96 protein-coding genes and 1 riboswitch are annotated in these 101,380 nt (G+C 61.8%); of the genes, 44 read left to right on the plus strand and 52 right to left on the minus strand.

The window, feature by feature from the left end; all coding sequences use genetic code 11:
• On the minus strand, positions 1-227 hold a 227-nt coding region (locus AC3ZU9_RS18040; protein ID WP_490091137.1), incomplete at its 3' end, for an acyl-CoA thioesterase.
• A gap of 198 nt (positions 228-425) precedes the next feature.
• Positions 426-532, plus strand: a riboswitch (S-adenosyl-L-homocysteine riboswitch).
• Between the two features lie 21 nt (positions 533-553).
• On the opposite strand from AC3ZU9_RS18040, the gene ahcY reads away from it, so the two are divergent.
• The 5 genes from ahcY to rhlE2 all read left to right on the plus strand — a co-directional run bounded on the left by ahcY (position 554) and on the right by rhlE2 (position 7,118).
• Complete coding sequence (ahcY, locus tag AC3ZU9_RS18045) at positions 554-1,963, plus strand: adenosylhomocysteinase (RefSeq protein ID WP_015886307.1); 1,410 nt, start codon at positions 554-556, stop codon at positions 1,961-1,963.
• A gap of 185 nt (positions 1,964-2,148) precedes the next feature.
• Positions 2,149-2,994: a methylenetetrahydrofolate reductase [NAD(P)H] gene (gene metF, locus AC3ZU9_RS18050; protein WP_015886308.1), complete on the plus strand. Its 846-nt coding sequence runs from the start codon at positions 2,149-2,151 to the stop codon at positions 2,992-2,994.
• A 78-nt stretch (positions 2,995-3,072) separates the two neighbouring features.
• A complete protein-coding gene (locus AC3ZU9_RS18055; protein ID WP_093542504.1) occupies positions 3,073-4,155 on the plus strand; it encodes a hypothetical protein in 1,083 nt (360 codons plus the stop codon).
• Between the two features lie 63 nt (positions 4,156-4,218).
• Entirely contained in the window at positions 4,219-5,010 is a 792-nt protein-coding gene (locus AC3ZU9_RS18060) for a substrate-binding periplasmic protein (RefSeq protein WP_122811779.1), read from the plus strand.
• A gap of 221 nt (positions 5,011-5,231) precedes the next feature.
• Positions 5,232-7,118, plus strand: coding sequence for an RNA helicase RhlE2 (rhlE2, locus tag AC3ZU9_RS18065; RefSeq protein ID WP_015886311.1), 1,887 nt, complete (start codon positions 5,232-5,234; stop codon positions 7,116-7,118).
• Positions 7,119-7,319: 201 nt separating this feature from the next.
• On the opposite strand, the gene AC3ZU9_RS18070 is transcribed toward rhlE2, so the two are convergent.
• Positions 7,320-7,898, minus strand: a complete 579-nt coding sequence (locus tag AC3ZU9_RS18070) for a YceI family protein (protein ID WP_046034960.1) — start codon at positions 7,896-7,898, stop codon at positions 7,320-7,322.
• 32 nt (positions 7,899-7,930) lie between these two features.
• The gene (locus tag AC3ZU9_RS18075) at positions 7,931-8,482 is read right to left on the minus strand and encodes a cytochrome b (protein WP_015886313.1); all 552 of its coding nucleotides are present in this window, start codon (positions 8,480-8,482) and stop codon (positions 7,931-7,933) included.
• A gap of 273 nt (positions 8,483-8,755) precedes the next feature.
• On the opposite strand from AC3ZU9_RS18075, the gene AC3ZU9_RS18080 reads away from it, so the two are divergent.
• Together AC3ZU9_RS18080 and AC3ZU9_RS18085 are read left to right on the plus strand one after the other, a co-directional pair.
• Positions 8,756-10,162: an adenosylmethionine--8-amino-7-oxononanoate transaminase gene (locus AC3ZU9_RS18080; protein WP_015886314.1), complete on the plus strand. Its 1,407-nt coding sequence runs from the start codon at positions 8,756-8,758 to the stop codon at positions 10,160-10,162.
• A gap of 51 nt (positions 10,163-10,213) precedes the next feature.
• Positions 10,214-10,933 (plus strand): 16S rRNA (uracil(1498)-N(3))-methyltransferase, encoded by a 720-nt coding sequence (locus tag AC3ZU9_RS18085; RefSeq protein WP_102061875.1) that lies wholly within the window; start codon positions 10,214-10,216, stop codon positions 10,931-10,933.
• 30 nt (positions 10,934-10,963) lie between these two features.
• Here AC3ZU9_RS18085 and AC3ZU9_RS18090 read toward each other — a convergent pair whose 3' ends face one another.
• From AC3ZU9_RS18090 to AC3ZU9_RS18100, 3 genes are read right to left on the minus strand one after another with little or no spacing between them, the layout of a single operon-like run.
• Positions 10,964-11,866 (minus strand): transporter substrate-binding domain-containing protein, encoded by a 903-nt coding sequence (locus AC3ZU9_RS18090; protein WP_102061874.1) that lies wholly within the window; start codon positions 11,864-11,866, stop codon positions 10,964-10,966.
• A gap of 24 nt (positions 11,867-11,890) precedes the next feature.
• Positions 11,891-12,055, minus strand: a complete 165-nt coding sequence (locus tag AC3ZU9_RS18095; RefSeq protein WP_320399934.1) for a RidA family protein — start codon at positions 12,053-12,055, stop codon at positions 11,891-11,893.
• A 10-nt stretch (positions 12,056-12,065) separates the two neighbouring features.
• Entirely contained in the window at positions 12,066-13,289 is a 1,224-nt protein-coding gene (locus AC3ZU9_RS18100) for a D-amino acid dehydrogenase (RefSeq protein ID WP_490091138.1), read from the minus strand.
• Positions 13,290-13,397: 108 nt separating this feature from the next.
• Here AC3ZU9_RS18100 and AC3ZU9_RS18105 point away from each other — a divergent pair, with 108 nt between their 5' ends.
• Complete coding sequence (locus AC3ZU9_RS18105) at positions 13,398-14,300, plus strand: LysR family transcriptional regulator (RefSeq protein ID WP_015886319.1); 903 nt, start codon at positions 13,398-13,400, stop codon at positions 14,298-14,300.
• A gap of 39 nt (positions 14,301-14,339) precedes the next feature.
• On the opposite strand, the gene trhA is transcribed toward AC3ZU9_RS18105, so the two are convergent.
• A complete protein-coding gene (trhA, locus tag AC3ZU9_RS18110) occupies positions 14,340-14,957 on the minus strand; it encodes a PAQR family membrane homeostasis protein TrhA (protein WP_102061871.1) in 618 nt (205 codons plus the stop codon).
• A 145-nt stretch (positions 14,958-15,102) separates the two neighbouring features.
• Between trhA and AC3ZU9_RS18115 the strand changes: the two genes are divergently transcribed.
• The gene (locus AC3ZU9_RS18115) at positions 15,103-16,023 is read left to right on the plus strand and encodes a LysR family transcriptional regulator (protein ID WP_015886321.1); all 921 of its coding nucleotides are present in this window, start codon (positions 15,103-15,105) and stop codon (positions 16,021-16,023) included.
• A 122-nt stretch (positions 16,024-16,145) separates the two neighbouring features.
• Here the strand turns inward: AC3ZU9_RS18115 and madM are convergent, their stop codons facing one another.
• The 9 genes from madM to mdcA form a co-directional block, all read right to left on the minus strand.
• Positions 16,146-16,910: a malonate transporter subunit MadM gene (gene madM, locus AC3ZU9_RS18120; RefSeq protein ID WP_015886322.1), complete on the minus strand. Its 765-nt coding sequence runs from the start codon at positions 16,908-16,910 to the stop codon at positions 16,146-16,148.
• 1 nt (position 16,911) lies between these two features.
• Complete coding sequence (gene madL / locus AC3ZU9_RS18125; RefSeq protein WP_015886323.1) at positions 16,912-17,316, minus strand: malonate transporter subunit MadL; 405 nt, start codon at positions 17,314-17,316, stop codon at positions 16,912-16,914.
• 67 nt (positions 17,317-17,383) lie between these two features.
• Entirely contained in the window at positions 17,384-18,283 is a 900-nt protein-coding gene (gene mdcH, locus AC3ZU9_RS18130) for a malonate decarboxylase subunit epsilon (RefSeq protein WP_490091139.1), read from the minus strand.
• A complete protein-coding gene (locus AC3ZU9_RS18135; RefSeq protein ID WP_093542514.1) occupies positions 18,280-18,876 on the minus strand; it encodes a malonate decarboxylase holo-ACP synthase in 597 nt (198 codons plus the stop codon). Before AC3ZU9_RS18135 ends, mdcH begins: the two co-directional genes overlap by 4 nt.
• A complete protein-coding gene (gene mdcE, locus AC3ZU9_RS18140) occupies positions 18,870-19,640 on the minus strand; it encodes a biotin-independent malonate decarboxylase subunit gamma (protein ID WP_490091140.1) in 771 nt (256 codons plus the stop codon). Before mdcE ends, AC3ZU9_RS18135 begins: the two co-directional genes overlap by 7 nt.
• Positions 19,637-20,479: a biotin-independent malonate decarboxylase subunit beta gene (locus tag AC3ZU9_RS18145; RefSeq protein ID WP_046034952.1), complete on the minus strand. Its 843-nt coding sequence runs from the start codon at positions 20,477-20,479 to the stop codon at positions 19,637-19,639. The genes mdcE and AC3ZU9_RS18145 overlap by 4 nt, the downstream gene beginning before the upstream one ends.
• Positions 20,472-20,771, minus strand: a complete 300-nt coding sequence (locus AC3ZU9_RS18150) for a malonate decarboxylase subunit delta (protein ID WP_015886328.1) — start codon at positions 20,769-20,771, stop codon at positions 20,472-20,474. Before AC3ZU9_RS18150 ends, AC3ZU9_RS18145 begins: the two co-directional genes overlap by 8 nt.
• Complete coding sequence (locus tag AC3ZU9_RS18155; RefSeq protein WP_490091141.1) at positions 20,771-21,604, minus strand: triphosphoribosyl-dephospho-CoA synthase; 834 nt, start codon at positions 21,602-21,604, stop codon at positions 20,771-20,773. The genes AC3ZU9_RS18150 and AC3ZU9_RS18155 overlap by 1 nt, the downstream gene beginning before the upstream one ends.
• The gene (mdcA, locus tag AC3ZU9_RS18160; RefSeq protein ID WP_015886330.1) at positions 21,605-23,275 is read right to left on the minus strand and encodes a malonate decarboxylase subunit alpha; all 1,671 of its coding nucleotides are present in this window, start codon (positions 23,273-23,275) and stop codon (positions 21,605-21,607) included.
• A 210-nt stretch (positions 23,276-23,485) separates the two neighbouring features.
• Between mdcA and AC3ZU9_RS18165 the strand changes: the two genes are divergently transcribed.
• Positions 23,486-26,983 (plus strand): dermonecrotic toxin domain-containing protein, encoded by a 3,498-nt coding sequence (locus AC3ZU9_RS18165; RefSeq protein ID WP_490091142.1) that lies wholly within the window; start codon positions 23,486-23,488, stop codon positions 26,981-26,983.
• Between the two features lie 172 nt (positions 26,984-27,155).
• Here AC3ZU9_RS18165 and AC3ZU9_RS18170 read toward each other — a convergent pair whose 3' ends face one another.
• From AC3ZU9_RS18170 to pilG, 7 genes are all read right to left on the minus strand, one after another.
• Positions 27,156-27,395: a DUF6124 family protein gene (locus tag AC3ZU9_RS18170; RefSeq protein ID WP_043206036.1), complete on the minus strand. Its 240-nt coding sequence runs from the start codon at positions 27,393-27,395 to the stop codon at positions 27,156-27,158.
• Positions 27,396-27,944: 549 nt separating this feature from the next.
• On the minus strand, positions 27,945-28,400 hold the full coding sequence (locus AC3ZU9_RS18175; RefSeq protein ID WP_010207210.1) for a chemotaxis protein CheW: 456 nt from the start codon (positions 28,398-28,400) through the stop codon (positions 27,945-27,947).
• On the minus strand, positions 28,393-34,212 hold the full coding sequence (locus tag AC3ZU9_RS18180) for an Hpt domain-containing protein (RefSeq protein WP_490091143.1): 5,820 nt from the start codon (positions 34,210-34,212) through the stop codon (positions 28,393-28,395). Before AC3ZU9_RS18180 ends, AC3ZU9_RS18175 begins: the two co-directional genes overlap by 8 nt.
• A gap of 106 nt (positions 34,213-34,318) precedes the next feature.
• The gene (locus AC3ZU9_RS18185) at positions 34,319-36,370 is read right to left on the minus strand and encodes a methyl-accepting chemotaxis protein (protein ID WP_015886334.1); all 2,052 of its coding nucleotides are present in this window, start codon (positions 36,368-36,370) and stop codon (positions 34,319-34,321) included.
• Complete coding sequence (locus tag AC3ZU9_RS18190) at positions 36,367-36,891, minus strand: chemotaxis protein CheW (RefSeq protein WP_015886335.1); 525 nt, start codon at positions 36,889-36,891, stop codon at positions 36,367-36,369. The genes AC3ZU9_RS18185 and AC3ZU9_RS18190 overlap by 4 nt, the downstream gene beginning before the upstream one ends.
• A 12-nt stretch (positions 36,892-36,903) precedes the next feature.
• Positions 36,904-37,269 (minus strand): twitching motility response regulator PilH, encoded by a 366-nt coding sequence (pilH, locus tag AC3ZU9_RS18195; protein ID WP_014720320.1) that lies wholly within the window; start codon positions 37,267-37,269, stop codon positions 36,904-36,906.
• A 46-nt stretch (positions 37,270-37,315) separates the two neighbouring features.
• Entirely contained in the window at positions 37,316-37,723 is a 408-nt protein-coding gene (pilG, locus tag AC3ZU9_RS18200) for a twitching motility response regulator PilG (protein ID WP_003176671.1), read from the minus strand.
• A 239-nt stretch (positions 37,724-37,962) separates the two neighbouring features.
• On the opposite strand from pilG, the gene gshB reads away from it, so the two are divergent.
• From gshB to AC3ZU9_RS18235, 7 genes are all read left to right on the plus strand, one after another.
• Positions 37,963-38,916, plus strand: a complete 954-nt coding sequence (gene gshB / locus AC3ZU9_RS18205) for a glutathione synthase (protein ID WP_005792255.1) — start codon at positions 37,963-37,965, stop codon at positions 38,914-38,916.
• Between the two features lie 77 nt (positions 38,917-38,993).
• Positions 38,994-39,899, plus strand: a complete 906-nt coding sequence (locus AC3ZU9_RS18210; RefSeq protein ID WP_015886336.1) for an energy transducer TonB — start codon at positions 38,994-38,996, stop codon at positions 39,897-39,899.
• A 234-nt stretch (positions 39,900-40,133) separates the two neighbouring features.
• Entirely contained in the window at positions 40,134-40,703 is a 570-nt protein-coding gene (locus tag AC3ZU9_RS18215; RefSeq protein WP_015886337.1) for a YqgE/AlgH family protein, read from the plus strand.
• On the plus strand, positions 40,703-41,140 hold the full coding sequence (gene ruvX, locus AC3ZU9_RS18220; RefSeq protein ID WP_102061863.1) for a Holliday junction resolvase RuvX: 438 nt from the start codon (positions 40,703-40,705) through the stop codon (positions 41,138-41,140). The genes AC3ZU9_RS18215 and ruvX overlap by 1 nt, the downstream gene beginning before the upstream one ends.
• 73 nt (positions 41,141-41,213) lie before the next feature.
• Positions 41,214-41,720, plus strand: coding sequence for a bifunctional pyr operon transcriptional regulator/uracil phosphoribosyltransferase PyrR (pyrR, locus tag AC3ZU9_RS18225; RefSeq protein WP_046034946.1), 507 nt, complete (start codon positions 41,214-41,216; stop codon positions 41,718-41,720).
• A 24-nt stretch (positions 41,721-41,744) separates the two neighbouring features.
• A complete protein-coding gene (locus AC3ZU9_RS18230) occupies positions 41,745-42,749 on the plus strand; it encodes an aspartate carbamoyltransferase catalytic subunit (protein ID WP_015886339.1) in 1,005 nt (334 codons plus the stop codon).
• Positions 42,746-44,017: a dihydroorotase gene (locus AC3ZU9_RS18235; RefSeq protein WP_093542524.1), complete on the plus strand. Its 1,272-nt coding sequence runs from the start codon at positions 42,746-42,748 to the stop codon at positions 44,015-44,017. The genes AC3ZU9_RS18230 and AC3ZU9_RS18235 overlap by 4 nt, the downstream gene beginning before the upstream one ends.
• Before the next feature lie 85 nt (positions 44,018-44,102).
• Here the strand turns inward: AC3ZU9_RS18235 and AC3ZU9_RS18240 are convergent, their stop codons facing one another.
• Positions 44,103-44,513: an NINE protein gene (locus tag AC3ZU9_RS18240; RefSeq protein ID WP_163825880.1), complete on the minus strand. Its 411-nt coding sequence runs from the start codon at positions 44,511-44,513 to the stop codon at positions 44,103-44,105.
• Positions 44,514-44,781: 268 nt separating this feature from the next.
• On the opposite strand from AC3ZU9_RS18240, the gene AC3ZU9_RS18245 reads away from it, so the two are divergent.
• Entirely contained in the window at positions 44,782-45,417 is a 636-nt protein-coding gene (locus AC3ZU9_RS18245) for a C40 family peptidase (RefSeq protein WP_046034944.1), read from the plus strand.
• A 192-nt stretch (positions 45,418-45,609) separates the two neighbouring features.
• Here AC3ZU9_RS18245 and AC3ZU9_RS18250 read toward each other — a convergent pair whose 3' ends face one another.
• On the minus strand, positions 45,610-46,644 hold the full coding sequence (locus AC3ZU9_RS18250; RefSeq protein ID WP_490091144.1) for a type IV pilus twitching motility protein PilT: 1,035 nt from the start codon (positions 46,642-46,644) through the stop codon (positions 45,610-45,612).
• 57 nt (positions 46,645-46,701) lie between these two features.
• Here AC3ZU9_RS18250 and AC3ZU9_RS18255 point away from each other — a divergent pair, with 57 nt between their 5' ends.
• From AC3ZU9_RS18255 to AC3ZU9_RS18295, 9 genes are all read left to right on the plus strand, one after another.
• On the plus strand, positions 46,702-47,388 hold the full coding sequence (locus AC3ZU9_RS18255; RefSeq protein ID WP_015886344.1) for a YggS family pyridoxal phosphate-dependent enzyme: 687 nt from the start codon (positions 46,702-46,704) through the stop codon (positions 47,386-47,388).
• Between the two features lie 33 nt (positions 47,389-47,421).
• The gene (gene proC / locus AC3ZU9_RS18260; protein ID WP_015886345.1) at positions 47,422-48,240 is read left to right on the plus strand and encodes a pyrroline-5-carboxylate reductase; all 819 of its coding nucleotides are present in this window, start codon (positions 47,422-47,424) and stop codon (positions 48,238-48,240) included.
• Between the two features lie 9 nt (positions 48,241-48,249).
• Entirely contained in the window at positions 48,250-48,840 is a 591-nt protein-coding gene (locus AC3ZU9_RS18265; protein WP_015886346.1) for a YggT family protein, read from the plus strand.
• Between the two features lie 135 nt (positions 48,841-48,975).
• Positions 48,976-50,115, plus strand: coding sequence for a homoserine O-succinyltransferase MetX (metX, locus tag AC3ZU9_RS18270; RefSeq protein ID WP_046034941.1), 1,140 nt, complete (start codon positions 48,976-48,978; stop codon positions 50,113-50,115).
• A 7-nt stretch (positions 50,116-50,122) separates the two neighbouring features.
• Complete coding sequence (gene metW, locus AC3ZU9_RS18275; protein WP_003234603.1) at positions 50,123-50,743, plus strand: methionine biosynthesis protein MetW; 621 nt, start codon at positions 50,123-50,125, stop codon at positions 50,741-50,743.
• A 21-nt stretch (positions 50,744-50,764) separates the two neighbouring features.
• Complete coding sequence (locus AC3ZU9_RS18280) at positions 50,765-51,199, plus strand: DUF4426 domain-containing protein (RefSeq protein ID WP_015886348.1); 435 nt, start codon at positions 50,765-50,767, stop codon at positions 51,197-51,199.
• Positions 51,196-51,792: an RdgB/HAM1 family non-canonical purine NTP pyrophosphatase gene (gene rdgB, locus AC3ZU9_RS18285; RefSeq protein ID WP_490091145.1), complete on the plus strand. Its 597-nt coding sequence runs from the start codon at positions 51,196-51,198 to the stop codon at positions 51,790-51,792. The genes AC3ZU9_RS18280 and rdgB overlap by 4 nt, the downstream gene beginning before the upstream one ends.
• Positions 51,789-52,991 carry a radical SAM family heme chaperone HemW gene (hemW, locus tag AC3ZU9_RS18290; RefSeq protein ID WP_093542530.1) on the plus strand — a complete coding sequence of 401 codons (1,203 nt, stop codon included), beginning with the start codon at positions 51,789-51,791 and terminating at the stop codon, positions 52,989-52,991. The genes rdgB and hemW overlap by 4 nt, the downstream gene beginning before the upstream one ends.
• Before the next feature lie 17 nt (positions 52,992-53,008).
• Positions 53,009-53,332 (plus strand): DUF3392 domain-containing protein, encoded by a 324-nt coding sequence (locus AC3ZU9_RS18295; RefSeq protein ID WP_015886351.1) that lies wholly within the window; start codon positions 53,009-53,011, stop codon positions 53,330-53,332.
• A 142-nt stretch (positions 53,333-53,474) separates the two neighbouring features.
• Here the strand turns inward: AC3ZU9_RS18295 and trmB are convergent, their stop codons facing one another.
• From trmB to AC3ZU9_RS18315, 4 genes are all read right to left on the minus strand, one after another.
• On the minus strand, positions 53,475-54,200 hold the full coding sequence (gene trmB, locus AC3ZU9_RS18300) for a tRNA (guanosine(46)-N7)-methyltransferase TrmB (RefSeq protein ID WP_015886352.1): 726 nt from the start codon (positions 54,198-54,200) through the stop codon (positions 53,475-53,477).
• Between the two features lie 9 nt (positions 54,201-54,209).
• Complete coding sequence (locus AC3ZU9_RS18305) at positions 54,210-55,004, minus strand: thiazole synthase (protein WP_015886353.1); 795 nt, start codon at positions 55,002-55,004, stop codon at positions 54,210-54,212.
• A gap of 52 nt (positions 55,005-55,056) precedes the next feature.
• Positions 55,057-55,257: a sulfur carrier protein ThiS gene (gene thiS, locus AC3ZU9_RS18310; RefSeq protein WP_015886354.1), complete on the minus strand. Its 201-nt coding sequence runs from the start codon at positions 55,255-55,257 to the stop codon at positions 55,057-55,059.
• A gap of 71 nt (positions 55,258-55,328) precedes the next feature.
• Positions 55,329-55,706, minus strand: coding sequence for a DUF423 domain-containing protein (locus AC3ZU9_RS18315; RefSeq protein ID WP_015886355.1), 378 nt, complete (start codon positions 55,704-55,706; stop codon positions 55,329-55,331).
• Positions 55,707-55,780: 74 nt separating this feature from the next.
• Between AC3ZU9_RS18315 and mtgA the strand changes: the two genes are divergently transcribed.
• Positions 55,781-56,503: a monofunctional biosynthetic peptidoglycan transglycosylase gene (mtgA, locus tag AC3ZU9_RS18320; protein ID WP_015886356.1), complete on the plus strand. Its 723-nt coding sequence runs from the start codon at positions 55,781-55,783 to the stop codon at positions 56,501-56,503.
• Between the two features lie 128 nt (positions 56,504-56,631).
• Here mtgA and rpoH read toward each other — a convergent pair whose 3' ends face one another.
• The 4 genes from rpoH to ftsY all read right to left on the minus strand — a co-directional run bounded on the left by rpoH (position 56,632) and on the right by ftsY (position 60,733).
• Positions 56,632-57,486 carry an RNA polymerase sigma factor RpoH gene (gene rpoH, locus AC3ZU9_RS18325; RefSeq protein WP_003176698.1) on the minus strand — a complete coding sequence of 285 codons (855 nt, stop codon included), beginning with the start codon at positions 57,484-57,486 and terminating at the stop codon, positions 56,632-56,634.
• Between the two features lie 129 nt (positions 57,487-57,615).
• Positions 57,616-58,641: a permease-like cell division protein FtsX gene (gene ftsX, locus AC3ZU9_RS18330; RefSeq protein ID WP_046034939.1), complete on the minus strand. Its 1,026-nt coding sequence runs from the start codon at positions 58,639-58,641 to the stop codon at positions 57,616-57,618.
• Positions 58,638-59,309: a cell division ATP-binding protein FtsE gene (gene ftsE, locus AC3ZU9_RS18335; RefSeq protein ID WP_003234627.1), complete on the minus strand. Its 672-nt coding sequence runs from the start codon at positions 59,307-59,309 to the stop codon at positions 58,638-58,640. Before ftsE ends, ftsX begins: the two co-directional genes overlap by 4 nt.
• Positions 59,306-60,733 (minus strand): signal recognition particle-docking protein FtsY, encoded by a 1,428-nt coding sequence (gene ftsY / locus AC3ZU9_RS18340; RefSeq protein ID WP_490091146.1) that lies wholly within the window; start codon positions 60,731-60,733, stop codon positions 59,306-59,308. The genes ftsE and ftsY overlap by 4 nt, the downstream gene beginning before the upstream one ends.
• Before the next feature lie 337 nt (positions 60,734-61,070).
• Here ftsY and AC3ZU9_RS18345 point away from each other — a divergent pair, with 337 nt between their 5' ends.
• The 4 genes from AC3ZU9_RS18345 to AC3ZU9_RS18360 all read left to right on the plus strand — a co-directional run bounded on the left by AC3ZU9_RS18345 (position 61,071) and on the right by AC3ZU9_RS18360 (position 65,698).
• A complete protein-coding gene (locus tag AC3ZU9_RS18345; RefSeq protein WP_015886359.1) occupies positions 61,071-62,426 on the plus strand; it encodes a M16 family metallopeptidase in 1,356 nt (451 codons plus the stop codon).
• On the plus strand, positions 62,419-63,909 hold the full coding sequence (locus AC3ZU9_RS18350; RefSeq protein WP_490091147.1) for a M16 family metallopeptidase: 1,491 nt from the start codon (positions 62,419-62,421) through the stop codon (positions 63,907-63,909). The genes AC3ZU9_RS18345 and AC3ZU9_RS18350 overlap by 8 nt, the downstream gene beginning before the upstream one ends.
• On the plus strand, positions 63,909-64,526 hold the full coding sequence (gene rsmD, locus AC3ZU9_RS18355; protein ID WP_490091148.1) for a 16S rRNA (guanine(966)-N(2))-methyltransferase RsmD: 618 nt from the start codon (positions 63,909-63,911) through the stop codon (positions 64,524-64,526). The genes AC3ZU9_RS18350 and rsmD overlap by 1 nt, the downstream gene beginning before the upstream one ends.
• Positions 64,527-64,705: 179 nt before the next feature.
• A complete protein-coding gene (locus AC3ZU9_RS18360; RefSeq protein WP_046034936.1) occupies positions 64,706-65,698 on the plus strand; it encodes a hydrolase in 993 nt (330 codons plus the stop codon).
• On the opposite strand, the gene AC3ZU9_RS18365 is transcribed toward AC3ZU9_RS18360, so the two are convergent.
• Together AC3ZU9_RS18365 and AC3ZU9_RS18370 are read right to left on the minus strand one after the other, a co-directional pair.
• The gene (locus tag AC3ZU9_RS18365) at positions 65,685-66,539 is read right to left on the minus strand and encodes a sulfurtransferase (protein WP_490091149.1); all 855 of its coding nucleotides are present in this window, start codon (positions 66,537-66,539) and stop codon (positions 65,685-65,687) included. The genes AC3ZU9_RS18360 and AC3ZU9_RS18365 overlap by 14 nt on opposite strands.
• A 33-nt stretch (positions 66,540-66,572) precedes the next feature.
• A complete protein-coding gene (locus AC3ZU9_RS18370; protein ID WP_015886364.1) occupies positions 66,573-67,244 on the minus strand; it encodes a TetR/AcrR family transcriptional regulator in 672 nt (223 codons plus the stop codon).
• 146 nt (positions 67,245-67,390) lie between these two features.
• Here AC3ZU9_RS18370 and AC3ZU9_RS18375 point away from each other — a divergent pair, with 146 nt between their 5' ends.
• The 5 genes from AC3ZU9_RS18375 (at position 67,391) to AC3ZU9_RS18395 (ending at position 72,177) form a co-directional block, all read left to right on the plus strand.
• Positions 67,391-68,818, plus strand: coding sequence for a coniferyl aldehyde dehydrogenase (locus AC3ZU9_RS18375; protein WP_122811768.1), 1,428 nt, complete (start codon positions 67,391-67,393; stop codon positions 68,816-68,818).
• Positions 68,819-68,846: 28 nt separating this feature from the next.
• Positions 68,847-69,392, plus strand: coding sequence for a hypothetical protein (locus AC3ZU9_RS18380; protein WP_046034934.1), 546 nt, complete (start codon positions 68,847-68,849; stop codon positions 69,390-69,392).
• Between the two features lie 82 nt (positions 69,393-69,474).
• Positions 69,475-71,070, plus strand: coding sequence for a GMC family oxidoreductase (locus tag AC3ZU9_RS18385; RefSeq protein ID WP_490091150.1), 1,596 nt, complete (start codon positions 69,475-69,477; stop codon positions 71,068-71,070).
• Positions 71,071-71,173: 103 nt separating this feature from the next.
• Positions 71,174-71,653, plus strand: coding sequence for a pantetheine-phosphate adenylyltransferase (gene coaD / locus AC3ZU9_RS18390; RefSeq protein WP_003176711.1), 480 nt, complete (start codon positions 71,174-71,176; stop codon positions 71,651-71,653).
• Between the two features lie 272 nt (positions 71,654-71,925).
• Positions 71,926-72,177, plus strand: a complete 252-nt coding sequence (locus tag AC3ZU9_RS18395) for a YfhL family 4Fe-4S dicluster ferredoxin (protein ID WP_003195146.1) — start codon at positions 71,926-71,928, stop codon at positions 72,175-72,177.
• A gap of 117 nt (positions 72,178-72,294) precedes the next feature.
• Here the strand turns inward: AC3ZU9_RS18395 and mutM are convergent, their stop codons facing one another.
• Positions 72,295-73,107: a bifunctional DNA-formamidopyrimidine glycosylase/DNA-(apurinic or apyrimidinic site) lyase gene (gene mutM / locus AC3ZU9_RS18400; RefSeq protein ID WP_015886368.1), complete on the minus strand. Its 813-nt coding sequence runs from the start codon at positions 73,105-73,107 to the stop codon at positions 72,295-72,297.
• A gap of 21 nt (positions 73,108-73,128) precedes the next feature.
• On the minus strand, positions 73,129-73,941 hold the full coding sequence (locus AC3ZU9_RS18405) for an HDOD domain-containing protein (RefSeq protein WP_490091156.1): 813 nt from the start codon (positions 73,939-73,941) through the stop codon (positions 73,129-73,131).
• A 294-nt stretch (positions 73,942-74,235) separates the two neighbouring features.
• Between AC3ZU9_RS18405 and AC3ZU9_RS18410 the strand changes: the two genes are divergently transcribed.
• From AC3ZU9_RS18410 to ilvD, 3 genes are all read left to right on the plus strand, one after another.
• Positions 74,236-75,432, plus strand: coding sequence for a class I SAM-dependent rRNA methyltransferase (locus tag AC3ZU9_RS18410; RefSeq protein ID WP_015886370.1), 1,197 nt, complete (start codon positions 74,236-74,238; stop codon positions 75,430-75,432).
• A gap of 125 nt (positions 75,433-75,557) precedes the next feature.
• Positions 75,558-76,748: an MFS transporter gene (locus AC3ZU9_RS18415; protein ID WP_015886371.1), complete on the plus strand. Its 1,191-nt coding sequence runs from the start codon at positions 75,558-75,560 to the stop codon at positions 76,746-76,748.
• Between the two features lie 240 nt (positions 76,749-76,988).
• A complete protein-coding gene (gene ilvD / locus AC3ZU9_RS18420) occupies positions 76,989-78,830 on the plus strand; it encodes a dihydroxy-acid dehydratase (RefSeq protein WP_003195159.1) in 1,842 nt (613 codons plus the stop codon).
• A 95-nt stretch (positions 78,831-78,925) separates the two neighbouring features.
• Here the strand turns inward: ilvD and AC3ZU9_RS18425 are convergent, their stop codons facing one another.
• The 4 genes from AC3ZU9_RS18425 to AC3ZU9_RS18440 all read right to left on the minus strand — a co-directional run bounded on the left by AC3ZU9_RS18425 (position 78,926) and on the right by AC3ZU9_RS18440 (position 84,255).
• Positions 78,926-81,373, minus strand: a complete 2,448-nt coding sequence (locus AC3ZU9_RS18425) for a TonB-dependent siderophore receptor (protein ID WP_490091151.1) — start codon at positions 81,371-81,373, stop codon at positions 78,926-78,928.
• Positions 81,374-81,504: 131 nt separating this feature from the next.
• A complete protein-coding gene (locus AC3ZU9_RS18430) occupies positions 81,505-82,452 on the minus strand; it encodes a FecR family protein (RefSeq protein WP_046034929.1) in 948 nt (315 codons plus the stop codon).
• Positions 82,449-82,982, minus strand: coding sequence for an RNA polymerase sigma factor (locus AC3ZU9_RS18435; RefSeq protein ID WP_015886374.1), 534 nt, complete (start codon positions 82,980-82,982; stop codon positions 82,449-82,451). Before AC3ZU9_RS18435 ends, AC3ZU9_RS18430 begins: the two co-directional genes overlap by 4 nt.
• Positions 82,983-83,196: 214 nt before the next feature.
• Entirely contained in the window at positions 83,197-84,255 is a 1,059-nt protein-coding gene (locus AC3ZU9_RS18440) for an HAD family hydrolase (RefSeq protein WP_064054339.1), read from the minus strand.
• Positions 84,256-84,497: 242 nt separating this feature from the next.
• On the opposite strand from AC3ZU9_RS18440, the gene AC3ZU9_RS18445 reads away from it, so the two are divergent.
• Positions 84,498-85,889: an L-cystine transporter gene (locus AC3ZU9_RS18445; RefSeq protein WP_015886376.1), complete on the plus strand. Its 1,392-nt coding sequence runs from the start codon at positions 84,498-84,500 to the stop codon at positions 85,887-85,889.
• 94 nt (positions 85,890-85,983) lie between these two features.
• On the opposite strand, the gene AC3ZU9_RS18450 is transcribed toward AC3ZU9_RS18445, so the two are convergent.
• On the minus strand, positions 85,984-86,496 hold the full coding sequence (locus AC3ZU9_RS18450) for a dihydrofolate reductase (protein WP_122811765.1): 513 nt from the start codon (positions 86,494-86,496) through the stop codon (positions 85,984-85,986).
• Between the two features lie 69 nt (positions 86,497-86,565).
• Here AC3ZU9_RS18450 and AC3ZU9_RS18455 point away from each other — a divergent pair, with 69 nt between their 5' ends.
• Together AC3ZU9_RS18455 and AC3ZU9_RS18460 are read left to right on the plus strand one after the other, a co-directional pair.
• Positions 86,566-87,945 (plus strand): DUF2868 domain-containing protein, encoded by a 1,380-nt coding sequence (locus AC3ZU9_RS18455; protein WP_490091152.1) that lies wholly within the window; start codon positions 86,566-86,568, stop codon positions 87,943-87,945.
• On the plus strand, positions 87,938-89,296 hold the full coding sequence (locus tag AC3ZU9_RS18460; RefSeq protein ID WP_015886379.1) for a DUF3482 domain-containing protein: 1,359 nt from the start codon (positions 87,938-87,940) through the stop codon (positions 89,294-89,296). The genes AC3ZU9_RS18455 and AC3ZU9_RS18460 overlap by 8 nt, the downstream gene beginning before the upstream one ends.
• A gap of 9 nt (positions 89,297-89,305) precedes the next feature.
• Here AC3ZU9_RS18460 and AC3ZU9_RS18465 read toward each other — a convergent pair whose 3' ends face one another.
• From AC3ZU9_RS18465 to AC3ZU9_RS18500, 8 genes are all read right to left on the minus strand, one after another.
• On the minus strand, positions 89,306-89,869 hold the full coding sequence (locus tag AC3ZU9_RS18465) for a hypothetical protein (protein WP_046034923.1): 564 nt from the start codon (positions 89,867-89,869) through the stop codon (positions 89,306-89,308).
• A gap of 141 nt (positions 89,870-90,010) precedes the next feature.
• Complete coding sequence (locus tag AC3ZU9_RS18470) at positions 90,011-90,562, minus strand: phosphonate degradation HD-domain oxygenase (RefSeq protein WP_490091153.1); 552 nt, start codon at positions 90,560-90,562, stop codon at positions 90,011-90,013.
• A complete protein-coding gene (locus AC3ZU9_RS18475; protein ID WP_015886382.1) occupies positions 90,562-91,695 on the minus strand; it encodes a TIGR03364 family FAD-dependent oxidoreductase in 1,134 nt (377 codons plus the stop codon). The genes AC3ZU9_RS18470 and AC3ZU9_RS18475 overlap by 1 nt, the downstream gene beginning before the upstream one ends.
• A 125-nt stretch (positions 91,696-91,820) precedes the next feature.
• Positions 91,821-92,843, minus strand: a complete 1,023-nt coding sequence (locus AC3ZU9_RS18480) for a putative 2-aminoethylphosphonate ABC transporter substrate-binding protein (RefSeq protein WP_015886383.1) — start codon at positions 92,841-92,843, stop codon at positions 91,821-91,823.
• Between the two features lie 18 nt (positions 92,844-92,861).
• Positions 92,862-94,568, minus strand: coding sequence for a putative 2-aminoethylphosphonate ABC transporter permease subunit (locus AC3ZU9_RS18485; RefSeq protein WP_490091154.1), 1,707 nt, complete (start codon positions 94,566-94,568; stop codon positions 92,862-92,864).
• 1 nt (position 94,569) lies between these two features.
• Entirely contained in the window at positions 94,570-95,634 is a 1,065-nt protein-coding gene (locus AC3ZU9_RS18490) for a putative 2-aminoethylphosphonate ABC transporter ATP-binding protein (RefSeq protein ID WP_015886385.1), read from the minus strand.
• 223 nt (positions 95,635-95,857) lie between these two features.
• A complete protein-coding gene (locus AC3ZU9_RS18495; RefSeq protein ID WP_046034919.1) occupies positions 95,858-96,721 on the minus strand; it encodes a LysR family transcriptional regulator in 864 nt (287 codons plus the stop codon).
• Positions 96,722-96,737: 16 nt separating this feature from the next.
• On the minus strand, positions 96,738-99,008 hold the full coding sequence (locus AC3ZU9_RS18500) for a heavy metal translocating P-type ATPase (protein WP_490091155.1): 2,271 nt from the start codon (positions 99,006-99,008) through the stop codon (positions 96,738-96,740).
• Positions 99,009-99,093: 85 nt separating this feature from the next.
• On the opposite strand from AC3ZU9_RS18500, the gene cadR reads away from it, so the two are divergent.
• A complete protein-coding gene (gene cadR, locus AC3ZU9_RS18505) occupies positions 99,094-99,534 on the plus strand; it encodes a Cd(II)/Pb(II)-responsive transcriptional regulator (protein ID WP_015886388.1) in 441 nt (146 codons plus the stop codon).
• A 139-nt stretch (positions 99,535-99,673) separates the two neighbouring features.
• Here the strand turns inward: cadR and AC3ZU9_RS18510 are convergent, their stop codons facing one another.
• Both AC3ZU9_RS18510 and lgt read right to left on the minus strand, forming a co-directional pair.
• Entirely contained in the window at positions 99,674-100,507 is an 834-nt protein-coding gene (locus AC3ZU9_RS18510) for a thymidylate synthase (protein WP_015886389.1), read from the minus strand.
• Positions 100,508-100,558: 51 nt separating this feature from the next.
• Positions 100,559-101,371 carry a prolipoprotein diacylglyceryl transferase gene (lgt, locus tag AC3ZU9_RS18515; RefSeq protein ID WP_015886390.1) on the minus strand — a complete coding sequence of 271 codons (813 nt, stop codon included), beginning with the start codon at positions 101,369-101,371 and terminating at the stop codon, positions 100,559-100,561.
• Positions 101,372-101,380: the final 9 nt, after the last annotated feature.

Consider the following 101,380-nt stretch of genomic DNA (forward strand, 5'->3'; position numbering starts at 1 on the left):
CCGAACTCGGTGGCGGTGATGCCCAGTTCGATGATGTCGCCCTGGCGCGAGGCGCTGACGAAGTTGATTTCGGAGATGTACTTGGTGACCACCCGCTGGTTGCCCAGCTGGACGATGGCATAGATCGCCGCTTCTTCATCGATCCAGCGCAACAGGCTGCCGCCGAACAGGGTGCCGTTGGGGTTGAGGTCTTCGGGTTTTACCCATTTGCGGGTGTGGAAGTTCATGGTCACTCCAAAGCGTGTTGCGAAATGATGGGCAACATCATGGCAGAGCCCGGCCCCAAGCTCTATGAGCCATTGCCTATCACGCCTATGTGCTATCTTCATGTTGCCGACAGAAAGGCTTGGGAAGTCTGGCGCACACGGCTATAATCGCCCCCGCTTCAAAACGGTCATCTTCAGTTGATACCGTTCTCCCGCCACCTGTCCGAGGGGCGCTGCAGCAGGTTCAACCTGTCAGGCTCGGATGGGGCGTTGTCCGGCCTGGTACACTTGGCCTGATACTAAACGCACAACGGCGCCCATTCGCACACTACGAATGGAGGCTCTTCATGAGCGCAGTAAACACGCCTGCAGATTTCAACGACTACAAAGTCGCCGACATGTCCCTCGCCGCCTGGGGCCGTCGTGAAACCTTTATCGCCGAATCCGAAATGCCTGCCCTGATGGGCCTGCGCCGCAAGTATGCCGCTGAGCAACCGCTCAAGGGTGCGAAGATCCTCGGCTGCATCCACATGACCATCCAGACCGCCGTGCTGATCGAAACCCTGGTTGCCCTGGGTGCCGAAGTACGCTGGTCGTCCTGCAACATTTTCTCGACTCAAGACCAGGCCGCTGCCGCCATCGCTGCTGCCGGTATCCCGGTATTCGCCTGGAAAGGCGAGACCGAAGAAGAGTACGAGTGGTGCCTGGAGCAAACCATCCTGAAAGATGGCGCGCCTTGGGATGCCAACATGATCCTCGACGACGGCGGCGACCTGACCGAGCTGCTGCACAAGAAGTACCCAGCAATCCTGGACCGCGTCCACGGCGTGACCGAAGAAACCACCACGGGCGTACACCGCCTGTTGGACATGCTGGCCAAGGGCGAGCTGAAAATCCCGGCCATCAACGTCAACGACTCGGTGACCAAGAGCAAGAACGACAACAAGTACGGCTGCCGTCATAGCCTGAACGATGCCATCAAGCGCGGCACCGACCACCTGCTGTCGGGCAAGCAAGCCCTGGTGATCGGCTACGGTGACGTGGGCAAGGGCTCGTCCCAGTCCCTGCGTCAGGAAGGCATGATCGTCAAGGTCTCCGAAGTCGACCCGATCTGCGCCATGCAAGCCTGCATGGACGGCTTCGAAGTGGTTTCGCCGTTCATCGATGGCGTCAATGACGGCACCGAAGCGAGCATCGACAAGGCCCTGCTGGGCAAGATCGACCTGATCGTGACCACCACCGGTAACGTGAATGTTTGCGACGCGAACATGCTCAAAGCCTTGAAGAAGCGTGCTGTTGTCTGCAACATTGGTCACTTCGACAACGAAATCGACACCGCTTTCATGCGCAAGAACTGGGCATGGGAAGAGGTGAAGCCACAGGTACACAAGGTTCACCGTACCGGTGCTGGCGCGTTCGACGCCCAGAACGACGACTACCTGATCCTGCTGGCTGAAGGCCGCCTGGTTAACCTGGGCAACGCCACCGGCCACCCTAGCCGCATCATGGACGGTTCGTTCGCCAACCAGGTCCTGGCCCAGATCTTCCTGTTCGGCCAGAAGTACGCCGACCTGTCGCCCGCCCAGAAAGCCGAGCGCCTGACCGTGGAAGTATTGCCGAAGAAACTCGACGAAGAAGTGGCCCTGGAAATGGTCCGCGGCTTCGGCGGCGTGGTGACTCAACTGACCAAGACCCAGGCCGACTACATCGGCGTGACCGTTGAAGGTCCGTTCAAGCCGCACGCTTACCGTTACTGAGTAACAGCCCCCTGCTTTGCTGGGGCGGGCTTGTTGTGGCGAGGGAGCTTGCTCCCGCTGGGCTGCGAAGCGGCCCCAAGATTTTGGGAGCGCTTCGCACTCCAGCGGGAGCAAGCTCCCTCGCCACATCAAGCTCGCTCCTACAGGGGGCACCGTCGGCATTCTGAGTTTCAAAGGGTATTACCATGTCCCAAGACCGTCGCTACAGCTTCGAATTCTTCCCGACCAAGACCGATGCTGGGCATGAAAAACTGATGGCGACTGCCAAGCAGTTGGCCAGCTACAACCCCGACTTCTTCTCCTGCACCTACGGCGCCGGCGGTTCGACCCGTGATCGCACGATCAACACCGTGCTGCAGCTGGAAAGTGAAGTCAAAGTTCCCGCCGCTCCGCACTTGTCGTGCGTGGGCGACAGCAAAGCCGACCTGCGCAGCCTGCTGACCCAATACAAGGCAGCCGGCATCAAGCGCATCGTCGCCCTGCGCGGCGACCTGCCGTCCGGCATGGGCATGGCCAGCGGTGAGCTGCGCTACGCCAATGACCTGGTGAGCTTTATCCGTGAAGAAAGCGGCGACCACTTCCACATCGAAGTGGCGGCGTACCCGGAGATGCACCCCCAGGCCCGCAACTTCGAAAACGACCTGCAGAATTTCGTGCGCAAGGCCAACGCCGGCGCCGACAGCGCGATCACCCAATACTTCTTCAACGCCGACAGCTACTTCTACTTCGTCGAGCGTGTACGGGCCATGGGGGTGAACATCCCGATCGTGCCGGGCATCATGCCGATCACCAACTACAGCAAGCTGGCGCGCTTTTCCGACGCCTGCGGGGCCGAAATCCCACGCTGGGTGCGCAAACAACTGGAAGCCTATGGCGACGACGTCAAGAGCATCCAGGCGTTCGGCGAACAGGTCATCAGCACAATGTGTGAAGAATTGTTGCAAGGTGGCGCGCCAGGCCTGCACTTCTATACCCTGAACCAGGCTGAACCCAGCCTTGCCATCTGGAACAACCTCAAGCTGCCACGCTGAAGCTTGTCCGGCTGTGCCAAGGCCCTCGTCTCGACGAGGGCCTTTGTCGTTTTACATGCCCACGGAACCCAGCAGTCCATGAATACAGTGTCCACGACTTCCCGCCCGCAACTGGTCTACCTGGTCTTCGGCTCCGAGACCTACCACCAGGAAGCGGTGTTCAGCATCGCCAGCGCGCTGGCCTTCCTGAACGACACCCCGGACGCCGCCGTGGATATCCAGGTATTCAGCGATAACCCCGAGCCCTATCGCCTTTTGCCGGTGCGCGTGCGCCCGCTGGACGAAGCCACTCGCAAACGCTGGAGCGAGCCCCACGGCTATCACTTCCGCACCAAACATGTGGTGCTGCGCCAAGTGCTGGAAGAGTCGCCGGTGGCCATGCTGATCGACACCGACACGTTCTTCCATCATTCACCGATGGACCTGTTCGAGCGCGTGCAACCCGGCACCCTGCTGTGCAACGCCTTCTACACCCGGTACGGCGACAACCCCGAAAGTATTCTGTACACCGCGCTGCGCCAGCGCCTGCTGGACATGGGCGTCGCCGACGATGACATGATGACCCTCAATTCCGGGGTCATGGGCCTGACGCAACAGGACGCGCACATCCTCGACCGCTCCATCGCGTTGATGGACGAACTGTTTCCCTATGCCGAGGGCGCCTACACCCTCGAAGAGTTCTGCCTGTCGATTGCCGCTTATCGCAGCGTCAACGTGCGCGAGTGCCCCGACCTGATCCATCATTACTGGAGTCGCAAGCAACTGTTTCGCGCCAAGGTCAAGGCCTGGATCGCCAAGCATGCGGCCGCCCCTACCAGCGCATTGGCACTGGCCGACACCCGCCAGGTCTCCTCGCACCTGCCGCGCCCTCCCCGCCCGCAGCGCTTGCTGTACAAGCTGATCACACTGCTGTTACCCAAGCACCAGCAGCAGTTCATCCGCGAAATCCTCTACGGCTGCTACGAGCACGAGAACGAATTCGATCAGGCATGTGGCCCGGTTTGGTGGGACAAAGCCCGACAAAACCAAGAGGAACGTCAAAAGCGCCCGCTTGACGCGCATCAGTTGGAACACTGGTTCGCCAACCCCGTGGTACGCCTGATTCTCGGCGAGCGGCGCACAGCGATCTACGAACACTTGATGACCTCACCCGCCAAATAGCCCCGCCCGCGGATGCGCGTGCCAGAGCTTCTCTTTAAGGCAGGAGCGTCGTAACCTCAGGGCATGCCTGTCATTCTGAAGTTGCTGACTGCTGCCCTCTTTACTTGCCTGAGCCTGGCGGCTTATGGCGAGAAATTGCGCATTGTCACCGAGCCATGGGCGCCTTATGTGTACGACGACAACGGCACGATGCGCGGGCTGGACTACGAAACCACGGTGATCGTGTTCCAGCGCCTGGGTATTGAGGTGCAATGGCAATTCCTGCCTTGGAAGCGCTGCCTGGCCATGCTCGACCAAGGCCATGCCGACGGGGCGCTGGACATTTTCCACAGCCACGAGCGCGACGCCGTGCTTCTATACCCCAGCGAACCGCTGTCGGAAGTGAATTTCGTGCTCTTCTATGCCAATGATCGCCCCCACCCTGTCCAGGGCCTCGAAGACCTGCGCGACCTGACCGTCGGCACGTCGCCGGGTTACTTGTACGGCGCAGCATTCAGCGACTCCACCCTGTTCAACCGCGAAGCGGCCCCCAGCCATGAGGCCAACTTCGGCAAATTAATGTTGGGACGCATCGATTTGGTGATCACCGACCGCCGGGTAGGCCAGCATGTGATCAAGGCACTGGGCCTGGAGGGCAAGGTCAGCCAGGCGCCGGCTGTGGTCAGCCACCAGCCGCAGTTCCTTGCGGTGCGCCGTGGCGCGGGCATGGATCTGCTGGTACAACGCTTTGCCGCCGAGCTCAAACGCTTCAAACAAGAACCTGCGTACACCGCTTTGAGCATCAAATATGGTGGAATCCAAGCAATTACGGGGGTTGGACACACCGTTGAGCAGCAGGAAAGCAGCGTACCGTGATTGCTCTGTTATACTCCGGCCTTTCCGCCAGGCTCACGCCCGGCCGCTGAGGTCTTGAAAAAGGCACCCAACCCCGCTACAGCGCAGCTTTCAGCCCGCGCGAGCCGGTGGAGTGCCCGCCAGACGCAGCAGGACCGGACGGGGTTGCGCTCCCCTAAGCGCCATTCACGCCCGGCAAGATTATCCCTTTGGGCCAAGCCCTAACTAAAACAGGATTACTCATGTCCTTTGCTTCCCTCGGTCTCTCCGAGGCTTTAGTCCGCGCCATCGAGGCAGCGGGCTATACCGAGCCTACTCCGGTGCAACAGCGGGCCATTCCCGCCGTGTTGCAAGGTCGCGACCTGATGGTTGCGGCTCAGACAGGTACTGGTAAAACCGGCGGTTTCGCCCTCCCGATTCTGGAGCGGTTGTTTCCCAACGGTCACCCGGACAAATCCCAGCGTCACGGCCCGCGCCAACCGCGCGTATTGGTCCTGACCCCAACCCGCGAACTCGCCGCCCAGGTGCACGACAGCTTCAAGCTGTATGCCCGCGACCTGAAGTTCGTCAGTGCCTGCATCTTCGGCGGCGTCGGCATGAACCCACAGGTTCAGGCCATGTCCCGTGGTGTGGACGTGCTGGTGGCGTGCCCCGGTCGTTTGCTCGACCTGTGCGGCCAAGGCAGCGTCGATTTGTCCCACGTGGAAATCCTCGTGCTGGACGAAGCCGACCGCATGCTCGACATGGGCTTTGTCCATGACGTGAAAAAGGTCCTCGCCCGCCTGCCGGCCAAACGTCAGAACCTGCTGTTCTCGGCAACGTTCTCCCAGGACATCACTGCCCTGGCCGGCAAGCTGCTGCACAACCCTGAGCGCATTGAAGTCACGCCACCGAACACCACGGTCGAGCGTATCGAGCAACGCGTCTTCCGCCTGGCCGCCAGCCACAAGCGTGCGCTGCTGGCCCACCTGATCACCGCCGGCGCGTGGGAACAGGTGTTGGTGTTCACCCGTACCAAGCACGGCGCCAACCGTCTAGCCGAGTACCTGGACAAGCACGGCCTCACCGCTGTCGCCATCCACGGTAACAAAAGCCAGAACGCGCGCACCAAAGCCCTGGCCGACTTCAAGGCCGGTTCCGTGCGCATACTGGTGGCCACCGATATCGCCGCCCGCGGCCTGGATATCGACCAACTGCCACACGTGGTCAACTTCGAGCTGCCAAACGTCGATGAAGACTACGTGCACCGTATCGGCCGTACCGGCCGTGCCGGTCGTTCGGGTGAAGCCATTTCCCTGGTTGCACCGGACGAAGAAAAACTGCTGAAAAGCATCGAGCGCATGACCAAGCAGAAAATCGCCGACGGCGACCTGATGGGCTTCGATGCCAGCGCCGTAGAGGCTGAGAAGCCTGAAGTGCGCGAGCGTCCGGACGTGCGCAACCCACGCAACCCACGCGGTCCGAAGGGTGATGGCCCGAACGGCGGCGGTGGTGGCGGTGGTCGTCGCGACAAGGGCAAGGACAAGGGCGGCAAGGAAAAAGCGCCTACCAACGGCCGTGGCGAACGCCCAGCCCGCGAGCAGAAGCCCCGTGAAGGCACCCCGGCCCGCGAACAGCGCCAGCCGAGTCAGCCGCCACGCGCCGCCGCTGACCGTGCCCCGGACGAGTTCCTCGACGACGACGTGGATAACTTCGGCAACCGCGTTGACTACGTGCCTCAGGCCAAGCCGGCCCAAGGCCGTGGCCGTCGTCCCGGCGCGCCTGCACAAGGTGCGGGCGCAGGCGCTCCACGTGGCGGTCAGCCACAAGGCGCTCGCCAGAACGGCCCACGCAACAGCAGCGGCGGCACCACCGGCACTCCACCGGCCAAGCGCAGCGGCCCGCGTAATGGCGCACCGCGTGACGGCCAAGCCCGTCGCGAAGACTCGCGCAGCAACAACCGCCGCCCAGCCCGTGACGACCAGCCTCGCTTGTCCGAACCGGCCGTGCAGAACCCGCGCGGTGGCCCAGCGCCGAAGATCATCCACAAGGAGTCGAAAGCGGATCGCTTCCCGACACCCGAGCAACTGGATCAGTTGCCAGGCCGTCCTCGTGGTGAAAAGCCAGCATTGCTGACTCGCAACCGCTGAGTTTTTAGCCCCATAAAAAATGCCCCGTATCTTTCGATGCGGGGCATTTTTTTTGGACTCAATAACGATCCAATGTGGAAGGGGCGGTGCGACGATTCGACTTGCCCCCGATAGCTGAGTGTCAGCTGACCTACTTTTAACTGACACACCGCTATCGAGGGCAAGCCCTCTCCCACAAGGACCGCATTGCCAAGCCAGACATTACTTCTGCTTGACGCCTTCCAGCGAGATGTCCAGGTCCACGGTCTGCGAGGACGGGCCGGGGCCTTTGATGCCGAAGTCGTTCAGGTTGACGGTGGTCTTGGCGTTGAAGCCAGCACGTTCGCCGCCCCATGGATCCTTGCCTTCACCATTGAAGGTCGCCTTGAAGGTCACAGGCTTGGTCACGCCGTGAAAGGTCAGGTCGCCCGTTACGTCAGCGGTTTTCTCGCCGGTAGATTTAACGGCGGTGGACACGAACTTGGCGTCGGCGAACTTGGCAACGTCCAGGAAGTCTTTGCTGGCGATGTGCTTGTCACGCTCTGCGTGGTTGGACCACAGGCTGGCGGTTTTCACGTCGACCGCGATTTTGCTGGCTTCCGGCTTGGCGGCATCCCAGCTGAAGGTACCATCCCAGTCCTTGAAGGTACCGTGGATGTAGCTGTAGCCCAGGTGGCTGATTTTCCAGTCGATGAAGGCGTGCTGGCCTTCTTTGTCGATCTTGTAGTCAGCCGCCATCACCTGACCTGCAGACAGCAGGGCAGTACCGATGGCCAGAGCAGCGAGAGTCTTTTTCAACATGCTTTCTATTCCTTGTGAGTCGAGGTTGAACATCAGGCTTTGCGCCCCAGCATTCGCGTAAGGGTCACATCACGATCAATAAAGTGGTGTTTCAACGCAGCCACGCCGTGCAAGCCGGCAAAGACCACCAACACCCAAGCGAGGTACAAGTGCACCACGCCCGCAGTGTCTGCCTGGTCCGGTAGACCGGAAACCACGGCAGGAATTTCAAACAGGCCAAACACCGGGATACCGACACCGTCTGCGGTGGAAATCAGGTAACCGGCGATCATCACGGCGAACAGCCCGAGATACAGGAACGCGTGGCCGAACGCCGCACCGATACGGGTCAGGCGGCTGTAGCTGGCCAGCGGTGGTGGTGGCGGGCTTACCAGGCGCCAGACGATACGCACCAGCATAATGGCGAACAGCGTGATGCCAATGCTCTTGTGCAGGTCCGGCGCGTCTTTGCGCCAGGCGCTGTAGTAGTCGAGGCCGACCATCCACAAGCCCAGGGCGAACAAGCTGAACACCACCAGGGCCACGCCCCAATGCAAAACAATGCTGACCCAACCATAGCGGGCCGAAGAATTACGTAGCTGCATGTCCCAAATCCCGTAAGAGCTGCGCCCAAGACTAGCGATTTACCTATCGAATTAAAGCGGAAAATTTCGCTTTGAAATATCGAGAAATACGATCAAGAGCCTATGCACAATAAGTTAACCAAGGATTAAGGACTATTCCTAAGAAACGTGACAGACCGTCCTGTGTTTACCGCGAATTCCCTCACAATAGGTTGTGACACGCGCCACCATTGCATAGGCTTGCGCGATTGTTTTACCTGCGCTCGCCGCAGGACCGCTTCGAGGAGAGAACCGATGGGCTTGAACAACCAGTGGATGCAACGCGACCTCGCGGTGCTGTGGCATCCCTGCACCCAGATGAAAGACCACCAGCAACTGCCGCTGATCCCGATCAAGCGCGGCGAAGGCGTGTGGCTGGAAGACTTCGAAGGCAAGCGCTACCTCGACGCCGTCAGTTCCTGGTGGGTCAACGTGTTTGGCCATGCCAACCCGCGCATCAACCAGCGCATCAAGGACCAGGTCGACCAACTGGAACATGTGATCCTCGCCGGTTTCAGCCATCAACCGGTGATCGAACTGTCCGAACGCCTGGTGCAAATGACGCCCGAAGGCCTGACCCGCTGCTTCTACGCCGATAACGGCTCGTCGTGCATCGAAGTCGCGCTGAAAATGAGCTTCCACTATTGGCTCAACCGCGGCCTGCCGAACAAAAAGCGTTTCGTCACCCTGACCAACAGCTACCACGGCGAAACCATCGCCGCGATGTCGGTGGGCGACGTGCCGCTGTTTACCGAGACCTACAAGGCGCTGCTGCTGGACACCATCAAGGTGCCAAGCCCGGACTGCTACCTGCGCCCCGAGGGCATGAGCTGGGAAGACCACTCGCGCACGATGTTCCTGGCCATGGAACAGACCCTGGCCGAGAACCACGACACCGTCGCCGCCGTGATCGTCGAACCGCTGATCCAGGGCGCCGGCGGCATGCGCATGTACCACCCGGTTTACCTCAAGCTGCTGCGCGAGGCCTGCGACCGCTACGGCGTGCACCTGATCCACGACGAAATCGCCGTAGGCTTCGGCCGCACCGGCAGCATGTTCGCCTGTGAACAGGCGGGTATCCGCCCGGACTTCCTGTGCCTGTCCAAGGCCCTGACCGGCGGCTACCTGCCACTGGCGGCCGTGGTCACCACCGATGACGTCTACGACGCCTTCTACGACGACTACCCGACCCTGCGCGCCTTCCTGCACTCCCACAGCTACACCGGCAACCCGCTGGCGTGTGCGGCCGCGTTGGCGACCCTGGATATATTCGAAGAAGACAACGTCATCGAAAATAACAAGGCCCTGGCCCAGCGCATGGCCACGGCCACTGCGCACCTGGTGGACCACCCGCATGTGTCGGAAGTGCGCCAGACTGGCATGGTGCTGGCCATCGAGATGGTCCAGGATAAAGCCACCAAGACCGCCTACCCGTGGCAGGAACGTCGTGGCCTGAAGGTATTCGAGCACGCCCTGGAACGTGGTGCGCTGTTGCGGCCACTGGGCAGTGTGGTGTATTTCCTGCCGCCGTATGTGATCACGCCGGAGCAGATCGACTTCCTCGCCGAAGTCGCCAGCGAGGGCATTGATATCGCCACCAACAGCAAGGTCAGTGTGGCGGTGCCGAAGGACTTCCACCCAGGTTTCCGCGATCCGGGCTAATACCAGCCCCTGTAAGAGCTCGCGCTTGAAAAACCTTTTCAGAGAACAGAAATGAGACTGTCCCGCTTTTTTACCGACACCCCGCTGAGCCTCGGCGACCACGAGCTGCCTGAAGCCCAGGCGCATTACATCAGCCGCGTGCTGCGCATGGGCGAAGGCGATGCCGTGCAATTGTTTGACGGCTCCGGCCAGGAGTTCCTGGGCAGCTTGCTCGAAGTCGGTAAAAAGCGCGTCACTGTGCAACTCACCGAAAGCGTTGGGGGCCAGGCCGAATCGCCGCTGCATATCCATCTCGGCCAGGGCCTGTCCCGTGGCGAGCGCATGGATTGGGCGATTCAGAAAGCCACCGAACTGGGCGTCAACGCGATCACGCCGATTTTCAGCGACCGCTGCGAAGTGCGCCTCAAGGATGAACGCGCCGACAAACGCCTGCTGCACTGGCGCCAGGTGGCCATCAGCGCCTGCGAGCAATGCGGGCGTTCGACGGTGCCGCTGATTCACCCACCGCTGTTGCTGGCGGACTGGTTGAAGCAGACCGAGGCAGATTTGAAGCTGGTGCTGCACCCGGTGGCCGAGCCGCTGGTCAGCCATGCCAAGCCCTCGAGCCTGGCCTTCTTGATCGGGCCTGAGGGTGGGTTGACCGACGCAGAAGTCCAAGCGGCCCAAGGTGCCGGCTACCACGCCGCCCGCCTCGGCCCGCGCGTCTTGCGTACCGAAACGGCGCCGGTGGTGGCGCTGGCTGTGGCCCAACAACTCTGGGGCGACTTCTAACCCTCTTGATTGGGTGACCAAGCCGTTACATCACTCCACCGGATCACTCACTGGCTTGGCAATAATCGCCTTCAACTCACGGGTCATCGGGAATTCCAGGTTCAAGCCCTTGGGCGGAATCGGTGATTCAAACCAGCGCTGGTAAATCCCGTTGATCTCCCCACTGCGATAAAGGTCGCCAAGAGTCTCGTTGACCACTGCGAGAAATTGCGGGTCGTCCTTGCGCACCATGCAGCTGTAGATTTCCCGCGACTGCTCCTCCCCCACCACCACCCAATTGTGCGGGTCCTTGGCCTTGGCGCGCTCGCCGTAAAGCAACGCGTCATCCATGTAGAATGCCGCCGCGCGGCCGGTCTCGAGCATCTTGAATGCTTCGCCATGGTCCTTGGCGCTGATCACGAACATATTGGCCTTGTGCTCGGCGTTGTAGCTTTTGAGGAAACGCTCATTGGTGGTACCGGCGGTGGTCACTACGTTCTTGCCCGCAAGATCGGCAAAGCCTTGGATGCCACTGTCCTTGGCCGTCAGCAATTGCCCCTTCACGTAGATAAACCCGTAGGAAAACGCCACCTGCTTCTGCCGCTCGGCCGTCACGCCTGTAGAACCGCATTCCAGGTCGACAGTGCCGTTCTGCACCAGCGGAATACGCGTTTGGGACGTCACCAGGGTGTACTTCACATTGAGCGTGGCCACCCCGGTTTTCTGCCGAATGCGCTCAACGATCTTATCGGCCAGCTCCACCGAATAGCCCATGGGTTTGCCGCTGTTATCCCCGACGTAGGAAAACGGCACCGACGCATCGCGATAGCCCAACGTGATGGACTGGGCGTTAGCGATCTTGCCCAGCGTGCCGTCCAACGGCGCTGGGTTCGCATGGGCTTGAGCGCCCAGCAAAAGCCCCAGGGTGCAGCCGGCCAACAGGATTTTTTTCATTGTTATTCTCCGTGGGTCTTTCGGTTATTTTCGTACCGCAATCACGCTGATTTCCACCAGCACACTCGGCCGCGCCAGTTCCGCTTGCAGGGTCGTGCACGTCGGCGCCATGCCCGAGAGGAACACCAGGTCCTTGAAGGTCACTGCGCCCGAGAGGCGCTCATTGCTGCTGATTCGGGTGATGGTCATCAATACATCCTCATGCGGCGCGGGGCGCAAGGCCCTGCATATCAATGGAAGGCGCGTGTTGCCCGATCAACTCAGCGAGCAACTGGCCACTGCCGCACGCCAGGGTAAAGCCGAGTGCACCGTGGCCCAGGTTCAGCCATAGGTTGCGATAGACACTGGCACCAATCAGCGGCACGCCAGTCGGGGTGGCCGGGCGCATACCCGCCCACTCCACCGCATGGGCGTAATCGCCCGCCAAAGGAAATGTCTCCAGCGCCTGGCGCTTCATCAGCGCCAGGCGCTTGGGTTCAAGGCTGGCGTCGAAGCCGACGATATCCACCATGGCCGCCACCCGCAGTTGTTCGCCGATGCGCGCATAGACGATCTTGCGGTCGTAGTCGGTGATGCTCACGTTCGGCGCCTGGTGCTGCGCGCCAATCGGCACACTGAGGCTGTACCCCTTGAGCGGGTACAGCGGCAGCGGCACACCCAACGCCGCGCTGCGATACCCGGCCGCCAGTACCAGATGCTCGACCGGCATCACCTCTGCGCCCAGTTCGATCGCCTGCACCACACCGTCAGCGTGGCGCATGCCGGTGACCTTGCGCCCCAGCAAAAAGCGGCAGCGGCCGGACGCTTCAAGCCGCGCCGCCAAGCGCTGGCAGAAGGCATGACAATCCGCCACCTCCTCATTCGGCGTGTAGATCCCGCCGACAAAACCACCGCCCGCCAGCGCCGGCTCCAGGCGCGCGCAATCGGCGGCCGACAGCACCTGCTGCTGAAGAATATCGGTGACCTTGCTGCGGGCATGCGCAAAGGAACTGGCGTTGCGGAAGGTGACCAGTTTGCCGTTGCGCCGCCAGTCGAAGCCGTCCAGGTGATCATCCTCACGCCATTGCTGCAACGTGTCCTGGCTCAGGGAGGCAAGTCGCAGCAGGTGGGCGGTATTGCGTGTGTTCACCGAGCTACGGCAGGCGCCGAGGAACGCGGTCATCCAGCGCCATTGCTGAGGGTCGAGGCGTGGGCGCAGCTTCAACGGCGAGTCACCGCGCAACAGCCAACCGACGGCCTGAAGCGGCACGCCGGCATCGGCCAGCGGCGCCACATAGCGATAGGACAATTGCCCGCCATTGGCAAAACTGGTTTCACTGCCCAGGGTCTCGCACGCGTCGATCACCGTCACCTCGTGGCCCGCACGCACCAGCGCATACGCGCTGGCCAGACCAATCACCCCACCCCCAATGATGTGCACCATTCCCGCCGCCCGCCGTTGAATCAAGAGGCCTCAAGCCTAGGGGCAGGTGACAGGCCGCCGACAATGAATAAAGATGGGTCACCTATAAACAAAGGTTATGGACTTGCCATGCGCTTGCGTCATATCGAAATTTTCCAGGCCATTCGCCAGACCGGCTCCGTCAGCGCCGCCGCACAACTGCTGCATGTGTCGCAACCAGCGGTGACCAAGGTGTTGCAGCACGCCGAATTGCAGCTGGGCTTCCCGCTGTTTCTGCGCGTACGCGGCAAGTTGCAGCCCACGCCGGAAGCCCTGGCGCTGGAAAGCGAAGTGGAGAAAGTCACCGAAAGCCTGCAAGGCGTACGCCGCCTGGCCAAGAGCCTGCGCCGTGCACCGGGCCACAGTGTGCGCATCGGCGCGATCCCGGCGCTGGCCCTGTCGCTGCTGCCGCCAGCTATTCTTGAGTGGAAGCGCGATTACCCGGACATGGCCTGTGAATTGTCCAGCGACCACAGCCGCGAACTGGTACAGAAGCTGCTGATGCGTGAGATTGACCTGGCGCTGACGCTCAACTTCTCTGGTCATCCAGGGCTGACCACGCAAGTGCTGGCCAACGGCGTGTTGGTGGCATTGGCGTCCAAAGGCTATTGGTCTGATGCCGAGCTGAGCAGCCCACTGCCCCTGGCTGACCTGGCGGGTACGCCGCTGATAGGTCTTTCCAGCGCCGACCCGCTGGCGGCTAAACTCGACAGTTACCTGGAACACGTCGACCCGCCGCCAAGGGTGACGATCTCGGTGCAAACCTACTCGCTGGCCCGTGCGATGGTGGAATCCGGCGCCGGCCTCACGGTGATCGACCCCTTCACCGCCCTGGGTGCTTCGACCGCCACCACCTGCATCCGCACGCTCACCCCGCCGCTGCCGATCACGCTGTACGCCCTGACCCGCGCCGATGAACCGCCGCCGCATATGCTGGCTAATCTGCTGGAGATCTTCGGCCACCGTGCCCGGGCGTTATTGGAGCGGCTCTAACAGAATACCGATGATCTAATGTGGCCCGCTCCCACAGGGCTAAAGCACGTAATGCATGATCGCCACAAAGTGCAGCAGGCTCCCGCCAATCACAAACAAATGCCAGATCCCATGGGAATGCCGCAGGCGGTCCTCCAGGGCAAAAAAGATGATGCCGACGGTGTACAACACCCCACCCGATGCGAGCCATACAAACCCCGCCATGCCCAGTGCGGCGATCAGCGGCTTGACCGCCACCAGCACGATCCAACCCATCACCGCGTAGATCACGATCGACAGGATGCGCGCCTCGGAGCGCGGCTTGATCTCCTGCAGGATGCCGATCACCGCCAGCCCCCACACAATCCCGAACAACGTCCAGCCCCATGGCCCGCGTAACGTCACCAGGCAAAACGGCGTGTAACTGCCGGCGATCAACAGGTAGATCGAAAAGTGATCGACCTTCTGCATGATCGCTTTTCGCCGCCCCTGCACGCTGTGGTAAACCGTCGACGCGCTGTACAGCACCATCAGCGTAAAGCCATAAATCGCCACGCTGACGATCTTCCAGGGGCTGCCATCCAGGCTCGCCACCACCAACATCCACACGGCGCCAATACACGCCGCGACTGCACCGAGCAAATGGCTCCAGGCGTTGAACCGTTCCCCGTGATACATCTGTCACTGACCTCCTGTAACCGTTAAACACTGGCTGGCAAGCGTCCAGCCTTGCGCATAAGAGTGCAAGCAGGATATGACGTTCCGAGGACGCCAGACGGTTTTGCGGGCACAATCGACCGCATTCGAACAAGAGCCCATGGCCATGCTGATCGACGAAGAATTCACCCTCAAGAAACTGGAAATCTTCCTGGCGTTCATGCGCACAGGCAACCTGGCCCGCGCCGCCGCCGAGCTGCAGACCAGCAACGTCAGTGTGCACCGCGCCATCCACTCCCTGGAAAACGCCCTGCGCTGCCCGCTGTTCAAGCACGAGGGGCGCAACCTCACGCCGCTGGAAAGCGCTTACGTATTGGAAGAGCGCGCGCAGAAACTGGTGGCCGACGTGGTCGACAGCGTACGCCTCACCCGTGAAGCCGCCGGGTTCTCCGCCGAGCGCTTCAAACTGGGCTCACTGTATTCGCTGACCGTGAAGACCGTGCCGCAACTGATCATGGGCCTGAAGATCCGCCGCAGCGAACTCAATATCGACCTGATCCTGGGCTCCAACTTCGACCTGCTCTACAAGCTCAAGAACATGGAAGTGGACGCGATCCTCATCTCCCTGGACGAACACGCCAACGACCCCGATTGCGAGCAGATCGCGCTGTTTTCCGACGACATCTTCCTCGCCACCCCGGCCGACTCGCCCTTCGACCGCGAACACGAAATCGACCTCGCCGACGTGCGCGACGCGACCTTCATCACCCTCACCCAAGGCTTCGCCACGCACCAGGATGGCAATCGCGTGTTCAAGCAAGCGGGGTTCGAGCCTAAGGTGGCGATGCAGGTGAATGACATCTTTACGCTGCTGAGCATGGTCAGTTCGGGGGTGGGTTACGCGCTGTTGCCGGGGAGGATTGCGGCGGTGTATGAGAACCGGGTGAAGTTGATACCGCTGCAACCCAGGTATCGGTTGCAGCAGCATATTGGGGTGGTGTTTTTGAAGGCCAAAGAAAGGGATCCAAACCTGCTGGCGTTGCTGGCAGAGTGTCGGATGTATGCCAACCGCCAGGTGCCGGCCTGACACACCGCTATCGGGGGCAAGCCCCCTCCCACACTGGGTACGATTCCAAGCCTACATTTGAAATGCCATCAAATGTGGGAGGGGGCTTGCCCCCGATGGCGCCACGCGAGGCACCGCGAAAGCTAACCGACCAGACCACGCACAATGAAATAGAGCAGCGAAGGCCCAAGCAGGCAGCCCAGCCCGGTGTGGAACGTCGCCGTCAGCGCACCATACGGCACCAACCGCCGATCCGTCGCCGCCAGCCCCGCCGTCACCCCACTCACCGTACCGGCCAAGCCACCAAACACCATCGCCGAACGCGGGTTATCCAACCCCATCCAACGCGCCGCGACCGGCGTGCCGACCATCACCAGAATCGCCTTGATCAACCCGGTGGCAATCGACAGCGCCATCACATCCGAGGTCGCGCCAATGGCCGCACCGGTCACCGGGCCGACGATGTAAGTCACGGCACCCGCGCCGATGGTGGTCATGCTGACGGCATCGCGATAACCGAACACCCAGGCCATGCTCGCGCCGACGATAAACGGCAAGATCGTGCCCAACAGCAGCGCGATCACGCCAATCATTCCGGCCTTGCGGGCTTCGGTGGCTTGCACTTCAAACGCCGTGGCGACGATGGCAAAGTCGCGCAGCATCGCGCCGCCCATCAGGCCGATGCCGGAGAACAGCGCCAGGTCAGCCAGGCCTTTCTGGCCGCCCGTAACGGTGCCGCCGACCCAGGCCAGGACCAGACCGATGACGATGGCAATCGCCGAGCCATGAATGCGCCCAAACGTCAGGCGCTTGGACAGCACCACGGAAATCCACATGACCACGCCAACGAAGGCAAACGCGGTGATCAGACCGTTATGTTCCAAGCCTTTTTCAATGAGATCCCACATATCAGCGACCTCCCACTGGCGCGATCAGCGGCTCTTCATCGGGTAACGGCTCACCCTTGTGAGTGCGACTGATCAGGGCGATGGTGCAACCACAGACCACCACCGAACCAATCGCGGCGAGCACCGCCACCGGGCCGCCGTGCAGGGCCGTCACGACGTTTTGTTGCGCGGCCATTGCCACGACCACGGGGATGTACATGGCGCCCCAGAAGCCGACGCCCATTTCGCAATCCTTGGTCATGCCGCCGCGTTTTTGCATCCACAAGCGGGCGCAGATCAGCAGGATCATCGCGATCCCCACCCCGCCCACGTTGGATTTGACACCCAGCAACACACCGAGCATGTCGCCCATGATCACACCCGCAAGCGTGCAGATCGCCAGCAGTGCCACACCGTAAATAATCATTGTTGTTGTCCTCAAAGTGCTCGATCGAAATTGTTGTTTTTGTGCTTCGAAAGCCTTGGGTGGTGCTTTATCGGTGGCGGCGTTCCTCCTCTTGCAGCAGGGCCTGCAAGGTATCCAGGCGTGCGCCTTCGCAGGCAATCACCGTGCCCTGTTCAAACACCCGGCGTGACAGGCCGGTGAGCACCGCGCCCGGAGGCAGTTCGATTTGCAGGCGCACACCGCGCTCATAGGCGCTTTGCACGGTGCCGCGCCAGTCGACGACGCGGCACATGTTGAACGCCAGGTCATCGCGCAATTGCTCGGGGTGATGGATCGGCCGCGCGCGGGTGCTGCTCAGGTAGGTGATGCGCGGTGCCTTGAGCGGCACGAAGGCGCGCGCCAGGGCCTGGGCAGGCGCTTCCAGCAACGCGCAATGCGACGGCACGCTGACAGCCAGGCGCTTGGCGATGCCGTTGCCTTTGATGCGGTCGGCGACACGCTGCATGGCCGCGTTGCTGCCGGCGATGACGGTCTGGTTGTCGGCATTGATATTGGCCAGGTACACCGGGGTTTCAGCACTGTGTATGTCGGCCAGCGCGCTTTCGACGGTGGATAACTCAGGGCCAATCAGCGCGGTCATGCCGTAGCCCTGTGGATAAGCGTTTTGCATCAGCTCACCGCGCAGGCTGACGAGTTTGATGGCATCGTTGAAGTCCAAAGCACCGGCGACCACCGCCGCCGGGTAGGCACCGATGGACAGGCCCGCGACGTAATCCGGGGCGTGTTGCAGCAGGCGGGCGTGGGCCACGCCGACGATCAACAGGCAGAGTTGTACCGCGCGGGTATTCGCCAGGGCCTCAGTTGAATCCAATGCACGAACATCTTCACCCAGCGCATCGCTGGCCTGCTCCAACACCTCGGCCGGCAACGCCTGGAGCATGCCCGGCCGTTGGGCGCCCTGCCCCGGGAACACCAGAAGGCTGCTCATGCCACGGCCTGCCAAGGATCAAGCACCAAGTGCGCGCCGCTGGCGGTTTTAAGCAGCACGCGGCGTGAGCCACTCGCCCATTCGCGCAAGGCAACGGCGCCAAATGGAGTCTGCAGTTGCAGGTCCACGGCGCACGCCGCCGTCTCCAGGATCGCCAGCAGGTCGTTTGCATCACCTCGAGCCAAAGGCTCGGGTGTGCGCAGAATTAAATCCAAGTCGCTCTGAGCATGCAGCGCTTCGATCCCGCTGGCCAATTCGAAACCCGCGCTGCCCGTGACGCCCCAGGTCTCCTGCGTCAGCACCCGCCGCAGGGCTGCGAGCGCTCGCAACGCCGGCAAATCCCGTGGCGAGATCACACCGCGCAACGCTTCGGGTATCACGCGCCGCTGCACCGCTGCCATGGGCATCTCGGCGGCGAAACGCTGCTCCCGCAGGCGCCCGCGCACGCCGACCGCCACGTAGCCCGGTGCGGCGATGGCGCGACGCACCACCACCGGGTGTCCGGCGCTGATCGCTTCCACCGCCCAGGCCGGAGCCTCGGCAGGCAGATGCGCCGGGGTCATGCCCCAGAGCAAATCGTGGGCGTTCACCATTGCTCCCGCAGCAACTGGCGTACGTGGCTGGAGGCTGCGCGATGGGTTGCACCGAGGCGCCCGCTCAAGTCGGTGCTGCCGATATCCTTGATTGCATGCACCAGGCAATCGCTGACCCGCGCCACGTCGTCCGCCGTGGGCTGTTCGATCTGGCTGACCGACAAGGTCTCCCAGAGCAAACCGAGGCTGGCATAACTGTCGATGTCATAGGCCATGGGCGGCACGCTGGCGGCCAGGGCTTCCAGTTCTTCAACACTGCGCAACGTTACACGCGCGGCCGAAGCCTTGCCCATGGCGTGCACCATCACGCCGGGGTCGCGCAGGGCGATCAGGCGGTTGGCCTGGTAGCCGTGGGCGAGGAAGGCGCCGGACATGGCCTTGCCCACCAACAGCGCAATCACCGGGTGCCCGGCGAGGCGAGCGCGGGCGTAACTGTCGGCGGCGGCGGCCAGGGCCTGGTGGATGCCGAGGGCTTCTTCGCGACGGCCATAGGCTTGGCTGGGCACGTCGACGATGGCGATGATCGGGCGTTTGTCGCCTCGGGCGATGGCTTCATCCACCGCTTTGGCCAAGCCCCAGCCTTCGAGCAAGCCGACTTCGCCATGACGCGCACGCGGGAAGCGGTTTTGCGCGTCAGTGACCACGGCAATAAAGCGCACGGCGTGCTCGCCCAACAGGCCGTCGGCCACTTTCAGGGAGTTCGGCAACCCCTCGACAGACGTCGCACCCGCGCTCAGCGCGTCGAACCACTGCAAACCTCTCATGAGCGTTCTCCTTGATACAGCTCGCGCACCGTCGCCGGGTCGATCTGCGCCGTGGCATCCAGTTCGGCCAGGCGCGCCAGGTAGTACGCGGGCTGGCGGCTGCGTTGTTGGGTGGGCAGGCCTTGTTGCAGCAATGCGCTGACGGTCTGTTGAATCTCGGCCACATCGTCCGCCACATAACGGTCGGCCAGGCCACTGTTGAAACGTTGCTCACCGCCCGTAAGGCTCCAGATGAAAGGCCGGTCGCGGGAGTCGTACTCCTCCAGGCCGGCCTCCTGTTCGATGACTTGCGGGCCATTCAGGCCCAGGCGGGCTTCGCGCGTGACCACCAGGTAACTGCACAACCCGGCGGCGATGGACATGCCGCCAAAACAACCGACGCTGCCGGCCACCACGCCGATCACCGGCTGGTACTGGCGCAGGTCGACAATCGCCGCGTGGATATCCGCGATGGCGGCCAGGCCGAGGTTGGCTTCCTGCAGGCGCACGCCACCGGTTTCCAGCAGCAACACCGCGCGAGTCGGGATGCCTTTGCGGTTATCTTCGGCTGCCAGCTCCAAGGCGCCGGCGATTTTCGCGCCGCCCACTTCGCCAAGGCTGCCGCCCTGGAAGTTGCCTTCGATGGCGGCAATGACCACAGGTTTTCCGTCGATGCTGCCCTTGGCAATCACCACGCCGTCATCGGCCTGCGGCACCACGCCTTGGCGGCTGAGCCACGGTGACATGACGCGCTGGAACGGGTCGATCAATTCGCGGTAAGAGCCCGCGTCCAGCAAGGCCTTGGCGCGCTGCCGAGCGCCCAGTTCAACGAAGCTGTGTTTGGCGAGTAAGTCAGTCATGGCCGATCTCCTCGAAACCCTGCTCCAGGCGCAAGCGCACCACGCCGGGGGTGGCGCCGAAGTCGTGGATATCAATGTTCAAGGCCGGTGGGGTTTGCTCTTGGAAGATGCGTTCGAACAGGTGCTGCCAGCGCTGTTCGGCGCCATTCACCGAAGTCTGTACCTGAATGGTCAGGGTGCCAGGCGTGCCCGGTTCCAGCAGCACTTCCAGGTCGCCCGAGCCGACGCAACCCACCAACGCACGGCCTTTTGGCGGCTGCCCGGCGGGGAATTCAAAGGATAAGGTTTCCATCACAACGCTCCGTCGAGGCGGTCGATAAACAGGCAGGCGGCCAACAGGTCGGCGGCGCCGCCCGGGGAGGCATTCAGGGCCAGCAGTTGGAGGTCCAGCGCGTGCAACTGGCGGCGACCGTCCAAGGTTGCGCTGCCGCCGGCATCCAGCACGGCCTGGGCGCCGTGTTGCATGGCTTGGAGGCCTTCGGTGCCGGCGCGGTAGAGCACGCAGGTGTCTGCCAGGTCCGTCATGATCGCGAGCAAGGCGTCCAGGCGGGCGTTCTGTTCGCCAGCGTTTTGTTGTCGGCTTCTGTGCAGTTGCGGCAAGCCGCGTTGCACCACCGACGGGAAGCCCAGTTGCGCTTCTTCACGGGCGCCGCGTGCGCCATAACGTTGGGCGACCTGGGCACCGTGGCTCATGGGCTGCGGGGCGTAGCGGTCGTTGAGCAAGGCCAGTTTGGCTGCCGTCAGCGTGACGGCGCGTGGTTCCAACGCGGCAGCCGCCGTCAACAAGCCAAGGGCCCAGATCGCGCCGCGATGGGTGTTCACGCCGTGGGTGGTGATGAGCATCGCTTGCTCACCTTCTCGGCCAATACGCCCGAGCGCTTCACGCAGGGGCAAGCCGACTTCACCGTGTTCAATCGCGGCCTCGGCCATTTCCTTGAACATCGGCCACAGCGACAACGCCGAGGCGTGCATCAGGCCCAGGTGCAAATCGCTGTGGGCGCCGTTGCCACGCCGGTCCACCAAGGCGGGTTTGGGCGACAGGTCCGCTTCATCGATCAGCGCATCGACAGCCCTATCCGCCAGGCGATCCGCGAGGCTGAGTTCATGCAGTTTGAGGGCGCGCATTTACCAGCTCCTGAATTTGGCGGGCGGGTTGTACAGGCCACCGGACCATTCCACCAGGTCGGCCACGCTCTTGGCGGCCAACAGCTCGCGGGTGGCGTCGGTGCGGCGGATGCCCAAGTCTTCGGGCAAGGCGATCAGGCCTTCGCGGCGCATGCGCGCGGTGTCTTTAGGGTTGTGGCGCATGCCGATGGCCGTGACGCCTGCGACAGCGGCGATCATCGCCTGGCGCTCTTCGAGGGAGCGCGCCTTGTACAGGTAGGCGATGCCCTCTTCGGTGAGCAAGTGGGTGACGTCATCGCCGTAGATCATGATCGGTGCCAGCGGCATGCCGCTTTTGCGCGCGACTTCGACGGCGTCGAGGGTGTCGACAAAGGTGGGTTTGCCGCCTTCCTGGAAGGTCTCGACCATTTGCACCACGAGTTTCTTACCGCGTTCCAACAAGGCTTCGGGCGCATCGTCGTGGCGCATATCCAGCCAGGCCGGCGTGCCGTGGCGGCGACCGCGTGGGTCATGCCCCATGTTCGGTGCGCCGCCAAAACCGGCGAGTCGGCCACGGGTCACGGTGGAGGAATGGCCGTCGCCGTCGACCTGCAGGGTGGCACCGATAAACAGGTCCACCGCGTATTGGCCGGCGAGCTGGCAGAACATCCGGTTGGAGCGCATCGAGCCGTCGCGGCCGGTGAAGAACACATCCGGCCTCGCGGCGATGTAGTTCTCCATGCCCAGCTCGGTGCCGAAGCAGTGCACGCTTTGCACCCAGCCACTTTCAATCGCGGGGATCAACGTGGGGTGCGGGTTGAGGGTCCAGTTGCGGCAAATTTTGCCCTTGAGACCGAGGGATTCGCCGTAGGTGGGCAGGATCAGCTCGATGGCGGCGGTGTTGAAGCCGATGCCGTGGTTGAGCGACTGCACATTGTGTTTTTCGTAGATGCCACGGATCGCCATCATCGCCATCAGCACATGCACCGGCTTGATGTGGCGTGGGTCGCGGGTGAACAACGGCTCGATGTAGAACGGCTTGTCGGCCACCACCACGAAATCCACCCAACTGGCGGGGATGTCGACACGGGGTAAATCGGTGACGTCGTCCACCAACTGGTTGACCTGCACGATCACGATGCCATCGCTGAAAGCGGCAGGCTCGATCAGCGCCGGCGTGTCTTCGGTGCTGGCGCCGGTGTAGATATTGCCGGCGCGGTCGGCCATGAAACCGGCGGAGAGCACCACGTTGGGGATCAGGTCCACCACCAGCCGCGCATAGAGTTCGATGTAGGTGTGGATCGCGCCGATTTCCAGCAGGCCGTCTTCGAGCAACTGGCTGATGCGCAGGGATTGGGTGCCGGCGAAGGAGAAGTCCAGCTTGCGCGCGATGCCTTTTTCAAACAGGTCCAGGTGCTCGGAACGGCCAACACTGGGCATGATCATGTGCAAATCGTGGAGCTTGGCCGGGTCGGCTTTGGCAAGGGAACGCGAGAGAAAATCTGCCTGTTTCTGGTTATTGCCCTCCAGCACCACACGGTCGCCGGGCAGGATCAGCGCCTCAAGCGCCTCGACGATCCTGTCACTGGGCAACACCGCCCCGTCTGCGTATTTCTTGACCAGCCCGAGCCGCCGCTGCTTCTCGTCGCGCCGCCGCGTCCAGCGCGAGTCGGGGGTAATTGTTGTTGTCATGGTCGCTCCACGAGGTTTGCTGTCGTGGGACTACCTTAGGGATGACCAACCGGACGATCAATCACGCTGGTTGAGCAACAGTTACGGTGAGAGTAACGATGCTTACTTTCTTAAACTTCAACGGGAACCCGGCAGCCTCAAATATTCACCCATCTAACGACATGCGAAGAAAGTAGTTATTACTGCACAATCACCTTGCGAGATGTCTTTATGACCCAAACTGCTCGATTGATGGAAACCCGCCCCCCCGAATCGCCTCCGCCCCCCTCACAGCCCGTTACCCCTTCTGCGGCACAGACTATTACCCAACAGCAGCCTGCCCTCGCTTCACCCACGTCAACCTATTTACCCAACGGCTATCACTTGCCCACATCACCGGGCATAACGCCGGTCACGGTGGATCGTCCCAATCTAGCAATACGCCACAATATCAGCGACGAGGAACTTCTCATCCGTCAACATGAAAGTCTGAGTGCCCAGATTCAACGCCTACACAGCCAGCAACCCAGCCTCAAAACCTTTGTGCAGACGCAACTTGAGCAAGCCTTTCCAGACGTCAGACCGCTCAATGCCGAAACGACGCAGCACGCCATCACCAAGGACATCGCCACCCAATACCCCAAGAGCCTGCAGGCGTTCTGGACCACGCCCCGTCCGAAGGAGAGAGAACCGCGCACTCTGGAGGCGCCGCAAAACCAGCTACTGACCCTGCACAAGCAACAACTGTCGGTCCTGGCGGCGCTGCGCGTGAGCGACGGCACATTGACCCCGGCCAGCAAACAGCTGATTGATGCCGCGCTGCAACACCCCACGCTGGCCGAACGCGAGCATGCCTTCGCCAACGGCGCCCGACCTGGGGTTTACCCGATCACCGTCGATGACGGCACCGAACGGGGTGCGCTGCTGGCCGGCGCTTTTCTCATCACCAAGACCGATAATTCCTGGGCCACAGAACCCACATGGCCGAACGGCCGCGTGCTCCCGCTCAACGATGCCAATGGCCCCGTGGTGTTGTATACACCCGGTGAAGGTTTCGAGGAGTTCACCACTCCCGCCCAGGCACGTCAGGCATTGGCCGATCGCCTTGAACAAGGGGGTGCCACTGCCGACCGGCTGTTGCAACAGATGCCACTGGCCATGCAAAACCGTGACGCTCCCCCCACCGGGGATGACCTGATGCTCAGCGCTGAACCGCTGACCGGGGATGTCCTGGCCGAAGGGATACCCTGGATGCTCAAGCGTCAGCAAGAGGAAATCCAGGCAAAAGCTGCCCAGGCATTCACGCAATCCGGTGGCAACCCGCTGACAGAGCCGACTGCGTTGGAGGCTCTCGAGGAATCCGCCGACTGGTCGTACTTGCTCGACGGTAGCAATGCGCTGTCAGCACGCGACGCCAAGCTGGCCGATAAGCTGCAACCCCAGTGGCTGAAAAACCTGAGCCCGAAACAAATAGCACTGTTCGACCACCTGGAGCATGCCGAAAAACAAAGCACGCGCACGCTGGCGTCCCTGCTGGAAAAGATCCCTGACCTGGCATCCTTCGCCCGGGACAGGATCACGGCGGCCATCCAAAGGCTATCTCCGCCTGGGCGGTTGGATGCAGACCAGTTAAAGGTAACGGTTACAACGAAGACCCGGATTAATCTCAGTCGACCCAGCAGCAATGAAACGCCGTTTATCAAAACCCACAACGTGTCGCTGACAGATCTGGCGCTGAAAAACCCCACCGAGTTCCCGACCGCTGAAAGCAGTCACTTCACCGAAACTACCTTTACGTTGCCGCTCACCGATTCCCAAGGCAAACCTATCCTGGACGTTAGCGGCAAGCAGGTCATCTGGACCACCGAGCAGCTTAAGACGCTGGTCAATACCGCAGATGTCGGTGGCGAATACACCAAGCTGCTCAAGGAAACGCTGGCCGCGGATACCGAGTCAGGGCCCGCGAGCGAGATTCGCAAAGCATGGAAAGCCAACCTGAGCGATAGCCTGGAAAAGGATGCGCTTCTGGCAGAACTCAACCCGGATGTTTACAAGGCAAAAGCAACGCTCGACACCACCACCCAGCGAAGCGCGCAATGGGTTGCCGCCGTGCTGGGCAATCCCGACTCGGCCGACCGGCCTCAGGTCGATGGAAAAACCATCACCGCCAATGCCCTTATCCAGCGCGGGATACCGGTACAGGGGGTGATGGTGATTGGCAATCAGACGGATGACGCGCTGGTCCTGTACACACCGGGTGCGCCCGACGGCATGTCGTTTCGTGAAGTAGCAGACCAGGATTCGCTGAATACCTTGCTGGAGAAAAACGAATGGCGGGTCTACACCGCAAGCAGGAAATCACCCGTCAATAAAGATGACGTGGCCAAAGCCTATGATGCGCTCAAGCAGCAAGCAACCGGCCAGCTGACGAACCCCTTCAAGGCCATTGATTTGCTCGTCAAGGTGCTCAAGCTGACGGGCGCCGGCACGACACTCCAGCCCATAGAAGGTAACGTTCAGGATGAGCTGTACAAACAGCACGTGCAGTTGCTCATCGACAAAGCGGACCACCAATCTGTGAGCAGCGCGGAAGTCGCGGCTCAATCGACAATCAACAAAGTCCTGTTCGGAGTTGAAGTGGGCTTTGCACTGCTTGATCTGTTGCCCGTGGTTGGCAAAGGCCTTTCGGCGGGAGCGCGATTGGCAAAGACTGGCCTGAGGACCCTGCGTGCCAACGGAAAAACGCTGCGGCGGCTGATCAAGGGTCCCGGCCTGGGGCCTGCGGTGTATGCCGATGGTACCGGGGCGCCGACACGTCTCTCGAGTGTTCGCACAGCGCCTTTACGCCCAGCATCCAGCCACACGCCGCCACCCAGACCGCTACGCCCTTCCGTGATTGACACGCCAGCCCCAAAGCGGGACCTGAGCGCTTTCAGCGTTCCGGACGACGTCATCAAAGGCGTCCCGATGAAGGCGAATGGCACCTATCAGGTTGGCGAAAATTGCTACGTGCGTTATACCGACGCGACTGAGGTCAGCAAGGTGTACCTGATCGATTCAAGCTTTCATGCACGGTCCGGAAGGGTTTCCATCCTGGACCCCAATGAGCCTGCGACGAGATCAACGTTCTTTCGACGAAGGGAGAACCTGGTGCGTGCCACCAACGGTGAATGGCGAGCGAGCAGATTGCCAGCAGGCACCCCAATAAAACGCCCGCTGGAGCCCGCTGTTTCGACTTCAGGACACACGCCAAACGGTCAACCACTCACTAAACGCCCCCGACTGCCAGAGGCCTTCCCCGGTGAAAAAGCGCAGCTGGAACCGCCTGTCAAAGGCAAAACCGTTTTCTACAAATATGTAGCGAAAGATCGCCATGCCACGTTCAACGCCGACCGCGCTTTTAGCCCTTCAGATACCAATTTGAAGGGTGACCCCCTTCCCCGAGGAAAAGGCCGGCACTACTTTACGGACCTGGCGCCAGACGATATGCCCAGCAAACAGCTGTCCGAGACCATCTTCGGGCGGCGTAAATTCGGCAATTGGCAGGATAAAATGACGTATCACTACGAAGTGAATACATCGGGACTGAACCTCATCCAAAGCCCTGACAACCCTCATATCTTTTACCTGGAAACACCGTTTTCCATACCAACGACCTATCGAAGCGGACCGAACGCTGATTTGACCCAGCGCATTATTTCGCATGGGAGAACACCTTTGACAACCTGACCCCGCTTTGCAGACAGACGCATGGCGGCGGCCAATGAGCCCCAAAAAGGGAACGATAGGTTAATGCCAGTCAGTTAAGACGTAGAAAGGGTAAAAAATAACCTGTGGCGAGGGAGCTTGCTCCCTCGCCACAGGTACAGTGTTTGCCCTTAACTGACTGGCATTAATCGATTTATGCCGCCATGGACGGGGAAATTTGTTCCAGTGCTTGATCCACCAACAGTTGCCCCAACGCTGCCATTTGCTGAATCCCAAGCATGATGGCGCGCTGGGTAGTGTCCAGGTCGAAGGCTAGATTGCAGGTGAGTGCGTTGAGGGAGGACAGGGTTTCGCTGGCGTTGACCAGCAAGGTTTCGGTGTCTTGGTGAGGGTTTACGGTGAAGAGGGGCGGATTGGGGGTAGGTTTGATCATGATTTACAGCTCCGATATGGGATGGAGACTGCCATCTGCCGCTTGCACGCGAACTAAGGTGGCAGCTGTGCGCAGGTGTGCAAGACCGGGCATATCGGACCCCGGCAGACCCCGAGGGATCTCCCACGCACAGCCGCCATAACAAATACAGCAGGCATAAAAACGCCCGTTGAATGGCTATGGGCGCCGGTGCGCCGACATGTAACCGGACTTGCACGTCCGTGTCACCGTTTTTTGCGATGACGGGACGAAGACTAGGCGCGCTGGCTGCACGCGACAAGTTCATGCACGGCCCAAAATCTTGCAGGAAAAATCCGAAGGCCCAGCAACACCCCCCCTGTGGTGAGGGAGCTTGCTCCCGCTGGGCTGCGCAGCAGCCCCAGTACAAACACCGCGTTTCTACAGGCAGAAAGCGGCGGTAGGTTTTGGGGCCGCTTCGCGCCCCAGCGGGAGCAAGCTCCCTCGCCACAAACGAGGTCTGCAGGCAGCGGTTTATGCGGGTTGAGTGAGTATCTGAGATGAGCGCGATCCCGTGTGGGAGCGGGGGATTCAAGCTAATCCGGATTCGACCAGCAACGCTTCCAACCCCATCAAGTCCGGCACCTTCGCCACATGCTCCCCTACCTGCACCGCCGCCAACTCCAACGGGCACAGCGGCACATCCACATAACTCAACTCGCTGTCGAGCTTGTAAGACCGTGGAATCCCCTGAATCACCAGCGCGATAAACTTCAACGTCGGTCGCCCGCCCAACGCGTTCAACACTACGATTCGCGAGCGTTCGCCGGTCACACTCGCCTCGCCGCACACCGCTTCAAAGCTGATCAGCGGTATCTGCCGATCGCGCCAGGTTACTTGCCGCAAATACCACGGCGGCGCATCACTGGCGGGTTCACCGCGCTGGAAGTCGATCAGCTCGGCAATGGCGACGTTGGGCAGCACCAGGTGGCGGTCGGCCAGCGGCAGCAGCAGGCCGGTGAGTTGGCTGGTGCGGTGGTCAAGCATGGGACTTGCTCCAGTAGGCGATGCTTTCGAGCAGCACCGATTCCTGGTACGGCTTGCCGAGGTAGTCGTTGACGCCGATGGCCATGGCGCGATCGCGGTGTTTCTGGCCGGTGCGCGAGGTGATCATGATAATCGGCAGGCGCATCAGCCGGGGGTCGTTGCGCACCTGGGTGGCGACCTCGAAGCCGTCCATGCGCGGCATTTCGATGTCGAGCAGCATCAGGTCCGGGGTGTGTTCTTCGAGCACAGCGAGGGCGTCGATGCCGTCTTTGGCGGTGAGCACGTTCATGCCGTTGCGCTCCAGCAGGCGGCTGGTGACTTTGCGCACGGTGACGGAGTCGTCCACCACCAGCACCAGCAACGGGCGTTTTTTCAAGGGGTCGTTGAGGATCAGCGGCGCATCGACCGACTGGGCCGGCAAGGCCGGCTGGCGGGCGCGGATATGCGCGAGCAAATCGATGATCAACACTACGCGCCCGTCGCCCAGAATCGTCGCGCCCGACAGGCCCTGCACCCCGGCAAACTGCGGGCCCAGGCCCTTGACCACAATCTCCCGCGTACCGGCCATGGCGTCCACATGGATGGCCACGCGCCGCTCGTTGCACTGCACCAATAGCACCGGCACCGGCTGGTACTGGCCCAGCAGTTTCGGGCGGCTGACGGTGTGCAGCAAGTCGCCCAGGTAGAACAGCTCATAGCGCTGGCCGGCGTATTCATAACACGGCGGGTCTTGCTGGTAATGGCCCGCCAGCTCATGGGGCAGCACCCGCACCAGACCTTCGATGGTGTTGAGCGGAATCGCGTACTGGTCGTCCGCACATTGCACCATCAGCGCACGGTTGACCGACACGGTAAACGGCAAGCGAATACGGAAATGCACACCCTCGCCCGGCGTCGAATCAATGACCATCGAGCCACCAAGCTGACGCACTTCCTCATGCACCACGTCCATGCCCACGCCGCGTCCGGAAATCTGCGTGATCTTTTCGGCGGTGGAGAAGCCCGGCTGCAGGATGAACTGCAACACGTCGCGGTCGCTGATCTCTTGATGCGGGCCCAGCAAGCCACGCTTGATCGCCTTGCGCCGCACGGCCTCCAGCGGTACACCTGCGCCGTCATCGCGCATGTCGAAAACGATGTCGCCGCCTTCGTGGGTCAGGTCCAGGGTGATGCGGCCTTTCTCGGGCTTACCGGCCAGCAGCCGCACATCGCGGGACTCCAGGCCATGGTCGACGGCGTTGCGCAGCATGTGCTCCAGCGGTGCCGCCATGCGTTCCAGCACATTGCGGTCCATCTCGCCCTCGGCGTTGCCGACGATGAATTCCACGTCCTTGCCCAGCTCACCCGCCACCTGGCGCACGATACGCTTGAGGCGCGGCAGCATGCGTTCGAACGGCACCATGCGCGTGCGCATCAGGCCTTCCTGCAACTCGGTGTTGATGCGCGCCTGTTGCTGCAACAGGTCGTGCGCGTCCTCGTTGCGGCGCTCGAGGGTGTCCTTGAGGTCGAGCAGGTCGGAAGCGGACTCGGACAGCGCGCGGGACAATTGCTGCAGCTGCGAGTGGCGGTCCATTTCCAGCGGGTCGAATTCTTCATAACCCAGGCGCTCGGCCTCGGCCTGCTGGCGACTGAGGATGCGGCCCTGGGTCTCGGTGTCGAGACGCCGCAGTTGGTCGCGCATGCGCTCGATCGTGGTTTCCACTTCGGTCAGGGCAATGCGGGCGTCGTTGACTTGCTGCTCGATACGGCCACGGAAGATCGAGGTTTCACCGGCCAGGTTGACCAAGTCGTCGAGCAGCTCGGCAGAGATCTTCACCATGTCGGCGGCGGGGTCTACCACGGCCTCCGCCTTGCCCGTCGGCAACGCCACCGGTGTCACCGGTTCGTCGCTGGGGTGCACCAGGCTTTTGATGCGCTCGATGAGCTTGTCCACCGAGCCGACCGGCAAACCGTCGGCCACCGCGTCGATCATCTGCGCCAGGCGGTCGTGGCAGCCTTGCAGCAACGCAAACAGCTCGGCGGACGGCGCCAGTAGGCCTGCGGACAGCCCTTCGTAGAGAAACTCCAGTTCATGGGCCAGATCGCCGATCGGCCCGATCTCGACCATGCGCGCGCCGCCCTTGAGGGTGTGCAGGTCGCGTAGCAGGGTTTCGACTTCCTGGCGGCTGCCGGGCTCGGCCTGCCAACGCAGCAAAGCGCTGCCTGAGCTGTCGAGAATGTCGGCGGCTTCTTCGAGGAAGATATCCAGCAATTCAGGATCAGCTCCCGAGGCTTGTACAGCCTCGGTCGGTGCCGTCGGTGTGCTGCCCTGGCGGAATCCACGCAATTGGGCGATCAACTCGCCGGCATCGCTCAGGGGCCGTTGCTGTTGCAATTCATCAAGCTGCAAGGCCAGCCGCTCATGGCTGGCCATCAGTAACAGCGACAGCTCGGGAGAGTAGCTGTAGCGACGGTCCACCAGCCCTTCATACAAACATTCCAGCTCGTGGGCCAGGTCACCCACCGGCCCGATTTCGGCCATGCGCGCGCCGCCCTTGAGGGTGTGCAGGTCACGTTGCAACGAGGACAGCGGTCCCGCGTTATCCGGCTCCAGCAACCAGCGTTTGAGCGACTGCCCGGCGCTGTCGAGGATGTCCACGGCCTCTTCCAGGAAGATCTCGACGATCTCATCGTCCATCGTCGTTGGCTGATCCAATTGCGCCGTGGCCGCCCCCAGCTCGGAGATGCTCAAGGCGCGGCTGCCGTCGCTTTTGATCAGGCCGGTGGCCGACGGGTCAAGGGCCTCATCCAGCAACTCGCGCAACGCCTGTACCCGTGCCGGCGCCGGGCTGATTTCCTGCCCGGCGGCCAATTGGTCGAGCATGTTGATCAAGGCTTCATGGGCCTGCTCGGCCTCGTGGAAAAACCGCTCGCTCACCGCGAGGCTGCTCTCCTCCACCGCGCCATAGAGGTCGAGCAGCGCTTCGCAGAGTGCGTCGATGGCGTGCAGGTCGGCGACGTGCGCGCCCTCCCCCAGGGTGGTCAGTTCGTCCAGCAGCGCGGTGAGTTCCTGGCGTTCGCCGGGATGCTGTTGCCAGCGGCGCAGCAGGCTTTCGGCGTCGAGCAGAATGTCCATGCCCTGGGCCAGGAAGTTGGCGATCAGTTGCGGGTCGCGCTTGATACGCAGGCCGGTGTTTGGGGCGTCGAGCAATGCTTCAAGCTGCTGATCCAGCAGGCGTTGGGTGCGGTTGATCAGGTCCTCTGCGCCTTTGATCGGCGCCAACGGGTCGCTGTCCAGATCACGCAGCCCGCGCTGGAACAGGCTCTCGGCTTCGAGCAGCAACTCCACTTCGTCCAAGTCCAGCGGCAGGCGGTGTGCCTTGTATTCGCGGGTGAGGTGGTCCAGCGGGCGCGCCAGTTCGGCGATGGGCAGCACGCCGGCCATGTAGGCGCTGCCTTTGAGCGTGTGCAGGGCGCGTTGCAGTTCATCGCTGACGTGCAGCGGTACATGCTCGGCGGCCTGTTGCAGGAAGTGATTGAGGCTGTCCAGATGGCTTTGGACTTCGTTGCGGAAGATCTCCAGCAGCATCGGGTCATGGGGTTCGGCAGACGGCTGCGGCGTACCGCTGGCCAAGGCGTGGGCGCGGGCGGCCAGGGCGTCGACTTCATCGCGCTGGCGCTGGTCGTCGGTGGCGAAGTCCGCGATCAACTCCGGCAGCAAGGCCACCGCTTCATCCAGCACCTGTTGCACCTCGGGGCTCAGGGCTACGCTGCGTTCCAGTACGCGATTGAGCAGGTTTTCCACAGCCCAGGCCAGCTCGGCCAGGACCAGTGCGCGGACCATGCGGCCGCTGCCCTTGAGGGTGTGGAAAGCACGGCGCATTTCGCCCTGGGCGGTTTTGTCCGCGCTGTTGGGCAGGTAACGGTGCAGCACGTCGAGGACTTCGTCGGTTTCCTCGAGGAAGACCTCGCGCAGTTCATCGTCGATGGGCTCTTCGTCGGCCGGTGGCGGCAGCAGGCTACCGGGGCGTTGCAGGGCCGGCGGGTTCAGGCGCGACGTGGGGCTGGCCAGCGCGTCGAACTGCGACTGGCTCGGCGCGACCTCCACCGCCAGCGCTCCATCCGGTGCAACCAGGGCTTGGCGCCAGGGTTTCTCGGCAGGCAGGTAACCCAGCGCCGCCAGGCCTTGGGTGGCCAGCTCCAGCACCCGTTCACCTGCGGCATCGGGGTCTTGGAGCATCCGTTCGAGGTAGTACTCCAGGCTGCTGATCACGTCGGCAAAATGCGCCAGTTGCCGCTCGGTCGGCGGCGCGTCGTTGCCCATCAACTGTTCATCGACGTAGTCCGTGCAACCGCGCATCAGGCTCGCCGCGCGGGGTAAAGGGATCATGGCCAGGGCACCGCGCACCTGGCTCAGCAGTTCCGGCAGGGACTCAAGGCGCTGGCGGTCCCAGTCGGCTTCGATGCAATCGATCACGAGTTCCTTGGCTTGCTTGAGGCACTGGCAGGATTCACGGATCACCAGTTGGTGGATCTGGGTCAGGTCGGTGGTGGGCAGGCGGCTTTCTTCGCGGCTTTCCGGCTCCACGGTGCCGGCCATGCCGGCCAGTGTGGCTTCGACATAGAGCAAGGCGCCGGCAACGTCCATCAGCACGGCATCGTTGGGCTCGCGTTGGCCCTGGGCCAGGCTCAGCACCACGGCAAGCTGGTCGATGATGACTTTACGCGGCTGGCCGAAGCCCAGCACCGCCAAGGTGTCGGCGATCTGCCGCAGTGGCGCGAGCAGCGCGTCGAGGTCGCTGGTGTGCTGACGGTCGCTGCGTACGAACAGGTCGAGGCGTTCTTTTACCCGCACCAACTCTTCACACAATGCACCCAGCACCGAGCCCATGGCGTTGCGGTCCGGCCCGGCCAGGCGTGCGCGTTCGGCATCGACCACCGTGCTGTCCGGCAAGGCTTCATCCAGGCCGTAGCGTTCCTTGAGGCTTTGCATGCGCGGTGTCGGCCGGGTGACCTTGGCCACATAAAACAGCAAGCTCTTGAGCAACTCATCTGGCGCCGGCTGGTTGATGCCGCCGATGCCTTGGGCGAGCAGGCGCTTGAGCTGTTTGTCACTGGCCTTGAGCAAACTGCGCAGCGCTGGGCTGTTGGCGATCACGCCGATGAGCATGCCTTCGACCAGCGCCGAAGTGACTTGCCACAGCGGCAACAACGGCGCGCCCTGGCACAAGGCTTCGAGACGCGCGAACACCCGCGCCATGTCCTCCAGGTTGCTGGGGCCGTGGTCTTCGCGCAGCAGCCCGGCCAGGGCCTGTTGCAGCAGCTGATGCCACTGGCGCAGTTGCTCTTTCAGGTCGGGCACCGCGCGTTGCGCCAGGGCTTCATCGGGCAGCGGCGCGATGGTGAGCAGTTGCGGGCTGAACAGGCTGGTCTCCGACAGCAGGCTTTCGCCGCGGGCGCTGCGCAAGTCGTTGAGCAGCGGCAATACCACCAGCGGCAGGTCGCGGCGGGCGCTGTGCACGCGGTCCAGGTAGAGCGGCAATTGGTTGAGGGCCTGTTGCAGCAGGCGGATGCTTTCGTCGCGCTGGCTCACATGGCCGGCTTGCAGAGCCAGGGCCAGCGCTTCGATTTCCTCGGCCAGCAGGGCCGCGCCGTAGAACTCGACCATTTGCAGCGCACCATGCACCTGATGGATGCCGGCCAGGCATTCGCTGATCGCGTCGCCGTCAGTGGTTTCGACGTACGCATCCAGCGCCGAACGGGCCTGTTGCAGGGTTTCGGCAATGTCGCCCTTGACCCATTCGAGGGCCACGTAGTCGTGCCGATCAACCATAACTGCTCCGCTTAGAATTCGTGGGTTGCTGGTGGTGCGAGATCTCAAGACAGATAGAGATCAAATGTGGGAGGGGGCAAGCCCCCTCCCACATTGGTACTGCATTTCAATCATCGACCTGTTTGGGTGGCGGCAAGGTAAACCCCGACACCGACCGGCGCAGCTGGCTGGCCATTTTCGCCAGGTTGCCGATGCTTTCGGCGGTGGCCGTGGAGCCCGACGAGGTCTGGGTAGTGATCTGCTGAATCACGTTCATGGTCAGGGAGATCTGCCCCGCCGACGAGGTCTGTTGCTGCGCCGCGTTGGAAATACTCTGGATCAGCGCCGCCAGGGTTTTCGACACGCCTTCGATCTCTTCCAGCGCCACCCCGGCGTCCTGGGCCAGCCGCGCGCCGCGCACCACTTCGGTGGTGGTCTGCTCCATGGAGATCACCGCTTCGTTGGTGTCAGCCTGGATCGCCCGCACCAGGGTTTCGATCTGCCGGGTGGCCGCCGACGAGCGCTCGGCCAGCCGTTGCACTTCATCGGCCACCACCGCAAAGCCGCGCCCGGCGTCACCGGCCATGCTCGCCTGGATCGCGGCGTTGAGGGCGAGGATGTTGGTCTGGTCAGCAATGTCGTCGATCAGGCTGACGATGTCGCCAATTTCCTGGGACGACTCACCCAGACGCTTGATGCGCTTGGCGGTGTCCTGGATCTGTTCGCGAATGTTGTCCATGCCGTGGATGGTGTTGTGCACCACCTCGTTACCCTTGTTGGCGATCTCCACCGAGCGCTCCGCCACCGCCGAGGACTCGGCGGCGTTGGCCGACACCTGGTCGATGGACTGGGCCATCTGGTTGATCGCCGTGGACGCTTCGGCGATCTGCTGGGCCTGGTGCTCCGACGCCTGGGCCAGGTGCATCGCGGTGGCCTGGGTGTCCTGCACCGCACCGGCGACTTGCCCGGCGGTGAGGTTGATGGTGGCGACCAAGTCGCGCAGTTGGTCGACGGAGTAGTTGATGGAGTCGGCGATGGTGCCGGTGAAGTCTTCGGTCACCGAGGCCGTCACGGTGAGGTCGCCGTCGGCCAGGTCTTCGATTTCATCCAGCAGGCGCATGATCGCGTTCTGGTTGCGCTCGTTCTTCTCGGCGGTTTCATGCAACTGGCGGTTGGTCTCGCGCACCATCACCAGGCCGATCAGGATGATCGAGGTCAGCGCCAACAGCCCCAGCACATAACCGCCGATGGTGTCGAAACTGCGCCCGCTGGCCAGGTTTTCAAAACCGGTGGCCAGGTGCGAGGCTTCATCGAGCAGGGTTTGCGACAGGTTGAAGATATTGCTCGCCGAGGCGCGGACCTGGAACAGTTGCGGCGAGGTCTCGAGGATTTCATCCACGGAACCGGAGACAAATTCGAACAGCTCGGCGATTTCCGCCAGCCGCGCCCGGGCGTCGCGGTCTTCGACCTGGGTGATGCGCAGGCCGGGGTTGCCCTGGAGCATGCCATTGAGCACCTGGCCGAAGCGGTTGGCGTCACGGCCAAACGCGTCGGCGGCCTGCACGGCGGTTTCGTCGCCGGCCAGTACGGTGTTCACTGCACCAAGGATCCGCTCGGCCAACAGTGACTGGCGCTGGGCCAAGGCCACTTGGCTGGCCGGGGCGCCACGCTGCAGGAGGATGTCGACGACCTTTTCCGACTCCATCTGCAACTGCGGCACGGTTTCGGCCAACGTCGCGGCGACCTGATGCAAGGACAACACGGTCTGTTCGCTGGCAAGGATGGCGTCGGTGTTTTTCAGCAGCGCTTCCCAGTCGGTCTGCACCGCGCGCATTTCGGCGCGCACGGCGTTGGGCGCGGCAGGCAGGCCGGTTTCCGGGTCACCTTTTTTCAGGTAGCCCCAGCGCTGGGCGAAGTCGTTGCGCGCATCGCCCAGCAGCTTGAACGCGGCGGCCTTGCCGGCGGCGGCTTCGGTGGCGTTCTTGGCGATGCGCTGGGACAGCACGCGCAGCTCACCGGCGTGGCCGATGTACTGTTTGTCATAGGTGGACTGGGTGTTGAGGTACGCAAAGTTGGCGAACAGCAACATGATGAACACGATCAGTGCGATGAACAGCACGATGATCTGCGAGCGGCTGCGCGAGCCGGCCTGGGGTTTTGGCGTGGTGGCGGTGGTCATGCGGCAACATCCATGAAGCCTGGGGCCTGGGCCAGGGCGAAGGGGCTGAAGACCTGCCACTGTTGGTCGCCCTCGAACTGGCCCTGGATAAACGGAACACCGGGCGCGGCGCTCGCCAGCAGTGCGTCTTGTGCGAAATGCTGCATCCCCACCACCTCGTCCACCAGCAGCCCGACAAACAAGTCGTTGAATTCCACCACCAATACGCGCCGCTGTTTGCGCGCCTTGGACAGTTCAAGCCCGAGAAACCCACCCAGGTCCATCACCGGCAACAGGCGTCCACGCAGGTTAGCCACGCCCTTGACCCAGGCCTTGACCCCGGGCATCAGCGTGCAGCGCGGTTCATGCAGGACTTCGGCAACTTCGCCCATGGGTGCCACATACCAGTGCGGCCCCAGGCGAAAACCGATTCCGCTCCAACGTTGCAGGCGGGCTTCCTGGGACGGCAGGTCGGCGGCCAGCAGGCGGCAGCGCCGGTCGATGTCCAACAGCAGCTCGAAGGCGGTTTGCGACTCGGTCATGATGGCGAACCGTCAGCCGGCCAGCACCTTGTTCAGGGTGGCGATCAGGGTTTCTTCATCCACCGGCTTGGTCAGGTAATCCTTGGCGCCCTGGCGCGCACCCCAGATCTTGTCGGTTTCCTGGTCTTTGGTGGTGATGATGATGATCGGGATGCCGTTGGTTTCCGGCTCCTTGGACAGTTGGCGGGTGGCCTGGAAGCCATTGAGGCCCGGCATCACGATGTCCATCAGCACGGCGTCGGGTTTTTCCTGGCGGGCCAGGGCCACGCCGTCCGCACCGTTTTCGGCCTTGAGAACCTGATGGCCATGCTTTTCCAGCATGCCGGTCAGTTTGTACATTTCGGTCGGCGAATCGTCGACGATCAGAACACGTGCCATGGTTTTCCCCGCTACATAAGTTCGCGCCGACCCTCGTGAGGCGACGTCAGTGTGCTTGTTCTACTGCGGCGAAGCCGGGCACGTAGGCCTTGATCGCACTCAGCAGTTCTTCCTTGCTGAAAGGCTTGGTCAAAAACTGATCGACGCCGACGATGCGCCCCTTGGCCTTGTCGAACAGGCCGTCCTTGGAGGACAGCATGATCACCGGGATCGACTTGAACGCCGGGTTGTTCTTCACCAGGGCGCAGGTCTGATAACCATCCAGGCGCGGCATCATGATGTCGACAAAGATGATGTGCGGGTGATGATCGACAATCCGGGCCAGGGCATCGAAACCGTCGATGGCCGTGATGACATCGCACCCCACGTTCTTCAACAAGGTTTCAGCGGTACGGCGGATAGTCTTTGAGTCGTCGATCACCATCACTCTCAAGGCGTTGGAATGCTGTTCCATATCTGCTCTGCCATCGCCACAGCGAATCGGTTTTCGGTGTGTACTGCCTGATGTTGCACAGGATGAGCGCCGCAAGCCTTGGAATTCAAGGGCTGCTGCGCCGTGGCAGTCTTTTTAGCACAGTCTCCGGGCGCAATCTATCGAGCAACCGGCCAGGTGGTTTTTCCTTGACCCACAACAGCCACAGCGCCACTCTGACGCCACTTTTATGCGCCCTAATTTGCTAGAGGAAATCCCCCATGAGCGTTCGCGTCGGCATTGTCATGGACCCTATCGCCAGCATCTCCTATAAAAAGGACAGCTCGCTGGCCATGCTCCTGGCCGCCCAGGCCCGCGGCTGGACGTTGTTCTATATGGAGCAGCGCGATCTTTACCAGGGTGACGGCGAGGCCCGCGCACGCATGCGTCCGCTGCAGGTGTTTGCCAACCCTGAGAAGTGGTTCGAGCTGTCGGACGAAATCGACAGCCCGCTGAGCGATCTGGATGTGATCCTGATGCGCAAGGACCCGCCGTTCGACATGGAATTCGTCTACTCCACCTACCTGCTGGAGCAGGCCGAGCGCGCCGGCGTGCTGATCGTGAACAAGCCGCAGAGCCTGCGCGACTGCAATGAAAAGCTGTTCGCCACCCTCTTCCCGCAGTGCACCCCGCCCACCGTGGTCAGCCGCCGCGCCGACGTGCTGCGTGAATTCGCTGCCAAGCACGGCGATGTGATCCTCAAGCCGTTGGACGGCATGGGCGGCACCTCGATCTTCCGTCACCGCGCAGGCGACCCGAACCTGTCGGTGATCCTGGAGACCCTGACCGCCCTGGGCACCCAGCAAATCATGGGCCAGGCCTACCTGCCGGCGATCAAGGACGGCGACAAGCGCATCCTGATGATCGACGGCGAGCCGGTGGACTACTGCCTGGCGCGCATCCCGGCGGCTGGCGAGACCCGCGGTAACCTGGCAGCCGGCGGTCGTGGTGAAGCACGCCCTCTGTCGGACAAGGACCGTTGGATTGCTGCCCAGGTTGGCCCGACCCTGCGTGAAAAGGGCTTGCTGTTTGTCGGCCTGGACGTGATCGGCGAGAACCTGACTGAAATCAACGTCACCAGCCCCACCTGCATTCGCGAGATCGACAACGCATTTGGCACGAACATCGGCGAAATGTTGATGGCTGCCATTGAGCGCAAGCTACAAGCCAAGTGACATAGAACAGCCGGACACACACCAACATTGCGTTATCATGCGCCACCTGTGAAACGCGCGATGTTGGTTTTTTTGTCATGACGCTCCCGTCCGAACTGCCCCCCGAACTCTCCCATAGCGGCGTGCGCCCGGCTGATCGGCTCGGATTTACCCTGTTCCTCGCTGCACTGATTCACCTGGCCCTGATCCTCGGCGTGGGGTTCACCCTGGTCGAACCCAAGCAAATCAGCAAAACCCTGGAAATCACCCTCGCCACGTTCAAGAGTGAAAAGAAGCCCGAGAAGGCTGACTTTCTCGCCCAGGACAACCAGCAGGGCAGCGGCACCCTCGACAAGAAGGCCGTGCCCAAGACCACTGAAGTGGCGCCGTTCCAGGACAACAAGGTGAATAAAGTCACCCCGCCGCCGGCGCCCAAGCCCGAGGTGAAGCAGGCCGCGCCCAAGGCTGCGGTGACCACCGTCGCGCCCAAACCGCAAAAAGCCCCGACCCAGCGCGAAAAAACCAAGACCGAACCGACGCCCGAGCCCGTGAAGCCCGCGCCGACGTTCGACAGTTCGACACTCTCCGACGAGATTTCCAGCCTGGAAGCCGAGCTGGCCAACGAACAGCAGCTGTACGCCAAGCGCCCGCGCATCTACCGGCTGAACGCCGCCTCGACCATGCGCGACAAAGGCGCCTGGTATAAGGACGAGTGGCGCAAGAAGGTCGAGCGTATCGGTAACCTCAACTACCCGGATGAAGCGCGACGCCAGCAGATTTATGGCAATTTGCGCTTACTGGTGTCGATCAACCGCGACGGCACGTTATATGAAGTCCAGGTGCTGGAATCGTCAGGTCAGCCACTGCTGGACCAGGCCGCCCAGCGCATCGTGCGCCTGGCCGCGCCCTTTGCCCCGTTCAGCGGCGACTTGAACGACGTCGACCGCCTTGAAATCATCCGCACCTGGAAGTTTGCCAAGGGTGACCGCCTGTCCAGCAACTGAATACGCCCTTTGTGGTAAGCGGGGTTGTTGTGGTGAGCGGGCTTGCCCCGCGCTGGGGGGCGAAGCCCCCCCAATCCAGGCACAGAGGTTCTCCAGCTAAAATGAAACATCCGGTTTTGGGGCGGCTTCGCAGCCCAGCGCGGGGCAAGCCCGCTCACCACAACAACCCTGTTTGCCACAATTATGGTCCACCCCAGCTTGTCAGTTCGCCCCTCCACCGCCACACTAGCGGACATGAAAAATGTCAGCCCGACCTACCTCAAGCACCAATTCCTGATCGCCATGCCCCATATGGCCGACCCGAACTTTGCGCAGACCTTGACCTACATCGTCGAGCACACCGCCAAAGGTGCCATGGGGTTGGTCATCAACCGCCCGCAAGAGCTGAACCTGGCGGATATCCTTGAGCAACTGCGCCCGGAGGTCGACCCTCCAGCCCGCTGCCAGGGCGTGCCGATCTACATCGGCGGGCCGGTGCAGACCGATCGCGGCTTTGTGCTGCACCCCACCGGGCCGAAGTTCCAGGCCACGGTCGACCTGGAAGGCGTGTCGCTGTCCACTTCACAGGACGTGCTATTCGCCATCGCGGACGGCGTGGGCCCTGAGCAAAGCGTGATCACCCTCGGCTACGCGGGTTGGGAAGCCGGCCAACTGGAAGCCGAGCTGGCCAGCAACGCGTGGCTGACCTGCCCCTTTGACGCCGAAATCCTGTTCAACACCCCCAGCGAACTGCGCCTGGAGGCAGCCGCGGCCAAACTGCGCGTCAACCTCAACCTGCTGACCAGCCAGGCGGGGCACGCCTGATGGCTTTGCGCTTAATCCTCGGTTTTGACTACGGCACCAAGCAGATCGGCGTAGCCGTCGGCCAGGTCATCACCGGCCAGGCTCGCGAACTGTGCACCTTGAAAGCCCAGAACGGCATACCGGACTGGAACCAGGTCGAGGCCCTCATTAAAGAGTGGAAGCCCGACGCCGTGGTGGTCGGCCTGCCCTTGAACATGGATGGCACGCCCAGCGACATGTGCCTGCGCGCGGAAAAATTCGCCCGACGCCTCAATGGCCGCTACAACATCCCCTTCTATACCCACGACGAACGCCTGACCACCTTCGAAGCCAAGGGTGAGCGCCGTGACCGTGGCGGCCAGAAGGGCAGCTACCGCGACAATCCCGTGGACGCCATCGCCGCCGCGCTGCTGTTGCAGGGTTGGCTGGACGACAACACCGCTTTATTTGAATCCTGACTGACGCGGCTTGCCGCGTCTTTTTACGTTTGAGCCCGGACCTTGCCTGCGCCAAGGTCCTGAAGGAGCCTGCATGAGCTTGCCGAACCCCGCCGAACTGATCAGCCAAATGGCCAAAGACCTCACGGCCCATCTGCAACACCGTGCCATCAGCGAGCCACGTTTCATTGGCATTCGCACCGGTGGTGTGTGGGTGGCCCAGGCGTTGCTGGAAGCGCTGGGCAGCGACTCGCCCCTCGGCACCCTGGATGTGTCCTTCTACCGCGACGACTTCAGCCAGAACGGCCTGCACCCACAAGTGCGTCCGTCGGCGCTGCCTTTCGAAATCGAAGGCCAGCACCTGGTGCTGATCGACGACGTGCTGATGAGCGGTCGCACCATCCGCGCCGCCATGAACGAATTGTTCGACTATGGCCGCCCGGCCAGCGTGACGCTGGTGTGCCTGCTGGACCTGGACGCCGGTGAGTTGCCGATCAGCCCGGATGTGGTCGGCGCCACCCTGTCGCTGCAAGCCCACCAACGGGTAAAATTGTCCGGTCCCACGCCGCTCGAACTCGAACTGCAAGACCTCGCCCTTTAAACCGCCTTGTAAAGAGTCCCCGCGATGACGCCTCTAGATGCCAAGCGCCCGCTGCAGCTCAATGCTCAGGGTCAGTTGCAACACTTCTTGTCCCTCGACGGTTTGCCCCGCGAACTGCTGACTGAAATCCTCGACACCGCCGACTCGTTCCTCGAAGTCGGTGGCCGCGCGGTGAAGAAGGTCCCGCTGTTGCGCGGCAAGACCATCTGCAACGTGTTCTTCGAGAACTCCACCCGCACCCGCACCACCTTTGAACTGGCGGCCCAGCGACTGTCGGCCGACGTGATCACGCTGAACGTGTCCACCTCGTCGGCGAGCAAGGGCGAAACCCTGCTCGACACCCTGCGCAACCTGGAAGCCATGGCCGCCGACATGTTCGTGGTACGCCACGGCGACTCCGGCGCCGCGCACTTCATCGCCGAGCACGTGTGCCCGCAGGTAGCGATCATCAACGGCGGCGACGGCCGTCACGCCCACCCGACCCAGGGCATGCTCGACATGCTCACTATCCGTCGGCACAAGGGCAGCTTTGAAAACCTCTCGGTAGCCATCGTCGGCGACATCCTGCACTCGCGGGTGGCACGCTCGAACATGCTGGCCCTGAAAACCCTGGGTTGCCCGGACATCCGCGTGATCGCGCCGAAAACCCTGCTGCCGATCGGTATCGAGCAGTACGGCGTGAAGGTCTACACCGACATGGCCGAAGGCCTCAAGGATGTGGACGTGGTGATCATGCTGCGCCTGCAACGCGAACGGATGTCCGGTGGCCTGCTGCCGAGCGAAGGCGAGTTCTACCGCCTGTTCGGCCTGACTACCGCACGCCTGGCCGGCGCCAAGCCGGATGCCATCGTGATGCACCCTGGCCCGATCAACCGTGGCGTGGAGATTGAGTCTGCGGTGGCCGACGGTAACCAGTCGGTGATCCTCAACCAGGTGACCTACGGCATCGCCGTGCGCATGGCGGTGTTGTCCATGGCCATGAGCGGGCAAACCGCGCAACGTCAATTCGAGCAGGAGAACGCCCAGTGAAGCTCAGCATCCTCGGCGCCCGCGTCATCGATCCGGCCAGTGGCCTGGATCACGTCACCGACCTTCATCTGGAAGCCGGCAAGATCATCGCCATCGGCGCCGCGCCCGCAGGCTTCAGCGCCAGCGAGACCCTCGACGCCAAAGGACTGGTGGCCGCGCCTGGCCTGGTCGACCTGAACGTCGCCCTGCGCGAGCCAGGCTACAGTCGCAAGGGCAACATCATCAGCGAAACCCGCGCCGCTGCGGCCGGTGGCGTGACCAGCCTGTGCTGCCCGCCGCACACCAAGCCGGTGCTGGACACCTCGGCGGTGACCGAGCTGATCCTCGACCGCGCCCGTGAGGCCGGCAATTGCAAAGTGTTCCCTATCGGCGCCCTGAGCAAAGGCCTGGAAGGCGAACAACTCGCCGAGCTGATCGCCCTGCGTGACGCCGGTTGCGTGGCCTTCGGCAACGGCCTGGAAAGCTTTCGCAGCACCCGGACGCTGTTACGCGCCCTGGAATACGCAGCCACCTTCGACCTGACGGTGATCTTCCACTCCCAGGACCGCGACCTGGCTGAAGGCGGCCTGGCCCATGAAGGCGCCGTGGCCAGCTTCCTCGGCCTGCCGGGCATTCCGGAAACCGCCGAAACCGTGGCCCTGGCCCGTGACCTGCTGCTGGTGGAACAAAGCGGTGTGCGTGCGCACTTCAGCCAGTTGACCAGCGCCCGAGGCGTCGCCCTTATCGCCCAGGCACAGGCTCGCGGACTGCCGGTCACGGCGGATGTGGCGTTGTATCAGTTGATCCTGACGGATGAGGCGCTGATCGACTTCTCCAGCCTGTACCACGTGCAACCGCCGCTGCGCACCCTGGCCGACCGCGAAGGTTTGCGTGCGGCGGTCAAGTCCGGTGTGGTCTCGGCGATTTCCAGCCATCACCAGCCCCATGAGCGGGATGCCAAGCTGGCACCGTTTGGCGCGACAGAGCCCGGCATCAGCAGTGTCGAACTGTTGCTGCCGCTGGCGATGACACTGGTGGAGGATGGATTGCTGGACTTGCCGACACTGCTGGCACGCCTCAGCGCAGGCCCGGCTGAGGCATTGCGCCTGCCGGCGGGTAAGTTGGCGGTGGGTTCGGCGGCGGACCTGGTGCTGTTTGACCCGGCCCGCTCCACGGTTGCCGGGGAGCACTGGCTGTCCAAAGGTGAAAACTGCCCGTTCATCGGCCATAGCCTGCCGGCGACGGTGCGCTACACCTTGGTGGATGGGCGGATCAGCTACCAGGCCTGAAAAATCCCACATCTAATGTGGGCATGATCAATGTGGGAGGGGGCAAGCCCCCTCCCACATGTTGATCTCCACCAGAAGTTAAAGATCAGCGGCCGCTGTTGCGCTCGGCATTGCGGATCGATATCTGTGTATTCAACGTCCAGAAGTCATACAACACCCCCACCAAGAACAAACCGCCGGTCAGCAGGTAGATCAGGCCGGTGATCCATTTGCCTTGGTACATGCGGTGCACGCCAAACACCCCGAGAAACGCCAACAGCACCCAGGCCACGTTGTATTCGATCGGCCCGGCGGTAAAACGCAGGTCCGCTTCACGGTCCATGGCCGGGATCAGGAACAGGTCGATCAGCCAGCCGATACCCAGCAAGCCAAAGGTGAAAAACCAGATCGTGCCGGTCACCGGTTTGCCGTAATAGAAGCGGTGCGCCCCAGTAAAACCAAAAATCCACAGCAGGTAACCAATCACCTTGCTGTGGGTGTCTTGCTGCGAACCAATCTGCTGATAGGTGTTCATCGCGTACCTCTTTTGCCTCGATAGATAAATTTTTTCACTTTCTTTGTGACTTTTTTACAGGCGCCCGACGTACGGCAAATGGTATCTTCCCTGCCCTGAAAGCCTTATGCCACCTGACTTGTGTAGGACAATTGCGGCGAATCGTCGCGTTTTTCCTGATTTTGACGTCAAGGTTCAGTCGACAAACGGCCTGAGAACGACACAAAAAGCTGTTATAAAGTTGCGCGCAAACCCATAAGAGCCACGCCTAATGCGACCATTTTTCAAGACATGGCTAACCATTTGCCTATTAATGCCACTGGCCGCCCACGCCACCAATCGTGAGCAACGACTTCCTAACGTTAACGGTTTCACCCCTAAAGTTCACAGCACACCCAGCACGGCCAAATCGGTAAAGCTGACCGTCAACCGCCCGACTCAACTGAGCAAGGCCCACGGTAAAGCAAACCCGGCCCTGATGGCAGTCAACACCAAACAGAGCAGCACCGTCCTCAGCCGCGCCGTGAACGTGCTCGGTACTCCTTATCGTTGGGGCGGCAGCAGCCCAAGTAAAGGGTTCGACTGCAGTGGTTTGGTGAAATATGCGTTTAACGACGTAGCGGCCGTGGATTTGCCGCGCACCTCCAACGCCATGGCCGCCGGCCACGGGCAGAAGGTTGACCGCAAGGACCTGAAACCGGGTGACCTGCTGTTCTTCAAACTGAAGAGCCGCCAGGTGAACCACGTTGCCATCTACCTGGGCAACGACCGTTTCATCCACGCACCGCGCCGTGGCAAGGCGGTCAGCATCGACACGCTGAAGAAGCCGTTCTGGGACAAGAACTACGTGATCGCCAAGCGGGTGCTGCCGAAAGAGCAGAACAATCTGCGGGTCGTCCAGCGCTAAGCCTGCCGCAAAGCTATAGGCGGCTTGTTGTAGTGAGCGGGCTTCTGTGGTGAGCGGGCTTGCCCCGCGCTGGGGCGCGCAGCGGCCCCAATGAGGCCACCGAATTTCCGCAGATACAACTCGTCGCCTGGTTTTTGGGGCGGCTTCGCCACCCAGCGCGGGGCAAGCCCGCTCACCACAACAAGCCCGCTCTCATATATCTGCTGGCACCCTCGCCTTCCCCCGTGCGTCTTCACGACTGATCACCCCCTCCCCGACCAGCGCCTTCAAGCTCATATCCAACGTCTTCATCCCCAACGCCCCACCGGTCTGGATCGCTGAAACCATCTGCGCCACCTTGTCCTCGCGGATCAGATTGCGAATGGCCGGCGTGCCCAGCATGATTTCATGGGCCGCTACGCGCCCGCCGCCGACCTTCTTCACCAGGACCTGGGACACCACCGCCTGCAACGACTCCGACAGCATCGAGCGGACCATGGCCTTTTCCCCCGCCGGGAACACATCCACCAGCCGGTCTACGGTCTTTGCCGCAGACGTGGTGTGCAGGGTGCCAAATACCAGGTGCCCGGTCTCAGCCGCTGTCAGCGCCAGGCGAATGGTTTCCAAGTCGCGCAATTCGCCTACCAGGATTACGTCCGGGTCTTCACGCAGCGCTGAGCGCAGGGCAGTGGAAAAACTGTGAGTGTCACGGTGCACCTGGCGCTGGTTGATCAGGGCGGTCTTAGGTGTGTGGATAAACTCGATAGGGTCTTCGAGAGTGAGGATGTGCTGGCGCCGATGCTGATTGAGAAAATCGATCATCGCCGCCAGGGTGGTGGACTTGCCCGAGCCGGTCGGGCCGGTCACCAGCACCAAGCCTCGTGGCAGCAGGGCGATACGCCGGAACACTTCGCCAAGGCCAAGGCTTTCCAGGCTCTGCACCTCGCTGGGAATCGTGCGAAACACCGCCCCCATGCCACGGTCCTGCGTGAACACATTGGCCCGGAAGCGCGCCACGCCAGGCAGTTCAAACGCAAAATCCGTTTCAAGAGATGTTTCGAAATCCTTTTGCTGGTGCTGATTGAGCAACGGGCTCAATAAGTCCGCCACTTGCCGGGGTGAGAGCACCGGCCAATCCAACGGCCACACCTCGCCATCCACCCGCAACATCGGCGCCAGGCCGGCCGACAGATGCAGGTCGGAGGCGCCACGGCTTACGCTGGCCGCCAGCAATTCAGTGATATCCATAGGGCTTTCCATTTCCAGTAGAATGCCGCGGACTCCATATCCACGGGCGCATCTTGAATGTCGACGATAGCAGACAACATCGGCCAGGTTAGCCAGCGCATCCGCGCCGCAGCCGACGCCGTGCAACGTGACGCAAGCAGCATCCACCTGCTGGCCGTGAGCAAGACCAAACCCGCGCCAGCCGTGCGCGAAGCCTATGCCGCCGGAATGCGCGACTTTGGCGAGAACTATCTGCAGGAAGCTTTGGGCAAACAGGCCGAATTAACCGACCTGCCCTTGAGTTGGCACTTCATCGGCCCCATTCAATCGAACAAGACGCGCGCTATCGCCGAGAACTTCGCTTGGGTGCATTCCGTGGACCGCCTCAAAATTGCACAACGCCTGTCCGAACAACGCCCGGCCGACCTGCCACCGCTGAACATCTGCATCCAGGTCAACGTCAGTGGCGAAGCCAGCAAGTCCGGCTGTACGCCCGCCGACCTGCCGGACCTGGCCAATGCGATCAGCGCCCTGCCGCGCCTGAAGTTGCGTGGCCTGATGGCGATTCCTGAGCCGACTGAAGATCGCGCCGCGCAAGATGCAGCGTTTGCCGCTGTACGCGACCTGCAAAACAGCCTGAACCTGCCGCTCGACACACTTTCCATGGGCATGAGCCACGACCTTGAGTCGGCCATCGCCCAAGGCGCCACCTGGGTGCGGATCGGTACCGCCCTGTTTGGCGCCCGCGACTACGGCCAGCCATGAAATGGCTGACTTCCATCTGAGTAAGGACCTGTCATGAGCAACACGCGTATTGCCTTTATCGGCGCCGGTAACATGGCGGCCAGCCTGATCGGTGGCCTGCGGGCCAAGGGCCTGGGCGCCGCGCAGATCCGCGCCAGCGACCCCGGCGCCGACACCCGTGCCCGCGTCAGCGCCGAGCACGGTATTGAAACCTTTGCCGACAACGCCGAGGCCATCCGTGGCGTCGATGTGATCGTGCTGGCGGTGAAGCCGCAGGCCATGAAGGCCGTGTGCGAAAGCCTGCGCCCGAGCCTGCAACCGCAGCAACTGGTGGTGTCCATCGCCGCCGGCATTACCTGCGCCAGCATGAATAACTGGCTGGGCGCCCAGCCGATCGTACGCTGCATGCCCAACACCCCAGCGCTGGTCAGCCAAGGCGTGAGCGGCTTGTACGCCACCGCCGAAGTGAGCGCCGAACAACGCAACCAGGCGCAAGCGCTGCTGTCCGCCGTGGGCACCGCCCTGTGGTTGGAACACGAGCAGCAGCTGGACGCGGTCACCGCCGTGTCCGGCAGCGGCCCGGCGTATTTCTTCCTGTTGATCGAAGCCATGACCGCCGCCGGGGTGAAGCTGGGACTGTCCAAGGACGTTGCCGAGCAACTGGCCGAGCAGACCGCCTTGGGTGCCGCGCATATGGCGGTTGCCAGCGATGTGGACGCGGCCGAGTTGCGCCGTCGCGTGACCTCCCCCGGCGGCACCACACAGGCGGCCATCGAGTCGTTCCAGGCCGGGGGCTTTGAAGCCCTGGTGGAAAAAGCATTGAGTGCCGCTGCGCACCGCTCGGCGGAACTCGCCGAACAACTGGGCAAATAAGGAGCCAACATGATTGGTTTGAACACCGCAGCCGTCTACGTGCTGCAAACCCTCGGCAGCCTGTACCTGCTGATCGTACTGATGCGCTTTGTGCTGCAACTGGTACGCGCGAACTTCTACAACCCGCTCTGCCAGTTCATCGTCAAGGCCACCCAGCCGCTGCTCAAGCCGTTGCGTCGGATCATCCCGAGCCTGTTCGGCCTGGACATGTCGTCGCTGGTGCTGGCGATCCTGGTGCAGTTGGCCTTGATGGCGCTGACCCTGCTGCTGACCTACGGCACCACCGGCAATTTCGTACAGTTGCTGATCTGGGCGATCATCGGCGTGACCGCGCTGTTCCTGAAGATCTTTTTCTTCGCCTTGATCATCAGCGTGATCCTGTCCTGGGTCGCGCCGGGTAGCCACAACCCTGGCGCCGAGCTGGTGAACCAGATCTGCGAACCGGCCCTGGCGCCGTTCCGCAAGCTGCTGCCGAACCTGGGCGGCCTGGATATCTCGCCGATCCTGGCATTCATGGTGCTCAAGTTGCTGGATATGCTGGTGATCAATAACCTGGCGGCGATGACCATGATGCCGGACATTCTGCGTTTGCTGATCTAACGCGGATCAAATGTGGGAGCAAGCCTGCTCCCACATTTTCGAACTGCACACTGAATTCAATCCGCGCAGGCCTTTGCTTGCCGCTGGGGTTCGCGCTCTTTAGACTTACGCCTCATTTAAACGAGAGCAGGGTCGATGCCAACTGCCTTTCCCCCCGATTCTGTTGGACTGGTCGTGCCCCAAATGGCGCACTTCAGCGAACCGCTGGCCCTGGCCTGCGGCCGTTCGCTGCCTGCCTACGACCTGATCTATGAAACCTACGGCCAACTGAATGCCACGGCGAGCAACGCCGTGCTGATCTGCCACGCCCTGTCCGGCCATCACCACGCTGCCGGCTTCCACTCGGTCGACGAGCGCAAACCCGGTTGGTGGGACAGTTGCATCGGCCCCGGCAAGCCCATCGACACGAACAAGTTCTTTGTGGTCAGCCTGAACAACCTCGGCGGCTGCAACGGCTCCACCGGCCCGAGCAGCGTCAACCCTGAGAACGGCAAGCCGTTCGGCGCAGACTTCCCGGTGCTCACCGTGGAAGACTGGGTGCACAGCCAGGCGCGCCTGGCCGACCTGCTGGGCATCGACCAATGGGCCGCCGTGATCGGCGGCAGCCTGGGCGGCATGCAAGCGCTGCAATGGACCATCACTTACCCCGATCGCGTGCGCCATTGCCTGGCCATCGCCTCGGCCCCTAAATTGTCGGCGCAGAACATCGCCTTCAACGAAGTGGCGCGCCAGGCGATCCTGACCGACCCTGAGTTCCACGGTGGTTCGTTCCAGGAAGCCGGTGTGATCCCCAAGCGCGGCCTGATGCTGGCGCGGATGGTCGGGCACATCACTTACCTGTCCGATGACTCCATGGGCGAGAAATTCGGCCGTGGCCTCAAGAGCGAGAAGCTCAACTACGACTTCCACAGCGTCGAATTCCAGGTAGAAAGCTACCTGCGTTATCAGGGTGAGGAATTCTCGGGGCGTTTCGACGCCAACACCTATTTGCTGATGACCAAAGCGTTGGACTACTTCGACCCAGCCGCCAACTTTGATGACGACCTGGCGAAAACCTTCGAAGGCGCGACGGCCAAGTTCTGCGTGATGTCATTCACCACCGACTGGCGCTTCTCGCCGGCGCGCTCCCGCGAGCTGGTGGATGCACTGATGGCTGCGCGCAAGGACGTCTGCTACCTGGAGATCGATGCACCGCAAGGCCACGACGCCTTCCTGATCCCGATCCCACGCTACTTGCAGGCCTTCAGCAATTACATGAACCGCATAACTTTGTGAGAACGCCATGAGAGCCGACCTGGACATCATCCAAGACTGGATCCCCGCCGGCAGCCGCGTGCTCGACCTTGGCTGCGGCGATGGCGAACTGCTGAGCTGGCTGCGCGACCACAAGCAAGTCACCGGCTACGGCCTGGAAAACGACCCGGACAACATCGCCCAGTGCGTGGCCAAGGGCATCAACGTGATAGAGCAGGACCTGGACAAGGGCCTGGGCAACTTTGCCAGCAACAGCTTCGATATCGTGGTGATGACCCAGGCCCTGCAGGCGGTGCACTACCCGGACCGCATCCTCGACGAGATGCTGCGCGTAGGTCGCCAGTGCATCATCACCTTCCCCAACTTCGGGCATTGGCGCTGCCGCTGGTACCTGGCCACCAAGGGCCGCATGCCGGTGTCGGACTTCCTGCCGTACACCTGGTACAACACGCCGAACATCCACTTTTGCACCTTCGAAGATTTCGAAGCCCTGTGTGGCGAGCGTGAAGCCAAGGTGATCAACCGCCTTGCCGTCGATCAACAGCATCGCCACGGCTGGGCGAGTAAGCTATGGCCCAATCTGTTGGGCGAAATCGGTATTTATCGGGTCAGCAGTCCTGGCCTCACGGACCACAAGATTGCCGTCTAATCATTTTCAAGAGGGACGATCATGAGTCGTTTGGCTGTTTTTCTATTGACCGCATGCCTGGGTGCCAGCGCCATGGCCGCGGACGCTATCGACGCTAATCGCAAGAAAGACTTCGGCGATATCACCGTTCACTACAACACGTTCACCTCCAGCTTCCTGCAACCGGAAACCGCCCAGAAAGTCGGCGTGGTGCGCAGCAAGGAGAAGGGTTTGATCAACGTGACCGTGATCAAGGGCGTGACCCCGGTGGCCGCGCAAGTGACGGGCACCATCAAGGATTTGGGTGGCAAAAGCGAGATCCTCACCTTCAAGCAAATCAACGAAAAAGGTGGCATCAATTATCTCGCGCCCTACGCCGTGACCCAGCGCGAATACAAGACCTTTACCATCAACGTTGAAACCGGCGGCAAAGCCCATAGCTTCCAATTCAACCAGGAACTGTTTCCGGCGGAATGATGAACCTTACCCAACTCGTACTGGCCAGCCATAACGCCGGCAAGCTTAAAGAACTGCAAGCCATGCTCGGCGACTCCGTGCAGTTGCGCTCGATCGGCGAGTTCAACCAGGTGGAGCCGGAAGAGACCGGCCTGTCGTTCGTCGAGAACGCCATCCTCAAGGCGCGCAATGCTGCGCGTATCTCCGGCCTGCCAGCGCTGGCGGACGACTCGGGCCTGGCGGTGGACTTCCTCGGCGGTGCGCCGGGCATCTACTCGGCACGCTACGCCGATGGCAAGGGCGACGCCGCCAACAACGCCAAGCTGCTGGATGCGCTCAAGGGCGTGCCCGACGCCGAGCGCGGCGCACAGTTCGTCTGCGTGCTGGCCTTGGTGCGGCATGCCGATGACCCGCTGCCGATCTTGTGCGAAGGCCTGTGGCACGGGCGCATCCTGCACGCGGCCAGTGGTGAGCACGGTTTTGGCTATGACCCGCTGTTCTGGGTGCCGGAACGTAACGTTTCCAGCGCCGAACTGAGCCCGGCCGACAAGAACCAGATCAGCCACCGTGCTCGCGCAATGGATTTACTGCGCCAACGCCTGAGCCTGAAATGACCCAGAACACCTCTGCGCAGCCACTGATCCACGGTGGCGCGCAAACACTTCGGGCGGCCTTGCCTGTGCTGCCGCCTCTGGCGCTGTATATCCATATCCCGTGGTGCGTGCGCAAATGCCCCTATTGCGACTTCAACTCCCACACCGCCAGTAAAGTGCTGCCGGAAGAAGAGTACGTGGACGCCCTGTTGGCCGACCTCGATCAGGACCTGCACGCGGTTTACGGTCGCGAACTGAGCTCGATCTTTTTTGGTGGCGGTACGCCGAGCCTGTTCAGCGCCGCAGCGTTGGGCCGTTTGCTCAAGGGTGTGGAAGCGCGCATCCCGTTCGCCAGTGATATCGAGATCACCCTGGAAGCCAACCCCGGGACGTTCGAGCAGGAAAAGTTCGTGGCGTACCGCAAGCTGGGGATCAATCGCCTGTCCATCGGTATCCAGAGCTTCCAGCAGCAAAAGCTTGAGGCTCTGGGCCGTATTCACAACGGCGATGAAGCCGTGCGCGCTGCCGGTATGGCGCGCCAGGCCGGGTTCGATAACTTCAACCTGGACTTGATGCACGGTTTGCCCGATCAGTCCCTGGACGACGCTTTGAGCGACCTGCGCCAGGCCATCGCGCTGAAGCCAACGCACTTGTCCTGGTACCAGCTGACCCTGGAACCCAACACCGTGTTCTGGAACCAGCCGCCCGCGCTGCCGGAGGACGACACCTTGTGGGATATCCAGGAAGCCGGCCAGGCACTGCTCGCCGAACACGGTTATGCGCAATATGAAGTGTCGGCTTATGCCCAACCGGGCCGCCCGGCCCGGCATAACCTCAACTACTGGAGCTTCGGTGACTTCATTGGCATCGGCGCCGGTGCCCACGGCAAACTCAGCCACCCCGACGGGCGCATTGTACGTACCTGGAAGACCCGAGCACCGAAGGACTACCTCAACCCGGCCAAAAGCTTCCAGGCCGGCGCGAAAGAACTGACTAACGAGGAACTGCCGTTCGAATTCCTGATGAACGCCTTGCGCCTGACCGAAGGCGTCGAAGCGAAGCTCTACGCTGAGCGCACCGGGCTGGCGTTGTCGAGCCTGGATGAAGGCCGCCGCGAGGCAGAACAAAGTGGCTTAATGCAGGTCGAACCGTCACGCCTGGCGGCGACCGACCGCGGGCAACTCTTTCTCAATGACCTGTTGCAGAAGTTTTTGAGCTGACGCTCTAAGGAAATCGAATGGATTTGGTACTCGACCTGCTCGCCACCGTATCCCGTTGGAGCCGTAGCAACCTGTCGGAAATCTCCCTGGCCCTCGTCGGCTGCCTGCTGGTGCTGTTTGGCGCCGATATCAAAGGCTGGGTGGAAGCGCGCTTGGGCAGCATCGCAGGCGCATTGCGCGTCCCGTTAATGGCGTTGGTGTGCATGATCGGCAGCGGCGCGGCGTTGATCTACGCCACGCCGTGGATTGTACGGGGGTTGAGCCAGTTCAATAACTACAGCCTGGCGCCGGTGTTGATCGTGGTACTGGTACTGATCGGTGTAGTCGCCGACCGCCGCTGATCCTGAGCAAAACGTCGATACAAATGTGGGAGGAGGCTTGCCCCCGATGGCGGTGGACCAGTCACTGTTTGTGGTGACTGACACCCCGCTATCGGGGGCAAGCCCCCTCCCACATTTGATTGCATTTCAAGCTAATGGTGAGTTACGCCAACTTCTCGAACTTCAGATCCCACACCCCATGCCCCAACCGCTCGCCACGGCGTTCGAACTTGGTGATCGGGCGTTCAGCCGGGCGTGGCACGCATTTGCCGTCTTCCGCCAGGTTGCGATAGCCGGGGGCGACGTTCATCACTTCCAGCATGTATTCCGCGTAGGGTTCCCAGTCGGTGGCCATGTGCAGGATGCCGCCAACCTTGAGCTTGCTGCGTACCAGCTCCGCGAAGGAGGCCTGGACGATGCGGCGCTTGTGGTGGCGGGCTTTGTGCCATGGGTCGGGGAAGAACAGCATCAGGCGGTCGAGGCTATTGTCGGCGATGCAGCGGTTGAGCACTTCAATCGCGTCGCAGTCGTAGACCCGCAGGTTGGTCAACCCTTGGGTCAACACACCATTGAGCAGCGCGCCGACACCGGGGCGGTGGACCTCCACGCCGATGAAGTCCTGGTCGGGCGCGGCGGCCGCCATTTCCAGCAGGGAGTGGCCCATGCCGAAGCCGATTTCCAGGGAACGCGGGGCCGAACGGCCGAACACCTGGTCGTAGTCCACCGGCGCGTCGGCCAAGGGCAACACGAACAGGGGCGTACCTTGCTCCAGGCCCTTTTGCTGGCCTTCGGTCATGCGACCGGCGCGCATCACAAAACTCTTGATGCGGCGGTGCTTGGACTCGTCGCCTGCTTCCGGGGTGTTCGGCGTTTCGTTTGATTCAGTCATCAATGGCTCTTACTTGATCAGACCATCCAGCGGCGAAGAGGCGCTGGCGTAGAGTTTTTTCGGCATGCGACCGGCGAGGTAGGCCAGGCGGCCCGCGACGATGGCGTGGTTCATGGCTTCGGCCATCATGATCGGTTGCTGGGCATGGGCGATGGCCGAGTTCATCAGCACTGCGTCGCAGCCCAGCTCCATGGCGATGGTCGCGTCGGAGGCCGTGCCCACGCCCGCATCCACCAGCACCGGGATCTTGGCTTCTTCGAGGATGATCTGCAGGTTGTACGGATTGCAGATACCCAGGCCGGAACCGATCAGGCCGGCCAGCGGCATCACGGCGATACAGCCGATTTCCGCCAGTTGCCGCGCGATGATCGGGTCATCGCTGGTGTAGACCATCACGTCGAAGCCTTCCTTGACCAGGGTTTCAGCGGCCTTGAGGGTTTCGATCACGTTGGGGAACAGGGTCTTTTGGTCGGCCAGCACTTCCAGCTTCACCAGGTTGTGGCCGTCGAGCAGTTCACGGGCCAGGCGGCAGGTGCGCACGGCTTCGATGGCGTCGTAGCAACCGGCGGTGTTCGGCAGGAAGGTGTAGCGATCCGGCGACAGCACTTCGAGCAGGTTCGGCTCGCCTTCGATCTGGCCGAGGTTGGTGCGGCGCACGGCGAAGGTGACGATCTCGGCGCCCGAGGCTTCGATGGCCAGGCGGGTTTCTTCCATGTCGCGGTACTTGCCGGTGCCGACCAGCAGACGGGACTGGTAGGTACGACCGGCCAGGACGAAGGGCTTGTCGCTACGAACGATGCTCATGGGAAATCCTCGAAATGGGGTGAGGTTCTGCAGAATTCAGGAAGCTGCGCGATCAGCCGCCGCCGATGGCGTGGACCACTTCGACCTGGTCACCTTCGGTGAGCGCGGTCTCGGCGTGCAGGCTACGCGGGACGATATCCAGGTTGAGTTCCACTGCGACGCGACGCCCGGTGAGGTCCAGGCGGGTCAGCAGGGCCGCAACGGTTTCACCGTCGGGCAGTTCAAAGGATTCGCCGTTCAACTGAATGCGCATGCCACGGGCCGCCATCGTTTTTAGGGGCCCGCATTCTAGCCCGATCAAGGTTGATGACCCAAGTCCCTCGGTCAGATCGCCTGCAAGCGCCAAGCAGCCAGCCCCAGGAAAAACCAGCCCAGCAAGAACGCCAACCCGCCAAATGGCGTGATGATGCCCAGCTTGCTGATGCCCGTCATCGTCAGCACATACAAGCTGCCGGAGAACAACAGGATGCCGACAGTAAAGGAGATGCCCGCCCAGCTGACCAACCGACCAGGAATATGCGCGGCCAGCAGCGCTACGCCGAACAGCGCCAAGGTATGTACCAGTTGGTAGGTCACCCCGGTATGGAAGATCGCCAGGTACTCGGCGCTCAAGCGGTTTTTCAGGCCATGGGCGGCGAACGCGCCAAGGGCCACACCGGTGAAGCCAAAAAAGGCAGCCAGCATCAGAAAGCTACGCAGCATCAGGAACTCCAGTCAGACTCATCGGGCAGGGTCTGTATAATGGCCCGCTCAACGGGTTCGGCCAAGCCATCTCTATGCTGCGTCTCCTCTTCAAACGCTTTCTCAATGTCGTTAAATGGTTTGCCATCGCCAGTGTGCTGTTGGTACTGCTGTTTCGCGTCGTCCCGCCGCCCTTCACCGCGCTGATGGTGGAGCGCAAGGTCGAATCCTGGTTCGACGGCGAACCCATTGACCTGCAGCGCAGCTGGGTGCCGTGGGACGAGATCTCCGATGACCTCAAAGTGGCGGTGATGGCCGGTGAAGACCAGCGTTTCCCGCAGCACTGGGGCTTTGATTTCGGCGCGATCCAGGCGGCTATCCAGCACAACGAGCGCGGTGGTTCGATACGCGGCGCCAGCACGTTGAGCCAGCAGGTGTCGAAAAACCTGTTCCTGTGGGCCGGCCGCAGTTATTTGCGCAAAGGCCTGGAGGCTTGGTTTACCGGGCTGATCGAGGTGTTGTGGCCCAAGCAGCGGATTCTTGAGGTGTACCTCAACAGCGTGGAGTGGGATGAAGGCGTCTTCGGCGCGGAGGCGGCGGCGCGGCATCACTTTGGGGTGAGTGCCAAAGGGTTATCGCGGCAGCAGGCCAGCTATTTGGCCGCGGTGTTGCCGAACCCTCGGGTGTGGAGTGCCAGTCATCCGACGGCGTATGTGGCAAGGCGCGCTGCTTGGATTCGGCAGCAGATGAGCCAGCTGGGTGGTGATGGATATCTGGTTGAGTTGAATAACGCCCGCAAAGCCCCTTGGTCCGACTGAACCAACACAAAAACAAATGTGGGAGGGGGCTTGCCCCCGATAGCGGTGGATCAGTCAGCTTATTTGTAGCTGACCCACTGCAATCGGGGGCAAGCCCCCTCCCACATTTTTATTGACCGCGTCGCGTGTTAGGCGGCGATGGACAACTTCAGCTTATTCATCGCGCTTTTCTCAAGCTGACGAATCCGCTCGGCCGACACGTTGTACTTCTGTGCCAGGTCGTGCAGCGTGGCTTTTTCTTCCGCCAGCCAGCGCTGGTAGAGGATGTCACGGCTGCGGTCGTCCAGCACTTCCAGCGCTTCGTGCAGGTTGTGGTTGGAGTTGTCACTCCAGTCCGCATCCTCCAATTGACGCGCCGGGTCGTACCGGTGGTCTTCCAGGTAGTTGGCCGGCGATTGGAAGGCGCTGTCGTCGTCCGCTTCGGCGGCCGGGTCGAAGGCCATGTCATGGCCGGTCAGGCGGCTTTCCATCTCGCGCACTTCACGCGGTTCCACGCCCAGGCTTTCAGCCACGCGGTGGACTTCCTCGTTGTTCAGCCACGCCAGGCGTTTTTTCTGGCTGCGCAGGTTGAAGAACAGCTTGCGCTGGGCCTTGGTGGTCGCGACTTTCACAATGCGCCAGTTGCGCAGGATGAACTCGTGGATTTCCGCCTTGATCCAGTGCACGGCAAACGACACCAAGCGCACGCCCATCTCAGGGTTGAAGCGCTTTACCGCCTTCATCAGGCCAACGTTGCCTTCCTGGATGAGGTCAGCCTGGGCCAGGCCGTAGCCGCTATAGCTACGGGCGATATGTACGACAAAACGCAGGTGGGCGAGCACCATCTGCCGAGCCGCCCCCAAATCCTGCTCATAGTAGAGACTCTCGGCCAGTTCACGCTCCTGCTCGGGCGTCAGCAATGGAATGCTGTTGACCGTGTGCACATAGGCTTCCAGGTTCGCACCCGGGACCAAGGCATAAGCAGGTTGCAAAGAAGTGGTCATACGAAAAAACCTCCGACTCACATAACTCGTGCAGTTCAGCACTGCGAAAATTGACCGGGAACCGTAGGACAAGTTCCCTAAACCACTGATACGGTCAATACAAACGAAACCACATTAATCTGACATTAACTACTTCGGTGCCAGCTCACGTAAATGCCGAGCGACCGCAATCCAAGCACCGATATACCCCAACAATACCGCGCCAAGCAAGAGACTAAGACCATCGGCTACCGGCACACCGGCCAGCGCGAAATCGCTGCCGTAGAGTCCGGCCAGCCCGACCACCGCGTCGTTCAGCCAGTCCAGGCCAAATGCCAGCACCCCCCAGGACAAAATCCCCGCACCGAAGCCATAAAGCGCGCCCATGTACAGAAATGGACGACGCACATAGCTGTCCGTGCCGCCGACCAGTTTAATCACTTCTATCTCTGTGCGACGGTTTTCAATATGAAGACGAATGGTATTACCTATCACCAAAAGTAATGCAGACACCAACAGCACCGTCAGGCCGAACACAAACCGGTCGCCGAGCTTGAGGATCGCCGCCAGGCGCTCTACCCAGACTAGATCAAGTTGTGCCTGCTGCACCTTCGGCATCTCTGCGAGCTTTTGTCGCAGGGCCTCCAGCGCCGGCTTGTCGACTTCATTCGGCGTCACCAGCACCACGCCCGGCAGCGGGTTCTGCGGCAACTCCTTGAGCGCCTCGCCCAGGCCGGATTGTTGCTGGAACTCTTCCAGCGCCTGATCGCGGCTGATGTACTCGGCATCCGCCACGCCGGGCAGGTTCTTGATGTCATCGCGCAAGGACTCGCCGTCTTTAGCGCTGGCGTCGATGTTCAAGTACAGCGAGATCTGCGCCGCGCGCTGCCAGGAGCCGCCCAGGCGCTCCACATTATTAAGCAGCAGCGACAGGCCCATCGGCAGGCTCAGGGCCACCGCCATCACCAGGCAGGTGAAAAAGCTGCCGATCGGCTGTTTGCCCAGGCGGCGCAGGCTGTCGAGCAGGCTGGCGCGATGGCTTTCGATCCAGGCGCGCAGCAAGGTGCTGAAGTCCGGACCGTCGTCATCGTGATCGTGTTTTTTCTTCTGCGGTTGCGGGTCGGCCGGTTTCGGCGCCACGCGCTCGGAGACTTTAGGGCTGCGTGTTGCACTCATACGCCGGCCTCCCCGTCGCCGATCAGGCGGCCGCGTTGCAGGGTCAGCATGCGATGGCGCATGCGTGCGATCAGCGCCAGGTCGTGACTGGCGATCAGCACGCTGGTGCCCAAGCGATTGATGTCTTCGAACACCCCCATGATCTCGGCCGCCAGGCGCGGGTCGAGGTTACCGGTGGGTTCGTCCGCCAGCAGCAGGGCCGGGCGGTGGACGATGGCGCGGGCGATGCCGACGCGCTGTTGCTGACCGGTGGAGAGGTCGCCAGGGTAGAGATCGGTCTTGTCCGACAGCGCCACGCGCTCCAGGGCCGAATCCACGCGCTTGACGATCTCAGCCTTGGACAGCCCGAGGATCTGCAACGGCAGCGCCACGTTGTTGAACACGGTGCGATCGAACAGCAACTGGTGATTCTGGAACACCACGCCGATCTGGCGGCGCAGGAACGGGATTTGCGCATTGCTGATGGTTGCCAGGTCCTGGCCGGCCAGCAGCAGTTTGCCGGTGGTCGGGCGCTCCATGGCCAGCAGCAGGCGCAGCAACGTACTTTTACCGGCGCCGGAGTGGCCGGTGACAAACAGAAATTCACCGCGACGCACTCGAAAGCTCAGCTCATGCAAGCCGACATGCCCGTTGGCATAGCGTTTACCGACCTGTTCGAATCGAATCATGAACGCTCCCGCTCGGCAAAGAGTGCCTGTACAAAGGGTTCGGCTTCAAAGGTGCGCAGGTCATCAATGCCTTCACCGACACCGATATAACGAATCGGCAACCCGAACTGTTTGGCCAGGGCGAAGATCACGCCGCCCTTGGCCGTGCCGTCGAGCTTAGTCAATGCCAGGCCGGTCAGTTGGACCGTCTGGTTGAATTGTTTGGCCTGGCTGATGGCGTTCTGGCCGGTACCGGCATCCAGCACCAACAGAACCTCGTGCGGCGCGTCTGCGTCGAGCTTGCCGATCACGCGACGGACTTTTTTCAGCTCTTCCATCAAATTGTCTTTGGTGTGCAGGCGACCGGCGGTATCGGCGATCAGCACATCGATGTTCCGTGCTTTGGCGGCCTGCACCGCATCGAAGATCACCGAGGCGGAATCGGCGCCGGTGTGCTGGGCGATGACCGGGATCTTGTTGCGCTCGCCCCAGACCTGCAGCTGTTCAACCGCTGCGGCACGGAACGTATCGCCCGCCGCCAGCATCACCTTCTTGCCTTCGGACTGCAGCTTTTTGGCCAGCTTGCCGATGGTGGTGGTCTTGCCGGCGCCGTTAACGCCCACCACCAGGATCACAAACGGCTTTTTCGGGGTGATCACCAGCGGCGCTTCCACCGGCTTGAGCATGGCGGCCAGCTCGGCCTGCAGGGATTTGTACAGCGCGTCGGCGTCGGTCAGTTGCTTGCGCGCGACCTTCTGGGTGAGGCTCTGGATGATCACGGCGGTGGCTTCGACACCCACATCGGCGGTGAGCAGGCGGGTTTCGATGTCTTCCAGCAATTCGTCATCGATGACCTTTTTACCCAGGAACAGGCTGGCCATGCCTTCGCCGATACTGGCGCTGGTCTTGCTGAGGCCTTGCTTGAGGCGGGAGAAAAAGCCGGCTTTGCTGGTTTCAACAGGGGAAACGGGTTGCTCGATGACCGCAGGAGCGGCAACCAATGGCTCGACCGCCACGGGTGCTGGTGCTGGTGCTGGTGCTGGTGCTGGTGCTGGTGCTGGTGCTGGTGCTTCAACGATAACCGGCTGCGGCTCAACGATCACCGGAATCGGTGGAACCACATGCTCGGCCTGCACATCTTCAACCAGTGCCACGGGCTCTTCAGCCACCGGCAGTTCCAGCCATGGCTTGTGCTCGGGTTCCGGCTCAGGTTCCGGCTCCGCCTCGGCGACCGGCTGCAATACCGGCTCAGCCATCGGCAATACCACCGGCGCAGGGGTTTCGGCGACCGGTTCGGCTTCTACTATAGGCTCGGGGATCGGTTCGGCTTGAACCTGCGGTTGTTCGTCAACGGTTTCCTGCGGCTTTTTGCGCAGCCATCCGAACAGGCCTTTTTTCTCGCCAGCCGGGGCTGGGGTCTTCTTGTCGTCGTTGGAACCAAACATGGAGACGGCTATCTCAAGGTAGCGATGCGCCAGGGCGCCTCGGTAAATAAATTCGATGCAGAACAGACTGCTTTAACGCCCGCTTGTTCATGCGCAACATTTTGTAAGGCGTAAATAAAGGCCTCAACAAATCGACTCAATATAGGACTGAAGCGACAAAATCGGCGAAAAGTGGAAGATCATCGGGGAAACCCTCCATCTATCCCAACATTCCTACGACCGGATTCGGGACAAGATGACTACCGCAGTGGCCGTCCCTAAATCGGATCAGTATCCTAGCACCTCCTCGCCCGCCGACGCTAAGACCAAGCGGGCAGCCCAACAGGTTTAAAAACGAATGAATGCTCTAGCCCGCCGCGCCGCAGGCCTGCTGTTCAGCACAGTTTGTCTGCCTCTTTCAGCCTTGGCTGCCGACCCACAACCCACCCACGAATTCACCCTGGACAACGGCCTCAAGGTCGTCGTGCGCGAAGATCATCGCGCCCCGGTGGTGGTTTCCCAGGTCTGGTACAAGGTCGGTTCGAGCTATGAAACCCCGGGCCAGACCGGTTTGTCCCACGCCCTGGAACACATGATGTTCAAGGGCAGCGCCAAGGTCGGCCCCGGCGAAGCCTCGCTGATCCTGCGCGACCTGGGCGCCGAAGAGAACGCCTTCACCAGCGATGACTACACCGCTTACTACCAGGTGCTGGCCCGCGACCGCCTGGGCGTTGCCTTCGAGCTGGAAGCCGACCGCATGGCCAGCCTGCGCCTGCCGGCCGACGAGTTCAGCCGCGAGATCGAGGTCATCAAAGAAGAGCGTCGCCTGCGCACCGACGACAACCCGATGTCCAAGGCCTACGAGCGTTTCAAGGCCATGGCATTCCCCGCCAGCGGCTACCACACGCCGACCATCGGCTGGATGGCTGACCTGGACCGCATGAAAGTCGAAGAGCTGCGCCACTGGTATCAATCCTGGTACGTACCGAACAATGCCACCCTGGTCGTGGTCGGCGACGTCACCCCGGACGAGGTGAAGAACCTCGCCCAGCGCTACTTCGGCCCGATTCCCAAGCGCGACGTACCACCGGCCAAGATCCCGATGGAACTGGCCGAACCCGGCGAGCGCCAGCTGACCCTGCATGTGCAGACCCAACTGCCGAGTGTGATGCTGGGCTTCAACGTACCCGGCCTGGCCACCGCCGACGACAAACGCTCGGTACAGGCTCTGCGCCTGATCTCCGCCTTGCTGGACGGCGGCTACAGCGCACGTATCTCCGAGCAGCTGGAGCGCGGTGAAGAGCTGGTCTCTGCTGCATCCACCAACTACGACGCCTATACCCGCGGTGACACCCTGTTCATGTTGAGCGCCACACCCAACCAGCAGAAAAAGAAAACCGTCGCCCAAGCGGAAGCCGGCCTGTGGCGCCTGCTGGACGAGCTGAAGGCCAAGCCGCCGACCGCCGAAGAACTGGAACGCATCCGCGCCCAGGTCATTGCCGGCCTGGTCTACCAGCGTGACTCCATCACCAGCCAGGCCACGGCCATTGGCTCCCTGGAGACCGTCGGCCTGTCGTGGAAATTGATGGACACCGAACTTGCCGACCTGCAAAGCGTGACGCCGGAAGATATCCAGAAAGCCGCACGCACCTATTTCACCCGCGAACGTCTCAGCGTCGCCCATGTCCTGCCTCAGGAGACCGCTCATGAGTGATCGCAAAAGCAGCCGCCTGATCCTGCCTGGCCTGATCGTCGTTACCCTGATCGCCGCCGGTGCCGTGTACTTCCTGCGCCCGAACGAATCCGTCGCCAGCCAGGCCTTGGAAAAAGCCCAATCGAGCAACCAGCTGCAATCCCTGGCGGAACTGGACGGCAAAGCGCCGACCAACCGCAAGCTCGATGTGCAAACCTGGACCACCGCCGAAGGCGCCAAGGTGTTGTTCGTCGAAGCCCATGAACTGCCGATGTTCGACGTGCGCATCCTGTTCGCCGCCGGCAGCAGCCAGGACGGCAACGTACCGGGCCTGGCGCTGATGACCAACGCCATGCTCAACGAAGGCGTGCCGGGCAAGGATGTGAGCCAGATCGCCCGCGACTTCGAAGGCCTGGGCGCGGACTTTGGCAATGGTGCGTACCGCGACATGGCGCTGGTGTCCCTGCGAAGCCTCAGCGACAGCGACAAACGCGACGCGGCGCTCGCGCTGTTTGACGACGTGATCGGCAAACCGACCTTCCCGGCCGACTCCCTTGCGCGGATCAAAAACCAGATCCTGGCCGGCTTTGAATACCAGAAGCAAAACCCCGCCAAGTTGGCCAGCCTTGAACTGTTCAAGCGCCTGTACGGCGATCACCCTTATGCACACCCCACCGAAGGCACGCCAGAGAGCGTCCCGAAGATTACCCTGGCACAGTTGCAGGCCTTCCACGCCAAGGCATACGCAGCGGGCAACGCGGTGATTGCGGTGGTCGGCGACCTGACCCGCGCCGAAGCCGAAGCCATGACGGCCAAGGTTTCCGCATCGCTGCCCAAGGGCCCGGCCCTGGCAAAAATCGCCCAGCCGACCGAACCCAAAACGGGTTTGAGCCGTATCGAGTTCCCGTCCAAGCAAACGCACCTGCTGTTCGCGCAACTGGGCATCGACCGCGCCGACCCGGACTACGCCGCCTTGTCGCTGGGTAACCAGATCCTCGGCGGTGGTGGTTTCGGCACCCGTTTGATGAGCGAAGTGCGCGAGAAACGCGGCCTGACCTACGGCGTGTACTCCGGCTTCTCGCCGATGCAGGTACGCGGACCGTTCATGATCAATCTGCAAACCCGCGCAGAAATGAGCGGCGGCACCTTGCGCCTGGTCGAGGACGTGGTGGCCGACTACCTCAAGACCGGCCCGACGCAAAAGGAGCTGGATGACGCCAAGCGCGAGCTGGCCGGTAGCTTCCCACTGTCGACCGCGAGCAACGCCGATATCGTCGGGCAGTTGGGCGCCATGGGTTTCTATAACCTGCCGCTGAGCTATCTGGAAGATTTCATGAAACAATCCCAGGCCCTGACCGTAGATCAGGTCAAGGCTGCAATGAACAAACACTTGAGTGCCGACAAAATGGTCATCGTGACCGCCGGCCCGACCATTGCGCAAAAGCCACTACCGCCCCCCACTGATAAACCCGCCGAGCAGCCGCTCGGGGTTCCGGAGCATTAATGGCCAGTTCATCTCGCCCGAAAAAACCTGTCCACAACGTGCATAACGGTGTGGGCCAACTGCGCATCATTGGCGGTGAATGGGGCAGCCGCAAGCTGAGCTTCCCTGACGTCGTAGGCCTGCGCCCGACGCCGGACCGCGTGCGTGAAACCCTGTTCAACTGGCTTGCGCCGTACATCGCCGGCGCCAAGGTGCTGGACCCGTTCGCCGGCAGCGGCGCGCTGTTCCTGGAGGCGTTGTCCCGCGGTGCCGCACTGGCTCAGGCGCTGGATGCGAGCAATGTCGCAGTCTCCAGCCTCAAGGAACACCTGGGCACCCTGCGCTGCACCAACGGTCAGGTGCAAACCGCCGACGCGCTGCGTTACCTCGAAACCCAGACCGCCAGCGAGTACGACGTGGTGTTCCTCGACCCGCCGTTCAACCAGAACCTGCTGCCGACCGTGTGCGCACTGCTGGAAGAACGTCAATGGCTGGCACCGGACGCGTGGATCTACACTGAAAGCGAGACCGCGCCTTCTACCCTGGGCTTACCGGGCGCATGGCGCCTGCACCGAGAGCAGAAGTCCGGGCGGGTGTATTACGCGTTGTGGCACCGCTTGGTCGAGAGCGCTGCGTGATCTTTCAGGCTGAACTCAATGGTGGCGAGGGAGCTTGCTCCCGCTGGGCTGTGTAGCGGCCCCAAAATCTGCAATCGTGTTCTGACTGAATAAATGCGGCGTTCTTGATGGGGCTGCTACGCAGCCCAACGGGAGCAACCTCCCTCGCCACAGTGAGTTCGTTGCCCACCGAGAGTGTCATGACCCCTTCCGTCCACCTGTTCACCCCCGCCTTCGGCCTCGGCAACCCCCACCTGCAAACGCTGTGGGGCCCGCTGTGGCGACCCACCACCCACATCGAACGCCAACGCGAACGTCTGTGGCTGGAAGACGGCGACTTCCTCGACCTTGACTGGCATGGCCCCCACGACGCGCAAGCGCCGTTGGTGCTGGTGTTGCACGGGCTGACGGGCTCCTCCAACTCGCCCTACGTGGCCGGCCTGCAAAAAGTCCTTGCCGCGCAAGGCTGGGCCAGCGCGGCGCTGAACTGGCGCGGGTGCTCGGGCGAACCGAATCTGTTGGCGCGCAGCTATCACTCGGGCGCGAGCGAAGACCTGGCAGCGACGATTGCCCATCTGCGGGCCAAGCGGCCGTTGGCACCGTTGTACGCCGTGGGTTATTCACTGGGTGGCAATGTGCTGCTCAAGCATTTGGGCGAAACCGGCGAGGCGTCAGGGCTGCAAGGTGCGGCGGCGGTGTCGGTGCCGTTTCGCCTGGACCAGTGTGCGGACCGTATCGGCCTGGGCTTTTCGCGGGTTTACCAGAAGCATTTCATGCGTGAAATGCTGGCGTATATCCGCGTCAAACAAAGCCGCTTTCTACAGGATGGGCGGGCGGATGGGCTGAAAACCCTGGAAGCCCTGGGCTCATTGGAGAAGATGCGCACGTTCTGGGATTTCGATGGCCGGGTTACCGCGCCACTGCACGGCTTCTTGAGTGCAGAGGACTATTACCGCCGCGCATCGAGCCGCTATTACCTGGGCGATATCCGCACACCCACCCTGATCATCCAGGCAGCGGATGACCCGTTTGTGTTCACCCACAGCCTGCCCGAGGCACATGAACTGTCGGCGTGCACGGAGTTTGAACTGCTGGCCAAAGGGGGGCATGTCGGCTTTGTCGATGGAACCCTGAAGCGCCCCGGTTATTACCTGGAGCGCCGCATTCCTGACTGGCTGCTCAGTCGCCGGTAGCGATTGCCCGCGCCGGATCGTTAATCCACTCACTCCACGACCCCGCATACAACTTGCCCAACGGATATCCCGCCAGGCTCAAGGCGAACAGGTTGTGGCACGCCGTCACCCCCGAACCGCAATACGCCACCAGCTCATCTGGCGAGCGCCCCTGCAATTGGGTGGCGAAGCGCTGCTTGAGCTGCTCAGCCGGCAGGAAGCGGCCGTCGCTGCCGAGGTTTTCGTTGAACGCCGCGCACTGCGCGCCAGGGATGTGCCCGGCAATCGGGTCGATGGGCTCCACTTCACCGCGAAAGCGCGGTTGGGCGCGGGCATCGATCAGGGTCAGGCCGGGTTGGCCCAGGCGTTTTAGCAGGTGTTCGGCGTCCAGCACCATTCGATTATCCGGCGTACCGACGAAAGCGCCCGGCTCAACCACCGGTGCGTCCAGGCTCAACGGGAACCCCGCCGCATGCCAGGCCTTGAGGCCGCCATCCAGAATAAACACGCCATCACGCTTGCCCAGCCAGGCCAGCAACCACCAGGCCCGCGCGGCATAGGCGCCAGGGCCGTCGTCGTAGAGCACCACGTCGGTGTCGGCATTGACGCCCCAGGCCCGCAATTGCTCGGCGAAGGCATTCGCTGCCGGCAATGGATGACGGCCGGTCACGCCCTTGGTCACCGGTCCGCTGAGGTGGCGCTCCAGATCGGCATACTGCGCGCCTTCGATATGCCCTTCGGCATAGCTGCAGCGCCCGTAATCCGGGTCTTCCAAGGCAAAGCGGCAATCGAGGATCACCACACCGCCGGCCTTCTGGCGTTCGGCCAATTGCTGGGGGCTGATCAGTTGGGCAAGCGGCATGACGGACTCCTATGAACAGATTCGGGAAAGGTCCTACTTCACTTCTTCCAATGCCTGATTCAACGGCACATAAAATTCTTTGAACAATGCATCCACTGCCTCTTTGGCCTGGGGCGTGACAAACCCAGCCTCCAGCACCAGCACCTGATACACCCCACGCTTGATCGCCTCGGCGCTCAAGTGGGCGGAGTTTTCGTTGGTGGTGCACAAAAAACGCACCCAAGAGGTGAGGATGATCCAGGCATTGAGGGTCAGGGCTTCGGTTTGCACCGGGTCCATATTGAGAATACCGGCGTCGACGAACCCCTGGTAAATGGCGCCGCCCTGGACCAGGCAGCGTTGGGAAAAGCGCCGATAACCAGTGGCCAGTTCCGGGTCGCTTTCCAGCAGGTGTTCGAGGTCGCGGTGCAGGAAGCGGTAGCGCCACATGCCGGCCAATACGGCTTGCAGGTAGAAACGTTTGTCTTCGACAGTGACGGCGCGGCCTTGGGGCGGGCGCAGGAAACTGTCCACCAGGGCTTCGTATTCGCGAAACAGCAAGGCGATGATCGCCTGCTTGTTGGGGAAGTGGTAGTACAGGTTGCCCGGCGAAATTTCCATATGGGCGGCAATATGGTTGGTGCTCACACTGCGCTCACCCTGCTGGTTAAAAAGCTCCAGGCTGGTTTGCACAATGCGCTCGCTGGTCTTTACTCGTGGTGCCATAGGGGATCAGCTTCTGTACACGTGATGGGGCATCTTACGGCCTATTCTCGTAGGGATAAATCCGCATGTAGGCGTAATGACATTTGACAATTTAGAGTAATGACTCTAAAAATCCAGGCAGACCTATAACAATCGGGAACGCCGCCATGTCCGCCAACGTTGCCTACCTGCAAGATACCCAGGCGCTGGATCAACTCCAGCACCTGTTCGACACCCAGCGGCGTGCCTACGCAGCCAACCCGATGCCGCCAGCGGCCCAGCGCCAGCAATGGCTCAAGGCCCTGCGCGATCTGCTCAGCAACGAGCGCCAGGCGCTGATCAACGCGATCAGCCAGGACTTCAGCCACCGCAGCGCCGACGAAACCCTGTTCGCTGAACTGATGCCCAGCCTGCACGGCATTCACTACGCCAGCAAACACCTCAAGGGCTGGATGAAACCTTCCCGCCGCGCTGTAGGCATTGCCTTCCAACCCGCGTCAGCCAAAGTCATCTACCAACCGCTGGGCGTGGTCGGGGTGATCGTGCCCTGGAACTACCCGCTGTACCTGGCCATCGGCCCCTTGGTTGGCGCGTTGGCGGCGGGTAACCGGGTGATGCTCAAGCTCAGCGAATCCACTCCCGCCACCGGCGAACTGCTCAAGGCGCTGCTGGCAAGAATCTTCCCCGAGGACCTGGTGTGCGTGGTGTTGGGTGAAGCGGAAGTCGGCATGGCCTTCTCCAAACTGCCCTTCGATCACCTGCTGTTCACCGGCGCCACCAGCATCGGCAAGCATGTGATGCGTGCAGCGGCCGAACACCTCACGCCGGTCACTCTGGAATTGGGTGGCAAGTCGCCCGCCATCGTGTCGGCCGACGTACCACTCAAGGACGCCGCCGAACGTATTGCCTTCGGTAAAGCGTTGAACGCCGGCCAGACCTGTGTCGCGCCAGACTACGTGCTGGTACCGGAAGACCGGGTCGACGCGTTCGTCGCGGCCTACACCCAGGCCGTTCGCGGATTTTATCCGACCCTGGTCGACAACCCGGACTACACGGCCATCATTAATGAGCGGCAACTGGCCCGGCTGAATGCCTACGTCAAGGACGCCATCGACAAAGGCGCCACCTTGATCCCGCTCTACGACCAGGGCCAGGCACGGCGCATGGCCCACAGCCTGTTGCTGAATGTCAGCGATGACATGACGGTGATGCAGGACGAAATCTTCGGCCCGGTGCTGCCGATCGTGCCGTATCGCGGCCTTGACCAGGCCTTTGCCTACATCAACCAGCGCCCTCGCCCACTGGCCCTGTACTACTTCGGCTACAACAAGGCCGAGCAGAACCGCGTACTCCACGAAACCCATTCCGGCGGCGTGTGCCTGAACGACACCCTGCTGCACGTGGCCCAGGACGATATGCCGTTTGGCGGCATCGGCCCGTCGGGCATGGGCCACTACCACGGTCATGAAGGTTTTCTCACCTTCAGCAAGGCCAAGGGCGTGCTGGTGAAACAGCGCCTGAACGCGGCGAAGTTGATCTACCCGCCCTACGGCAAGTCCATTCAGAAGTTGATCCAGAAGCTGTTCGTTCGCTGAAACCGCCACCCACGGGACAACAATAACAATGAACCCTAGCCTGACTGATTCACCTGCGCTGTCGCGGCGCGGCGTCTTGAAAATCGGCCTGTGCGCCAGCGCGTTCCTGGCCACCGCCGGGTTGGGCGCCAGCCTCAGCGGTTGCTCCAGCAGCACCCCGGCCAGCGGCTTTGCCCTGTTGCGCAGCAGTGACTTGCCGTTCTTGCGCGCGGTCGTCCCGGTACTGCTCGAGGGCGTGGCCAGCGCTCAGGAAGTCGCCAGCGGGGTGGAAGACACGCTTAAAAAGCTCGACTTCAGCCTGCAGCGCCTGTCGCCGGAAATGTTCAAGCTCACCCAGCAATTGTTCGACGTATTGAGCATGGGCATCACCCGCGGGCCGTTGACCGGGATCTGGGGCAGTTGGGAAAACGCCAGCGGCGAGCAGATCCGCAACTTCCTGCACCGCTGGGAGAACAGCTACCTGAACCTGCTGCGCATGGGCCAGGGCTCGCTGCTCAAGCTGGTGATCATGGCCTGGTACTTCCAGCCGGCGTCCTGGGCCCACTGCGGCTACCCTGGCCCGCCGAAGATCTAGCCTTGATAACCGCCCCCCTGTGGGAGGGGATGTGCAGTGTTTTCCCGAACTCAACTTCGTACAAAAATAAGAGTGCATTCCTATGCCCGTACCTGATCTGTTCCGCGACGGCATGGCCCGTGGCTGGAAAACCCACAATGGCGCCGCCCTCGACAACGACCTGACCCTGGAAGCCGACGTGGTGATCATCGGCAGCGGTGCGGGGGGCGGCACCACCGCTGAAACCCTCAGCGCAGCGGGCTACAAAGTGCTGCTGATCGAAGAAGGCCCGCTCAAGACCAGCAGCGATTTCAAGCTGCTCGAAGACGAGGCCTACACCAGCCTCTACCAGGAAGGCATCGGCCGCATGAGCAAGGACGGCGCGATCACCATCCTGCAGGGCCGGGCCGTGGGCGGCACCACGCTGATCAACTGGACATCGAGCTTTCGTACCCCGGACGCCACCCTCGCCCACTGGGCCAGCGAATACGCCGTGAAAGGCCACAGCAGTGCCGAAATGGCGCCCTGGTTTGAAAAAATGGAACAACGCCTGGGCATCGCGCCCTGGGCTCTGCCGCCCAACCCCAACAACGATGTGATCCGCAAAGGCTGCGAAAAGCTCGGTTACAGCTGGCATGTGATCCCACGCAACGTGCGCGGCTGCTTCAACCTGGGGTATTGCGGTATGGGCTGCCCGGTCAACGCCAAGCAGTCGATGCTGGTGACCACGATTCCGTCGACCCTGGAGAAGGGTGGAGAACTGCTCTACCTGGCCCGTGCCGAAAGCCTCATCTACAGCGGCGACACCATCAGCAGCCTGGAATGCGTGGCTATGGACGCCCTGTGCGTGGCGCCGACCGGACGCAGGATCACGGTGAAAGCCAAGCATTACGTGCTCTCGGGCGGCGGCATCAACAGCCCTGCACTGCTGATGCGCTCGGACGCGCCCGACCCGCATTCGCGGCTGGGCAAACGCACCTTCCTGCACTTGGTGAATTTCTCCGCCGGGCTGTTCGATGAGGTGATCAACCCGTTCTACGGCGCGCCGCAGTCGATTTATTCCGACCATTTCCAGTGGCAGGACGGCACCACCGGCAAAATGTCCTACAAGCTGGAAGCACCGCCTTTACATCCAGCGTTGGCCAGCACCCTGCTCGGTGGCTACGGCACCCAGAACGCCCTGGACATGAGCCAATTGCCCAACACCCACGCGATGCTGGCGCTGCTGCGCGACGGCTTCCACCCTGACAGCCCGGGCGGAAGCGTGGAGCTGCGCGGCGATGGCACGCCGGTGCTTGACTATCAGGTGTCGGACTACGCATGGGATGGCTTGCGCCGTGCCTTCCACAGCATGGCCGAGATCCAGTTCGCCGCAGGCGCCACGTCGGTCAAGCCGCTGCATCACGATGCGCGCTACGTGAAAACCTTGGGAGAAGCGCGCGCGATGATTGAAGGCCTCAACCTGGAATTGCACCGCACCTGCCTGGGCAGCGCCCATGTGATGGGCGGATGTGCCATGGGTGAAGACCCCAAAAATGCGGTGGCCGACAGCCTCGGGCGCCATCACCAGTTGCGCAACCTGTCGATCCACGATGGGTCGCTATTCCCCACCAGCATTGGGGCCAATCCACAATTATCGGTGTACGGCTTGACCGCGCAACTGGCGACGGCATTGGCCGAACGTCTGAAAACGGCATGAAAAAACCGTCGATTAACGGCATGTATCTCCATAAGTCGACTTGGCCGACCGGGATGGCTGCGATACCATCCGATTCCCCAACGGACTCCGCCAGGACGACGCGATGAACCGAGTGTTGTACCCAGGTACCTTCGACCCGATTACCAAAGGCCATGGCGATCTGGTCGAACGTGCCTCACGCTTGTTCGACCATGTGATCATCGCGGTCGCGGCCAGCCCCAAGAAAAACCCGCTGTTTCCCTTGGAGCAGCGCGTGGAGCTGGCGCGTGAGGTCACCAAACACCTGCCCAACGTGGAAGTGGTGGGTTTTTCCACGCTGCTGGCGCATTTCGCCAAAGAGCAGAACGCCAACGTGTTCCTGCGCGGCCTACGCGCGGTGTCGGACTTCGAATACGAATTCCAGCTGGCCAACATGAACCGCCAACTGGCGCCGGACGTGGAAAGCCTGTTCCTCACCCCGTCGGAGCGTTACTCGTTCATTTCCTCGACGTTAGTCCGTGAAATCGCCGCTTTGGGCGGAGATATCACCAAGTTCGTACATCCGGCCGTGGCCGATGCGCTGACGCTGCGCTTCAAGAAATAATTCTGATGAGCGGTCCAGTTGTAGTGATCGGGCTTGCTGTGGTGAGCGGGCTTGCCCCGCGCTGGGCTGCGCAGCAGCCCCTCTGAACACACCTTGCACTGTCGGTTACACCTTGCCGTCAGGGTTTAGGGCCGCTTCGCGCCCCAGCGCGGGGCAAGCCCGCTCACTACAGACAAGCACCTACCTCAGGCTCGCACTGCGGGCGCCAATGCGGCACAATTGCGCGCATTAGTTTTCAGATGCCTTGGCTGACAGCCCTGGCAGGAGTTTCCATGTCCTTGATCATCACCGACGATTGCATCAACTGCGACGTCTGCGAACCCGAGTGCCCGAACGCCGCGATTTCCCAAGGCGAAGAGATCTACGTGATCGACCCCAACCTGTGCACCCAGTGTGTCGGTCACTATGACGAGCCGCAGTGCCAGCAGGTTTGCCCGGTGGATTGCATTCCGCTGGATGAAGCTCATCCGGAAACGGAAGAGCAGTTGATGGAGAAGTACCGGAAGATTACCGGTAAGGCCTGACGCTGTTTAGCGCCTGTCATGGCCTCATCGGGGTGCCCCCTCCCACAGTGAAAGTGTTCGCAATTCAAATGTGGGAGGGGGCAAGCCCCCGATGGCAATATCAGCCATCACATAGAATCAGCGCTGGCACCTAGGGCAAAACACACTTGCCCGCTGCCCCAGCACCACGTTGCGCAACTCGGTCCCGCAGACCTTGCACGCCTCCCCTCCCCGGCCGTAGACGAACAGTTCCTGCTGGAAATACCCCGGTTGCCCGTCGCCGCCGATAAAGTCTCGCAACGTGGTGCCACCGCGTTCGATGGCAGCCGCCAGCACACGCTTGATCTCGATCGCCAGCTTCAAATAGCGCCCACGTGAAATACCGCCTGCGGCCCGACGCGGGTCAATCCCCGCCGCGAACAGCGCTTCAGTCGCATAGATATTACCCACGCCCACCACCACCGCGTTGTCCATGATGAATGGCTTCACCGCCATCGACTTGCCACGCGACAGCTGGAACAAACGATCACCGTCAAACAGCTCGGTCAGCGGCTCCGGCCCCAGGCGAAGCAGCAGTTCGTGATTGTGCGGGTCCTGGCTCCAGAGCATCGCGCCAAAGCGACGCGGGTCGGTGTAGCGCAGGGCCATGCCCGATTCCAGTTCGATATCCACATGTTCATGCTTGGCCGCCGGCAGGCCGACTTCCACCAGGCGCAGGTTGCCCGACATGCCCAAATGGCTGATCAAGGTGCCCACTTCGGCATTGATCAGCAGGTACTTGGCGCGCCGCTCCACCAACACGATGCGCTGGCCGGACAGGCGCACATCGAGGTCTTCCGGGATCGGCCAACGCAAGCGCCGCTCACGCACCACCACGCGGCTGACCCGCTGGCCTTCCAAGTGCGGGGCAATCCCGCGCCGGGTGGTTTCGACTTCTGGTAACTCGGGCATGTGTACCTCTTGCAAGAAGGATCAGTGGGCGCCGAGCTCGCGAATCGACAATTTCAAGCTCTCGAAGTCGTAGTCCGACAGGCCCACGTAGTCCAGCACCAGGTGGCTAATGGCATTCCACTCATGGTCCACCGTCTGGTTGCCCAGTACGCGGTAGGACGAGCAAATGTGCTCGGCCATTTTCAGGATCGCCAGCAGGTTTTTAAGCTGCGGATTGCGCGACGACTCATCGCTGAAAATCGCCAGGGCGTTGTGGTGGTTGGCGATCGCGTCGGTCACATGCTCCGGCAGGCGCCAGGACTTGGCGGTGTAGTAACCCACCACGGCATGGTTGGTGTTGAACGCGTTGTTCTCGGTGTCGACCACGCGGCAGTCGGGGCCGGCATTCGCATACGCCTGTTCCAGCACCGACATATAGCTGGGAAAGCGCTTGAGCATCAGCGGTACGCCACAGTCGTGGAACAACCCCAGCGCGTAGGCCTCATCCACCGCCTGGGCGCCGGTGCGCTTGGCCAAGGTGAGGCAAGTCATGGCCACATCCTGGGCGGTGTCCCAGAAACGGTTGAGCGTGACGATGGTGTCGTCGCTCATCTCACCTTTGATCGACAGGGCGTTGATCAGGTTGATGATCGACCGGCTGCCCAGCAAATTCACCGCTCGCTGGATCGAGGCAATCTTGTTGCTCAGTCCGTAGTACGACGAGTTGACGATCTTCAGCAGCGCGCCGGACAGGCCGGGGTCCTGGGAGATCAACCGCGCGATCACTTCCAGGTCCGGATCGGGCATGTATTGCTCCATTTGCAAATCCACCATGATTTGCGGCTGGGGCGGCACGCTGATGCCTTGCAGGGCCTGTTGGATCTGTTCGGCGGAAAGCTCTTGGGACATAAGTACACACTCTGGGCTAGGCAGGGATTCTAACCCCTAAGCAAAGCTGACTGACACCTCAAAACCCGAATTGAAACCGGATCAAATGTGGGAGCTGGCTTGCCTGCGATGCAGGCGCCTCGGTGTAACAGTCAAACCGAGGTGAGGCTATCGCAGGCAAGCCAGCTCCCACATGTCCGGCGACGCCACCGAGCCCTATACAAAAAGGTATACTCCCGCTCTTTTTTCCGGAGCGACGTCATGTCCCTGCCAAGCCTGCGTCTCAAAGCCAACGCCGATCGTCGTTTGCGCAACGGCCACCTGTGGGTCTACAGCAACGAAATCGACGTGGCCGCCACCCCACTTCACGGCTTCCAGGCGGGCGACCAGGCCATCCTCGAAGCGGCCGGCGGCAAGACCCTGGGCATCGTGGCCATGAGCCCGAACAACCTGATCTGCGCCCGCCTGCTGTCGCGCGACATCAAGTTGCCGCTGGACAAGTCGCTGCTCGTGCACCGCCTCAACGTTGCGCTGTCCCTGCGTGACCGCCTGTTCGACAAGCCGTTCTACCGCCTGGTCTACGGCGATTCCGACCTGCTGCCAGGCCTGGTAGTCGACCGTTTCGGCGACATCCTGGTCGTACAGATCGCCTCGGCGACCATGGAAGCCCATAAAGAAGACGTGATCGCCGCGCTGACCCAAGTGCTCAAGCCGAGCGGCATCCTGTTCAAGAACGACTCCGCCGCGCGCGACGCCGAAGGCCTCAACCGCTACGTCGAAACCGTGTTCGGCCTGGTGCCGGAGTGGGTGGCGCTGGAAGAAAACGGCGTGAAATTCGAAGCCCCGGTGATCCAGGGCCAGAAAACCGGCTGGTTCTACGACCACCGCATGAACCGCGCCCGCCTGGCCCCGTATGCCAAAGGCAAACGCGTGCTGGACCTCTACAGCTACATCGGCGGCTGGGGCGTGCAAGCTGCGGCCTTCGGCGCCAGTGAAGTGTTCTGCGTCGACGCGTCGGCCTTCGCCCTCGACGGCGTGGAGCGCAATGCCGCACTGAACGGCGTTGCCGAGAAAATGACCTGCATCGAAGGCGACGTGTTTGAAGCCCTCAAGGAACTGAAAGCCAGCGAAGAGCGCTTCGACGTGATCGTCGCCGACCCGCCGGCCTTCATCAAACGCAAGAAAGACATGAAGAACGGCGAAGGCGCCTACCGCCGCCTGAACGAACAAGCCATGCGCCTGCTCAGCAAGGACGGCATCCTGGTCAGCGCCTCGTGCTCCATGCACCTGCCGGAAGACGACCTGCAGAACATCCTGCTGACCAGCGCCCGACACCTGGACCGCAATATCCAGATGCTGGAACGCGGCGGCCAGGGCCCGGACCATCCGGTGCACCCGGCGATTGTCGAGACGCGGTATATCAAGAGCATTACGTGCCGGTTGTTGCCTAATAGCTGATGCCGTTGGCCTGTAGGAGCCTCCGGGCTCCTACGAGCTTTCAGGAAGTTTCGCACCGCACCAGGTTTTGACTTTCCTCTGCTCAGGCTCGATCCTCGACCCCCTCACGGAATCGAGGCTCGCGCATGTCGGCGGCAATCACACACGCTGAAAAACCCTTCATTGTTTTCTGGCTGATGACCATGACCTTGCTGGGCGTCTTCCCGCTTGACGTCGTGCTGCCGTCCTTTCCCGCCCTGGCGGAACACTTCTCCACCTCGACCACCCAGATCGCCCGCTCAGTCAGCCTATTCGCTATTGGGTTTTCCTGCTCCATGCTGTTGATCGGCCCGCTGTCCGACAGGATCGGCCGCAAAAAACTGCTACTGGCCAGCATGGTCGTTGCAATCATTGGCGCGGCCGGGTGCTTGGCGGCCAGCAACACGCCCCAATTCCTGTTTTTCCGTGTCATCCAGGCCATGGGCTGCGGCGGCTTCATACTGTCCCAAGCGCTGGTACAGGACCTGTTCTTCGGCAGAGAACAAGAGCGGTTGCGGATCGCAATGGTCACGGCCGGAGGAATCTTCATTTCGATTTCCCCGCTGCTGGGCGCGTGGCTGCAACTGCACTGGGGATGGCAAGCAAGCTTCTATGTGTTTATAGCGCTTTGTGCCGCAACCTTGATCATGGCTCACCGGCTACTCCATGGCGGCTTGCCTCAAGCGTCAGCGAGCCAGCAGAGCATGTTCAAGGCCTACGCCAAGGTCTTCGCCAACCGCCACTTCGCCAGCTATGCCACGATCTCGGCGATTACTTTCGCCTGCCATTTCTCGTTCATCGTGGTTTCACCGCTGATTTTCATGGACCAGCTACAGCTGTCGCCCCACGAATACTCCTTGACCTTGCTTCTCTACGGCGCCGCTTACGTATCGGGCGGAATCTGTGCAGGCTTCCTGCATAAACGGCTACCGGCTGCGACCCAGATGGCCATCGGGCTGGTACTGATCGCGATATCGGGCGTGGTCATGCTGTCCCTGGCCTATCATTTCGGCCTATCAACACTGACCGTGCTGGTGCCCATGCTGCTCTGCACTGCTGGCACCACAATCACCCGGCCCATTTCTAACTCCAAGGCCATGAGCTTGTTTCCAGACAACGCAGGTACGGCGGCTTCAGCCGTTGCAGCGGTACTATTCATTGCCGGCGGCCTTATCAGTGCATTCATCAGCACCTTTACGCACCACCTGAGCACTGCGCTGGGTCTGTGCTTTCTGATCCTGAGCATCGCCGCCCTGGTCCTGAACGCATGGGCACGGCGCCACCCGCACGTCCCGTAGCCGTTATCTTCACGGTTTCGGCCATTCCCTCCAGCCTCCAGCGGTGTAGAATCGGCCTATTCATCGCCAGTCATCCCCCGGCGGGTTTATGAGCTCGAGGCCCAAGCAAGCGGCGATCCCGCGACGCGAGTGGCAACTTCCGGACACACGGCTATTTTCGGGTGTTCCAGTCGTCAATTAGAAGCTCACTCCCCAGTAGTACCTGATAGTAGTTACTTGATTAGCCGCCCGGAGTGCTCCATGCCAGATTACCGCTCGAAAACATCCACCCATGGCCGCAACATGGCCGGCGCGCGCGCACTGTGGCGTGCCACGGGGATGAAAGATGACGACTTCAAGAAGCCGATCATCGCGATTGCCAACTCGTTCACCCAATTCGTACCGGGCCACGTCCACCTCAAGGACCTGGGCCAACTGGTCGCCCGTGAGATCGAACGTGCTGGCGGCGTAGCAAAAGAATTCAACACCATTGCCGTGGACGACGGCATCGCCATGGGCCATGACGGCATGCTGTATTCCCTGCCGAGCCGCGAGATCATCGCCGACTCCGTGGAGTACATGGTCAACGCCCACTGCGCCGACGCCATCGTGTGCATCTCCAACTGCGACAAGATCACCCCTGGCATGCTGATGGCCGCCCTGCGCCTGAACATCCCGGTGATCTTCGTCTCCGGCGGCCCGATGGAAGCCGGCAAGACCAAGCTCGCCTCCCACGGCCTCGACCTGGTCGACGCCATGGTCATCGCCGCCGATTCCAGCGCTTCTGACGAGAAGGTCGCGGAATACGAGCGCAGCGCCTGCCCGACCTGCGGCTCGTGCTCCGGCATGTTCACCGCCAACTCGATGAACTGCCTGGTGGAAGCCCTGGGCCTGGCGTTGCCGGGCAACGGTTCCACCCTGGCCACCCACAGTGACCGCGAGCAGCTGTTCCTGCAGGCCGGCCGTACCATCGTCGAGCTGTGCAAGCGTTACTACGGCGAGAACGATGAGTCGGTGTTGCCGCGCAATATCGCCAACTTCAAGGCGTTCGAAAACGCCATGACCCTGGACATCGCCATGGGCGGTTCCACCAACACCATCCTGCACTTGCTGGCCGCCGCCCAGGAAGCCGAGATCGATTTCGACCTGCGCGACATCGACCGTCTGTCCCGTCACGTGCCACAACTGTGCAAAGTCGCGCCGAACATCCAGAAGTACCACATGGAAGACGTGCACCGCGCCGGCGGGATCTTCTCGATCCTTGGCTCGCTGGCCCGTGGCGGCCTGCTGCACACCGACCTGCCGACCGTGCACAGCAAGTCCATCGCCGAAGGCATCGCCAAGTGGGACATCACCCAGACTGACGATGAAGCCGTGCACACCTTCTTCAAGGCTGGCCCGGCGGGCATCCCGACGCAAACCGCGTTCAGCCAGTCGACCCGTTGGGACACCCTGGACGACGACCGTGAAAACGGCTGCATCCGCAGTGTCGAGCACGCCTACTCGCAAGAAGGCGGCCTGGCCGTGCTGTACGGCAACATCGCCCTGGATGGCTGCGTGGTGAAAACCGCCGGCGTGGATGAGTCCATCCACGTCTTCGAAGGCCGCGCCAAGATCTATGAAAGCCAAGACAGCTCGGTACGCGGCATCCTCGCTGACGAAGTGAAAGAAGGCGACATCGTGATCATCCGCTACGAAGGCCCGAAAGGCGGCCCGGGTATGCAGGAGATGCTCTACCCGACGTCGTACCTGAAGTCCAAGGGCCTGGGCAAAGCCTGCGCCTTGTTGACCGACGGCCGTTTCTCCGGCGGCACCTCGGGCCTGTCCATCGGCCACGCTTCGCCGGAAGCCGCTGCCGGTGGCGCGATTGGCCTGGTGCAGGATGGCGACAAGGTGCTGATCGACATTCCAAACCGCTCAATCAACTTGTTGATCAGCGACGAAGAACTGGCTGCACGCCGGGTCGAGCAGGACAAGAAAGGCTGGAAGCCGGTGGAGAAGCGTCCACGTAAAGTGACCACCGCGCTGAAGGCCTATGCCTTGCTGGCTACCAGTGCCGACAAAGGGGCGGTGCGTAACAAGGCGATGCTCGACGGCCTGTAAGCCTCGCCCATAAAAATGCCCCGCCAGGTGCGGGGCATTTTTTTGCCTGAAGCAACGCTCCAAAACAATGGAGATCAAATGTGTGCGGGCGCTCTTTAAAACTGTGGGGTGTAGGTCATGGTAAACATCACATTGCGCGGGTCGCCATAGTAGTTACTGCCCCAATTAGCGTTGTACGCCGGGATGTAATACTTCTTGTCGAACATATTGTTCAGGTTCGCCGCGACGGTGAACTCCTGGTTGATCTTGTAGGCCACCCGCGAATCCCACAGCGCATTGCCGGGAACGCTGAACGTGCGGTCATAGGCGACGGTGCTGCTTTGTGCGGTCACGCCGGCGCCGACGCTGACGTTGCTCCAGTCCCCCGGCAACTGGTAGTCCCCCCAGACCTTGAGCAAGTGCTTGGGCGTCCAGGTGCTGAAGATCTTGCCTTCGTAGGTGTCGTCCTTGAGGAATTGAGTGGTGTTGTAGGTGTAGCTGGAGACCAGCTGCAGCCCCGGCAGCACTTCACCGCTCAACGTAGCCTCAAAGCCCTGGCTACGGACCTTGCCGGAGGCGAGCGAGCAGTACCAGCCGCCGCAGACTTTACCGCCTTGCAGGTCTTGAGCCGCCCGGTTTTCCTGGTCATAGCGGAAGAGAGCGAACGAGGTATTGAGCCGACCGTCCGCCAGTTCGCCCTTCAGGCCCAGCTCGTAATTCTGGCCTTCAATGGGCTTGAGCACGGTCAATGAGGTGGTCAGGTTGGTTTGTGGCTCAAAGGCATCGGTATAGCTGGCGTAGGCCGACCATTGCTCGTTGAGTGCATAGACCAGGCCAGCGTAGGGCGTGACGTGGCCATTGCTGTGCGTGGTGCTCCGGGTTGGGTCGCCGTACACACCCTGGAACCCGCTCTCGTCCCTGTAGGAATAGTCATACCAACTGGTGCGCGCACCGAGGATCAACGTCAGCGGGTCAGCTACCTTGACACGCCAGGTGCCATAAATGCCCTTCTGGCGAATGTCATACCAGCTCTTCGTCGCATTCCCCGCCTGGAACAACTGATTCCTGTCGCGCTGCGGTCGGTTGTGGTCGATGTTGAAAATATCTGCACCCGGCGTCGCCGCGCGCGCCCAGAAATCATCCGTGGTGAGTTTGGAATAGTTGGCGCCCAGAATCATTTCCTGCTGGAAACCCAGGCCTTCGAACTTGCCGTCGACATACACATCGACACCACGGCTCTTGGTGTTGAAGTCAGTGACCCAATCGACATAACGCACGGTGCCGATGTCGCCGGGGTTGGGGATGGTGTCCCACGTCGCCTGGTAGGTCGCGTCATTGTGTTCGTCCATCGCCACCAGGGCGGCCTTCACTTTCCAGTCATCGTTGAAGCGATGCTCGATATCGGCAAACACCTGGGTCTGGTTATTGACGTTGCGGTTCCAGCTGGCGCCGACGAAGGTCGATCGCGACAAGCCGATGTCACTGCCGTTGGCGTAACGCGGCAGCGACATGAAGTTGGGGCGCGAATGCCCCTTCTGGTTGCTGATGCCCACGCCGACGGTGGTGTCTGGCGTGAAGTCGTAGTCCACTGCTGCATAGACCGTCTGATTCCAGCCGCCCGCGTAATCGACGAAGGAATCGGTGGTGTCGTAATCCGCCACAAACCGGCCGCGCAACGTGCCTTCGGTATTGAGCGGGCCGCCGGCATCGACTTGGGTGCCGTAATGGTCCCACGAGCCGGCCTTGGCGGTGATGGTCACGGTCGGTGCCTGTTGCCCGCGCTTGCGCACCAGGTTCATGGTGCCGCCGGGGCTGTTCGCGCCTTGCAGCAAGGCGGCTGGGCCGCGCAGGGTTTCCACACGGTCGTAGATCGCCATGTTTTCGGTGAGGTAGCTGCCCAACGCGTAGGTGTTACGCGGAATGCCGACACCGTCGTATTGCAGGGTGCCGACTTCGAAACCCCGGGAGAAGATGAACATCCCAGGGCCGGGGGATTTGGTCGCCGTCAGGCCGGGCGTGCGCTTGACCACCTCGGAAAGCTTGGTGGTGTTCTGGTCATCCATCTGCTTGCGGGTCATGACGCTGACCGATTGCGGGATGTCCTTGAGCTTCTGCTCACCCTTGCCCAAGGTCACGGCACCCGTGGTGTAGGAGCCGGTGCCTTCGGTGGTGGCCCCCAGGCGTTCGGCGCTGATGGTGGTGGCGCCGACTTCGAGGGCGCCGCCTGTGTCGACACGTTTTTCCAGGGTAACGGTATCGGCATTGATAAAAGCGGCGCTCAACCCTGTGCCGCCCAACAGCTGGCCCAACGCCTCGCGCTGACCCAGAGTGCCACTCACACCGGGCGACACCACACCCTGTGTCAACTCACCGGACACCAACACCTGAACCCGCGTGACCGCCGAAAACGCGGCCAGCGCACCGTCCAGACTCTGCCCTGGAATATCGAAGCGGTAGGCCTGGGCCTGGGTGCTTTCAGCAGCTTGCAAATACAGCGGCGCAGTGCCGCAGGCCAAGGAAATGGCCAGTGCCAGCAAGGGCCGTGCGGCGAATCGGTGTGCCATGGATGGTGCTCCCCGGTGCAAAAAGTCTGTGATCGGCGCCGCACTACTTGAGAGTGCTTACTATTTACGCCTCAGTGATCAAGGACGATGGCTTGCGGGGAAACCCTGAAAATATTTTGAAAAAGTTGCTGTCAGGACGCTTTGCCTTCGCGCAACACCAGTAAATACGGGGTGTAGTGCTCGGCGCGCAGGTTGAGGGTGTATTCCAGCGCCTTGATCACGGCCTCGGGCTTGTCGATCTCGAACACGCCGGACACCACGCGATTGCGCAGCGCATCACCGAGCACCAGGGTCTTGCCCGGCCAATAGCGGTTCAACTCGCTGACCACTTCGGACAGCGGTTGTTGACGGAACACCAACTGCCGCTGACGCCAGGCAAAGCCGCTGGCCGGATCGAAACCGTGGACGTCGGCGAGGCGCTGGCCCTGATACTCCACCGCCCGTCCCGGTTCCAAATAAACCGCCGTACCCCTGCCGGAACTGACCTGCACCTTGCCCTGCGCCACCTGCACTCGCGTCTGCGCATCGCGCCGTGTCACGCTGAACTGAGTGCCGACCACCTTCACCCAGCCATCGCCGGACTGCACTACGAAGGGCCGCGCCGGGTCTTTGGTGACGTCGAAGAAGCCTTCGCCACGCAGCAAACGAATCTGCCGCTCACCGGCACTCATGCGGACCTGCACGGCGCTGTCGGTGTTGAGCTGCAAGTGGGAACCGTCAGCCAGTTCGACCGTGCGCGATTCGCCGGTGCCAGTGGCGTAGTCCGCGCGCAGGCGGTCGAGCCAGGGCGTGTTCTGCACGGTCAGCCCCACCGCCAGCAACAGGCCGGCGGCGCAGGCCCAACGCCGGGCGGGCTTGCGCCAGGCAGCCTGTTCGGCGCGGCGGATCAGGCGTGCCGGTTCACGTAAGCCACCGAGCATCGCCTGCACTTCCTGCCAGGCGTCATCCTGGGCCTGGCCCTGCCCGAGCCACGCGGCAAAGGCGTCCATTTCGGCCGGGGTTACATCCTCAGCCTGCAGGCGGAAATACCAGCCGGACGCTTCTTCGAATAGGTCGTCGGCAGTGTGTGTGGCAGTCATGACCGACGTCCTTGTGTCTCGCAGGCAAGCCGCGTCTTGATGTAAGCGCGGCATTCAATCAAGGCGCGACGCAATTGGTATTCCACACTGCGCGGGGTGATCGACAGGCGCTCACCAATTTCGCGGTAGGACAGTTCGTCGACATGATAGAGCAGGAAGATCTGCCGAGTCGCTTCGGGCAACGCCAGGATCGCGTCCTGCATGAGTTGCTCCTGTTGGTAGGCGGCCAATTGTTCGTCGGCACCTGGGTTGCCGCACGGCAACTCTTCGCTGGGCTCACCGGCATCCAGCCGTTCACGGCGGATGGCCTGGCGCTGGTGATCGCGCACCAGATTACTGGCAATGGTGAAGAGGAAGGCCGGGAGGTTGTCGATCTTCTCGCCGGAGTCCAGGCGCGCCAGGCGCAGGAACGACTCCTGGGTCAGGTCGGCGGCCACCTGGGCGCTGCCGGTGCGGCGGGTGACGAAGGCTTCGAGGGCTTTCTTCTGCTCCGCGAACAGGCGCGCGATCTGCGAATTCCAGGAGGGCACAGCACTACCTTGAGAAGAACGGAGGGTTCAGGAAGTGCGCACGCTAGCAGAGGATGAGATTGGTTCGCAATTGATATCTATTTTAGCCAAGGCTTTGCGGTGTCAATCAAATAGCTATCGGGGGCAAGCCCCCCTCCCACACTGACTGCATTCTCATGTTGGAACTCGGTCAAATGTGGGAGGGGGCTTGCCCCCGATTAAAGCCACCTCAGGCTTACTGAATTTCGTCAGGTTTAACGATCACCCAGTTTTTATCCGCCGTCACCGGCAACCCTTCCTTGGCCTGCGCCGCCGCGTGCTTGGCGATCATGCCGTTCAGTTGGGTCATGTATTTGTCTTTACGGTTGATCCACAGGTGGATGCCGCCCTTGGCCACATCCACATCGTGGAACAGCATGTAGCCGTCGCTGGTCGGTGTGTCACCGCCAACGATCACCGGCTTCTTCCATTCGTCGATGTAGGTGAGGATCGCCGCGTGCTTGCCTGCCATCCAAGTGGCCGGCGTCCACAGGTACGGGGTCAGTTCCAGGCCGAGGTTGGCCTTCTCGTCATATTTGCCGGCGGTGATCTGTTTGCGCGCGGTGGTCAGCTCACCGGTCTTGCGGTCCTTGAGCAAGGTGCTCACGCCGATGACGTTCTCGGGTTTGACGTTGTAGCCATACTTCGGATCGGCGGCGACCATGCGCACCAGCTCCTCGGAAGCGGCGGTCATCACATACACCTCGATGCCGTTTTCCATCAGCTTGTTGTACAGCTCGGCCTGGCCGGTGAAGACTTTCGGCGGTTGCACTTCGGACTGCTTCACCACGTCGCCGTCAAAATAACTGACCGGCACGGGCTTGCCGGAGGCCATCAGCTCATCGACCTGCACTTTGAGCTCCTTGAGGGTGAAGCCCGAGAACACCTGGGCGACCCACGGGTAGCAAACCATGTCGTCCACTTCGCAGAGGCGATAGTAGTAACTGAACAGACTTTCCTTATGGTCGGCGGTGTCTTTGAACGGCATAAGCTTGAGCGACGGATCAAGGCTGTCGCGGGTGATCAGGCCCTTGTTTTCCATGTAGGGCAGCAGGGACTCTTCGAGGTCGTAGCGGTAGCTGGTGTTGTCCATGTCGAACACCGCGAAGTTACCCTTGTTGGCATTCGCGGCGATCATTTCATTGAGCTGCTTGGCGGCAGGCGCCGGCCAGTGTTTCAACTCGGTGGCGGCGAACGCCTGGCTGACGAGTCCGAGGCAGAATGCGGCGGCTAGTAATTTCGGCGCGAACTTCATAGGCGGTGTCTCCCTGAGTGAAAGATACCGACGCTAACAAATCCCTGTGACAGTTCCCACGTTGAGCACGACCGTACGCGTCCTGATCCCGTCACCCTCATGTGCCTGAGCGTCAGGTGCTTATTCCAAAAACGACAGCCACCATTCCATATCGATATTAAATCAATATATTTCAAGCTGTTAGGCTTGCCGGTTCGCAGTCGCAGGCTCGCGCGATTGGCTGCCCTCTCAACGGAGTTTCAATGAATCTTCCCCTGATTCTCAATTTACTGGTGTTCGCGGCCCTCTTGCTGGGCCTGGCACAAACCCGCCGCACAAACTGGAGCCTCGCCAAGAAGGTCCTGTTTGCGCTGGTTCTCGGCGTGGTGTTCGGTGCCGTTCTGCACACGATCTACGGCGACGGCAATCCTGTGCTCAAAGCCTCCATCGGCTGGTTCGACCTCGTCGGTAACGGCTACGTACAACTGTTGCAAATGATCGTGATCCCGCTGGTATTCGCCTCGATCCTCAGCGCCGTGGCACGTCTGCACAACGCCTCATCACTCGGCAAGATCAGCTTTTTGACCATCGGCACGCTGCTGTTCACCACCGCGATTGCGGCGCTGATCGGTATCGCGCTGACCAACCTGTTCGGCCTCACCGCTGAAGGCCTGGTGGCCGGCACCCAGGAAATGGCGCGCCTGCAAGTGATCCAGAGTGACTACGCCGGCAAGGTCGCCGACCTGAATATCCCGCAATTGCTGCTGTCGTTCGTGCCCGCCAACCCGTTCGCCGACCTGGCGCGGGCCAAGCCGACATCGATCATCAGCGTGGTGATCTTCGCCGCCTTCCTGGGGGTTGCCGCACTGCAACTGCTCAAGGATGACGTGGAAAAAGGCCAGAAAGTGCTCAATGCCATCGACACCCTGCAAGCCTGGGTGATGCGCTTGGTGCGCCTGGTCATGAAGCTCACGCCCTATGGCGTGCTGGCACTGATGACCAAAGTCGTCGCTGGCTCCAACCTGCAAGACATCATCAAGCTCGGCAGTTTTGTGGTCGTGTCATACCTGGCGCTGGGCCTGATGTTTGTGGTGCATGGCCTGCTGCTGTCGCTGGCGGGGATCAACCCGCTGCGCTTCTTCCGCAAGGTGTGGCCGGTGCTGACCTTTGCCTTCACCAGCCGCTCCAGCGCGGCGGCGATCCCGCTGAGCATTGAAGCGCAGACCCGTCGCCTGGGCATCCCGCAATCCATCGCCGGTTTCGCCGCGTCGTTTGGCGCGACCATCGGCCAGAACGGCTGCGCGGGTCTCTACCCTGCGATGTTGGCGGTGATGGTTGCACCGACTGTCGGCATCAACCCGCTGGATCCGCTGTGGATCGCGACCTTGGTGGCGATTGTGACCCTGAGTTCGGCCGGTGTGGCGGGCGTGGGCGGCGGGGCGACCTTCGCCGCATTGATCGTACTGCCGGCGATGGGCCTGCCGGTGTCGCTGGTGGCGCTGCTGATTTCCGTGGAGCCACTGATCGACATGGGCCGTACGGCGCTGAACGTGAATGGTTCGATGACGGCGGGCGCGATTACCAGCCAGATCATGGGGCAGACGGATAAAGAACGGTTGAATGCGGATGAGCATGCTGAGTTAGCGCAGGCCTGATAGACCGCAATCGGGGGCAACCCCCCTCCCACATTGGACCGCGTTGTTCAAAACCACTCGGTCAACTGTGGGAGGGGGCTTGCTCCCGATGCTCTTAAGCTTTTTCCCAAACCTCAAAGCTGTACGCTGGCTTATCACCCTCAGCCGCATTCTCGACATTCGACACCAGCGTCCACTGGCCCGCATCAAACTGCGGAAACCACGCATCCCCTTCCGGGCTCAATGCCACCCGCGTCAAATACAGGCGATCCGCCTGCTCCAACCCCTGCGCATACAACTGCGCACCGCCGATCAGCATCAGCTCATCCACGCCCTGCTCCAACGCCCACGCCTCGGCGCGTTCAACTGCAGCATTCAGTGACGGAAAAACTTCCGCACCTTCGAGCGCCAGATCGGTCTGACGGCTAACCACCAGGTTCAGGCGCCCCGGCAGCGGTCGGCCCAGGGAATCCCAGGTCTTGCGCCCCATGATGATCGGCTTGCCGAGCGTGGTGGCCTTGAAATATTTGAAATCCCCCGGCAAATGCCAGGGCATGCTGTTGTCGACGCCGATCACACGGTTTTCACCGAGGGCTGCGATCAAGCTTAAAGGGAGAGTTTTTTTCATGGCGACGAGAATACCAGAGCCGCAGGTCTGCGGTTATGCTCCAACCTCACTTGCTCAACAGGACAGCGCGTGACTGCACTGAACCCCCTGCAAAAACTCTGGCTGACAGAAACCGTACGCCTGCGCGAAGAACACGCCGGCAACCTGGAAGACCTGGAAGCCAACCGCCTGGCCCGCACGGCCGGCGGTGACCTGCCGACGCGCATCCAGCAGCGCGCCCTGCACCTGGCCGAGCGCGATGGACTCTCCGCCGCCCTCACCCGCTGGCTGCAAGGCGCGCGTTTGGCGCTGGTGCTGCTGGTCATCGTCGCCGTGATCAGCGGCGCCGGACTGGCCTTTGCTGCGCTGGGTAACGGCCTGACCCCGGTGAATGTGTTCTGGGCCCTGGGCAGCCTGCTCGGCTTGAACCTGATCCTGCTGATCAGTTGGGCGCTGGGTCTGCTGTTTGCCGGCGAACACAGTGCCAGCCTGGGGCGACTGTGGTTGTGGCTCAGCGAAAAACTCGCCCGTGACGCTAAAGCGGCCCAACTGGCACCCGCGCTGTTACTGCTGCTGCAACGGCAGAAACTCAATCGCTGGGCGGTGGGTGTGCTGGTCAACAGCCTGTGGTTGTTAGCGTTGCTCAGTGCGCTGGTGATTCTTCTTACGCTGCTCGCCACCCGCCGCTACGGCTTTGTGTGGGAAACCACCATTCTTGGTGCCGACACTTTTGTCGCCGTCACCCAGGCCCTTGGCACCCTGCCCGCGTTGCTCGGCTTCAACGTGCCGACCGTCGAGATGATCCGCGCCAGCGGCGACTCGGCGCTGAATATCGAAAGCGCCCGCCAAGCCTGGGCCGCCTGGCTGGTGGGCGTGCTGCTGGTCTACGGCCTGCTGCCCCGCCTGGTCCTCGCGCTGCTGTGCCTATGGCGCTGGAAACGCGGGCGCGCGGCATTGCGCCTGGACCTGAACCTGCCGGGCTACAGCCAACTGCGTGAGCGTTTGATGCCGAGCAGCGAGCGCCTCGGCGTCAACGACGCCGCACCCGAACAGCTGCATCACGTCAGCGGCGGCGTCAGTGAACTGGAAAGCGACGGCGCGCTGGTGGTCGCCATCGAATTGGACGATCAACACGCTTGGCCACCCAAACTGCCGGCCAGCGTGAAGAACGCCGGCATCCTCGACAGCCGCGAATCGCGCCACAAACTGCTCGAACAACTGACGCGCTTTCCGCCCGCACGCCTGGCCATTGCCTGCGACCCGCGCCGTTCGCCCGACCGTGGCAGCCTGGCGCTGATCGCCGAGTTGGCGCGCAGCGCCACCGCCACCCGCGTGTGGTTGCTGCAAGCCCCGTCCGGCCAGGCCTTGGACGCCGAACGCTTGGGCGACTGGCACGCCGCACTGCAACAGCTTGAACTGCCGTTCGCCGATTGTGCGCCATTGAACTGGCTGGAGAGCGGTCATGACTAAGCCCCTGAAACTCGCCGTGGTCGGCCACACCAATGTCGGCAAGACCTCGCTGCTGCGCACCCTCACGCGTGACGTGGGCTTTGGCGAAGTCTCCCACCGCCCCAGCACCACGCGGCATGTCGAAGGCGCGCGTTTGTCGGTGGACGGCGAAGCCTTGCTGGAGCTGTACGACACGCCCGGACTGGAAGACGCCATCGCCCTGCTCGATTACCTGGAGCGCCTGGATCGCCCCGGCGAACGCCTCGACGGCCCGGCACGCTTGGCGCGCTTTTTGGAGGGCAGCGAAGCCCGCCAGCGCTTCGAGCAGGAAGCCAAAGTGCTGCGCCAACTGCTGGCCTCCGACGCCGGGTTGTACGTGATCGACGCCCGCGAGCCGGTACTGGCCAAGTACCGCGATGAGCTGCAAGTGCTGGCCAGCTGCGGTAAGCCGCTGCTGCCGGTGCTCAACTTTGTCAGCAGCAGCGACCACCGCGAGCCGGACTGGCGCGAAGCCCTCGCCCGCCTTGGCCTGCATGCGCTGGTGCGCTTCGACAGCGTGGCGCCGCCGGAAGACGGCGAGCGACGCTTGTATGAAAGCCTTGCCTTGCTGCTGGAGAACGCGCGGCCACAGCTGGAGCGGTTGATTCTCGACCAGCAAGCCCAACGCCAGGCCCGTCAGCAAAGCGCCGCGCGCTTGATCGCCGAGCTGCTGATCGACTGCGCCGCCTGCCGCCGCAGCGTGCTCACCGAAGATGAACAGCAAGCCATCGGTGACCTGCGCAAAGCCGTACGCCAACGTGAACAAAAATGCGTGGAAGCCTTGCTCAAATTATTCGGCTTCCGCCCGCAGGACGCCGCCGCCAGCGACCTTCCCTTGCTGGACGGGCGCTGGGGCGATGACCTGTTCAACCCGGAAACCCTCAAGCAACTGGGCGTGCGCGTCGGCGGCGGGATCGCGGCAGGCGCGGCCGCAGGGGCCGGTGTGGATTTATTGGTCGGTGGCTTGACGCTTGGCGCCGCCGCCCTGGCTGGCGCGATTGCCGGTGGCGCACTGCAAACCGCACGCAGTTATGGCAGCCGCCTGTTGGGCAAAATCAAAGGCCAGCGCGAGCTGACCGTCGACGACAGCGTGTTGCGCCTGCTCGCCCTGCGCCAACGCCAGTTGCTCAAGGCCCTCAACCTGCGCGGCCATGCGGCGATGCACAGCATCAAGGTCGACACGCCCCAGGACAAAAGCTGGCGCGAAGGCAAGTTGCCGGACGCATTGCACAAAGCCCGCGCCCATCCGCAGTGGTCGTCGCTGAACCCGCATGCCAAGCTGAGCCAGGCAGAGCGCAACGAACAGATCGAAAGCCTGGCCAACGCACTCTGAGACCAGCGCTCAACGCCCGTTACAACGTGGCGCCCCCTCGGGCTCATGCCATTTGAATCTCAAGTAGGTCTCGGCAAGCTGTTGAACCAGCGTCCTGTCGATGTCGTCAATAACGCCATCATGGTTAACATCAAAGTGAATATTCCATTCGAGCGCCCCGTCATTATCAAAGTCATACGCCGCGTTCCACATGACCTGTGTTTTTTTAGTGATAGGGCCGAAGCCCTTATACAGATGTAAACGGACAGTATCTGGGGTGCCGTCCTTATAAAAATCCTCGGTAAAGATATGCATATAACGCATTGAAGCAAGCCCGCTGCTGAACCAGTTAAATTTCAGATAGGCGCCGGCAAACTTGCTCAGCAACTGGTGATCACGGGTACTTTCCAGCTCATTATTTGTGACATCTCCCAAGCAGACATCAATGCCTCCGTCTTCATTGATATCAAGCGCGTAGGCGTTATTAATCACCGCCTCTTTGCTGCCAGCCACCGTTGCGCAAAACTGCAGCACGACGGTATCTGGCCTGCCACTGTAAGAGCGGTCTTGAGCAATCACCTTTAAATAACGCATGGACCTTCTCCCTTTAGAACACGCTCACACGCTAGAGCAAGGGAGGTTTATCAACTAGGTCAGCGCGGCCATGCCGAAGACAGGAAAGTACAACTGAACAACACCCTGCCTGTACCTTTCCCTGTCGGCAAAAGTCCCCTGTCAGCGCAACATCCCACGGGCCTTGACCTTCAACACCTCAACGTCCAACACGGGTACGTTCACGCTTTTGGCCTGTTCGTCCCAGTGACGCATGCGCAAACTCACGGCGCACAGCGGGTCCTGCTCAAAGGCTCGGGCTTCTTCGGCGCTCATCACCCCGCCCTGATAGGCCAGGGTACGGCGGCTGGCTTCACTCAAGCGCGCGTAGTAATCCGGTTGAACAAAGGTCAGGTAGCGTTTGGCCTGTACGTGATACTCGACCAACTTGGCCATGCGCTCGCTGAACCCTGCGCGGCGTAGATAATCCGCACCCAGCCGCTCATGGCTGACGACGCCATAACCGTCCATGTTCTCGCCACCCTGGCCGCAGAGGTGACCGATATCGTGGAAAAACGCCGCCAGCACCACTTCATCATCAACGCCCTCGGCCATGGCCAACTGCGCAGCCTGGGACATGTGCTCGAGCTGCGACACCGGCTCGCCGATGTAGTCCGCCGTGCCGTATTGCTCATACAAGCCGAAGACGTCGGCGATTGCCTGTTCCGGGTTCATCACGCCGCTCCCCACAGTGTGGTGATATTGCGCTCTGCCATCGCCGGCCCGACGCTCATGCCCACGCCGGTGTGCATCAACGCCGCACTGATGCCTGGAGCGGCCCGCAAGAAGGAAAACGGCGCCGGCCCGCGCGAGCCGTACACGCCCTGCCAGCGTTCCACCACCTGGATCTTGCAGCCCAGCGTCTGCTCGGCCAGTTCGATCATCCAGTCGTCGATCTGCTCGGCATTGAAGGGCGACGCATCGCTGCCGTAGTCATGGGAGTCGCCGATGATCAGTTCTCCATGGGGTGTCGGGCTGATCAGCAGATGGATGCCGTGTTCGTGCAGGTGCGGCGCTTCACGCAGGATCTGCGCCTGCACCGGCGCGGCTTCCGGCAGATCGGCGAAGGCGCCGTAGTGCACGCAACTCAAGCCGGTGAGCAACGCGTGTTGCAGGTTCAGGTTCACCGCAGGCCGCGCACGCAGCATTTGCAGGCGGCAGATGCTCGGGTTGAGTTCGGCGATCGCCTCGGCCAGCAGGGTCTGGTAGTCGTGGCCGGAGCACACGATGATCTGCTCGCCGCGAAAGCTGCCCGCCGTGCTGTGCAACTGGCCCGGTTCCACATCGCGCACCAGCGTGGAGAAGTAGAACTCCACGTTCAGCGCTTGCGCCAGGTAGTTGATCAGCGCCGGGATCGCTTCGCGCGAATACAACTGCTGATCGTCCTTGCCATGCAGCGCGGCGCGATGATGACGGAACTGGCCGCCGTATAGATCTTTCATCGCTGCGCCTTGCAGCAGGTCAACGTTGTAGCCGTGCTCCTGTGCACGGCCGGCACAGAAGGCTTCCAGCAGATGCTCTTCCGCTTCGGTGCGGGCGAACAGGTAGGCGCCGTTGCGCTTGAGCTGCAGACCCGCCCGCTCAGCCCATTGCCCCCAGATAGCGCGACTTTCCCGTGCCAGGTCGAGCATCGGCCCCGGCGGTTGGCCGGTGACCAGCGCCTGGCCAAAGTTGCGCACCGAGGCGCCCAGCGGGGTGGCACTGCGCTCGAACACCTTGACCTTGAGGCCGCGCTTGGCGGCGGCGTAGGCATGGGACAGGCCGAGGATGCCGGCGCCGATGATCAGCAGGTCGCTGTGGTGTGTCATATCGTGATGTCCTGTTTTCCAGACCGCCATCGGGGGCAAGCCCCCTCCCACAGTTCGATTTGTGAATGCCATCCGTGTGGGAAGGGGCTTGCCCCCGATGAGGCCAGTAGCCCTAACGAAAAACCTTACTGCCCTGCCACTTTCTCCGACTTGCCGTCATAGCGCTTACGCCACTCGGTCAAAATGCTGTCGCGGTTCTTCGAGGCCCAGGCAAAGTCGTTCTTGATCAGGCGCTGTTCATAATCGGCCGGCAATTCGGTCTGCGGCTTGGCAATGCCGGGCTGGGCGAGGACGGCGAAGTTGTCCTTGTACAGGTCCATGGCAGCCGGGCTTGCGGAGAAATCGGCGAGTTTTTTCGCGGCGTCGGCGTGGGCTGTGCCTTTGATCACCGCCGTGGCTTCGATGTCCCAGCCCAGGCCTTCCTTCGGCAGGATGATGTCCAGCGGCGCGCCCTGGCGCTTCAACTGCACGGCCGGGTATTCGAACGAAATCCCGATCGGGAATTCACCCGACGCTGCCAGCTTGCACGGCTTGGAGCCGGAGTGAACGTACTGCCCGATGTTCTGGTGCAGGTCGTCCATGTACTGCCAGCCTTGCTTCTCGCCAAAGGTCTGCAGCCAGGCGCTCACATCCAGGAAGCCAGTGCCGGACGACGCCGGGTTAGGCATGACGATCTTGCCCTTGTACTCAGGCTTGGTCAGGTCCTGCCAGCTCACCGGCTTGGTCAGGCCTTGTTTCTCGGCCTCCACAGTGTTGAAGCAGATCGTCGCGGCCCACACATCCATGCCGACCCAGGCCGGTGGGTTGGCGGCGTCGCGGTAGTTCTTGCCGATCTTGTCCAGGTCCTTGGGTGCGTAGTTGTCCAGCATGCCCTGCTGGTCGAGGATCGCCAGGCTGGAGGCGGCCAGGCCCCACACCACATCGGCCTGCGGGCGGGCTTTCTCGGCCAGCAGCTTGGCGGTGATGATGCCAGTGGAGTCGCGTACCCATTTGATTTCGATATCGGGGTTGGCCTTTTCGAAGGCCTGCTTATAGGTCTTCAACTGCTCGGCTTCGAGGGCCGTGTACACGGTCAACTCGGTCTTGGCGAAGGCATTCAGGCTGAATGCAGTGAGTACGGCAGCGACCAGCGCCAGGGGCTTGAACATGAAACACCTCCTTCAGGATTATTGGCTCGGCGCGGTCTGGCGCCAGGCTTGGGAGCGGCGCAGCGCGCCATGTGAAGCCCACGCCAGCAGCAGCGAGACGCCGGCCGAGGTGAACAGAATCAAAGTGGACATGGCCGCCGCACCGCCGACGTTGCCGGCGTCGTCCATATTCAGCACGGCGACGGCGGCGAGGATGGTGTCGGGGCTGTAGAGGAAGATCGCGGCGGACACGGTGGTCATCGCCGACACAAACAGGTAGCGCACGATGTCCAGCAGCGCCGGCAGGCAGATCGGCACCGTCACTTTCAAGTAATGGCGGTACAGCGGCGCCTTGAGCGACAGCGCGGCGGCTTCGAACTCCGCGTCGAGCTGACGCAGTGCAGTGGTGGCGGTCATCTGTGCGGTGGTCAGGTAGTGCGCGATGGTGCACACCACCAGCAGGGTCATGGTCCCGTAGAACACATGCAGGGGGTTGCCGTTGAGGTTGAAAAAGAACACGTAGCCCAGGCCCAGTACCAACCCAGGCACCGCCATCGGCACAAAACTGAGCATGCGCAGCGCCAGGTTCAAGCCCTTTTGGCCCTTGGTCTTTTCCATCAGATAGGCCCCGGTGAAGATCAGCACGCTGCCGATCAACGCCGTGCACAGCGCCATGGTCAGGCTGTTGCGGTAGGCCAGCCAGCCGCCGCCGGCGGTGTCTTCGAACTGATAGTGGTTAAGGGACAGCGACAGGTTGTACGGCCAGAATTTCACCAGCGACGAATACACCGCCATGCCGAACACCAGCAGCAACACGGCACAGATCAACAGCACGATACTCAGATAGCAGCCGTCTCTCAGGCGCGAGGGTGCCGGCTGGAACACTTGGGCGCGGCCGCTCATGGAATCGCCGTGGCGACGACGCAGCCAGGCATCCACACCAAAGCTGAACAGCGCCGGCAGCAGCAACACCATGCCGATCAATGCGCCACGCCCGAACTGCTGCTGGCCAACCACGGCTTTGTAGGCCTCAAGCGCCAGCACCTGATAATCGCCGCCCACCACCACGGGCACACCGAAGTCAGTGATGGTCAGGGTGAACACCAGGCAAAACGCGGCGAACACCGCCTGGCGTGTGGCTGGCCAGGTGATGCTGCGAAACGCCCGAGCCGGGCTCGCGCCCATGCTGGAAGCCGCATCAAACAGCCGCGCGTCCGCCAGGGACAACGCCGACAGCAGAATCATCAAGGCATGTGGGAAGGTGTAGATCACCTCACCCAGCACAATGCCCCAGAAGCCGTAGATGTTGTCCGAGAGCAGCCCGCGCAGCATGCCCTGGTTGCCGAACAGGTACACCAGCGCAATGCCCGGCAACATCGACGGCGCCATCAACGGCAGCAGCGATAGGCCGCGCCAGATCGCCTTGCCGGGAATCAGCGTACGTTGCAGGGCGTAGGCAAACAGGTAAGCCAGCGGTACGACGATGGCCGCCACGCTGAGGGAAACTTTGAGGCTATTGCCCAGCAGCCAGTGGAAGTTGTCGCTCGTGACCAGTTCCCGCGCGGCGACCAGGCCACCGCCCTGCCCGGCTTCGCTGCTGAAACCGCGCCAGAAGATCGCCAGCAATGGCAGCAGCACGGCGATGCCCAGCAGCAACAGCCACAACAGCTTGCCGCCGAGCACGAAAATACGGTCGCCCGTTTCGGCGCGGGAAGCCTGGCGCGGCAGCGTCATCACGGCAGCCATCTCAGGCAAACACCTGCAGGCTGCGCGGCGGCAAGGCCACCCAGATATCCTGGGCGCCCAGGCGCGGCATGGCTTCCGGCGCCAATTCGGCCAGTAACGGGTGGCCGGGCAATTGCTCCAGTTCAAAGCTCATGCGGCAGCGGTTGCCGAGGAAGGTGATCTCACGGACCTTGGCCGGGAACAGGTTCTCTTCGTGCACCGGCGGGTTGATGCTGATCGCCTCCGGGCGGCAGAACAGGCGCCCGGACTTGGCCGCACCGGCATCGTCGGCCAGGCGCATGTTCATGCCGCCGACCTGGGCGTGGCTGGCACTGTTGCGGCTGAACGGCAGCCAATTGCCCTGGCCGACAAACTCCGCCACGAACGGCGTGGCCGGGCGGTCGTAGATCTCCTGGGGCGTGGCGTATTGCTCGACCTTGCCGTTGTTCATCACGGCAATGCGGTCGGCCATCAGCATGGCTTCGTCCTGGTTGTGGGTGACCATCAACGTGGTGATACCCAGGCGTCGTTGCAGTTGGCGCAACTCGGTGCACAGATGCTCGCGCACGCGGGCGTCGAGGGCTGACATCGGTTCATCCAGCAGCAATAACGACGGCGCCGGGGCCAAGGCACGCGCCAGGGCGACCCGCTGCTGTTGGCCACCCGAGAGTTGCCCGGGGTATTTCTTTTCGCTGCCCAGCAGGCCGACCAATTCCAGCATCTGGCCAACGCGCTGGCGTACTTCATCACGACCGCTGCCGGTGAGGCCATAGCCGATGTTCGCTTCGACGGTGAGGTTGGGAAACAGCGCGTAGGACTGGAACAGGATGCCGTAGTCCCGTGCCTGGGGCGGCAGCAGGGAAACATCCCGGTTGCCCAGGTAAAGTTCGCCGCTGTCCTGGCGTTCCAGCCCGGCGATGCAGCGCAGCAAGGTGGTCTTGCCGCAGCCGGACGGGCCCAGCAGGCACACCAGCTCGCCGGCGGCGACGTCCAGGGAGACGTTATCCAGCGCGGTAAAGGCGCCGAAGCGTTTCTGGATACCGCGCACCTTCATCGGCGCGCCGGGTTGGGTCAGGGCTGTGTTCATGGTGGCACCTCATCAAACTGATGAAGGCCATGCTAGGCAGGCAATGCGTCCCTGATGTGGCAGAAAGGCAAAACGCGGTGATAGTGGTATTGGTGGATTTGGGTAGGGCTCTCAGTGGTGAGTTGCCTGGTCTATCGCTATCGGGGGCAAGCCCCCTCCCACACTTGACCGAGTTCCAAGATGAGGCTTGCCCCCGATTGGCCCTCAAGGCAGCCACACACCTCTAAATTGGCGACATTTCCTGCGCCAACCCCAGAAACGCCGCTGGCAACCGCGCGCCCTTTCTTTCCTTCAGGCAGTACAGGTATTCCGGAATCTGCGGCGCATTCTCGATCGTCAGCACCCGCAGCTGCGGGTCATGGGGCACTTCCTGACGGGCAATGATACTGATGCCGATATTGCGCAGCACCGCTTCACGAATGGATTCGCGGCTGCCGATTTCCAGCAGCGGGCCGTAACTCACGCCGGCGCCCTGCAGCATGTCTTCGGTCAACCTGCGGGTGGTGGAGCCGGCCTCACGCATCAACAGCGTATGCCCTGCCAACGCGTTCAACGACACATGATCAAGCTGGGCCAGTGGATGATTGCGATGCACCGCCAACACCAGCGGATCAGTGCCCAATACGCGGCGAATCAGGCGTGGGTCTTCCAGCAATTGCGAGGAGGCGGCGACGTCGACGCGATAATCGTCCAGCGCTTCCAGCACTTGCTGGGAGTTGCCGATTTCTACCGACACCTCCACCTGCGGCAGGCGTTCGCGGAAGGCTTTGACCAGGTCAAGGATGTAATACGGCGCGGTTGCGGCAATTCTCAATGCACCCTGGACCTGGCCATTGTTGCGCAGGAAGAACTCGATATCCGCTTCCTGCTGCAACAGCGCCTTGACCATCGGCAGCAGGCGCGCGCCGTCGTCGCTGACGGTGAGGCGGCGGCCGCCTCGGTAGAACAGCTCGACGCCGTATTGGCTTTCCAGGTTACGGACCTGGGTGGTGACCGTGGGTTGGCTCAGGCCGAGCTTTTTCGCCGCCTGGGTGATGCTGCCCAGGCGGGCGACCATGTAAAACGCCTTCAACTCGGCACTCAGCACACCACCCTCTCATCGACTATTTGCGCAACAGGCGCAGGCCATTGAACACCACCAACAGGCTCACGCCCATGTCGGCGAACACCGCCATCCACATGGTGGCCATGCCCAGGAAGGTCACGGCGAGGAAAATCGCCTTGATCACCAGCGCCAGGGCGATGTTCTGTTTGAGGATACTCGACGTTTGCCGCGACAGACGAATGAATGCCGGAATCTTGCGCAGGTCATCATCCATCAGCGCTACGTCAGCGGTCTCGATGGCGGTGTCGGTACCGGCGGCGGCCATGGCAAAACCGATCTCGGCACGGGCCAGCGCCGGTGCGTCGTTGATGCCGTCGCCGACCATGCCCACGCGATGGCCTTGGCCGTAGAGGGTTTCGATAGCTTGCAGTTTATCGGTAGGCAACAGGTCGCCCTGGGCCTGGTCGATGCCGACCTGGGCAGCAATCGCCTGGGCGGTGTGGGTGTTGTCGCCGGTGAGCATCAGGGTCTTGATGCCCAGCTCGTGCAGTTGCTGGATGGCCTCGCGACTGCTGTCCTTGACCGTGTCGGCCACGGCGAACAGCGCCAGCGGGCCGGATGTGTCGAGCAGCAGCACCACGGACTTGCCCTGTTTCTCGAGGGCGAAGAGTTTTTCTTCCAGCGCCGGCGAGCAGAGGCCCAGGTCTTCCACCAGGCGGTGGTTGCCCAAGTGGTAGGTTTCGCCATTGATATCGCCGCGCACGCCGCGACCGGCCAGGGCCTCGAAGTTATCCACAACGTGGATGGGCAGGTTTTTATCCACAGCCGCGTTGGCAATCGCCAGCGACACCGGGTGGTCGGAACGCCCGGCCAGACTGGCGGCCAGGGCCGGCGCGCTGTCTTCGACGTTAGGGAACAACGCCAGGTAATCGGTTTGCACCGGCTTGCCGTGGGTGATGGTGCCGGTCTTGTCGAGGGCCAGGTAGTCGAGCTTGTAACCGCCCTCCAAGTACACGCCGCCCTTGATCAGGATGCCTTTGCGCGCCGCCGCAGCGAGACCGCTGACGATGGTCACAGGGGTGGAAATCACCAACGCACACGGGCATGCCACCACCAGCAGCACCAGGGCACGGTAGATCCAGTCGAACCAGACGCCAGCCATGAACAGCGGCGGAATAATGGCCACACCCAAGGCAAACAGGAACACGGCCGGGGTGTATATTTTCGAGAACCTGTCGACGAACCGCTGGGTCGGCGCCCGTGCGCCTTGGGCCTGTTCCACCGCGTGAATGATGCGCGCCAGGGTGGAGTTGTTGGCCGCCGCGGTCACTTTATATTCCAGGGAACCGGCCTGGTTGATGGTGCCGGCGAAGACTTTATCGCCCACGGTTTTTTCAATCGGCAGGCTTTCACCGGTGATCGGCGCCTGGTCGATGGTGGATTGGCCGGCAGTGACTTCACCGTCCAGGCCGATGCGTTCGCCGGGCTTAACCCGCACAATCGCACCCATTTCTATGCTTTTGACCTCTTTTTCAACCCACGTGCCGTCAGCCTGCTGCACGGTGGCCTGCTCGGGTGTCATCTGCATCAAGCCGCTGATGGCATTACGCGCGCGATCCAGGGATTTGGCTTCGATCAACTCGGCGACAGTAAACAGGAACATCACCATCGCGGCTTCCGGCCACTGGCCAATCAGGATCGCGCCGGTCACCGCGATACTCATCAAGGCATTGATGTTCAGGTTGAGGTTTTTCAGGGCAATCCAGCCCTTCTTGTACGTGGTGAGGCCGCCGCTGAGGATCGACACCAACGCCACCACCGCGATCACCCAGGTAGGCGCGGCGTCAGTGAAGTGCAGCACTTCGGCAGCCAACGCGCCGACGCCGGACAACGCCAGCGGCCACCAGTGTTTCTTGGCGGGCGGCTCAGCGGCAGGCGTGCCTTCTTCGATGGGATCGGCCTGCATGCCGAGGGATTTGATCGCGTCGATGATCGGCGCGGTGCTCGGCAGGTCATGGGTGACCCCGAGGATGCGGTTGATCAGGTTGAATTCCAGCTGCTGCACGCCCGCAAGCTTGCCCAGTTTGTTCTGGATCAGCGTCTGCTCGGTGGGGCAGTCCATGGCTTCGATGCGAAAGGTGCTCAGCCGCGAACCGGCGGTGGGCGCTTCGCTCAGTTGCACCAACGCAGGGGCCTGCGTGCCGGAACAGCAGGAGCCGCCATGGCCGTGGTCATGCACGGGGGTCAATTTCTTCGGGCCATGATCGTGATCGTGATCGTGATCATGGTCATGGTCATGTTTGTGCGGGGTGTGGATGGAATCGCTCATTCTGTCGCGTCCGTAGAGGTGCCTGTTGCCAAGTAAAGACCCTGTAGCCACTATAGGGTCAAGCACCCATTTGGAGATTGCTGTGATGAAGATCGGCGAATTGGCCAAACTGACCGACTGCCCGGTGGAAACCATCCGTTATTACGAGAAGGAAGGCCTGCTGCCGCCCCCGGCGCGCACTGACGCCAACTACCGCGTGTACACCCAGGCGCACACCGAGCGGCTGGTCTTTATCCGCAACTGCCGCAGCCTGGACATGACCCTCGAAGAAATCCGCAGCCTGCTCGGGCTACGGGACAGCCCGCAGGACCAGTGCGAAAACGTAAATGCGTTGATCGATGAGCATATCCACCATGTGAAAGCGCGGATCGACGGGCTGCTGGCGCTGCAGGAGCAATTGCTGGACCTGCGTCAGCGCTGTGGCGGCGGGGATCATTGCGGGATTTTGCAGCAACTGGAGGTCAGCGGAGGTGTTGCCGCCAGCGAGGCAGAGCCCTCGCATGTGGGCAGAAGCCACGGCCATTAATTCAAGCGAACACGGCTCAAATGTGGGAGGGGGCTTGCCCCCGATAGCGGCGTGTCAGTCACCGATGACTTAACTGACCACCGCTATCGGGGGCAAGCCCCCTCCCACACAAGCCCACACCTTAAGACCAGGACAGCCTTTAAATAGCGACGTCGGCCTTGATGCTTGGATCAGCGTCGTAACCTACGATTTCAAAATCTTCGAATTTATAATCGTAGATCGACGCAGGCTTACGCTTGATCACCAGTTCCGGCAACTTTTTCGGTGTGCGCGCCAACTGGGTGCGAATCTGCTCCATATGATTGCTGTAGGCGTGGGTGTCGCCGGTGGTGACGATGATCTCGTGAGGGATCAGATCACATTGCTGGGCCAGCATATGGGTGAGCAACGCCAGCGCGGCGGTGTTGTACGGCAGGCCGAGAAACACGTCGGAGCTGCGGATATACAACTGCATCGACAAGTGACCGTCGTGTACGAACGCCTGGTACAACAGGTGGCACGGCGGCAGGGCTTGTTTACCGTTGCGCGCGTTTTCCTGCGGGCTCTTGGTTTCGTCGGGCAGGTACTCGACGTTCCAGCCGTGGAACAGGATGCGACGGCTGTTAGGGTTGGTCTTGAGCGTATGGACCATGTAGTCGATCTGGTTGATCGTGCCACCGTCCTTGGTCGGCCAGGCGGTCCACTGCTCGCCGTACACCGGACCGAGGTCACCGTCTTCGGTGGCCCACTCGTCCCAGATTTTCACGCCGTTTTCGTTGAGCCACTTGATGTTGGTGTTGCCGCTCAACATCCAGATCAGCTCGTTGGCGATACTTTTGAAGTGAAGCTTCTTGGTGGTCAGCAACGGGAAGCCGTCGGCCAAGTTATGCCGATACTGACGGGCGAACACCGCTTTGGTGCCGGTGCCGGTGCGATCGCCCTTGGTCAATCCATTGGTCACGACGTCGTTCAGTAGTTCGAGATATTGCTTCATTTGGGTACCCGTATCGTTGAAGCCGAGGCTTGGAAGCCTCGGCATTCGAATTTATAGCGCGGTGTTCTTCAAAGGCTGCGGGCGGTTGTAGGCCCACCACAGCAGGCCCAGGCCGCCCAGGATCATCGGCAGGCTGAGGATCTGGCCCATGGTCACCCAACCGAACGCCAGGTAGCCCAGTTGCGCATCCGGCACGCGCACGAACTCGACGACAAAGCGGAAGATCCCGTAGAACAACGCGAACATGCCCGACACCGCCATGGTGGGGCGCGGCTTGCGCGAGAAGATGTACAGGATAAGGAACAGTGCCACACCTTCCAACGCGAACTGGTAGAGCTGCGACGGGTGGCGCGGCAATTGCGCCGGGTCGCTGAACGGCGGGAAGATCATCGCCCACGGCACGTCGGTCGGCTTGCCCCACAACTCGGCGTTGATGAAGTTACCGATACGCCCGGCGCCCAGGCCGATCGGCACCATCGGCGCAACGAAGTCCATCAGTTGGAAAAACGACTTGCCGTTGCGGCGACCGAACCACCAGGCCGCGATCATTACGCCGATAAAGCCGCCGTGGAACGCCATGCCGCCTTTCCACACTTCGAAGATCAGCGTCGGGTTGGCGATGTACGCGGGGAGATCGTAAAACAGCACATACCCCAGGCGCCCACCGACGATCACCCCCATCGACAGCCAGAAAATCAGGTCGGAGAGCTTCTCCTTGGTCCAGGTCGGATCGAAACGGTTCAGGCGTCGGGAAGCCAGAAACCAGGCACCGCCGATGCCAATCAGGTACATCAACCCGTACCAGTGGATTTTCAGCGGACCGATGGCCAGGGCCACCGGGTCGATCTGCGGGTAAGGCAGCATTGCGACTCC

This window comes from Pseudomonas sp. A39, assembly GCF_058145955.1.

Excerpts from the sequence above, each read along its gene's own strand:
- ahcY (WP_015886307.1), top strand. The coding sequence starts at position 554 with ATGAGCGCAGTAAACACGCCTGCAGATTTCAACGACTACAAAGTCGCC.
- metF (WP_015886308.1), top strand. The coding sequence starts at position 2,149 with ATGTCCCAAGACCGTCGCTACAGCTTCGAATTCTTCCCGACCAAGACC.
- AC3ZU9_RS18055 (WP_093542504.1), top strand. The coding sequence starts at position 3,073 with ATGAATACAGTGTCCACGACTTCCCGCCCGCAACTGGTCTACCTGGTC.
- AC3ZU9_RS18060 (WP_122811779.1), top strand. The coding sequence starts at position 4,219 with ATGCCTGTCATTCTGAAGTTGCTGACTGCTGCCCTCTTTACTTGCCTG.
- rhlE2 (WP_015886311.1), top strand. The coding sequence starts at position 5,232 with ATGTCCTTTGCTTCCCTCGGTCTCTCCGAGGCTTTAGTCCGCGCCATC.
- AC3ZU9_RS18070 (WP_046034960.1), bottom strand. The coding sequence starts at position 7,898 with ATGTTGAAAAAGACTCTCGCTGCTCTGGCCATCGGTACTGCCCTGCTG.
- AC3ZU9_RS18075 (WP_015886313.1), bottom strand. The coding sequence starts at position 8,482 with ATGCAGCTACGTAATTCTTCGGCCCGCTATGGTTGGGTCAGCATTGTT.
- AC3ZU9_RS18080 (WP_015886314.1), top strand. The coding sequence starts at position 8,756 with ATGGGCTTGAACAACCAGTGGATGCAACGCGACCTCGCGGTGCTGTGG.
- AC3ZU9_RS18085 (WP_102061875.1), top strand. The coding sequence starts at position 10,214 with ATGAGACTGTCCCGCTTTTTTACCGACACCCCGCTGAGCCTCGGCGAC.
- AC3ZU9_RS18090 (WP_102061874.1), bottom strand. The coding sequence starts at position 11,866 with ATGAAAAAAATCCTGTTGGCCGGCTGCACCCTGGGGCTTTTGCTGGGC.
- AC3ZU9_RS18095 (WP_320399934.1), bottom strand. The coding sequence starts at position 12,055 with ATGACCATCACCCGAATCAGCAGCAATGAGCGCCTCTCGGGCGCAGTG.
- AC3ZU9_RS18100 (WP_490091138.1), bottom strand. The coding sequence starts at position 13,289 with ATGGTGCACATCATTGGGGGTGGGGTGATTGGTCTGGCCAGCGCGTAT.
- AC3ZU9_RS18105 (WP_015886319.1), top strand. The coding sequence starts at position 13,398 with ATGCGCTTGCGTCATATCGAAATTTTCCAGGCCATTCGCCAGACCGGC.
- trhA (WP_102061871.1), bottom strand. The coding sequence starts at position 14,957 with ATGTATCACGGGGAACGGTTCAACGCCTGGAGCCATTTGCTCGGTGCA.
- AC3ZU9_RS18115 (WP_015886321.1), top strand. The coding sequence starts at position 15,103 with ATGCTGATCGACGAAGAATTCACCCTCAAGAAACTGGAAATCTTCCTG.
- madM (WP_015886322.1), bottom strand. The coding sequence starts at position 16,910 with ATGTGGGATCTCATTGAAAAAGGCTTGGAACATAACGGTCTGATCACC.
- madL (WP_015886323.1), bottom strand. The coding sequence starts at position 17,316 with ATGATTATTTACGGTGTGGCACTGCTGGCGATCTGCACGCTTGCGGGT.
- mdcH (WP_490091139.1), bottom strand. The coding sequence starts at position 18,283 with ATGAGCAGCCTTCTGGTGTTCCCGGGGCAGGGCGCCCAACGGCCGGGC.
- AC3ZU9_RS18135 (WP_093542514.1), bottom strand. The coding sequence starts at position 18,876 with ATGGTGAACGCCCACGATTTGCTCTGGGGCATGACCCCGGCGCATCTG.
- mdcE (WP_490091140.1), bottom strand. The coding sequence starts at position 19,640 with ATGAGAGGTTTGCAGTGGTTCGACGCGCTGAGCGCGGGTGCGACGTCT.
- AC3ZU9_RS18145 (WP_046034952.1), bottom strand. The coding sequence starts at position 20,479 with ATGACTGACTTACTCGCCAAACACAGCTTCGTTGAACTGGGCGCTCGG.
- AC3ZU9_RS18150 (WP_015886328.1), bottom strand. The coding sequence starts at position 20,771 with ATGGAAACCTTATCCTTTGAATTCCCCGCCGGGCAGCCGCCAAAAGGC.
- AC3ZU9_RS18155 (WP_490091141.1), bottom strand. The coding sequence starts at position 21,604 with ATGCGCGCCCTCAAACTGCATGAACTCAGCCTCGCGGATCGCCTGGCG.
- mdcA (WP_015886330.1), bottom strand. The coding sequence starts at position 23,275 with ATGACAACAACAATTACCCCCGACTCGCGCTGGACGCGGCGGCGCGAC.
- AC3ZU9_RS18165 (WP_490091142.1), top strand. The coding sequence starts at position 23,486 with ATGACCCAAACTGCTCGATTGATGGAAACCCGCCCCCCCGAATCGCCT.
- AC3ZU9_RS18170 (WP_043206036.1), bottom strand. The coding sequence starts at position 27,395 with ATGATCAAACCTACCCCCAATCCGCCCCTCTTCACCGTAAACCCTCAC.
- AC3ZU9_RS18175 (WP_010207210.1), bottom strand. The coding sequence starts at position 28,400 with ATGCTTGACCACCGCACCAGCCAACTCACCGGCCTGCTGCTGCCGCTG.
- AC3ZU9_RS18180 (WP_490091143.1), bottom strand. The coding sequence starts at position 34,212 with ATGGTTGATCGGCACGACTACGTGGCCCTCGAATGGGTCAAGGGCGAC.
- AC3ZU9_RS18185 (WP_015886334.1), bottom strand. The coding sequence starts at position 36,370 with ATGACCACCGCCACCACGCCAAAACCCCAGGCCGGCTCGCGCAGCCGC.
- AC3ZU9_RS18190 (WP_015886335.1), bottom strand. The coding sequence starts at position 36,891 with ATGACCGAGTCGCAAACCGCCTTCGAGCTGCTGTTGGACATCGACCGG.
- pilH (WP_014720320.1), bottom strand. The coding sequence starts at position 37,269 with ATGGCACGTGTTCTGATCGTCGACGATTCGCCGACCGAAATGTACAAA.
- pilG (WP_003176671.1), bottom strand. The coding sequence starts at position 37,723 with ATGGAACAGCATTCCAACGCCTTGAGAGTGATGGTGATCGACGACTCA.
- gshB (WP_005792255.1), top strand. The coding sequence starts at position 37,963 with ATGAGCGTTCGCGTCGGCATTGTCATGGACCCTATCGCCAGCATCTCC.
- AC3ZU9_RS18210 (WP_015886336.1), top strand. The coding sequence starts at position 38,994 with ATGACGCTCCCGTCCGAACTGCCCCCCGAACTCTCCCATAGCGGCGTG.
- AC3ZU9_RS18215 (WP_015886337.1), top strand. The coding sequence starts at position 40,134 with ATGAAAAATGTCAGCCCGACCTACCTCAAGCACCAATTCCTGATCGCC.
- ruvX (WP_102061863.1), top strand. The coding sequence starts at position 40,703 with ATGGCTTTGCGCTTAATCCTCGGTTTTGACTACGGCACCAAGCAGATC.
- pyrR (WP_046034946.1), top strand. The coding sequence starts at position 41,214 with ATGAGCTTGCCGAACCCCGCCGAACTGATCAGCCAAATGGCCAAAGAC.
- AC3ZU9_RS18230 (WP_015886339.1), top strand. The coding sequence starts at position 41,745 with ATGACGCCTCTAGATGCCAAGCGCCCGCTGCAGCTCAATGCTCAGGGT.
- AC3ZU9_RS18245 (WP_046034944.1), top strand. The coding sequence starts at position 44,782 with ATGCGACCATTTTTCAAGACATGGCTAACCATTTGCCTATTAATGCCA.
- AC3ZU9_RS18250 (WP_490091144.1), bottom strand. The coding sequence starts at position 46,644 with ATGGATATCACTGAATTGCTGGCGGCCAGCGTAAGCCGTGGCGCCTCC.
- AC3ZU9_RS18255 (WP_015886344.1), top strand. The coding sequence starts at position 46,702 with ATGTCGACGATAGCAGACAACATCGGCCAGGTTAGCCAGCGCATCCGC.
- proC (WP_015886345.1), top strand. The coding sequence starts at position 47,422 with ATGAGCAACACGCGTATTGCCTTTATCGGCGCCGGTAACATGGCGGCC.
- AC3ZU9_RS18265 (WP_015886346.1), top strand. The coding sequence starts at position 48,250 with ATGATTGGTTTGAACACCGCAGCCGTCTACGTGCTGCAAACCCTCGGC.
- metX (WP_046034941.1), top strand. The coding sequence starts at position 48,976 with ATGCCAACTGCCTTTCCCCCCGATTCTGTTGGACTGGTCGTGCCCCAA.
- metW (WP_003234603.1), top strand. The coding sequence starts at position 50,123 with ATGAGAGCCGACCTGGACATCATCCAAGACTGGATCCCCGCCGGCAGC.
- AC3ZU9_RS18280 (WP_015886348.1), top strand. The coding sequence starts at position 50,765 with ATGAGTCGTTTGGCTGTTTTTCTATTGACCGCATGCCTGGGTGCCAGC.
- rdgB (WP_490091145.1), top strand. The coding sequence starts at position 51,196 with ATGATGAACCTTACCCAACTCGTACTGGCCAGCCATAACGCCGGCAAG.
- hemW (WP_093542530.1), top strand. The coding sequence starts at position 51,789 with ATGACCCAGAACACCTCTGCGCAGCCACTGATCCACGGTGGCGCGCAA.
- AC3ZU9_RS18295 (WP_015886351.1), top strand. The coding sequence starts at position 53,009 with ATGGATTTGGTACTCGACCTGCTCGCCACCGTATCCCGTTGGAGCCGT.
- trmB (WP_015886352.1), bottom strand. The coding sequence starts at position 54,200 with ATGACTGAATCAAACGAAACGCCGAACACCCCGGAAGCAGGCGACGAG.
- AC3ZU9_RS18305 (WP_015886353.1), bottom strand. The coding sequence starts at position 55,004 with ATGAGCATCGTTCGTAGCGACAAGCCCTTCGTCCTGGCCGGTCGTACC.
- thiS (WP_015886354.1), bottom strand. The coding sequence starts at position 55,257 with ATGCGCATTCAGTTGAACGGCGAATCCTTTGAACTGCCCGACGGTGAA.
- AC3ZU9_RS18315 (WP_015886355.1), bottom strand. The coding sequence starts at position 55,706 with ATGCTGCGTAGCTTTCTGATGCTGGCTGCCTTTTTTGGCTTCACCGGT.
- mtgA (WP_015886356.1), top strand. The coding sequence starts at position 55,781 with ATGCTGCGTCTCCTCTTCAAACGCTTTCTCAATGTCGTTAAATGGTTT.
- rpoH (WP_003176698.1), bottom strand. The coding sequence starts at position 57,486 with ATGACCACTTCTTTGCAACCTGCTTATGCCTTGGTCCCGGGTGCGAAC.
- ftsX (WP_046034939.1), bottom strand. The coding sequence starts at position 58,641 with ATGAGTGCAACACGCAGCCCTAAAGTCTCCGAGCGCGTGGCGCCGAAA.
- ftsE (WP_003234627.1), bottom strand. The coding sequence starts at position 59,309 with ATGATTCGATTCGAACAGGTCGGTAAACGCTATGCCAACGGGCATGTC.
- ftsY (WP_490091146.1), bottom strand. The coding sequence starts at position 60,733 with ATGTTTGGTTCCAACGACGACAAGAAGACCCCAGCCCCGGCTGGCGAG.
- AC3ZU9_RS18345 (WP_015886359.1), top strand. The coding sequence starts at position 61,071 with ATGAATGCTCTAGCCCGCCGCGCCGCAGGCCTGCTGTTCAGCACAGTT.
- AC3ZU9_RS18350 (WP_490091147.1), top strand. The coding sequence starts at position 62,419 with ATGAGTGATCGCAAAAGCAGCCGCCTGATCCTGCCTGGCCTGATCGTC.
- rsmD (WP_490091148.1), top strand. The coding sequence starts at position 63,909 with ATGGCCAGTTCATCTCGCCCGAAAAAACCTGTCCACAACGTGCATAAC.
- AC3ZU9_RS18360 (WP_046034936.1), top strand. The coding sequence starts at position 64,706 with ATGACCCCTTCCGTCCACCTGTTCACCCCCGCCTTCGGCCTCGGCAAC.
- AC3ZU9_RS18365 (WP_490091149.1), bottom strand. The coding sequence starts at position 66,539 with ATGCCGCTTGCCCAACTGATCAGCCCCCAGCAATTGGCCGAACGCCAG.
- AC3ZU9_RS18370 (WP_015886364.1), bottom strand. The coding sequence starts at position 67,244 with ATGGCACCACGAGTAAAGACCAGCGAGCGCATTGTGCAAACCAGCCTG.
- AC3ZU9_RS18375 (WP_122811768.1), top strand. The coding sequence starts at position 67,391 with ATGTCCGCCAACGTTGCCTACCTGCAAGATACCCAGGCGCTGGATCAA.
- AC3ZU9_RS18380 (WP_046034934.1), top strand. The coding sequence starts at position 68,847 with ATGAACCCTAGCCTGACTGATTCACCTGCGCTGTCGCGGCGCGGCGTC.
- AC3ZU9_RS18385 (WP_490091150.1), top strand. The coding sequence starts at position 69,475 with ATGCCCGTACCTGATCTGTTCCGCGACGGCATGGCCCGTGGCTGGAAA.
- coaD (WP_003176711.1), top strand. The coding sequence starts at position 71,174 with ATGAACCGAGTGTTGTACCCAGGTACCTTCGACCCGATTACCAAAGGC.
- AC3ZU9_RS18395 (WP_003195146.1), top strand. The coding sequence starts at position 71,926 with ATGTCCTTGATCATCACCGACGATTGCATCAACTGCGACGTCTGCGAA.
- mutM (WP_015886368.1), bottom strand. The coding sequence starts at position 73,107 with ATGCCCGAGTTACCAGAAGTCGAAACCACCCGGCGCGGGATTGCCCCG.
- AC3ZU9_RS18410 (WP_015886370.1), top strand. The coding sequence starts at position 74,236 with ATGTCCCTGCCAAGCCTGCGTCTCAAAGCCAACGCCGATCGTCGTTTG.
- AC3ZU9_RS18415 (WP_015886371.1), top strand. The coding sequence starts at position 75,558 with ATGTCGGCGGCAATCACACACGCTGAAAAACCCTTCATTGTTTTCTGG.
- ilvD (WP_003195159.1), top strand. The coding sequence starts at position 76,989 with ATGCCAGATTACCGCTCGAAAACATCCACCCATGGCCGCAACATGGCC.
- AC3ZU9_RS18425 (WP_490091151.1), bottom strand. The coding sequence starts at position 81,373 with ATGGCACACCGATTCGCCGCACGGCCCTTGCTGGCACTGGCCATTTCC.
- AC3ZU9_RS18430 (WP_046034929.1), bottom strand. The coding sequence starts at position 82,452 with ATGACTGCCACACACACTGCCGACGACCTATTCGAAGAAGCGTCCGGC.
- AC3ZU9_RS18440 (WP_064054339.1), bottom strand. The coding sequence starts at position 84,255 with ATGAAGTTCGCGCCGAAATTACTAGCCGCCGCATTCTGCCTCGGACTC.
- AC3ZU9_RS18445 (WP_015886376.1), top strand. The coding sequence starts at position 84,498 with ATGAATCTTCCCCTGATTCTCAATTTACTGGTGTTCGCGGCCCTCTTG.
- AC3ZU9_RS18450 (WP_122811765.1), bottom strand. The coding sequence starts at position 86,496 with ATGAAAAAAACTCTCCCTTTAAGCTTGATCGCAGCCCTCGGTGAAAAC.
- AC3ZU9_RS18460 (WP_015886379.1), top strand. The coding sequence starts at position 87,938 with ATGACTAAGCCCCTGAAACTCGCCGTGGTCGGCCACACCAATGTCGGC.
- AC3ZU9_RS18465 (WP_046034923.1), bottom strand. The coding sequence starts at position 89,869 with ATGCGTTATTTAAAGGTGATTGCTCAAGACCGCTCTTACAGTGGCAGG.
- AC3ZU9_RS18470 (WP_490091153.1), bottom strand. The coding sequence starts at position 90,562 with ATGAACCCGGAACAGGCAATCGCCGACGTCTTCGGCTTGTATGAGCAA.
- AC3ZU9_RS18475 (WP_015886382.1), bottom strand. The coding sequence starts at position 91,695 with ATGACACACCACAGCGACCTGCTGATCATCGGCGCCGGCATCCTCGGC.
- AC3ZU9_RS18480 (WP_015886383.1), bottom strand. The coding sequence starts at position 92,843 with ATGTTCAAGCCCCTGGCGCTGGTCGCTGCCGTACTCACTGCATTCAGC.
- AC3ZU9_RS18485 (WP_490091154.1), bottom strand. The coding sequence starts at position 94,568 with ATGGCTGCCGTGATGACGCTGCCGCGCCAGGCTTCCCGCGCCGAAACG.
- AC3ZU9_RS18490 (WP_015886385.1), bottom strand. The coding sequence starts at position 95,634 with ATGAACACAGCCCTGACCCAACCCGGCGCGCCGATGAAGGTGCGCGGT.
- AC3ZU9_RS18500 (WP_490091155.1), bottom strand. The coding sequence starts at position 99,008 with ATGAGCGATTCCATCCACACCCCGCACAAACATGACCATGACCATGAT.
- cadR (WP_015886388.1), top strand. The coding sequence starts at position 99,094 with ATGAAGATCGGCGAATTGGCCAAACTGACCGACTGCCCGGTGGAAACC.
- AC3ZU9_RS18510 (WP_015886389.1), bottom strand. The coding sequence starts at position 100,507 with ATGAAGCAATATCTCGAACTACTGAACGACGTCGTGACCAATGGATTG.
- lgt (WP_015886390.1), bottom strand. The coding sequence starts at position 101,371 with ATGCTGCCTTACCCGCAGATCGACCCGGTGGCCCTGGCCATCGGTCCG.